Origin of the sequence: Neptunomonas japonica DSM 18939 (assembly GCF_000422765.1) — a bacterium.
GTDB classification, from domain to species: Bacteria; Pseudomonadota; Gammaproteobacteria; order Pseudomonadales; family Balneatricaceae; genus Neptunomonas; species Neptunomonas japonica.
This window is the reverse complement of sequence record NZ_AUGR01000002.1, coordinates 288,357-402,590: the sequence shown is the minus strand read 5'-3', so window position 1 is coordinate 402,590 and position 114,234 is coordinate 288,357. Positions and strand designations below refer to the sequence as shown.

General features: G+C 46.2%; 128 protein-coding genes, 1 tRNA gene, 1 other RNA gene and 1 pseudogene (2 of these 131 running past the window's edge). 27 read left to right on the top strand and 104 right to left on the bottom strand.

The window, feature by feature from the left end:
- The 6 genes from G511_RS0104050 to ftsE all read right to left on the bottom strand — a co-directional run.
- Positions 1–498, bottom strand: partial view of a thiazole synthase gene (locus tag G511_RS0104050; RefSeq protein ID WP_028468499.1) — the 5' portion only. It extends 291 nt beyond the left edge of the window; only the first 498 of its 789 coding nucleotides appear in the window; the start codon lies at positions 496–498; its stop codon lies beyond the left edge, outside the window.
- A 56-nt stretch (positions 499–554) separates the two neighbouring features.
- Complete coding sequence (gene thiS / locus G511_RS0104045) at positions 555–755, bottom strand: sulfur carrier protein ThiS (protein ID WP_028468498.1); 201 nt, start codon at positions 753–755, stop codon at positions 555–557.
- Positions 756–761: 6 nt separating this feature from the next.
- Positions 762–1,142, bottom strand: a complete 381-nt coding sequence (locus G511_RS0104040; protein WP_028468497.1) for a DUF423 domain-containing protein — start codon at positions 1,140–1,142, stop codon at positions 762–764.
- A 114-nt stretch (positions 1,143–1,256) separates the two neighbouring features.
- Complete coding sequence (gene rpoH / locus G511_RS0104035) at positions 1,257–2,129, bottom strand: RNA polymerase sigma factor RpoH (RefSeq protein ID WP_028468496.1); 873 nt, start codon at positions 2,127–2,129, stop codon at positions 1,257–1,259.
- Between the two features lie 167 nt (positions 2,130–2,296).
- Complete coding sequence (ftsX, locus tag G511_RS0104030; RefSeq protein WP_028468495.1) at positions 2,297–3,319, bottom strand: permease-like cell division protein FtsX; 1,023 nt, start codon at positions 3,317–3,319, stop codon at positions 2,297–2,299.
- The gene (gene ftsE / locus G511_RS0104025; protein ID WP_028468494.1) at positions 3,312–3,971 is read right to left on the bottom strand and encodes a cell division ATP-binding protein FtsE; all 660 of its coding nucleotides are present in this window, start codon (positions 3,969–3,971) and stop codon (positions 3,312–3,314) included. Before ftsE ends, ftsX begins: the two co-directional genes overlap by 8 nt.
- 84 nt (positions 3,972–4,055) lie before the next feature.
- Between ftsE and G511_RS0104020 the strand changes: the two genes are divergently transcribed.
- On the top strand, positions 4,056–5,258 hold the full coding sequence (locus G511_RS0104020; RefSeq protein ID WP_028468493.1) for a hypothetical protein: 1,203 nt from the start codon (positions 4,056–4,058) through the stop codon (positions 5,256–5,258).
- An 8-nt stretch (positions 5,259–5,266) separates the two neighbouring features.
- On the top strand, positions 5,267–5,881 hold the full coding sequence (gene rsmD, locus G511_RS0104015) for a 16S rRNA (guanine(966)-N(2))-methyltransferase RsmD (RefSeq protein WP_028468492.1): 615 nt from the start codon (positions 5,267–5,269) through the stop codon (positions 5,879–5,881).
- Positions 5,882–5,895: 14 nt separating this feature from the next.
- Here rsmD and G511_RS23740 read toward each other — a convergent pair whose 3' ends face one another.
- Both G511_RS23740 and G511_RS0104005 read right to left on the bottom strand, forming a co-directional pair.
- Positions 5,896–6,522, bottom strand: coding sequence for a TetR family transcriptional regulator (locus G511_RS23740; RefSeq protein ID WP_051221523.1), 627 nt, complete (start codon positions 6,520–6,522; stop codon positions 5,896–5,898).
- 86 nt (positions 6,523–6,608) lie between these two features.
- Positions 6,609–7,877, bottom strand: coding sequence for a M48 family metallopeptidase (locus G511_RS0104005; protein WP_028468491.1), 1,269 nt, complete (start codon positions 7,875–7,877; stop codon positions 6,609–6,611).
- Between the two features lie 180 nt (positions 7,878–8,057).
- Here G511_RS0104005 and coaD point away from each other — a divergent pair, with 180 nt between their 5' ends.
- Both coaD and G511_RS0103995 read left to right on the top strand, forming a co-directional pair.
- Positions 8,058–8,561: a pantetheine-phosphate adenylyltransferase gene (coaD, locus tag G511_RS0104000; RefSeq protein WP_028468490.1), complete on the top strand. Its 504-nt coding sequence runs from the start codon at positions 8,058–8,060 to the stop codon at positions 8,559–8,561.
- 17 nt (positions 8,562–8,578) lie between these two features.
- Positions 8,579–8,824 carry a YfhL family 4Fe-4S dicluster ferredoxin gene (locus G511_RS0103995; protein WP_028468489.1) on the top strand — a complete coding sequence of 82 codons (246 nt, stop codon included), beginning with the start codon at positions 8,579–8,581 and terminating at the stop codon, positions 8,822–8,824.
- Positions 8,825–8,912: 88 nt separating this feature from the next.
- On the opposite strand, the gene rluF is transcribed toward G511_RS0103995, so the two are convergent.
- Positions 8,913–9,740, bottom strand: a complete 828-nt coding sequence (rluF, locus tag G511_RS21715) for a 23S rRNA pseudouridine(2604) synthase RluF (protein WP_051221521.1) — start codon at positions 9,738–9,740, stop codon at positions 8,913–8,915.
- Between the two features lie 152 nt (positions 9,741–9,892).
- Here rluF and G511_RS0103985 point away from each other — a divergent pair, with 152 nt between their 5' ends.
- Positions 9,893–10,750, top strand: a complete 858-nt coding sequence (locus G511_RS0103985) for a PA4780 family RIO1-like protein kinase (protein ID WP_028468488.1) — start codon at positions 9,893–9,895, stop codon at positions 10,748–10,750.
- 98 nt (positions 10,751–10,848) lie between these two features.
- Here G511_RS0103985 and G511_RS0103980 read toward each other — a convergent pair whose 3' ends face one another.
- From G511_RS0103980 to G511_RS0103970, 3 genes are all read right to left on the bottom strand, one after another.
- Positions 10,849–11,358, bottom strand: coding sequence for a DUF501 domain-containing protein (locus tag G511_RS0103980; RefSeq protein ID WP_028468487.1), 510 nt, complete (start codon positions 11,356–11,358; stop codon positions 10,849–10,851).
- A 66-nt stretch (positions 11,359–11,424) separates the two neighbouring features.
- Positions 11,425–13,515, bottom strand: coding sequence for an ATP-dependent DNA helicase RecG (gene recG, locus G511_RS0103975; RefSeq protein ID WP_245573810.1), 2,091 nt, complete (start codon positions 13,513–13,515; stop codon positions 11,425–11,427).
- A gap of 1 nt (position 13,516) precedes the next feature.
- Positions 13,517–14,434, bottom strand: a complete 918-nt coding sequence (locus tag G511_RS0103970) for a hydrogen peroxide-inducible genes activator (RefSeq protein ID WP_028468485.1) — start codon at positions 14,432–14,434, stop codon at positions 13,517–13,519.
- Between the two features lie 48 nt (positions 14,435–14,482).
- Here G511_RS0103970 and G511_RS0103965 point away from each other — a divergent pair, with 48 nt between their 5' ends.
- Positions 14,483–15,316 carry an SDR family oxidoreductase gene (locus G511_RS0103965; protein WP_028468484.1) on the top strand — a complete coding sequence of 278 codons (834 nt, stop codon included), beginning with the start codon at positions 14,483–14,485 and terminating at the stop codon, positions 15,314–15,316.
- Positions 15,317–15,407: 91 nt separating this feature from the next.
- Here the strand turns inward: G511_RS0103965 and G511_RS0103960 are convergent, their stop codons facing one another.
- Together G511_RS0103960 and G511_RS0103955 are read right to left on the bottom strand one after the other, a co-directional pair.
- Positions 15,408–16,997, bottom strand: a complete 1,590-nt coding sequence (locus tag G511_RS0103960) for a 2Fe-2S iron-sulfur cluster-binding protein (protein ID WP_028468483.1) — start codon at positions 16,995–16,997, stop codon at positions 15,408–15,410.
- Between the two features lie 45 nt (positions 16,998–17,042).
- Positions 17,043–17,588, bottom strand: a complete 546-nt coding sequence (locus G511_RS0103955) for a carboxymuconolactone decarboxylase family protein (protein WP_028468482.1) — start codon at positions 17,586–17,588, stop codon at positions 17,043–17,045.
- Between the two features lie 161 nt (positions 17,589–17,749).
- Between G511_RS0103955 and G511_RS0103950 the strand changes: the two genes are divergently transcribed.
- On the top strand, positions 17,750–18,646 hold the full coding sequence (locus tag G511_RS0103950) for a LysR family transcriptional regulator (RefSeq protein ID WP_028468481.1): 897 nt from the start codon (positions 17,750–17,752) through the stop codon (positions 18,644–18,646).
- A gap of 12 nt (positions 18,647–18,658) precedes the next feature.
- Here G511_RS0103950 and G511_RS0103945 read toward each other — a convergent pair whose 3' ends face one another.
- Positions 18,659–19,000, bottom strand: a complete 342-nt coding sequence (locus G511_RS0103945) for a hypothetical protein (RefSeq protein WP_245573809.1) — start codon at positions 18,998–19,000, stop codon at positions 18,659–18,661.
- Positions 19,001–19,119: 119 nt separating this feature from the next.
- Positions 19,120–20,004 (bottom strand): DMT family transporter, encoded by an 885-nt coding sequence (locus G511_RS0103940; RefSeq protein WP_245573808.1) that lies wholly within the window; start codon positions 20,002–20,004, stop codon positions 19,120–19,122.
- 143 nt (positions 20,005–20,147) lie between these two features.
- On the opposite strand from G511_RS0103940, the gene G511_RS0103935 reads away from it, so the two are divergent.
- Positions 20,148–20,591: a YtoQ family protein gene (locus G511_RS0103935; RefSeq protein ID WP_028468478.1), complete on the top strand. Its 444-nt coding sequence runs from the start codon at positions 20,148–20,150 to the stop codon at positions 20,589–20,591.
- A 128-nt stretch (positions 20,592–20,719) separates the two neighbouring features.
- Here the strand turns inward: G511_RS0103935 and G511_RS23735 are convergent, their stop codons facing one another.
- From G511_RS23735 to G511_RS0103870, 13 genes are all read right to left on the bottom strand, one after another.
- Positions 20,720–20,974: a ribosomal protein L7/L12 gene (locus tag G511_RS23735; protein ID WP_051221518.1), complete on the bottom strand. Its 255-nt coding sequence runs from the start codon at positions 20,972–20,974 to the stop codon at positions 20,720–20,722.
- Between the two features lie 180 nt (positions 20,975–21,154).
- Positions 21,155–21,463, bottom strand: a complete 309-nt coding sequence (locus G511_RS0103925; protein WP_211224859.1) for a putative signal transducing protein — start codon at positions 21,461–21,463, stop codon at positions 21,155–21,157.
- Between the two features lie 28 nt (positions 21,464–21,491).
- Positions 21,492–21,779, bottom strand: coding sequence for a cupin domain-containing protein (locus G511_RS0103920; RefSeq protein WP_028468476.1), 288 nt, complete (start codon positions 21,777–21,779; stop codon positions 21,492–21,494).
- A 224-nt stretch (positions 21,780–22,003) separates the two neighbouring features.
- Positions 22,004–22,345, bottom strand: coding sequence for a hypothetical protein (locus tag G511_RS0103915; RefSeq protein WP_028468475.1), 342 nt, complete (start codon positions 22,343–22,345; stop codon positions 22,004–22,006).
- 229 nt (positions 22,346–22,574) lie between these two features.
- A complete protein-coding gene (locus G511_RS0103910) occupies positions 22,575–23,294 on the bottom strand; it encodes an ABC transporter permease (RefSeq protein ID WP_028468474.1) in 720 nt (239 codons plus the stop codon).
- Positions 23,291–23,983 carry an ABC transporter permease gene (locus tag G511_RS0103905; RefSeq protein WP_028468473.1) on the bottom strand — a complete coding sequence of 231 codons (693 nt, stop codon included), beginning with the start codon at positions 23,981–23,983 and terminating at the stop codon, positions 23,291–23,293. Before G511_RS0103905 ends, G511_RS0103910 begins: the two co-directional genes overlap by 4 nt.
- A gap of 84 nt (positions 23,984–24,067) precedes the next feature.
- Positions 24,068–24,832: an ABC transporter substrate-binding protein gene (locus tag G511_RS0103900; protein WP_156905140.1), complete on the bottom strand. Its 765-nt coding sequence runs from the start codon at positions 24,830–24,832 to the stop codon at positions 24,068–24,070.
- A 60-nt stretch (positions 24,833–24,892) separates the two neighbouring features.
- Complete coding sequence (locus tag G511_RS0103895) at positions 24,893–25,666, bottom strand: ABC transporter ATP-binding protein (RefSeq protein ID WP_028468471.1); 774 nt, start codon at positions 25,664–25,666, stop codon at positions 24,893–24,895.
- A gap of 224 nt (positions 25,667–25,890) precedes the next feature.
- Positions 25,891–28,092, bottom strand: coding sequence for a polyphosphate kinase 1 (ppk1, locus tag G511_RS0103890; RefSeq protein WP_245573807.1), 2,202 nt, complete (start codon positions 28,090–28,092; stop codon positions 25,891–25,893).
- Positions 28,093–28,120: 28 nt separating this feature from the next.
- On the bottom strand, positions 28,121–29,131 hold the full coding sequence (hemB, locus tag G511_RS0103885; protein WP_028468469.1) for a porphobilinogen synthase: 1,011 nt from the start codon (positions 29,129–29,131) through the stop codon (positions 28,121–28,123).
- Positions 29,132–29,365: 234 nt separating this feature from the next.
- Positions 29,366–29,920, bottom strand: coding sequence for a biotin transporter BioY (locus G511_RS0103880; protein WP_036551106.1), 555 nt, complete (start codon positions 29,918–29,920; stop codon positions 29,366–29,368).
- Between the two features lie 5 nt (positions 29,921–29,925).
- Positions 29,926–30,555 (bottom strand): energy-coupling factor transporter transmembrane component T family protein, encoded by a 630-nt coding sequence (locus tag G511_RS0103875; RefSeq protein ID WP_028468467.1) that lies wholly within the window; start codon positions 30,553–30,555, stop codon positions 29,926–29,928.
- Positions 30,552–31,379, bottom strand: a complete 828-nt coding sequence (locus G511_RS0103870) for an energy-coupling factor ABC transporter ATP-binding protein (protein WP_084628998.1) — start codon at positions 31,377–31,379, stop codon at positions 30,552–30,554. Before G511_RS0103870 ends, G511_RS0103875 begins: the two co-directional genes overlap by 4 nt.
- Before the next feature lie 105 nt (positions 31,380–31,484).
- Here G511_RS0103870 and elbB point away from each other — a divergent pair.
- The 5 genes and pseudogenes from elbB (at position 31,485) to G511_RS0103845 (ending at position 37,610) form a co-directional block, all read left to right on the top strand.
- Positions 31,485–32,138: pseudogene (gene elbB / locus G511_RS21705) on the top strand (isoprenoid biosynthesis glyoxalase ElbB).
- A gap of 216 nt (positions 32,139–32,354) precedes the next feature.
- Positions 32,355–34,013 (top strand): GGDEF domain-containing protein, encoded by a 1,659-nt coding sequence (locus tag G511_RS0103860; RefSeq protein WP_051221516.1) that lies wholly within the window; start codon positions 32,355–32,357, stop codon positions 34,011–34,013.
- 177 nt (positions 34,014–34,190) lie between these two features.
- Positions 34,191–34,877 carry a hypothetical protein gene (locus tag G511_RS0103855; RefSeq protein ID WP_028468464.1) on the top strand — a complete coding sequence of 229 codons (687 nt, stop codon included), beginning with the start codon at positions 34,191–34,193 and terminating at the stop codon, positions 34,875–34,877.
- A gap of 277 nt (positions 34,878–35,154) precedes the next feature.
- Positions 35,155–37,017 (top strand): thiamine pyrophosphate-dependent enzyme, encoded by a 1,863-nt coding sequence (locus G511_RS0103850; RefSeq protein WP_028468463.1) that lies wholly within the window; start codon positions 35,155–35,157, stop codon positions 37,015–37,017.
- The gene (locus G511_RS0103845) at positions 37,017–37,610 is read left to right on the top strand and encodes an indolepyruvate oxidoreductase subunit beta (protein WP_028468462.1); all 594 of its coding nucleotides are present in this window, start codon (positions 37,017–37,019) and stop codon (positions 37,608–37,610) included. Before G511_RS0103850 ends, G511_RS0103845 begins: the two co-directional genes overlap by 1 nt.
- A gap of 114 nt (positions 37,611–37,724) precedes the next feature.
- On the opposite strand, the gene G511_RS0103840 is transcribed toward G511_RS0103845, so the two are convergent.
- The 8 genes from G511_RS0103840 to G511_RS0103805 form a co-directional block, all read right to left on the bottom strand.
- Positions 37,725–38,825, bottom strand: a complete 1,101-nt coding sequence (locus G511_RS0103840) for a cysteine protease StiP family protein (protein ID WP_028468461.1) — start codon at positions 38,823–38,825, stop codon at positions 37,725–37,727.
- The gene (locus G511_RS0103835; protein WP_028468460.1) at positions 38,822–39,550 is read right to left on the bottom strand and encodes an HAD family hydrolase; all 729 of its coding nucleotides are present in this window, start codon (positions 39,548–39,550) and stop codon (positions 38,822–38,824) included. The genes G511_RS0103840 and G511_RS0103835 overlap by 4 nt, the downstream gene beginning before the upstream one ends.
- 16 nt (positions 39,551–39,566) lie before the next feature.
- A complete protein-coding gene (locus G511_RS0103830; protein WP_036551103.1) occupies positions 39,567–40,700 on the bottom strand; it encodes a phosphoribosyltransferase domain-containing protein in 1,134 nt (377 codons plus the stop codon).
- A gap of 230 nt (positions 40,701–40,930) precedes the next feature.
- Complete coding sequence (locus tag G511_RS0103825; protein WP_028468458.1) at positions 40,931–41,509, bottom strand: TerD family protein; 579 nt, start codon at positions 41,507–41,509, stop codon at positions 40,931–40,933.
- 169 nt (positions 41,510–41,678) lie between these two features.
- Positions 41,679–42,131: a tellurite resistance TerB family protein gene (locus G511_RS0103820; RefSeq protein ID WP_028468457.1), complete on the bottom strand. Its 453-nt coding sequence runs from the start codon at positions 42,129–42,131 to the stop codon at positions 41,679–41,681.
- The gene (locus tag G511_RS0103815; protein ID WP_028468456.1) at positions 42,128–43,255 is read right to left on the bottom strand and encodes a TerD family protein; all 1,128 of its coding nucleotides are present in this window, start codon (positions 43,253–43,255) and stop codon (positions 42,128–42,130) included. The genes G511_RS0103820 and G511_RS0103815 overlap by 4 nt, the downstream gene beginning before the upstream one ends.
- A gap of 28 nt (positions 43,256–43,283) precedes the next feature.
- Positions 43,284–43,889: a TerD family protein gene (locus G511_RS0103810; protein WP_028468455.1), complete on the bottom strand. Its 606-nt coding sequence runs from the start codon at positions 43,887–43,889 to the stop codon at positions 43,284–43,286.
- Positions 43,890–44,000: 111 nt separating this feature from the next.
- Entirely contained in the window at positions 44,001–45,023 is a 1,023-nt protein-coding gene (locus G511_RS0103805) for a DUF475 domain-containing protein (protein ID WP_036551182.1), read from the bottom strand.
- 538 nt (positions 45,024–45,561) lie between these two features.
- Here G511_RS0103805 and G511_RS0103800 point away from each other — a divergent pair.
- Positions 45,562–47,193 (top strand): EAL domain-containing protein, encoded by a 1,632-nt coding sequence (locus tag G511_RS0103800; RefSeq protein ID WP_028468453.1) that lies wholly within the window; start codon positions 45,562–45,564, stop codon positions 47,191–47,193.
- A gap of 45 nt (positions 47,194–47,238) precedes the next feature.
- Here the strand turns inward: G511_RS0103800 and G511_RS21700 are convergent, their stop codons facing one another.
- The 5 genes from G511_RS21700 to hisB form a co-directional block, all read right to left on the bottom strand.
- Positions 47,239–50,355, bottom strand: coding sequence for an efflux RND transporter permease subunit (locus G511_RS21700; protein WP_051221514.1), 3,117 nt, complete (start codon positions 50,353–50,355; stop codon positions 47,239–47,241).
- Positions 50,333–51,433, bottom strand: a complete 1,101-nt coding sequence (locus tag G511_RS0103790) for an efflux RND transporter periplasmic adaptor subunit (protein ID WP_028468452.1) — start codon at positions 51,431–51,433, stop codon at positions 50,333–50,335. Before G511_RS0103790 ends, G511_RS21700 begins: the two co-directional genes overlap by 23 nt.
- 96 nt (positions 51,434–51,529) lie before the next feature.
- The gene (gene hisF, locus G511_RS0103785; protein WP_028468451.1) at positions 51,530–52,303 is read right to left on the bottom strand and encodes an imidazole glycerol phosphate synthase subunit HisF; all 774 of its coding nucleotides are present in this window, start codon (positions 52,301–52,303) and stop codon (positions 51,530–51,532) included.
- A 60-nt stretch (positions 52,304–52,363) separates the two neighbouring features.
- Complete coding sequence (gene hisH / locus G511_RS0103780) at positions 52,364–53,011, bottom strand: imidazole glycerol phosphate synthase subunit HisH (protein WP_028468450.1); 648 nt, start codon at positions 53,009–53,011, stop codon at positions 52,364–52,366.
- Complete coding sequence (hisB, locus tag G511_RS0103775) at positions 53,012–53,605, bottom strand: imidazoleglycerol-phosphate dehydratase HisB (RefSeq protein WP_028468449.1); 594 nt, start codon at positions 53,603–53,605, stop codon at positions 53,012–53,014.
- Between the two features lie 203 nt (positions 53,606–53,808).
- On the opposite strand from hisB, the gene G511_RS0103770 reads away from it, so the two are divergent.
- The 4 genes from G511_RS0103770 to G511_RS0103755 all read left to right on the top strand — a co-directional run bounded on the left by G511_RS0103770 (position 53,809) and on the right by G511_RS0103755 (position 57,443).
- Positions 53,809–55,965: an AsmA family protein gene (locus tag G511_RS0103770; RefSeq protein WP_028468448.1), complete on the top strand. Its 2,157-nt coding sequence runs from the start codon at positions 53,809–53,811 to the stop codon at positions 55,963–55,965.
- A gap of 2 nt (positions 55,966–55,967) precedes the next feature.
- On the top strand, positions 55,968–57,020 hold the full coding sequence (gene mutY / locus G511_RS0103765; RefSeq protein ID WP_028468447.1) for an A/G-specific adenine glycosylase: 1,053 nt from the start codon (positions 55,968–55,970) through the stop codon (positions 57,018–57,020).
- Between the two features lie 14 nt (positions 57,021–57,034).
- Positions 57,035–57,307 carry an oxidative damage protection protein gene (locus G511_RS0103760; RefSeq protein WP_028468446.1) on the top strand — a complete coding sequence of 91 codons (273 nt, stop codon included), beginning with the start codon at positions 57,035–57,037 and terminating at the stop codon, positions 57,305–57,307.
- 60 nt (positions 57,308–57,367) lie between these two features.
- A tRNA-Phe gene (locus tag G511_RS0103755) sits at positions 57,368–57,443 on the top strand.
- A gap of 181 nt (positions 57,444–57,624) precedes the next feature.
- Here the strand turns inward: G511_RS0103755 and G511_RS0103750 are convergent.
- The 5 genes from G511_RS0103750 to G511_RS0103735 form a co-directional block, all read right to left on the bottom strand.
- Positions 57,625–58,326: a Mom family adenine methylcarbamoylation protein gene (locus G511_RS0103750; protein ID WP_211224858.1), complete on the bottom strand. Its 702-nt coding sequence runs from the start codon at positions 58,324–58,326 to the stop codon at positions 57,625–57,627.
- Positions 58,280–58,462, bottom strand: coding sequence for a Com family DNA-binding transcriptional regulator (locus G511_RS24145; protein ID WP_084628995.1), 183 nt, complete (start codon positions 58,460–58,462; stop codon positions 58,280–58,282). The genes G511_RS0103750 and G511_RS24145 overlap by 47 nt, the downstream gene beginning before the upstream one ends.
- Before the next feature lie 153 nt (positions 58,463–58,615).
- On the bottom strand, positions 58,616–59,086 hold the full coding sequence (locus G511_RS0103745) for a hypothetical protein (RefSeq protein WP_028468444.1): 471 nt from the start codon (positions 59,084–59,086) through the stop codon (positions 58,616–58,618).
- Positions 59,087–60,481, bottom strand: a complete 1,395-nt coding sequence (locus G511_RS0103740) for a hypothetical protein (RefSeq protein ID WP_028468443.1) — start codon at positions 60,479–60,481, stop codon at positions 59,087–59,089.
- On the bottom strand, positions 60,481–60,741 hold the full coding sequence (locus G511_RS0103735; RefSeq protein WP_028468442.1) for a hypothetical protein: 261 nt from the start codon (positions 60,739–60,741) through the stop codon (positions 60,481–60,483). The genes G511_RS0103740 and G511_RS0103735 overlap by 1 nt, the downstream gene beginning before the upstream one ends.
- A 124-nt stretch (positions 60,742–60,865) precedes the next feature.
- Between G511_RS0103735 and G511_RS0103730 the strand changes: the two genes are divergently transcribed.
- Complete coding sequence (locus tag G511_RS0103730) at positions 60,866–61,150, top strand: hypothetical protein (RefSeq protein WP_028468441.1); 285 nt, start codon at positions 60,866–60,868, stop codon at positions 61,148–61,150.
- A 463-nt stretch (positions 61,151–61,613) separates the two neighbouring features.
- Here the strand turns inward: G511_RS0103730 and G511_RS0103720 are convergent, their stop codons facing one another.
- The 46 genes from G511_RS0103720 to G511_RS21675 form a co-directional block, all read right to left on the bottom strand.
- The gene (locus G511_RS0103720) at positions 61,614–61,838 is read right to left on the bottom strand and encodes a hypothetical protein (RefSeq protein WP_028468439.1); all 225 of its coding nucleotides are present in this window, start codon (positions 61,836–61,838) and stop codon (positions 61,614–61,616) included.
- Positions 61,835–63,556: a hypothetical protein gene (locus tag G511_RS0103715; RefSeq protein ID WP_028468438.1), complete on the bottom strand. Its 1,722-nt coding sequence runs from the start codon at positions 63,554–63,556 to the stop codon at positions 61,835–61,837. The genes G511_RS0103720 and G511_RS0103715 overlap by 4 nt, the downstream gene beginning before the upstream one ends.
- Positions 63,556–64,917 (bottom strand): hypothetical protein, encoded by a 1,362-nt coding sequence (locus G511_RS0103710; protein ID WP_028468437.1) that lies wholly within the window; start codon positions 64,915–64,917, stop codon positions 63,556–63,558. Before G511_RS0103710 ends, G511_RS0103715 begins: the two co-directional genes overlap by 1 nt.
- Positions 64,917–66,557, bottom strand: coding sequence for a hypothetical protein (locus tag G511_RS0103705; protein ID WP_028468436.1), 1,641 nt, complete (start codon positions 66,555–66,557; stop codon positions 64,917–64,919). Before G511_RS0103705 ends, G511_RS0103710 begins: the two co-directional genes overlap by 1 nt.
- Positions 66,558–66,559: 2 nt before the next feature.
- Positions 66,560–68,686 (bottom strand): hypothetical protein, encoded by a 2,127-nt coding sequence (locus G511_RS0103700; RefSeq protein WP_156905139.1) that lies wholly within the window; start codon positions 68,684–68,686, stop codon positions 66,560–66,562.
- Between the two features lie 3 nt (positions 68,687–68,689).
- Positions 68,690–69,049, bottom strand: a complete 360-nt coding sequence (locus G511_RS0103695) for a hypothetical protein (RefSeq protein WP_028468434.1) — start codon at positions 69,047–69,049, stop codon at positions 68,690–68,692.
- Positions 69,046–71,730: a phage tail tape measure protein gene (locus G511_RS0103690; RefSeq protein WP_028468433.1), complete on the bottom strand. Its 2,685-nt coding sequence runs from the start codon at positions 71,728–71,730 to the stop codon at positions 69,046–69,048. Before G511_RS0103690 ends, G511_RS0103695 begins: the two co-directional genes overlap by 4 nt.
- Before the next feature lie 5 nt (positions 71,731–71,735).
- Positions 71,736–72,488 (bottom strand): phage tail tube protein, encoded by a 753-nt coding sequence (locus G511_RS0103685; protein ID WP_028468432.1) that lies wholly within the window; start codon positions 72,486–72,488, stop codon positions 71,736–71,738.
- 24 nt (positions 72,489–72,512) lie between these two features.
- The gene (locus tag G511_RS0103680; protein WP_028468431.1) at positions 72,513–72,923 is read right to left on the bottom strand and encodes a phage tail terminator protein; all 411 of its coding nucleotides are present in this window, start codon (positions 72,921–72,923) and stop codon (positions 72,513–72,515) included.
- Entirely contained in the window at positions 72,923–73,345 is a 423-nt protein-coding gene (locus G511_RS0103675; RefSeq protein ID WP_028468430.1) for a gp436 family protein, read from the bottom strand. The genes G511_RS0103680 and G511_RS0103675 overlap by 1 nt, the downstream gene beginning before the upstream one ends.
- Before the next feature lie 2 nt (positions 73,346–73,347).
- On the bottom strand, positions 73,348–73,728 hold the full coding sequence (locus G511_RS21695) for an HI1506-related protein (RefSeq protein ID WP_036551098.1): 381 nt from the start codon (positions 73,726–73,728) through the stop codon (positions 73,348–73,350).
- A gap of 64 nt (positions 73,729–73,792) precedes the next feature.
- Positions 73,793–74,686, bottom strand: a complete 894-nt coding sequence (locus G511_RS0103665) for a Mu-like prophage major head subunit gpT family protein (protein ID WP_028468429.1) — start codon at positions 74,684–74,686, stop codon at positions 73,793–73,795.
- Between the two features lie 49 nt (positions 74,687–74,735).
- Entirely contained in the window at positions 74,736–75,131 is a 396-nt protein-coding gene (locus G511_RS0103660) for a hypothetical protein (protein WP_028468428.1), read from the bottom strand.
- The gene (locus tag G511_RS0103655; protein WP_036551095.1) at positions 75,131–76,246 is read right to left on the bottom strand and encodes a phage protease; all 1,116 of its coding nucleotides are present in this window, start codon (positions 76,244–76,246) and stop codon (positions 75,131–75,133) included. Before G511_RS0103655 ends, G511_RS0103660 begins: the two co-directional genes overlap by 1 nt.
- A gap of 227 nt (positions 76,247–76,473) precedes the next feature.
- Positions 76,474–76,704: a hypothetical protein gene (locus G511_RS0103650; RefSeq protein WP_028468426.1), complete on the bottom strand. Its 231-nt coding sequence runs from the start codon at positions 76,702–76,704 to the stop codon at positions 76,474–76,476.
- A gap of 108 nt (positions 76,705–76,812) precedes the next feature.
- The gene (locus tag G511_RS0103645) at positions 76,813–77,280 is read right to left on the bottom strand and encodes a phage virion morphogenesis protein (RefSeq protein WP_028468425.1); all 468 of its coding nucleotides are present in this window, start codon (positions 77,278–77,280) and stop codon (positions 76,813–76,815) included.
- 104 nt (positions 77,281–77,384) lie between these two features.
- Entirely contained in the window at positions 77,385–78,668 is a 1,284-nt protein-coding gene (locus tag G511_RS0103640; RefSeq protein WP_028468424.1) for a PBECR2 nuclease fold domain-containing protein, read from the bottom strand.
- Positions 78,668–80,260 carry a DUF935 domain-containing protein gene (locus G511_RS0103635; protein WP_028468423.1) on the bottom strand — a complete coding sequence of 531 codons (1,593 nt, stop codon included), beginning with the start codon at positions 80,258–80,260 and terminating at the stop codon, positions 78,668–78,670. The genes G511_RS0103640 and G511_RS0103635 overlap by 1 nt, the downstream gene beginning before the upstream one ends.
- The gene (locus G511_RS0103630) at positions 80,260–81,846 is read right to left on the bottom strand and encodes a terminase large subunit domain-containing protein (protein WP_028468422.1); all 1,587 of its coding nucleotides are present in this window, start codon (positions 81,844–81,846) and stop codon (positions 80,260–80,262) included. Before G511_RS0103630 ends, G511_RS0103635 begins: the two co-directional genes overlap by 1 nt.
- Positions 81,846–82,418 (bottom strand): DUF3486 family protein, encoded by a 573-nt coding sequence (locus tag G511_RS0103625; RefSeq protein ID WP_028468421.1) that lies wholly within the window; start codon positions 82,416–82,418, stop codon positions 81,846–81,848. The genes G511_RS0103630 and G511_RS0103625 overlap by 1 nt, the downstream gene beginning before the upstream one ends.
- A gap of 1 nt (position 82,419) precedes the next feature.
- On the bottom strand, positions 82,420–82,713 hold the full coding sequence (locus tag G511_RS0103620) for a VpaChn25_0724 family phage protein (RefSeq protein WP_028468420.1): 294 nt from the start codon (positions 82,711–82,713) through the stop codon (positions 82,420–82,422).
- 2 nt (positions 82,714–82,715) lie between these two features.
- A complete protein-coding gene (locus G511_RS0103615; RefSeq protein ID WP_028468419.1) occupies positions 82,716–83,027 on the bottom strand; it encodes a hypothetical protein in 312 nt (103 codons plus the stop codon).
- Positions 83,020–83,229 carry a TraR/DksA C4-type zinc finger protein gene (locus G511_RS0103610; RefSeq protein ID WP_028468418.1) on the bottom strand — a complete coding sequence of 70 codons (210 nt, stop codon included), beginning with the start codon at positions 83,227–83,229 and terminating at the stop codon, positions 83,020–83,022. Before G511_RS0103610 ends, G511_RS0103615 begins: the two co-directional genes overlap by 8 nt.
- Entirely contained in the window at positions 83,207–83,686 is a 480-nt protein-coding gene (locus G511_RS23730) for a hypothetical protein (RefSeq protein ID WP_156905138.1), read from the bottom strand. Before G511_RS23730 ends, G511_RS0103610 begins: the two co-directional genes overlap by 23 nt.
- Before the next feature lie 62 nt (positions 83,687–83,748).
- Positions 83,749–84,396, bottom strand: a complete 648-nt coding sequence (locus G511_RS0103600) for a transglycosylase SLT domain-containing protein (RefSeq protein ID WP_036551089.1) — start codon at positions 84,394–84,396, stop codon at positions 83,749–83,751.
- 1 nt (position 84,397) lies between these two features.
- The gene (locus G511_RS0103595; protein ID WP_036551086.1) at positions 84,398–84,673 is read right to left on the bottom strand and encodes a putative holin; all 276 of its coding nucleotides are present in this window, start codon (positions 84,671–84,673) and stop codon (positions 84,398–84,400) included.
- Between the two features lie 117 nt (positions 84,674–84,790).
- Positions 84,791–85,234: a Mor transcription activator family protein gene (locus G511_RS21685; protein WP_036551084.1), complete on the bottom strand. Its 444-nt coding sequence runs from the start codon at positions 85,232–85,234 to the stop codon at positions 84,791–84,793.
- 67 nt (positions 85,235–85,301) lie between these two features.
- Positions 85,302–85,871, bottom strand: coding sequence for a hypothetical protein (locus G511_RS0103585; protein ID WP_028468414.1), 570 nt, complete (start codon positions 85,869–85,871; stop codon positions 85,302–85,304).
- A gap of 45 nt (positions 85,872–85,916) precedes the next feature.
- Complete coding sequence (locus G511_RS0103580; RefSeq protein ID WP_051221512.1) at positions 85,917–86,357, bottom strand: gp16 family protein; 441 nt, start codon at positions 86,355–86,357, stop codon at positions 85,917–85,919.
- Positions 86,358–86,409: 52 nt separating this feature from the next.
- Entirely contained in the window at positions 86,410–87,183 is a 774-nt protein-coding gene (locus tag G511_RS21680; protein WP_051221510.1) for a DUF2786 domain-containing protein, read from the bottom strand.
- Positions 87,176–87,604 carry a hypothetical protein gene (locus G511_RS0103570; protein ID WP_036551081.1) on the bottom strand — a complete coding sequence of 143 codons (429 nt, stop codon included), beginning with the start codon at positions 87,602–87,604 and terminating at the stop codon, positions 87,176–87,178. Before G511_RS0103570 ends, G511_RS21680 begins: the two co-directional genes overlap by 8 nt.
- Before the next feature lie 77 nt (positions 87,605–87,681).
- The gene (locus G511_RS0103565) at positions 87,682–87,993 is read right to left on the bottom strand and encodes an HU family DNA-binding protein (protein WP_036551078.1); all 312 of its coding nucleotides are present in this window, start codon (positions 87,991–87,993) and stop codon (positions 87,682–87,684) included.
- A gap of 18 nt (positions 87,994–88,011) precedes the next feature.
- An RNA gene (locus tag G511_RS24140) (hammerhead ribozyme type II) lies at positions 88,012–88,086 on the bottom strand.
- Complete coding sequence (locus G511_RS0103560; protein ID WP_028468410.1) at positions 88,087–88,341, bottom strand: HTH domain-containing protein; 255 nt, start codon at positions 88,339–88,341, stop codon at positions 88,087–88,089. It abuts the RNA gene before it with no gap.
- A 10-nt stretch (positions 88,342–88,351) separates the two neighbouring features.
- Positions 88,352–88,522, bottom strand: coding sequence for a hypothetical protein (locus G511_RS24295; RefSeq protein ID WP_156905137.1), 171 nt, complete (start codon positions 88,520–88,522; stop codon positions 88,352–88,354).
- On the bottom strand, positions 88,506–88,748 hold the full coding sequence (locus G511_RS0103550) for an HU family DNA-binding protein (RefSeq protein WP_028468409.1): 243 nt from the start codon (positions 88,746–88,748) through the stop codon (positions 88,506–88,508). The genes G511_RS24295 and G511_RS0103550 overlap by 17 nt, the downstream gene beginning before the upstream one ends.
- A gap of 8 nt (positions 88,749–88,756) precedes the next feature.
- A complete protein-coding gene (locus G511_RS0103545; protein ID WP_028468408.1) occupies positions 88,757–89,377 on the bottom strand; it encodes a DUF3164 family protein in 621 nt (206 codons plus the stop codon).
- Positions 89,374–89,664 (bottom strand): hypothetical protein, encoded by a 291-nt coding sequence (locus G511_RS0103540; RefSeq protein ID WP_028468407.1) that lies wholly within the window; start codon positions 89,662–89,664, stop codon positions 89,374–89,376. The genes G511_RS0103545 and G511_RS0103540 overlap by 4 nt, the downstream gene beginning before the upstream one ends.
- Positions 89,664–89,924, bottom strand: coding sequence for a hypothetical protein (locus tag G511_RS0103535; RefSeq protein ID WP_028468406.1), 261 nt, complete (start codon positions 89,922–89,924; stop codon positions 89,664–89,666). Before G511_RS0103535 ends, G511_RS0103540 begins: the two co-directional genes overlap by 1 nt.
- Complete coding sequence (locus G511_RS0103530) at positions 89,921–90,283, bottom strand: hypothetical protein (RefSeq protein WP_028468405.1); 363 nt, start codon at positions 90,281–90,283, stop codon at positions 89,921–89,923. Before G511_RS0103530 ends, G511_RS0103535 begins: the two co-directional genes overlap by 4 nt.
- A complete protein-coding gene (locus G511_RS0103525; RefSeq protein WP_156905136.1) occupies positions 90,280–91,008 on the bottom strand; it encodes a hypothetical protein in 729 nt (242 codons plus the stop codon). Before G511_RS0103525 ends, G511_RS0103530 begins: the two co-directional genes overlap by 4 nt.
- Positions 90,968–91,702: an AAA family ATPase gene (locus G511_RS0103520; protein ID WP_028468403.1), complete on the bottom strand. Its 735-nt coding sequence runs from the start codon at positions 91,700–91,702 to the stop codon at positions 90,968–90,970. The genes G511_RS0103525 and G511_RS0103520 overlap by 41 nt, the downstream gene beginning before the upstream one ends.
- Before the next feature lie 54 nt (positions 91,703–91,756).
- On the bottom strand, positions 91,757–93,826 hold the full coding sequence (locus G511_RS0103515; protein ID WP_028468402.1) for a Mu transposase C-terminal domain-containing protein: 2,070 nt from the start codon (positions 93,824–93,826) through the stop codon (positions 91,757–91,759).
- 1 nt (position 93,827) lies between these two features.
- Positions 93,828–94,082: a hypothetical protein gene (locus tag G511_RS0103510; RefSeq protein ID WP_028468401.1), complete on the bottom strand. Its 255-nt coding sequence runs from the start codon at positions 94,080–94,082 to the stop codon at positions 93,828–93,830.
- On the bottom strand, positions 94,079–94,564 hold the full coding sequence (locus G511_RS0103505) for a hypothetical protein (protein ID WP_051221506.1): 486 nt from the start codon (positions 94,562–94,564) through the stop codon (positions 94,079–94,081). The genes G511_RS0103510 and G511_RS0103505 overlap by 4 nt, the downstream gene beginning before the upstream one ends.
- A 116-nt stretch (positions 94,565–94,680) precedes the next feature.
- Entirely contained in the window at positions 94,681–94,971 is a 291-nt protein-coding gene (locus G511_RS21675) for a helix-turn-helix domain-containing protein (RefSeq protein ID WP_051221504.1), read from the bottom strand.
- Positions 94,972–95,146: 175 nt separating this feature from the next.
- On the opposite strand from G511_RS21675, the gene G511_RS0103495 reads away from it, so the two are divergent.
- From G511_RS0103495 to G511_RS0103485, 3 genes are all read left to right on the top strand, one after another.
- Complete coding sequence (locus tag G511_RS0103495; RefSeq protein ID WP_036551074.1) at positions 95,147–95,866, top strand: XRE family transcriptional regulator; 720 nt, start codon at positions 95,147–95,149, stop codon at positions 95,864–95,866.
- Positions 95,867–96,440: 574 nt separating this feature from the next.
- Positions 96,441–96,950, top strand: a complete 510-nt coding sequence (locus tag G511_RS0103490; RefSeq protein ID WP_051221502.1) for a hypothetical protein — start codon at positions 96,441–96,443, stop codon at positions 96,948–96,950.
- A gap of 86 nt (positions 96,951–97,036) precedes the next feature.
- Positions 97,037–97,612, top strand: a complete 576-nt coding sequence (locus G511_RS0103485) for a YdeI/OmpD-associated family protein (protein ID WP_028468397.1) — start codon at positions 97,037–97,039, stop codon at positions 97,610–97,612.
- A gap of 150 nt (positions 97,613–97,762) precedes the next feature.
- Here the strand turns inward: G511_RS0103485 and G511_RS0103480 are convergent, their stop codons facing one another.
- The 7 genes from G511_RS0103480 to G511_RS0103450 form a co-directional block, all read right to left on the bottom strand.
- Positions 97,763–98,881, bottom strand: coding sequence for a thiamine pyrophosphate-dependent enzyme (locus tag G511_RS0103480; protein WP_028468396.1), 1,119 nt, complete (start codon positions 98,879–98,881; stop codon positions 97,763–97,765).
- 133 nt (positions 98,882–99,014) lie between these two features.
- Positions 99,015–100,034: an alcohol dehydrogenase catalytic domain-containing protein gene (locus tag G511_RS0103475; protein ID WP_211224857.1), complete on the bottom strand. Its 1,020-nt coding sequence runs from the start codon at positions 100,032–100,034 to the stop codon at positions 99,015–99,017.
- 8 nt (positions 100,035–100,042) lie between these two features.
- The gene (locus G511_RS0103470) at positions 100,043–100,801 is read right to left on the bottom strand and encodes an SDR family NAD(P)-dependent oxidoreductase (protein WP_028468394.1); all 759 of its coding nucleotides are present in this window, start codon (positions 100,799–100,801) and stop codon (positions 100,043–100,045) included.
- Positions 100,798–102,105: a histidinol dehydrogenase gene (gene hisD / locus G511_RS0103465; protein ID WP_028468393.1), complete on the bottom strand. Its 1,308-nt coding sequence runs from the start codon at positions 102,103–102,105 to the stop codon at positions 100,798–100,800. The genes G511_RS0103470 and hisD overlap by 4 nt, the downstream gene beginning before the upstream one ends.
- Before the next feature lie 37 nt (positions 102,106–102,142).
- Positions 102,143–103,465 carry a TRAP transporter large permease gene (locus G511_RS0103460; protein ID WP_028468392.1) on the bottom strand — a complete coding sequence of 441 codons (1,323 nt, stop codon included), beginning with the start codon at positions 103,463–103,465 and terminating at the stop codon, positions 102,143–102,145.
- Between the two features lie 15 nt (positions 103,466–103,480).
- Entirely contained in the window at positions 103,481–104,008 is a 528-nt protein-coding gene (locus G511_RS0103455; protein ID WP_245573806.1) for a TRAP transporter small permease, read from the bottom strand.
- Between the two features lie 96 nt (positions 104,009–104,104).
- Positions 104,105–105,250, bottom strand: a complete 1,146-nt coding sequence (locus G511_RS0103450) for a TRAP transporter substrate-binding protein (RefSeq protein ID WP_028468390.1) — start codon at positions 105,248–105,250, stop codon at positions 104,105–104,107.
- A 378-nt stretch (positions 105,251–105,628) separates the two neighbouring features.
- On the opposite strand from G511_RS0103450, the gene G511_RS21670 reads away from it, so the two are divergent.
- A complete protein-coding gene (locus tag G511_RS21670; RefSeq protein ID WP_036551071.1) occupies positions 105,629–106,651 on the top strand; it encodes a LacI family DNA-binding transcriptional regulator in 1,023 nt (340 codons plus the stop codon).
- 6 nt (positions 106,652–106,657) lie between these two features.
- On the opposite strand, the gene G511_RS0103435 is transcribed toward G511_RS21670, so the two are convergent.
- The 4 genes from G511_RS0103435 to lhpI all read right to left on the bottom strand — a co-directional run bounded on the left by G511_RS0103435 (position 106,658) and on the right by lhpI (position 110,621).
- Positions 106,658–107,803 carry an alpha-hydroxy acid oxidase gene (locus G511_RS0103435; RefSeq protein WP_028468388.1) on the bottom strand — a complete coding sequence of 382 codons (1,146 nt, stop codon included), beginning with the start codon at positions 107,801–107,803 and terminating at the stop codon, positions 106,658–106,660.
- 251 nt (positions 107,804–108,054) lie between these two features.
- Positions 108,055–108,240 carry a hypothetical protein gene (locus G511_RS0103430; protein WP_028468387.1) on the bottom strand — a complete coding sequence of 62 codons (186 nt, stop codon included), beginning with the start codon at positions 108,238–108,240 and terminating at the stop codon, positions 108,055–108,057.
- Positions 108,241–108,291: 51 nt separating this feature from the next.
- Complete coding sequence (locus tag G511_RS0103425; protein ID WP_028468386.1) at positions 108,292–109,569, bottom strand: NAD(P)/FAD-dependent oxidoreductase; 1,278 nt, start codon at positions 109,567–109,569, stop codon at positions 108,292–108,294.
- Between the two features lie 98 nt (positions 109,570–109,667).
- Positions 109,668–110,621 (bottom strand): bifunctional Delta(1)-pyrroline-2-carboxylate/Delta(1)-piperideine-2-carboxylate reductase, encoded by a 954-nt coding sequence (gene lhpI / locus G511_RS0103420; RefSeq protein WP_028468385.1) that lies wholly within the window; start codon positions 110,619–110,621, stop codon positions 109,668–109,670.
- 131 nt (positions 110,622–110,752) lie between these two features.
- Between lhpI and G511_RS0103415 the strand changes: the two genes are divergently transcribed.
- From G511_RS0103415 to hemH, 4 genes are all read left to right on the top strand, one after another.
- Positions 110,753–111,547 carry an AraC family transcriptional regulator gene (locus G511_RS0103415; RefSeq protein WP_028468384.1) on the top strand — a complete coding sequence of 265 codons (795 nt, stop codon included), beginning with the start codon at positions 110,753–110,755 and terminating at the stop codon, positions 111,545–111,547.
- Positions 111,548–111,715: 168 nt separating this feature from the next.
- Positions 111,716–112,333, top strand: a complete 618-nt coding sequence (locus G511_RS21665; protein WP_211224856.1) for a glutathione peroxidase — start codon at positions 111,716–111,718, stop codon at positions 112,331–112,333.
- Positions 112,326–113,660, top strand: coding sequence for an ABC1 kinase family protein (locus G511_RS0103405; protein ID WP_028468383.1), 1,335 nt, complete (start codon positions 112,326–112,328; stop codon positions 113,658–113,660). Before G511_RS21665 ends, G511_RS0103405 begins: the two co-directional genes overlap by 8 nt.
- 66 nt (positions 113,661–113,726) lie before the next feature.
- A protein-coding gene (hemH, locus tag G511_RS0103400) for a ferrochelatase (protein ID WP_028468382.1) crosses the window boundary here: on the top strand, positions 113,727–114,234 show its start. Its footprint extends 512 nt past the window's final position; the window shows 508 of its 1,020 coding nt (coding positions 1–508); it begins with the start codon at positions 113,727–113,729; its stop codon lies off the right edge, out of view.

Below are 114,234 nucleotides of genomic sequence, written 5' to 3'. Positions count from 1 at the left end.
AGATCCAATCAGTGAGCCTAATGGCATAACAGCGATACAGCCCATTTCTTCCAACTGCTTGGCAACGATGGGGTCATCATTTGTGTACACCATTACTTTAAAACCATCTTTAACGAGCGTTTCTGTCGCTTTGATAGTTTCCACGATGTTTGGGTACAGAGTTTTTTGGTCACCCAATACTTCCAGCTTTACTAGGTCATGCCCATCCATTAGCTCACGTGCCAAACGGCAGGTACGCACAGCCTCTTCAGCGGTGTAGCAGCCAGCTGTATTGGGCAAGATGGTATATTTATCTGGAGTGATAACGTCTAGTAGATTTGGCTCACCAGGATTTTGGCCGATATTAGTACGGCGCACTGCAACAGTAACAATTTCTGCACCGCTGGCTTCAATAGCCTCACGCGTTTCATCAAGGTCTTGGTATTTACCCGTACCGACCAATAAACGCGAGCTATACTGCTTCCCTGCAATAACCAATGCATCATTCAAATCTGACATTTATTCAGTCCTTAATTCTTTTGTAAAACAATGTATTCGATTACGACAGCAGGTTTTTAGCCACCGCCAATCGCATGAACCACTTCTACTTTGTCGCCAGCATGTAACTGGTGCTCCCCATGCTGGCTACGCGGAATAATTTCTTGATTTACTTCAATCGCAATACGTTGCTCTTGCAAGCCCAGCGTGATGACTAGATCGTTCAGGCTTGCACCTTCTTCTAGGCGAGTTGCTGCACCATTGACTTCAAATTCCATCAAATACTACCTTTTATCCAGAGTAATAAAATTCCAAGCCAGCATTAACCAACCCGCAATAAACGCTAAACCACCTACCGGCGTGACTATACCTAACCAATGAACACCTGAAAATGCTAGCAGGTATAAACTCCCACAGAACAGCACTATGCCAGCAAAAAATGACGACGCACTTAATTTTAACAAGGCTGTTGATCGCTGTTGGAGCAGCAAGCCTACTAGCAGTAATGCTAGCGAGTGATAAAACTGATACTGCACACCCGTTTGCATCACCGCCATTAACTTGCTACTGAGAATGTCTTTAAGTGCATGTGCAGTAAAAGCACCCATCATCACAGCGATAGCGCCACTAACACTCGCAACAATCAAACATAAACGTGCATTCATAATGCTATCTCAAAAATAAGGGCAAGATTATAACACCGATTAATTACTGTGCTTTAAAAACGACAAAGCCGCCCATAGGCGGCTTTGTTACAACACGAACAAACCGTTCGTCAACTAGGCTGGCTGTAAATCCTGACCTATCGCTGACTTTAACTTCTTCATTGCATTTTTCTCGAGTTGGCGAATACGCTCTGCAGATACACTGTATTTAGCCGCCAACTGGTGCAATGTTGCTTTTTCTTCCATCAACCAACGCTGCGCAAGAATGTCCCGACTACGATCGTCTAGCGATTCCATCGCGCCGCTTAAACGCGCCTGAGAATCTTGTTCCCAATTAGCCGCTTCAAGCTGCTCTGCGGGGTCTGCTGAATGGTCTTCCAAATACTGCACTGGAGCCAAATAGCCCACTGCATCGTCATCATCGCTGCCAGTTAGGTCAAAAGAGGTGTCAACAGATGCCATACGGCCTTCCATTTGACGGACAACTTTCTCATCAACACCCAAGTCACCAGCAATAGCCGTTACTTCATCACCATTCATCCAGCCCAAGCCTTTCTTCTTGGAGCGCAGATTAAAGAACAGTTTGCGTTGCGCTTTAGTGGTGGCAACTTTAACAATACGCCAGTTGCGTAGAATGTATTCATGCATTTCTGCTTTGATCCAATGCACAGCAAAGGATACCAAGCGCACACCCATACCTGGGTCGAAGCGTTTAACCGCTTTCATTAGGCCAACGTTACCTTCCTGCACCAAGTCACCTAACGGTAAACCATATCCAGAATAACTACGGGCAATATGTACAACAAAACGAAGATGAGATAAAACCAGCTGACGTGCCGCTTCCAAATCACCTTGGTAATACAGACGTTCGGCCAGTGCACGCTCTTCCTCTACACTTAGCACAGGGATTGTGCTAATTGTCTGCACATAAGCGTCCAGGTTTTGCCCTGGCGTAATATGTTCGATGAGTTCTAAGCTTTTACGCATTAAGTCGTAACCTCGTTGTTGTATCTAAAAATCTATACCTAAAATCAACTTATTCACAATAATCCACAAATAAGACGTTGAATCTTACAAATAGTTCCCCAAAAAATAAAGCCCCGGCCCTTAAATAACAAGGTACAAAAATGCACCAGTGTGTTCACAAAATCACTTTAGCTCGGTTCTATTTCACGCAGATGACGGCGAACGGCTATCCATGCGCCCAACCAGCCTAGTAAAACACTCATAAATAGCAAGAGCGCAGACCCCGAAAAACCTAATCCGCTCAATTGAAACTGGCTACGATACAGCTGCGCTAATTCTTGAGCGGGTGTCTCTAACATTAGCCAAGCCACTTGCACGATTAACCATGCACAAAGCGCACCTAACAAACCATACCATACACCCGTATAAAGAAATGGACGTCGCACCCATGCATCTGTAGCTCCGACCAACTTACTGACTACAATTTCGTCTCGACGGCTCTCTATCTCCATTTTTATGGTATTACCAATCACCAGCAGCACAGCCAGCCCAAGTAACACACCTAAAACAAAGACAGCGCGCTTGGCAACGGCCAACATTGCATCTAAACGTTGCAACCACTCTAAATCCAATACCGCCTCATTAACCTCAGGCAATGCTTGTAAGCCCGCACGCATGATCCCCAAATCAGCAACCAAACGTGATTTGGGCAATAAGACCACCACGGCAGGTAACGGGTTATCATTCATGGCGTCTAATATATCGCCAAAACCAGAGTACTTTTTAAACTCCAACATGCCTTGTGAGCGACTAATAAAATCAATAGCGGCTATATCATCTCGTAACAACAAAGTTCGGCTAAAGCGATCGGCATCTTCGTCAGTTAACGAGGTTTCCAAGTACAAGGACAAACGCGCTTCACCTTCCCAACCTTGCGTAAGGTTCTGCACGTTAGATAACACTGTAAATAAAAAGCCTGGTAACGTTAGAGCAATGGCCAGCACCGCAACCGTCATAACCGTGGCGATAGGCGTGCCTAGCAGCTTCGTTAAAGCATTTTTACCTACGGCCATATGATTACGCATCCAGCTTTCACTATGGCCTTTAAGATCAACCTTATGCTGTTCTGCACCACGCTTACTCGTTGGTTGTGGCGTTACTGTTGTCGTTCTTGACGGCTGAACACGTTCAGCGCCTCGCTTTTTATCCATCTGCGATCAGCCTCCCGGATTTCAATGTCAGCATCCGGTGACGCATACTCCTGATCAGTGACAAGTCATGACTGGCAATCAAAACGGTAGTCCCTACGCGATTAAACTGCTCGAACAAGCGCATAATTTCTTCTGATAGCTGTGGATCAAGGTTACCGGTAGGCTCATCGGCCAACAGTACCTTTGGTTTATGCACAATAGCTCTGGCAATACCCACCCGCTGCTGCTCACCACTTGATAATGCTCTAGGGTTCATTTTTTCTCGATTAAGCAAGCCAACTTTATCTAGTGCAGCACGTACACGTCGCGCTGCATCCGCAGGAGAATAGCCACAAATTTGCAACGGCAAAGCAACATTTTCAAATACACTTCGATCAAATAACAGCTGGTGATTTTGAAAAACCACGCCAATAGAGCGACGCAAGAAAGGGATATCATGGCGACTCAATTTACCAAGCACTTGATCACCTACTTGAATGTGCCCAGCCGTCGGTTGCTCCATAAGCATCACTAATTTAAGCAGGGTACTTTTCCCGGCACCTGAATGCCCTGTTAAAAATGCCAGCTCACCGGTATTCAATGTAAAACTCACATCTTTGAGGGCATCATAGCCTTCATCGTAATGCTTACTGACATGTTCAAACTGAATCATGATGCTGTTGGTCTATCCTTAATAATGCCGAGTAACTTATTATAGTGGTATTTTACGCATAACTGCTTCATCTACGGGAAAATTATGGATCAACCGAACCAATCACTATTTAACCGTACCTATCTAAAGATTTTATCGTGGATTGTCGCCATTGTTATCGTGGTACTCACGGCCAGCAACCAAAACACAACAACACTGCCCGTCACCGAACTCGCAGATGATTGGATCTATCTCACTATCGAAAAAGAGATGGATCAACAGCTGCGTTTAACTTACCCCGTCATACCGGCTTACACTGAAAATCAAACTCAACAACGCCTTGCATTGCAGTCCGCTTTAACGAAAGCTGCTACAAAGCAAAGCAACTTATCTCTTCAGTGGCAAGATGACCGAGTCACACTGACTTTATCGATACCCCAACCACACGATAAGCTATCAACATTCAATTTGGAAAATTTACTCAGTGACTTAACATTCTCTGTTAACCAGTATTACCCTACCGCATTAAAACGATCTACAGCAGAGCGATATCTCGCATTAAACAATATTGAAGAACTAGCCTTAAGCAATCTAAAAGCACAACTTCCGGCTTTTCTTTCAGGATATATAGAGCCAAGTAGCATCTTCAATTTGTTCACACAACGACCAACCGTATTGCTCGTCTTGAAAGAAGAGCAACCATCTTTAATGGACCCAATACTGCAACAGTTTGAAGCGCGCTACTCTCAGTCTGATGTATTAGACACGATAGAGCAGACTGGCACCCAAAAGACGCCTATCCGTATCAATTTACAACATCGTAGTTCCCAACATTTATACCTAACCGGCCAGCCTATCAGCGCTAATACTGATGAAACGAGTCGCACGCTAACGTTTCATTACGTAAATCATGCAATCCAACCATTGATAGAGAACAGCAGCAGTACTTACCGTCTACTGCTCAAACCAGCATCCCCTATCGGCTATTCCGCCTTATCACTGATGCGCGATAGAACATTAAAAAAGACGCTAAGCAGTAATTTACAAACATATCTGTTAGAAAACTTTAATAGCGAACAACTTGAACAGATAAAAACCTCTTTAGTTCAAAAATATCGTGAGCAGCTTTCCACACCCCTCGGGCGTGTTGAGCAGCTAAGCAATAGTCTTTTTTACCGAGAGAAACTTCAGTCCGAGGATGAGTTTCGTGATACGCTTAACAACATATCCGATGCCCAGATACAAACAAATATAGAACAACTGTTTGACCCTCTGCGCACTATCATTGTTCGAATTACACCGCCGTAGACTATCCGATGCCTCGTAGAAACCCACCTCGACAAAATAGCAGTAACCAAGAACCCCGACAGATGTTACGTATCATTGGTGGGGAATGGCGCAGCCGCAAAGTGCCTTTTCCAAACGTAGAGAATTTACGCCCTACACCCGACAGAGTCAGAGAAACATTATTTAATTGGCTGCAAAACATTACACCGGGAGCACGCTGCTTAGATCTGTTTGCTGGTAGCGGTGCTTTAGGTTTAGAAGCGCTGTCACGTGGTGCTAGCTCTGTCACCTTTATAGACAACTCGCCCGCTGCAACCTATCAGCTAAAAGACAACCTACAGACGCTAAAATGCCAAAATGGAGAAGTCATAACCTCCTCGGCGATTAACTGGCTAGAAGCAAGACAAACAGATACAGAGCCACGCTATGATTTGGTGTTTCTAGATCCGCCTTTTAGAAAAGAGATGGTTCCTGTGATTTGTGAACTCTTGGAGAAGCGTAATTTGCTTTCCGATCACGCTGTTATTTACATCGAAGCTGAGTCAGAATTGAGCCAGCTACTTGTTCCTGATAGCTGGAAAGAAAATCGCAGCAAAACAGCAGGCCAAGTCACCTACCGCTTATTCTATAAAGAGCCCTCATAAAGCACTAAACATGCTTAGTTACAGCGAGTAGCATCCAGCCCACGAATAGCATTATTAATCGTGGTGCTGGCCATCTCTCTGAAAACTACCGGTTCAGGCATATATTCAGCTACAGCTAGCACACCAAATACTTGGCTCAACATTGCTTCTGCAATGCACTGCTGCTTTGTCTTTTTAGCTATCTGCTTTTGCTTACGTGCTTGCTTAAGAAAACGATTGATATAGCTGACCCAAACATCCCATTCATCAGCGAGCGCATCTTGCAAAGCAATATGAAACGGCAGTTCTTTGCGCCGCGCATAAAACAGCGAAAAAGTCTGTAAAGACCTTTTACGTGAAGCTATATGGCAGGTTGTTTCTATCAAAAAAGCTTTCAAAGCCTTTAACGCATCTTGGTCAATCGCTTGTAGTTGCTCCAAATAATATTGCTCAAATGGCAAGGTCACCGACTCACATAACGCAAGAATCAAATCATCACGATTTTTAAAGTGCCAATACAATGCACCATGCGTAACGCCTGCTTCAGCAGCAATCGCTTTTAAACTTACATTATGTATGCCATGTAACGCATACTGCTCCAAAGCCATGTGCAACAATGCTTGGCGGGTTTGTTCAGCTTCTTCTCGAGTGCGGCGTGCCACTAAAATCTCCTTTGGCTATATAAGCTATCGCCCTCCAGTCTAACGCATCCCGCCAACATTAACATTCCTTCAACAGATTATAAGTGCTACCTATAAGGTATCGCATCATCCAGATAGTATTTGATTTGCATTCTCTTTAACTGAGCAACCGTCAGGTCTGGCAAATCAAACTGGGCTGCAAAGCGCGCACCGGGGCGAACACTACCTTTTACATGTGCAACGTAACGTTTAACCTTCCCCTTAGAATTTTTAATGAGCACTCCCATAACAATATTTTTCATACTGACGTTATTTCGATTCTGCCATACGACCTGCCAAGAGTTTTGATCAATCACTTTTTCGCCCAAAACAACGACTTTTTTATCCAACGCCTGCATCACTCGGATCTGCTGCGCCTGGCGATTGGCCTCTTGCTTGGTACCTTGATGTTGTACGTAAGCACCCAATGCTGTCCCCAAAATAGCAGACAAGCCCGCACCATTACCTGCTGGCGCTGAAGCAACACTTTTGCGCCATAAGACATTGTTGTTTAGTAACGCCGCAGATTGTGGGTTTTGCCGACCCTTACGATAATACGGCTTCACTTTCTTAGCGACATTACGCGTCAATACCGCACGTTCAGGGTTAACTGGGTGATCATGAAAGAACAGGCCGCGCGCACTTCCCTCTTTCTTATACTGGCGCTCCCAAATGCGGCTAGCCGCGTACGGATCAAACCCCGCCAGCGCAGCATAAAGGATCCCTATTTTGTCCGCTTCAATTTCACTTTCATGAGTAAACGCAGCCTGATAGCCACCTTTTCTTGCCGCCTTTGATCCAGCAATCAAAGCCGCTGTCTGATGTGTTTGTCGCTCAAAAACATGATTAGCCACAGTATGCGCCACCTCATGGCCTAAAACAGCCGCTAATTCAGCATCACTTTTGAGATCTTTCATCAAACCACTATGCACCACAATGTAAGTACCGCCGGTGGTAAAAGCATTAAATGAAGGATTATCAATCAAGATAGGTAACCAACGTTCATTGGCTAAATGGCTGACGCGATGAATACGATCAAAAATTCTCACCAAACGCTGATAGGCCCTGCGGTCTAATGCAGCGTTAATTTTTTTGCCCGCTTTCTTTTGCTGAGCAATTATCTGTTCAACGGCAGCGTTACCTTGAGCTATCTGTTGCCCCCTGCCTGCCATACTTAATGTACGCTGACCGGTGACTCTGTCTCGCTTACTAACCGCCTCTGCAGCGTTATACAACCCTCTGTCTACGCTTTGTAACGCCTCACAACCACTGAGTAACACCAAACACATGAGGGCCGAAGAGGTTCTTATAAGACCCGCTCTAACCTTAGAAAGCATAATTGACACCTGTTTTTGCACCTGTATATTCTAATTTGAAATATAAAATTTATTTTTTATAACCAATAATGATGTACACATTCCATTATTATATTTGTACCACTGCGGCAATTCCGATAATATGCCGCACTTGTAATAGTGGCAATAAGTACAGCAAAACAGGGTTAGAGTGAATCGACAATGAACATTGCCATTTATCCGGGAACATTTGATCCTATCACAAATGGTCATTCCGACCTTGTCCAACGTGCTTCTCGCTTGTTTGACAAAGTAATTGTGGCTGTTGCAACAAGTCAGACAAAGAAACCTTTATTCCCATTAGAGACGCGCACCTCCCTTGCAAAAGAGGTTTTTGCGCATCTTGATAATGTAGAAGTGGTTGGTTTTGACTGCCTATTGGCAGACTTCGTAGCACAACAAAATGCTAATATCATTTTGCGTGGCCTGCGCGCTGTATCTGACTTTGAATACGAATTTCAGCTGGCGAATATGAATCGACAGCTAGCCCCTCAGGCAGAAAGTCTCTTTCTAACACCTGCGGAGCACCTTTCCTTTATTTCTTCTACGCTGATAAGGGAAATTGCACTACTAAACGGCGATGTGAGCAAATTTGTACACCCTGCTGTCAATAAAGCGTTAAAGAACCATCTTGCAGTAAGAAAAGACTGCAAAAAATCTTCTTAGCAAGAGAGGTAGCCAAAATGGCATTAATTATTACCGACGAGTGCATCAACTGCGATGTATGCGAACCAGAATGCCCAAATGAAGCTATTGCTCCGGGTGAAGAAATTTATGAGATCGATCATAACAAATGCACCGAGTGTGTAGGCCACTACGACACGCCACAATGTGTTGAAGTATGTCCTGTAGACTGCATTCCGAAAGATCCGGATCACGTTGAAACTGAAGATCAGCTGATGGACAAATACACTCTGCTGACCAGCTAATCGACTCTCAAATTGAGCACACTAAAAAGCAGACAATTGTCTGCTTTTTTATTGCCTAAAAAACACCGCATCAATTACAAACCATGCGTTACGAGCGGTGTTTTTTACGTTCTTTCGACACACGAGCTCGCGTATTACTTGACACGTGATTTACTTTCGCTTGCGGTTTAGAGCTATCCACTGCTGTCTTATTAGACGTAACTACAGCCGCGTTAATTTCTGCCATTTCATCACGTGTTAAATCACGCCATTGCCCAGGCTTTAGTCCTGCCAAGTGAACATTCATAATACGTGTACGCTTTAGCTTCTTAACGTCATAACCCAAATACTCACACATACGGCGAATTTGTCGATTAAGCCCTTGAGTTAATATTATTTTGAACACGAAACGGCTCTGAATTGTCACTTGGCAAGGTTTAGTGACTGTATCCAGAATAGGTACGCCACGTGACATTCGATCAACAAAACGCTCACTTAATGGCTTATCTACCGTGACGACATATTCTTTATCGTGAGCATTTTCTGCACGCAAAATTTTATTGACGATATCACCATCACTGGTAAGGAAAATTAAACCTTCAGAGGGCTTATCCAAGCGCCCAATAGGGAAAATACGCTGCTTATGCCCAATTGCATCGATAATATTACCTTTAACGTGACGCTCTGTGGTGCACGTAATACCTATCGGCTTATGGTAAGCTATATAGATACGATCGGATTTATTTTCCGCGCTGGCATTAATTCGTTTTCCATCAACGAAGACAGTATCCGAAGGCGTCACTTTCGTACCAAGTTCGGGTTGTTTACCGTTGATCGTGACTCGCTTTTGCTCAATTAGCTTATCGGCTTCGCGTCGGGAACAAAAACCTGACTCGCTGATATATTTATTGAGACGTTTTTCTGGAAGGGTGCTCACAATTTTTTCCAACTGTTTTACTTTTCGACAGAGTTAATTAAAGCATAACGCACAGTGCCAAAGCGGTTTTGTATTAAAAAGCAGCTATAGTTTTAACTGGCAGTGTTATCTGACACAAATCATACCATGAAAGTATAAGTTACAAGGGTGCCATGAAAGCTCCAAAACGATTACAGCCCCTAATAGAAGACGGCTTAATAGACGAAGTCCTGCGCCCGCTGATGAGTGGTAAAGAAGCAGATGTTTTTGTCGTTCGCTGCGGCGACGAAGTTCGTTGCGCTAAAATATACAAAGAAGCGAACAAACGCGGCTTTAAACAAGCAGCTCAGTACCAAGAAGGCCGCAAAGTACGCAATAGCCGCCGCGCTCGCGCGATGGAAAAAGGCTCTAAATTCGGCCGCCACCAACAAGAAGAAACCTGGCAGAACGCTGAGGTAGATGCACTCTATCGTCTCGCCGATGCGGGTGTACGCGTACCTCAGCCTTATGGTTGTTTTGATGGCGTCTTGTTAATGGAGCTGGTCACAGATAACGATGGCCACGTAGCCCCACGCCTGAATGATATTGCACTAACGCCTGAACAGGCCCGCGAAGATCACCTTGTCGTGATGCATTACGTCTCATTGATGCTGTGCGCAGGGTTAGTACATGGGGATCTATCAGAATTTAATGTACTGGTAGATTCATACGGCCCAGTCATTATTGACCTTCCACAAGCAGTCGATGCGGCAGCCAATAATAATGCCCAGAAAATGCTGGCGCGTGATGTGAATAACATGACAACTTATTATGCCCAGTACGCACCTGAACTGATGGAAACTCGCTACGCCAAAGAGATTTGGGCGCTATTTGAAAATGGTGACCTAACGCCAGACGCAGAGTTAACAGGCCAATTTGTTGAAAGTGATCAAGCTGCCGATGTGGATACAGTCTTACAAGAGATCAAAGCAGCATGGCTAGAAGAGCAAGAACGACAAGAGCGCATACTTGACGCAGAAGAGTCAGCGTAAACTAAACAAGAGCTAGTATTTGCTAAAGCACTTATCCACAATAAGTGCTTTAGCAGTTATCAGGTTACATCACACGCTGCAAAAACCACTGCCGCCTGTCATAACAAATAATTCCGCTTATTAAGCTCGAACTCCTGATCCATCAAAGCACCTATCACATTCCCGTCAGCCAAATGATGCGCATACTGCATATGTAAACAACGCACTTTGTCCCATTGAGAAATACCGCCAATACCATAGCGCTCAAACATTTGTGTAAAACCAAGCTCTTCAATACGTTGCTTATCCTGCGGCAACATTAGCTCCCAACGACGCGCCACATAAGCTTTTTGGTTCTGTAAAAAGGCTTCTTTAAGCTCATCATCTTCTTGCAAACGGCTTTCTATCTCTTTAACCCAGCCCTTACCTTCTATACGCCCAATCGCTTTGCACAACTCTTTGGAAGACAACCAATAAAGCGTTGGAAAAGGTACATTACCCACTAACGAGCGCATCTGCAGCACCAACGGAACCCCTGTTGCAGTAGCGACGGTTACGCCGACTAACCCTTTAGGCTCACGACCAATTTGCTCAGCTATTATGGCCAACTGTTGTTCTGATACGCTCACATAAACCTCATTTACTGCTCTATTGAATAATTTATACTAGTACTAAGTAAGTCTCGCTGAAAGAGTCTACACATGCCCATATTCATCATGATGCCCCAGCCAGCGGCGCACCACGGCCTCCATCACTGCAGGCTGATCAGCTAGCTGCGTGGCAACCTGCTGCACACGACCCAGTAAATCAGAGTCACGCTGCAAATCTGCAATACGGAACTGCATCATACCCGTTTGACGAGTCCCTAGAATTTCTCCCGGGCCACGTAGCTCCAAATCTTTTTCAGCAATACGAAACCCATCTGTCGTTTCTCGCATCACTGCCAAGCGCTCACGCCCTTGTTTAGAAAGCGGCGCATGGTACATCAGAACGCAAAAGCTTTCGACTGAGCCACGCCCTACTCGCCCACGTAGCTGATGTAACTGCGACAACCCTAAACGCTCGGGGTTTTCAATAATCATAACGCTGGCGTTAGGTACATCCACGCCTACTTCAATCACTGTGGTGGCCACCAGCAAATCTAGTTCAGCCGCTTTAAAGCGCTGCATCACATCAGATTTTTCTTTCGCCTTCATACGCCCATGTACCAGCGCAATACGCAACTCAGGCAACAACTCTTGCAGCATAGCCTCTGCAACTTCAGCAGCTTGACACTGTAGCGCTTCAGACTCTTCTATGAGTGTACAAACCCAATACACTTGGCGGCCTTCTGAGCACGCCGCTCGTACACGATCTACCACCTGATCACGACGAGAATCAGCAATCACCACGGTATTGACTGGCGTTCTGCCTGGAGGCAACTCGTCAATAATCGAACAATCTAAGTCAGCATAAGCACTCATGGTTAATGTACGTGGGATAGGCGTAGCCGTCATGATCAATTGATGCGGGCTACGCTTCCCGTCCCGACCCTTTTCCCGCAAGCTCAAGCGCTGATGCACACCAAAGCGATGCTGCTCATCAATAACCGCCAAGCCAAGGTTATAAAACCGTACCTCTTCTTGATACAACGCATGAGTACCAATCACAATTTGTGCTGAACCGTCAGCAATGGCCGCCAGCTGCGTAACACGTTGTTTACCTTTTACCTTACCGGCTAGCCAAGCGAGCTTGATGCCTAGCGGTTCCATCCATTGGGAAAAATTAATAAAGTGCTGTTCTGCTAAAATCTCTGTGGGGGCCATAATGGCTGCTTGTAAACCATTCTCTACCGCTTGCAAGGCCGCCAGCGCTGCCACCATGGTTTTGCCCGAGCCCACATCACCCTGTACTAAGCGCAGCATAGGGATGCTTTTCTCAAGATCAGCTGAGACCTCTTGGCTAACGCGCTGCTGCGCATTGGTTAAACTAAAAGGCAACTGCGCTAAAAAAGGCTCTGTCAGATGCTGCGAAGGCGGCAGCACGGGCGCGCCATGCTCCTGCACCTTATGACGTAGCTGCAATAGCGTTAGATGGTGAGCTAGCAGCTCCTCAAAAGCTAAACGACGCTGTGCGGGGTGCAGCCCTTCTAACAACAAGTGCTGGTCGGCATCAACTGGTGGCGCGTGCAAATAGATCAGCGAGTCTTTTAGCTCAGGCAAGCGCCATTTCCGCCGGACTGATTCAGGCAATAGCTCAGACACACTACCCGTTTCTAGCCATGCAAGTGACTGCTGCACCAAGCTACGTACTCTTGCTTGCTGCAACCCTTCGGTCATTGGGTAAATAGGAGTAAGACTCTCTTCAACTGGTGTTAAGCCATCAGCGGTGCTGGCGCGGTATTCAGGGTGAACCATCTCTAGTCCAGCAGGGCCTGGGCGCACCTCACTAAAACAACGTAACTCACTACCCACAGCCAAGGCATTTTTTTGCGACGCCGAAAAATGAAAAAAACGTAGCGTTAATGTGCCAGTGCCATCTTGTATTCGGCACAACAGGCTGCGTCGGCGCCCCATTTGGATATCACAAGCCAGAATCGTTCCCTGAATAACGCACTCATCGCCTGGGCGCAGTGAGCCAATCGGAACAATACGGGTGCGGTCTTGGTAACGGGTTGGCAGATGAAACAACAAATCCTGAATCGTACTGATACCCAACCGCTCAAGCTTCAAAGACAAGGCAGCACCTACGCCTTTTAACGCCGTAACAGCGGGTGAGCCCACACCATAACTCGATGAAACACTCACGTTATGACGCCGTCTCGATAGGAATATTTACTTGGCAATGGCTCACTGCATTCACCAATACATCAATCGCTTTAGAACGAGGAAAGCTAGCTCGCCATGCCACGGCAACACCACGGGTTGGCTGTGGTGTTTTAAAGGGCTTAGTGACCACCATATCCGACTGGTAATAACCATTAGTAGCTGACATTGGCAACACACTAGAACCTAAACCACTCGCTACCATCATCCGAATAGTTTCTAGAGAACTGCCTTCAGTGACACCGTGCTGATTCTGAATCGCCTGCTGCAGTGTAGGGCAAGACTCCAACACCTGATCCCGGAAACAATGCCCTTCACCCAAGAGCAACAACTCAGTATTGGCTAAGTTGGTCGCATCAATGGTCTTTTGCTCACACCAAGGGTGCTGCTTAGGCAATAGCATCACGAAAGGCTCTTCATACAGCATACGTGTGACGACATCCGGCTCTTCAAAAGGCAGAGCAATAATAATGGCATCCAACTCACCATTGCGTAATTTTTCACGTAAGCGCGCCGTAAAATTTTCTTCTATGTACAATGGCATATGTGGCGCAAGCTCTTGCACCTGCGGTACTAGATGGGGAAACAGGTAAGGCCCTATCGTATAAATAGCACCAACACGCAATGGAGAGCGCAACTGATCTTTACCTACCTGCGCTAAATCTTTAACCACATCAGCCTGCTGTAGCACTTTTACGGCCTGTTCCACCACGCTTTTACCGACATCCGTTACCCGTACTGCGTTCTTACTTCTCTCAAATAAGGCAACGCCTAGCTCTTCTTCCAACTTCTTAACTGCAATAGATAAAGTAGGCTGACTAACAAAGCATTTTTCGGCGGCATGGCCAAAGTGCTGCTCTTTAGCAAGAGTGACGATATAACGTAGTTCTGTGAGCGTCATTGCTCATATCCTCTGTTATGATGCAGTTTTTTAAGAGGAACTAACCCCATGATTAAACTGCGTATCCTTATTGCTGGCTGTGGCGACGTAGGAAGCGCATTGGGTGTTACGCTAGCAACACAAGGCCATCACGTCTTCGGTTTACGGCGTACTATAAACCAGCTTCCTGACTGCATTCACGCTATTTCTGCTGATCTCTCTGATAAAGATACACTATCAGACTTGCCAGATGTTGATATATTAATCTATTGCGCTGCAACAACAGGCCGTAGTGAAAATGCATACCAGCAAGCCTATGTAGACGGCTTCAACAATATCTACGATGCGCTACCGCAACAGCCAAAGCATCTATTCTTTACATCCAGCACCAGTGTATATGGCCAACACCAGCATGAATGGATCGACGAGCAATCGCCCACCGAGTCTGAGCAAGTATCCGGGCAGATCATGCGACAAGCAGAACTTGCAGTATTAGAAAAAGGTAATGCCACTGTGGTGCGCTTTAGCGGTATTTATGGGCCGGGCAGAAATCATCTGATTGACCGTGTAAAAGGCGGCAGCGTTGCACGAGAAGATTTTCACTACAGCAATCGAATTCACCGAGACGACTGCGCCGGTGTGCTTGCTCACCTAATCCAGCGCATTAATGAAAATAAACCAGTAGATACTCTCTATTTGGCCAGCGACCTAAACCCAACACCAATACGCGAGATTACCGTGTGGCTAGCAGAACAGTTGGGAATAGAAACAACACAAGCAGTAGAAATTAGACGTGGCGGTAGCAAACGTTGTAATAGCCAACGCTTACAAGAGTCTGGATACCGGTTTTTGTACCCCGACTATAAAGCGGGGTTTGCTCTCGCGTTAAGCGAGCAATATTAGAACGTCGAACAGTAAGCAGACTGTCAAAAAGCATCAGCTAATCTAAAACAGGCCGATGCTTTTTTATAAAGTGCTTTTTATATATCCAACCTTATATGTCCAACACTAAGCGCTTACCTTTTGCACGCGATATACAAGGGCAGATCAAGGTTTGCTGCTCAGCAGGGGTTAATACTGCATCACGGTGCTCAGGCTCACCTTCAAGCACTGTTACAGCACACGACTTACAAATACCTGCTTTACAGCTAAAGGGCGCATCGACACCGGCATCTAGCATGGCATCAAGAATACTCTGATCACGACCAACCTGAATCTGCACACCTGAACGACGCAACTCCACCTCAATAGGTTGAGCATTGGCTGCGGGTGCGGCTGAAAAACGTTCAAACCTTATGCGTTCTGGGTTTATCTGTAATGCTTCTGCTTGCTTGACGACATCATCAATTAAGCGATTTGGGCCACACACATAAAAAATGGCATCATTAGGTGCAGTACTAAGCAGATGAGCAATATCCATACGTTCTGCATGTGTGGCGCGATACAGGTTTAGACGCTTAGTAAACTCTCTTGTTAAGCGATCACTAAAAGCCATTTCCACTTCACTGCGCCCCGCATAATGAAACTGTAACTCAGTGCCTCTTGCCTTTAATGCCTGCGCCATCGCTTTAATGGGCGTAACGCCAATACCACCAGCAATTAACACAGCAGGACGCGCATCAATATGCAGTGAAAAGTTATTTTGCGGAAGATCACAATTCAGCTGTAAGCCTATATCAAAGCATTCATGTACCCCCTCAGAGCCACCCGTACCCTGCGCTTCTTTCAATACGGCAATTTCATAGATATCGCGGCGCGCGGGGTTAGAGCAGATAGAATAATGGCGCTCTGTTAACGTTCCGTTTTTCAGCCGTACTGGCACACGTAAATGCGAGCCGGCTTCTACTTTAGGTAATTCTAATCCATCAAGTGTACGCAGTTCATACGCTCTTACACGTGGGGTTAGCTGACGCACACCCGATATCACTAACGACAACTCACCTTGGCCAAACACTGACAAAGCACTCGCCTGCTTATGAGCTGCATGTTCAATGGTTTCTGTAGCTTGCTGTGCCGCTATTTCTGCATCCTTCGCCTCAAGCATCGCTTCCACCTCAGTTTCGGTGTATCGCGGCGTAATATGCTGTGGGCAGTTCCAATCAAATGCCTCAATATGAATCACAAAGCCACGCTCTACACGTGCTCGATAGTCATTCACCTCAAGTGCTGCTAATAGCTCGGTCTCTTCAAGCTCGACCAAACGTACGCGTCCTAAAATTTTGAGACGACGACGGTTTTTATAGTCCATAAGAAACAAAGATACGCGGTCATCTTTACGAAGGTTACCCACACTGACGTACTGTCGATTACCACTAAAATCAGCGAAGCCTATCGTTTGTGCATCAATAATCTTCATAAAACCAGCCGGCCCACCGCGATGCTGCACATAAGGCCAACCCGTTTCGCTCACACTTGCCATGTAAAAACTATCACGCGCAGTGATAAAGTCTGCTTCGTGCTGGCTGAGCAAGTTATTGTAATCTTCTCCTTCATCCATGCTGGCATATCCTGTGCGGCTACCCAGCTGATGCTGTACATCCCGGACAGATTCAGTGAATGCGATCTCTGCAAATTTGTGTCCCATAACTTGAACCCTCCGGGGTTTATTTTCTAGTTAGCAGTACAAAACTTACGAAGCCAGCTGTAGATCGACTTTAGGAAAATCGATATCAACACGGCTCGCTTTACCCAAAATATTGGTTAGTGTGTTCATTCCTACATGCGTAATAATTTCTACAATATCAGATTCGCTATAACCAGCAGCACGTACCTCAAGCAATTCTGCTGTTGTAATATCTCCACTGTGCTCTGCTAATGCTCGTGCAAATTTAACAGCCGCCGCCGCTTTTACATCTTCACTTGAACCTGCACGGTTAGCTTCAATCTCTGAATTAGATAATCCAGCTTTACGACCAATTGCCGTATGGGCAGAAACGCAATACTGACAAGCATTTTGCTGCGCAAGCGCTAACGCTATACGCTCACGGGTTTGCTCATCCAAGCTGCCTTCACCGGCAATACTGTGCAACCCCAAAAAAGCGCGTAGTGCAGAGGGTGAGTTAGCAAAGATTTTAAGAAAATTAGGCACCATGCCTAATTGTGATTGGATAGCATCAAGCAGCTCTTGTTGTTCTGCGTTGGCATTGTTGTTATCGATGACGTTAATACGGCTCATGTTACTTCTCCTGAAAATCTCATTAAGTGTTTAGTTCACAACACCACTGCGTTGCTGTGATGACACTATGCTAAATTCCACTTAGAATAAGAATCACCGACTAAAACAATTTATAATTCCACTTATTGGAATTATAAAAGCTAGCTACATCAGGAAATGCTATGGACCGCTTTCATCTAATGAATGTTTTTGTTGCTGTTGCAGAAGAGCAGGGCTTTGCAGCGGCAGCAAGACGGTTACGCATGTCGCCACCGGCGGTTACACGCGCCGTCACAGCTCTGGAAGAGCACTTAAGCGTTAAGCTGCTCAACCGCACGACACGCTATGTACGCACCAGTGACGCAGGAGAGCGCTACCTTGAAGATGCACGACGCATATTGGCTGAAGTTGCATCCGCAGATGAGGCAGCCGCCGGAATCAACGCCGAACCTCAGGGCCACTTAGCCGTAACAGCCCCTGCTCTATTTGGCCGACAATTTATCACGCCCGGCATTGTTGATTATTTACAACGCTATCCAAACACTGAAGTATCGGCCGTATTTCTTGATCGGGTAGTTAATTTACTTGAAGAGGGATTGGATGTAGGTATACGCATAGGAGAACTGCCTGACTCAAGCATGCGAGCACTCAGAGTCGGTTCAGTTCGGCGTATTATATGCGCCTCGCCTGAGTACTTGCAGCAGCATGAACTACCAAACAAACCTGACGACCTATTACAACACTCAATCATCGCATCCAGCGCTATTGCAGGCTCAATTGATTGGCATTTGAACACCACAGATGGCAAACCTTTACGCATAAAACCCAGACTTACAGTTAACACTAATGATGCAGCGCTAGAAGCTGCACTTGAAGGTTTTGGAATTACACGATTACTGTCGTATCAAGTCAGCGAGAAGCTCGCCTCAGGAGAATTAGTAAGACTACTAGAAACATACGAGCCAAACGCATGGCCTGTGCATATAATACATCGCGAAGGCCGTTATGCCTCCGCAAAGATTCGCACATTTGTAGATTTAATGGCAAAACGCTTACGCGCCGATAGCTCATTAAACTGAGATATAAAACGCTCAGAGTCGATAAATAGTAACGCCATATAAAACAGCACAACAAAGCAGAAGAAACAAAACACCTGGGCGCATCTTTTGCACAAAACGTGGTAAGCACTTTGTATTAAATATATAAGCAGAGGTAAGTAGCATTAAACAGCCAGAGATCAAGGCGGCGCTACCCCAAAATTCAGAAAAATGGCGCATGGCATACCAGAACACATTCCAACTTCCCGCTGCAAACACCACAAAAGCCATTGTTTTTCTAAACCATGTAGGTAATTTCTGCACTGTACTCAGTACCGGTAATCGCGTCGCAAATAGTAACCCGAGCACCATGCACCCCGTCATAATTGTTCCCATAGGAAGCACGCACTTCTCCTTATCAAATGTATTAACCACAACCTCTGCATTAAGCCCAGAGCAGCTGCTCGCCTATTGTAGAGTAAGAAATAAGCTCTTCAGTTCCTGTATTAATATTCTTATTTAATCAACATACGCACAGCGCTACGTACACTGCGCCAACGACTAACCAGCAATGCACTAAAAATCAGCGCACAACCTCCTAACTGCATAGCTGTCATCGTTTCGCCAAACCAGACTGCCGCCAGCATAGCCGTCCATACCGGCTCCAATGTCATGATCACCGCAGCATTACTCGCACTGGATAAGCTTTGCGCCCAAGTCTGCATAAAAAACCGCAAGCTGGTTGCTATAAAGATACTGGCAATCATCCACATCCAGGTTGAGGCTGACCAAGCAAACGTCCAAGTCTCGGTCAGTAATGACACAGGCAGTGCCACCAGCCCGACGACCATCAACTGAACCGCTGCCAGTGCAATAGGCGATGTTTTTGCAGCCGCACGGCTATTCAAGACAAAGGTAAACGCAAACAAAACAGCAGCACACAAGAATGAGAGCTCCCCCCAGCCCATCTCAAACTGGCTATCCAGTGACAAGCTGGCAAGACCAACAGCCGCCAGAGGAAGCGAGAACCACACTGCACGGTTAGCTCGCTCACCAAACAAGGTAGCAACAATGGGCACGAACACTGCACCTAGACAGGTTAGAAACGCACCTACGCCTATATGATGCGCATGATGCAGCCCTAAGATCCAAAAAATCATAGCCACACCAAACGACACACCCACCAAAACCGTACGCAAGACGCCTCGTCGATCAAGTGCCCGTAATGCCTGCCAACCAAATATAGACAGCACCAGCCCGGCTACTAAAAACCGTAAACCAATAAACATCAGAGGAGGTATGCCAGAAAGCGCTTCTTTAGAGAAAATCCATCCAACCGCCGCAAGTAGCGTTACAACGACAAGTAGCAAGTCAGATTTGGCGGCATTTGATTGAATCACAGCAAACATCTCAAGAGGCTATTTAAGCATCGACATAGTATCAGGTTTCGCTAAAAAGAGAGGAGTCATTAAAAAGCCTAGGATGCTGTAGAATCCACCCTTTACAGACCAGCTAAACGCATTTAATAAAAACAGGAAGCCCTATGAACTGGAATATCTACCTCTCTGGCGAAATACACACTGACTGGCGCCAACAGCTTATCGATGGCGCAAAAGCACATAACTTACCAGTAACTTTTAGCTCTGCAGTCACTAACCACGAAGCCAGCGATGCAGCTGGAGACTTGCTAGGCGCTGAAGAGAATAGCTTTTGGCGTGACCACAAATCATCAAAGGTTAATGGTATCCGTACCAAGAACCTTATAGCTAAATGTGACATTGCTATTATTCGTTTTGGTGATAAATACAAGCAGTGGAATGCAGCCTTTGATGCGGGTTACTGCGCCGCACTGGATAAGCCTTATATTACGCTACACGCTGATGATATTATCCATCCCTTAAAAGAAGTGGACGCATCTGCCATGGCATGGGCAACAACGCCTGCGCAAGTCGTTGAAATACTTAGGTACGTTATTTTAGAAAAATAAGTGATTGACTGAAAACTGCTTGTTACAGAGTGAGCTTTCAGCAAAGCACTCTAACAACTCTCAAGAGAAAAGTGTTTTTCTTGGGAGTTAGCCGCTTTATAGCCTATAATCAGCGCTAACATTCGCTTTTAGCTATTGAAGAACTTATAAACTAGATAGATTATCAACCCAACAAAAAGCAGCTTAGCAACGCTAAAATTGCTTTCAGTTACCTCTATAGGTTTACCTTCAGATTTATGTGCATCAGCATAGCTATCAATTAGCTCTTTGGCTTCTTTAAGGCCGATGCCCCGCAATGATCGTAGCGCTTTAATTGCATCTATTTTTCTACCCGCATTTAACGCCGTTAACACTTCGGGTTCAAACTCAACATGTGTACTCAATTTATAGTCCTTTATTAAAATCTTACGTCAGTAAGCTTACTGATAATCAGACCATGTCACCTCTCGCCACGGTGAAACGCTAAATCTCTGGGTAACAGACGAATAACAATAAGTGTAGTCGATCCTTGCCCATAGACTAAACCGTAACACAATTATTATTGAACGCTTAGCTAAAACCCTTCACACATTACTGTGATGGCAGTTCCAGCAGACTTCAAAAGAGGAGTCGTTTTTCTCGTGACAGTTTTTACAAAACCACTCTACAGCATTGTCGCGACTAAGGGATGTTTCAATGATGTTGAGAGCTTTCTCATAATCTGAATCACTAAAGACCCAAACTTCAGGCCAAGCATCAAAAGCAGATGTCTCACCAACAGCCCCCTGTGCAAACTCATTCTTAAGAAACGTACCAATGCCCTGTGCCTCAATAAGGTTTTTAGCATTGTTCACTAAGAACTGGTTCTCGCTGGTATAAACCATCTTCATCATTGAACCCTCATCACGCTACAACCGAGAACTACTTAATTTCTACTTCAATCAAGGTAATGTCAATTTCTGAAGGGTTAATCACATTATGCTCAACCCCAGCATCACGGTAATAACACTCCCCCGCTGTTAGCGTAACTGGCTTCGCTCCTTCCCCTGAATCAATAAGCAACTCACAACTATGCATTGGCACTATCACATAGTCTCTCTCGTGACGGTGCCAACGAGTTTCACTCCCTGCAGGAAAATGCAGGTGATTAACACAAGCACGTGGGTTATCAATTTGCTCTGTCATTACAAACGTCGGACGTTCAGTCATTATTATTTTCTCTTATTTGTTAAGCACTTATATCTGATCGAATTTTTATTTGTTAGTTCGTTTTCAACTACATAAACAGTCTATGCTTCACTGAAGGTGATTAGTAAAAAATGGGGAATTAAGTATGCTAAACCACGAATTATGTAAATAGCGGTAATTGCTGACAAAACCAATTTGATAAGAGGCATACGAAGCAAAACACCTACTCGACTCACTTATTATACTTACTCAATGGAGAAATATTCCTCTCTAACTATTTTCCCATCCTTCCATGTTTGAACATGCTTACCTGTAAATTCATTTATTTGAGAATCAGCCCCAATCATTTTGTAATGAAAGACAAGCTCAGAAATATTCTCATGGATGCTTGATGAAAGTAATATCACATCAAACTCTTTGATAGAACCAACAAATCTTTTTTGTTTGTCGTATGACTCCTTCATCGACTTCGCAAAAACAGAGCCATTATTAAGCATTACTACGTTTTCATCGTAGTATTTTTCACATAGCTCCAAAACAAGACCGTTTGTATTCATTGCAACGAAATCATCTATCAAACTTTGCATTGGCTAAAACCCTTATTTGAGATACCCCTAAGCAGATAGTCTGCTGACTTAGTATGCAACGAAACTCAGACAACAGTTAAGGGCCCTACTTCACTTTATTGTGTGATTTGTTGCTATCCCCATCCTTTGGGACCCGTGGTGGCTTTATAATTTATTACAGGCCATAAAAAACGGCCAATTGGCCGTTTTTTTTAAGCGTTACATTTTGCTTATTCGCTACGGATAAGAACTACTGCTTATCAACACCCATCTGATCAACATTTGGCTTGTAATACTGGTAGCGGTTGAAACGGCTTTCCATGTAACGGAACAGACCAATCACGATGGCTGCCATTATTAGATAAATAAGCCCCGCCGCAGTAAACAACTCTACTGGCGTATAGGTGCGTGCTTGTATCGTACGCGCCATACCGGTTAGATCCAGCAAGGTAATGGTAGAGGCCAGCGCACTACTTTTAAGCATTAGTACAACTTCGTTACCGTAAGCCGGTAAAGCGATGCCAAATGCGCGCGGAATCACGATACGTCGTGTTTTTAGCAACCAGTTCATACCAAAAGCATCTGCGGCTTCCAGCTCACCATTAGGTATTGCCTGAATCGCACCACGGAATAGCTCAGCACTGTAAGCGGCTGTATTTAACGTAAAGGCGATAATGGCACACCAATAAGGCTCTTTAAGTATGACCCATAGTGCGGACTCACGCACGACCTCAAATTGAGAAGCACCGTAGTAAATCAAGAAGATCTGTATCAGCAGTGGCGTACCACGGAAGAAGTAGATAAAACAGAACGGGAACACACGTAACCACGGTGTTTTTGAAGCGCGCATCAGTGCGATAGGAACCGCCAGCATCACGCCTATTACACCCGAGATTAGTACGAGTTCTAGTGTTAACAGAGCACCATCCAACAATTTTGGGTAGTACTTAATTATAATATCCCAATTCATCCTTTGTACCTCGCTTGCGGAGTACAGGCTCGTTCCATCCAAAGTGTGCCGGCAGTAGCAATTGCCGTCAGTATTAGATAAATGCAAGCAGCCGCCAGATAAAATGTGAACGGTTCTTTTGTAGAGCTAATAGCGGTGGTGGCTTGGCGGATAATATCTTGCAGACCAACCACCGACACCAATGCGGTATCTTTTAGCAATACTTGGAATAGGTTACCTAACCCAGGCAGTGCGACACGCCACACTTGTGGAAGAATAATACGGAAGAAGGTTTTACTACGCGTCATACCTAACGCTTGGGCCGATTCCCATTGCCCCTGAGGAATCGAGAGAATCGCCATACGAAATACTTCAGTTGCGTATGCACCAAAGGCGATAGACAGCGCGGCCACACCTGCCATGAACGGGTTCACTTCGATGTATTCATCGTAGCCAAAGATGCTGGCAACAGCCATCACTAAGGCAGAACCACCAAAGTAGATAGCGAATACAATCAACAGCTCAGGAATACCACGAATCAGCGTGGTATAAGCGGTCGCTATTGCGCGAAGCACTTTATATTCTGATAACTTGGCGGCTGCACCTAACAAGCCAAACACTAGGCCTAACGATAAACTGACTAATGCCAGCTTGACGGTGACCCATGTTCCAGCCAATAACAGGTGACCAAACCCATGCAGATCTATCACGTTATTATTCTCTTACAGCGGGACGTTAGTGAATTATCCATTATGAGTAATGCGCGAGCTGTCATCGCTCGCGCATTGATCCGATCAATAGATAGAGAACGGGAAGTATTTAGCATTGATGACAGCATAAGTGCCGTTATCAACAATTGCTTTTAACGCTTTGTTGAATTTCGCTTTCAGGTCATCCTGACCGTGACGAATGGCTATACCAATTTTATCCACAGATTCCGTTTTAATGGTTTCGCCTTTAAATTCAAACTTCTGACCTGCATCGGTATTTAACCAGTCATACGCAGGGAATTTATCAGAAACTAGGCCATCTAAGCGGCCAGTCGCCATATCTAGATAAGCATTATCTTGCGTGTCATACAGCTTTACAGAAACGACATCGCCCAATACGTCTTCTAGGTACTGACCTGCGATAGTGGCACGCTGAGCACCCAGTGTTTTACCTTTAAGAGAGGCTTTATCTGTTTTAAGCTCGGCACCTTTAGGGCCAACAAACGCCAATGCATTGGTGTAGTACGGGTCTGTAAAGTCAACCGCCTGCAAACGCTCTTCAGTAATGGACATAGAAGCAACAATCGCATCAAACTTACGGCCTTTAAGCGCAGGGATCATTCCATCCCAGTCTTGCTCAACGATTGTACAGTCAGCTTTCATTTCAGCACACAACGCTTTAGCTATTTCGACATCAAAGCCGATCAGCTCGCCTTGTTCATTTTTCATATTGAAAGGCGCATAAGCCCCTTCAGTAGCGATACGGATCTTATCACCTGCAAAAGCCTGGGTTGCGGCAAAAGCGCCAGCGACTAACGTAACAGCTGCAATAATTTTACGAACACTCATCAGGTTTCTCTCTATATTATAAAAATTATTATAGTGGGTCTCTTTTGTGTGGCGCCAAAATCAGTTGTGGCTGGACATAAAGTCACGTACACGTTGAGATTTCGGGTTTTCAAACACTTGCTCTGGTGGCCCTATCTCTTCTATCTGTCCTTGATGTAGAAATACGACCTGACTTGATACATCACGCGCAAAACGCATTTCATGCGTAACGATCAACATTGTTCTACCCTCGTCAGCCAACTCGCGCATAACACTTAACACTTCGTTTACTAGCTCAGGATCCAATGCAGACGTTGGCTCATCAAACAACAACACCTGTGGGTCCATCGCTAATGCACGCGCTATCGCAACACGCTGCTGCTGGCCGCCTGACAAGTTACCGGGGTAAGCATCTTTCTTTTCGTACAGCCCTACTTTTTTTAGCAATCCTTCGGCACGCTCTACAGCCTGCTCACGCGATTGCTTTAAAACATTCATAGGTGCTTCGATAATGTTGCCAAGGATAGTTTTATGAGGCCAGAGGTTAAAGCTTTGAAATACGAATCCGATACGCGAGCGCATATCTTCGAGTTGCTTGCGATTTTCTGCTTCAAGATCACCGGATTTTCCGGTCTTAAGCTTTAGCTCTTCACCACCAATAATTACTTGGCCTTTGGCGGGCTGTTCAAGCAGATTAATACAGCGAAGCAGTGTACTTTTGCCTGAGCCACTTGAGCCGAGAATCGAAATGACATCCCCGTCGTTCGCCTTAAGTGAAACGCCCTTAAGTACTTCAAGACTTCCATAGGATTTATGTATATCGGTCAATTCGAGCGCGATCGAGGTATCAGACATAGTGTTTTCCATTATTGTGCGCATAGTTGATCAGTAAAAAGACCATAATACGCCATCTTATTTCTTATATGAAACATTTGACTTATGAGTCTATTTTCCTGATTTAGATTAAAAACGCAACGATTGCGCCTATTTCTGATGTTAAGATGTCTGAAAATACTAAAAAAAGGTCGCCACAACGAAAAAGAGCGCCAAAAGGCGCCCTTAAAACGGTTCAACGTGCGTTAGCTGGCAAAATCTCTAAGTAACTGCTGCTGTGCACTAAAAGGTTCTACGCCTTCTGCAGGTTTTAACAGCGTATAACTACCATCGGCTTTTAATTCCCAACTCTGGGTATTATCAGCTAAATAGTAATCCAGCTCTTTCTTAACACGCTCACCTTGCTTACCTGTAACAGGGAAACAAGTCTCCACACGATTAAGCATGTTACGCTCCATCCAATCCGCACTGGCACAAAGTACTTCTGGTTTACCGTTATTTCCAAAGTAATAAACCCGAGTGTGTTCCAAGAAGCGCCCAATAATTGAACGTACAATAATATTCTCTGATATCCCGGGTAACCCCGGGCGCAAACGGCACATACCGCGAATGATTAATTCAATCTTCACGCCCGCTTGTGACGCTTCATACAGGGCGCGAATCATCTTAGGCTCAGTTAGGCCGTTTACTTTAATGATGATATGCCCCGGCTTACCGCTAGATGCGAGCTTTGTTTCGTGCTGAATTAGCTCCAACATTTTGGCATGCAGAGTAAATGGTGCGTTATAAAGCTTTTTGAGACGCTGAATTTTGCCCATGCCCGTTAACTGCTGGAAAACCTTATGGACATCTTCGCCTATTTCATCATTCGAGGTGAGATAACTATAATCGGTGTATAAACGTGCGGTACCCGAGTGATAGTTGCCTGTTCCCAAATGGCAATAACGTACCAACTTGGAGCCTTCACGACGTACAATCAGCATCGCTTTTGCATGCGTTTTGTAACCCACAACACCATACACCACCAAACAACCCGCTTCTTGCAAACGGCTCGCAAGATGCAAGTTACTTTCTTCATCAAAACGAGCACGCAGCTCAATAATGACGGTCACTTCTTTACCGCCACGTGCAGCCTCAACCAGCGCATTAACGATATCGGACTTATCTCCGGTACGATACAACGTCTGCTTGATTGCTATTACATCTGGGTCTTTAGCCGCTTTCATTAACAAATCTACAACGGGCGTAAACGACTGGAACGGATGCATTAACAACTGGTCGCCGGTTTTTAGCGCTTGGAACACATTCGGCTCTTTCTCTTTTTTAAGCTTACCCGGTACGCCAGGTGAGAAAGGAGGCCATTTCAACTCTTGGCGCCCAGCTAAATCCCGTACCGTCATGAGACGTGTAAGGTTAACAGGGCCATCGACTTTATAAACTTGTTCTTCATCCAGATGGAATTCTATTTTCAAGAAATCGATAAGTTCTTCTGGTGTACGATTATCAATTTCTAATCGCACCGCATCACCGTATTTTCTCGAATGTAACTCGCCGCGTAACGTACGGGCTAAATCATCCATCTCTTCAAAATCGAAGGTTAAATCGGCATTTCGAGTAATACGGAACTGATAACAGCCTAGTACCGTCATGCCAGGAAACAGCTCAGCTGCGCACTCATGTATAACAGAGGACAGGAAGATCAGGTTATCACCACCGTCACACAGCTCATCCGGCAAACGAATCAAGCGAGGAAGAGAACGCGGTGCCGGTATAATTGCCAGTCCTGTTTCACGCCCAAACGCATCTTTACCATCGAGCTGCACAATAAAGTTAAGGCTTTTATTTACCAATTTAGGGAAAGGATGCGCAGGATCCAAACCTATCGGACTAATAACGGGTACAACCTTCTCCTCAAAGAAGTTTTTAATCCAAACCAACTGCTCAGGCGACCAATCACGACGCCGTAAAAAATGAATGCCGCATTTTTCCATTTCAGGAAACATAATTTCATTTAGAATACGATATTGGCGATCCACATTGACTTGGCAAATCTCACGGATTTTCTCAATAACCTTTTTCGGATACATAGCATCCGGGCCAACTGTTTCACGCCCATATTTTAACTGGCGTAATTGATCTGCTACGCGGATCTCGAAAAATTCATCTAAATTACTGGAGAAGATCAGCAGAAACATCAAGCGCTCAAGCAATGGATAACGATCATCCAATGCTTGCTCTAGTACCCTAACATTAAACTGCAATTGACTAAGTTCACGATTGATATAGAGTTCCGGCGCCTTGAGGTCAACCGGTTCAACCTCAACAGGATGGTCTACCGTTGGTAAAATTTCACGGCTATCCACCAGCGCCTGCGCGGCCTGGTTTTGCATCATTTCTTCACTCATCATCTCTACCTGTTCATCAATCGCAATGACATGCTCAGTCATTTCTGTCTCCAGTATAGTGAGAGACCGACTATTCGTTCATCTGTTGTGCTGCTCGTTTCGCGAAGTAAGTAAGAATGCCATCGGCGCCGGCACGTTTAAATGCCAGTAAAGATTCCATCATCACACTGCGCTCATCCAACCAGCCGTTCTGGAAAGCAGCCATATGCATCGCATATTCGCCACTGACCTGATAAACGAAGGTCGGTACTTTAAATTCATCTTTTACCCGGCGCACAATATCTAGATAAGGCATGCCAGGTTTAACCATAACCATGTCTGCACCTTCTGCCAGATCCAAGCCTACTTCGTGTAGCGCTTCATCACTGTTGGCAGGGTCCATTTGATAACTATTTTTATTGCTCTTACCTAAATTACCAGCAGAGCCTACAGCATCACGAAAAGGGCCGTAGTAAGCACTTGCATACTTGGCAGAGTACGCCATGATACGGGTATTCACATACCCGCCTTCTTCTAATATTTCACGGATACCGCCTATGCGGCCATCCATCATGTCACTTGGAGCTACCACATCAGCTCCCGCCTCCGCATGCGATAACGCCTGCTGGATAAGCGCCTCTACGGTACGATCATTCAGGACATAACCGGCGTCATCTATGATGCCGTCTTGCCCATGCGTGGTGAATGGGTCTAGCGCCACATCGGTAATAATGCCTAAATCAGGGCATGCATCTTTAATGGCTTTAACCGCTCTTTGTGCCAAGCCATCTGGGTTGTAAGCTTCTTCTGCAAACTCTGACTTTGCAGAAAGCGGTGTTACAGGAAACAACGCCATTGCAGGAACACCCAGCGCGGCAATTTCTTTTGCTTCTTTAACTAGCAGATCAATGCTCATACGCTGCACACCCGGCATAGAAGCAACACTCTCTGTACTGTTGCTCCCCTCGATCACAAATACGGGGTAGATAAGATCATTCGGTGTCAGCTGATTTTCCCGCATCAAACGACGCGAGAAAGTATCTGCACGCATGCGCCGCAGACGTGTTTCTGGAAAAAAGCGCTGGCTATCATTAAAGGCCACGGTTATATCCTTTTAATCTGAGTAAATTTAACTAAATCTATATGACAAACTGATGACAAACGCCACATTCCATCTGCTTCAACGCTGCGTTGAGGCAACTGCTCATGGCTTTTATCTTAACGTATTCTGGATGAAAATGAATATGACAGGCATCAGTAGGTAGGTCTAATGTAGAAAAGCAGCCAGCAGAACCGCCAGCTGCTTATATCTATGTCGTCAGGCACAACTTTATATTTATCGAGAAGGGATAATGCCCGGCATCGCGCGTAGAACAGACTGAGCTATTAATGCAGCAATAAGCGCCTTAATAATATCACCCGGAATAAACACAAGAATAGCTTTCGCTGCACCTGAAAAATCTAATGACGTCATCGCCACCATACCCGGTATACCAAAGGCATACAGCACTATAATACCACCAACTATTGACGAGATAAGCGCAGCCGCAAAGAGATTAACGTTTTTAAGCTGCTGCATCATTAACCCGGTGACCAGCGCTGCAAACGGGAAACCAACAATAAACCCAACGGTAGGCCCTGCAAACACTCCCAATCCACCACGCCCGCCAGCCAATAAAGGCGCGCCTAACGCAACCACCAAAATAAACAGCGCCACCGATAAGAAACCTCGCACAGGCCCCAGCATGATACCGGCTAACATTAAGCCTAGTGTCTGAGCCGTTAACGGGACACCGCCCGCCACTGGGATATTAAATTTAGGTAACAGCCCTAATGCGGCAATCACTGCTGCATAGAGTGCTATCTGCACGAGAGTTCTATCTTTGTTCATACTTTTTATCTCCTGACTTCTATGGGACGAACAGAGATTTTACTACTGCCACCCCGTGCGGTTAATGCTTCGGCGACATGATCGGATAAACGAATCGCCTGAATAATAAGCGGCACTATTAAGCGCCATTTTTGTTTTTTCCCACCCCTGGCTTTCCACGCTTCATCCAGGTTATACATAACCAATACCAGCACCGGAGCAAAACGCACCATTAATGCAACCGCCAGCGCCAACGCGCGTGGCGAGATACCGACCCATTGCAAAGGCCAAAATACTGGCTGCAAGGCAGCCATCATGTCTGTCATACGGGTCGTCAGCGTTATCAGGTTTGCCAGCAAGAACATAGTTACCAGCCTCAGCACAGAAACGCCGCCCTCATAAGCAGAGCCTGCCCAAAAATGAAACGCCATGATGACAGCCAAAAATGGCAACAACGGTTTAACCATATTTAGGTGCTGCCAGCCACGGCCACCGAGTGTTACGTATAACAATGCCGTTGCAAGCATAGACGCAAGCATCAACTCAAGCTGAGTAACCGGCAAAATCAACATGCTAGAAGCAGCTAATAAGCAGAGTTTAAAACCCGCGGGCAAGTGATGCAGCCAACTGCTGCGTGCCAAATAGAGGGTAATCATAAGGAAACTGAAAGGTTATCAACGCTAGCGAGATATGAGCGTATCACTTCATCCGGCAAACCATCTGCTTTAATCTGGCCTTCATCCACCCAAATAAGCCTATCAAAATCACCGTACACGCTAAAGTCATGACTAATAAGGAGCACATGTGTGTCTGTATTATGGATAAGCGCAAGTAGCAAGTGTCTTGTGGGTAAATCAAGCGATGAAAACGGCTCATCCAATATCAATAGACGAGGCTTCATAATCAATACGGACAGAATACATACGCGCTGTTTTTGCCCCTCTGACAACTGAGTTACAGGTCGATCAGCCCAGGACTCAATCCCTTGCTCAGCCAATAAGGCCAGCGCCGAAGCTCTGGCTTTTTGCGCGGACTGACCTAACTGCTCACAACCAAACGCCAGTTCTTCTGCGACCGTTGGAAATATCATTTGATGATCAGGGTTCTGGAAAATAAATCCGACCAGCGCAGGCATCAACGCTGCTTGCTTCACCGTATCATAACCAAATACCGACACCCGTCCTTGCTCCGGTGCAATTAGCCCATTAAGTAAGCGCACCAACGAGCTTTTACCTGAGCCATTATTACCAATCAGTCCAACACGCGTTTCATTCCAACGTAATGATAACTGCTGAAATAAATGATTATCAGCACGCTGCAAATCAACCTGCTCAATACAGATACTATCCGCAAGCGATGGATAAAGTGGCGCTTGGTGAGTCAACACAGGTGTTTTTTGTTTTCCTGAAAACCAAGACACGGCGGTATTCGCTACAAGACTAAAAAGAGGACCGAAAGTATAGCCGCACTTGTCGGGCATGAAAATGTAAACCGTCCATGATCTGAGTGCTAATTTCACAACACCTTACAATGTTACCCTCTAACTATAGACAAAAGATAACCAACAGACATAGAGGAATAACCCATGAAAAAAATTGCGGTTATTTTATCTGGCTGCGGAGTATTCGACGGATCGGAAATTTACGAATCTGTTTTAACCCTGCTGCGGATTGAACAATAAGGAAGAAAATATCAATGCATGGCACCCAATATGGAACAACTTCATGTGATAAATAACCTCAATGGTGAAGTAGCTGAAGGTGAGTCACGCAATGTACTGGTTGAGGCCGCACGCTTAGCTAGGGGTGCAATTATTGACTTGGCCACAGCCAACCCAGATGATTATGCTGGATTGATTATTCCCGGCGGATTTGGTGCTGCCAAAAATCTTTCAGACTTCGCTGTTAATGGCGCGCAATGCAGTGTTAATAAGCAGGTAAAACTATTTGCCTAAGCCATACACAAATCAGGCAAGCCCGTTGGCCTTATCTGCATTGCTCCTACCATGACACCACTCATCTTTGGCGAAGGAGCCACTTGCACCATTGGCACCGATAATGACATAGCCGGGGCAATCGAAGTAATGGGAGGTAAACACCAGAACTGCCCTGTTAGTAAAATAGTCATCGATCAAGAACGTAATATCATCAGCACACCAGCATATATGCTAGCGGGCTCCATAAGCGAAGCGGCTAGTGGCATTAATAAGCTAGTGGATGAAGTGCTACAGCGAGCGTAATTAAAGCACTACGGCTCGTTTAAAAAATCTACACATTACTTGCTAAGTAGAGGCTCACAACTAACAAGAAGCATCTGCCAAAATATTTTAGTGAAAACTAAGTTTGGTTTTCACTAAAATGAGACTATTTTTTAATAAAGACGTTGAAAATGTAACTCATTAATCCTTTAGAGAACCAAGTGCAGGATGCGATATACCTTTCTTCTGAAATCACTGATGATTTTACTTTTTTGCAGCCAAACGTTGGCTGGGGATTTTTTCAATCTCGCTGGCAAGAATACTCTAGAAATAAGCGAAATAGGTATATGGCATAAAGTTGACCCACAAGAACAATTCTCAAACTTTTCTTCAATAGAGAAGTCGCTGACACATACTCAACCAGTTGAAGGCACATTAGTTGGGCATTCAGGTAGCTATGTTGCCAAGATCGCTTTAATAAACAATAGCGATGCAACTCAAACTTGGTTCGTAAACCCCAACTTAATCTTTGTCGACATTGGCCTCGCCTTCTGGCAACGCGATGACGGAAGCGTAGAAAGACTCGATGACTTTTCTCAATTAAACGATTATCGAACACCAGTATTAATGCACTCACAGGCAATTAGCCTTATCACACAAAAGCAAGAACAAGGGTACTTATGGTTATATGTTGACGCCAAACAATATGTGAACCCTTTATCCATTAAAATCTATAACACCGCAGCGTTTTATCAAAATCAATTTATTGTTAACGTTATAACAATAACGGCAATAGCTGTGATGCTGACACTAGCGCTCATTGCGGTGATTATTTTCTTCAGAACAAAAAATAGTATTACGATAGCATGTGCCGGATATATAGGATTACATGGTCTCGGCTGGGCCTCTGCCGCGGGGTTACTCGATGATATTTTTTCGATAGGCAGCGTCAATTTAAGCTATACAGGCATCTTAATTTTTCCTTTCGCCATCGCATTTGCCAGCCAGTTCACAAAACTACTATTTAACTGTCAACAAGAGCATTTCTTACTCGCTCGCTACCTTAATATCCTGACACTAGCCTGCGTTGCAGTAGGCGCTTTACTCCCTTGGGTTAACTATTCTTTAGCCTTTACCATCTCACACCTTATCGCATTAATTTGGATAACGTCGAGCGTAGCAATTGGTATAAAAATGCTACGAAGAAAATTTTCTCGTGCAAAATATTACCTCTTAGGCAACGCCAGCTACGGCGTAGCTTTGCTAATTTATGTTCTGTTACATGCCAGAATAATTGAAGCAAATGTATACCCAGAGTTGATTGTTTTATCTGCATTAGCGATAGACTGCATTTGCATACTACTGTCCTTAGCTGAATGGCTTTATGGCCAACAGAGAAATTATAACCGTTCAATCTACCTTGCCCGCATTGACCCGCTAACCAATACTGGCAATCGGCATTTAATGAGTGAAAAATTCGCCGGCCTAAAAAGCCACTTCATTATTGTGTTTATTGACTTTGATGGTATCAAGTCGATTAATGACCAATTTGGGCACGAAAAAGGTGACCTGTTTTTGATCGAAGGTGCTGCGCTCATGAAAAGAAAAACCAATGATAAAGGTGATGTATTCCGTACTGGGGGAGACGAGTTTGTCTGGCTATTTGATGTTAATCACAAAAATGATTTAACCGCATTAGTACGACAAACAAACACCCTAGTAAACGAATGTGAGAACGAATTACGACAACAAGGCTGGCATAGTGCCGGTATTAGTTATGGAATCGCCACCAGCCTAGAAGGCAACAATCAATCAGAATGCATGTCATTAGCCGACAAGAGAATGTATGCACATAAACGCAGTAAAAAAGCGTTACTGAACCCTCATGAAGATAAAGGTATTACTTCTCATATTTAATTGTGAATGCAGCCCTTTATCATCACTCGCCTTACATCTTTGACAGACGAGTGATGCCGTTTACAGGCGTTTATTAACTTTCAATAACGTTTATAATTCTCTAGCTATTTAATGCAGAATAGACAAATAACGGGACTCTTTATAGACTCCCGTTTTCTTCGTTTTTAAAGGGTCGTAATGTTATATAACGCAGTGGGAATGCTCAGTTCTATATTTTTTATTGGTTGCCTGTTTGGTCTTGTGGATCAACTACGACGGATCATAAAACGTAAGAGTGACGGATTATCAACAGCACCTGGCTATGCTACACAATCAATTTCAGCCAACGCATTCTTTTCCAGCTTCATCGCATTCTATGCCTTTTTTCTTTATTCCATCATGCTGGATGAAGTCGAATACTATATGTTAGTAACGCGCTTTTTTGCCGCTTCAATGACTCTATTCATTCTGTATGAAATCTATATTGACAGAGATCGCATATCCCAGAAAATACCTTTCATCACCGGTCTAGTTTGTATGGCAATAGCCTGTCTGGCTTTTTTATATCGAGAGGATGTATTGGTCATCGGGCGCTCCACTTCCATAGCTCTGGCCCTTGGCGCAACGCTAGTTATGCTGCAGGGTGGTATACAGCAGATACGCAAAATTCATAAAGAGAAAACGACCGGCGTACTCTCTCTACCAATGAATACAGTTTTTATGTGCAAAGATCTTGCTAATGTAGCCTTTGGACTGGTGTTAGGATTTACCGATGGCTGGCCATTACTATTGTTAGGCACTATCAGTGCACTGTTAAAGTTAGGGATAATCATTCAGTTTTTTCACTATCGTAAACGATGTAAAGAACAGGTAATCGCCCGCTAAAAACACCTCTGATAACCTGATTGTTATCATCCTAGGGCCAAGCTGATTTGCCCTAATACTAACCTTTCATGCTCAATATCGAATAGGGTGCACGCCCTTTTTTAGCGCCTCTATAGCTCAAGTCCACAAACACGCACCTCCTTATACCTTCGCCCAATCTATTCTGCTTTATTGATCTAGATCGGTATTTTCCCTTATCAGCACCGCTACACTCGAAAATGACGCATTTTTATAAAAACACTAATAAAAAATTATCATATGGTATTGGAGTGATGTTATGTCGGCTGCTGAGCAAGACCAGAACAATCCACGCATTTTCATTTCTGGGAACGAGGCCGTCGCACTCGCCGCTCGAGATGCGGGTTGTCGGGTTGCATCTGCCTACCCTGGTACGCCGTCCACAGAAATTTTAGAATATATTTCTGCTTACCCTAATCTCTACTCTGAATGGTCAATCAATGAGAAAGTTTCATTAGAAGTCGCAATAGGTGCTTCACTAGCGGGTAGCCGAGCTTTATGTGCGATGAAACACGTCGGTATGAATGTCGCTTCTGATGCACTTATGACACAAACATTAATTGGCGCTGTCGGCGGCTTAGTGATTGTTGTTGCTGATGATGTGGGGTTATCTTCTTCACAAAATGAGCAAGACTCCCGCTACTGGGGGCGTTTTGCTCACCTTCCTGTACTGGAGCCTTCAGATTCACAAGAAACTTACGATATAACCCGCTTTGCTTTTGGTCTGTCAGAACAATACGCCGTCCCCGTAATTGTGCGCTTAACCACTCGAATCTGTCATGTAAAAGGGTTAGTAACGTTATCCACACCTCAAGTAGAAGAAGGTCACAAGTTCAATAAAGATGCTAGCCGTTTTGTGATGGTTCCAGGCAATGCCAAACAGCGTATTCCCCTGATGTTTGAGCGAGATAAAACACTGGCGAATTTTTCTGAATCCTGCGCACTAAATATAATGGAGCAAGGAGAGAACCGCACTATCGGCTTTATTACTTCCGGCGCAGCATACTGCCATGTTCGGGAGGCATTTCCAGATGCACCATTAATCAAGTTGGGGCTTAGTCACCCGGCTCCTATCGAACTGATCAGAGAGTTTGCTCAAAGCGTTGATAAACTAGTTGTCATAGAAGAGGTAGAAGCCCTACTGGAAACAGAGTTAAGGGCTGCCGGTATTGAGCTATTTGGTAAAGATGTCGTCCCCCGTATTGGCGAGCTAACACCAACCGTTATCACTCCAGCAATTGAACGCTTGCTGGGCAAAGAAAAAAGCATTGCCACTATTGGCATGACAGATGTATTTCCTCGCCCACCAACCATGTGTGTTGCATGCCCACATCTAGGGATTTACTACTGCTTATCACATGTAAAAAACACCATTATCGCTGGTGATATTGGTTGCTACACCTTAGGAGCAGGCCACCCGTGGAATGCACTAGATACGTGCATTAGCATGGGTGCATCACTGAGCGTCGCACAAGGAATCGATAAAGGGCGTAGCGAGGAAGATGCTAACAAGAATGTGATTGCGGTTATCGGAGATTCCACCTTTCTACATATGGGCATGCAGGGCCTTTTAGACATTACATATAACAAGGGCAACATCACTATTCTACTGCTAGATAATCGCGCGGTGGGCATGACGGGAGGCCAAAACGCCCCCTCTTCTGGTATTGATATCCATGGTGAAGCCACCATTCAAGTTGATTTTCGAAAGCTCTGCGAAGCATTAGGCGTCAAGCCAGAGCGTATTCATGAGCTCAACCCTTATGAATTGCCCACGCTCTTCAAAGCATTACGTGAAGAAGTCAAAGCTAAAGAACCTTCAGTGATCATCACTAACCAGCCCTGTGTATTAACTGAGCGCTACGCCAAGCAACCACCCCTGACTGTTGAAGATGATAAATGCACGGGATGCAGTAACTGTTTAGATGTTGGTTGCCCAGCTATTTTAGTGACAAGGCGAGAAATAGTGGTAAAACCTAACGGCAAAGAGAAAGAACTCTCTTTTGTTAAGATCGATACCGCCGCTTGCACCGGATGCAATCTGTGTATTAACACTTGCGCGCCTGATGCCATCGTTCCCCTAATTAATGTCGCACATTTTAATGCGGTGGAGATCAAATAATGGAACAGATCACTAATATTATGGTCGTGGGCATCGGTGGACAAGGCGTCATGACCGCTGCCGATATCATCTCCCAAGCAGCAATAATGGAAGGGTACGACGTTAAAAAAACTGAAGTAGCAGGTATGGCGCAACGCGGCGGCGTTGTTACTTCGCATGTACGCTTTGGCAAAAAAGTGCTGTCCCCTTCTATTCCTCCCGGCACTGCTGACCTTATGCTGGCATTTGAACCCGCCGAAGCACTGCGCTGGGTAACACATGTAAAAGACCAAGCCACTGTAATGGTGAATACTTACCCACAAGCACCACCGGTTGTCTCTATTGGTTTATTTAACTACCCAGAACAACCTGAAGCACAATTGCAAAGCCACCCTATTGAGCTGATCAGCTTTGATGCAGGTTCGCTATCAATAGAGCTAGGTGACCGACGGTTAGTTAACTCTATTATGCTAGGAGCGATTGCTAAGCAACTACCTTTTAGCTCTGACGTGTTGAAAGCAGCTTTACTGGCACGTTTCAAAGATAAAGGAGCAAAATTACTAGCACTCAACGAAACGGCGTTCGAAGCAGGGCAACAAGCGGCTACAGCTTAAGCTATAGCATACAAAAAGCAGTGACTAGCTACTCTAAAGAAGCGAACAAACAGGCTCTTCTGAAGCATCACGAAAATAGGCTGCTATTGCATTCAATAAGTGCGCTACACCTATTTATTCGCTTACATTGGCAACAATAGCAACTGCATTAAACGGCATGCCGCCATCTTGGTAGACTTGAATACCTTTATCTTTAGCTAATACTAATAAATGAGAAACATCTGCGCTGTTCCTATTTTTAACGACTAATAGCTTCGGTACGCGACGCAACATAACTCGTGTAGCTTCGGCAATGCCCGGTTTAACCCGGTTGATATCAGTTACGCCATACTGCACCATCAACTGGTCGATATAGACCTTCATTTTCTGATGTCGCTCATTACTTACTTCGTCACGCTGAGCGCTCTCGTCAGGAGAAGTTGTGCTAAACAGCGCAGACACTTCATCCACAAACCAATTACTCAAATCATGTTTGGCCAAATGTGAGTAAACAACACACTGATGAAAGCCTTGATATTCTGGTCTGAGGATAGTTCTTGATACCAACCCTGAGACCGTACTATTAAGGATACCAGATGGGATAGTGTAATCATCAACGGTGGCAACAAGGTCTGCCATCCCGCCTATATCTGAAATCACACAAAGTTCATCTGAAACTTTGTAATCACTTCCGTTATTCCAATCCGCAATCGCCGCTTTTAATTCTTGAGTAATGATCCCTTTTGCAGTCCAACCATCTACGAACAGTATACTCTCAGCTGCATGACCCGCTTTTTCCAAGTACGAAAGTGCCGCCCTATCGATGCCCTTATCCCTAATGATCGATATTGAATAGTGACTAACATCGACATTATAGTAATGTTTTAATGCTCGATTTAATAAAACACCGATCGGTGTACCTGCTCTCGCTAAAGAAACAAGAGTGACGGTATCTCCCTTCTTATCAAAAATCTGTTTCGCCAAACCCGCTACTTCAGCTGCGAGTCTTTGTTTGTACTTATCGACTAAACCGAAAAACAACGTTAAGTACTGATCGCTGGGTGGGTACTCTTGCGAGATCATCGCTGAATAGTGCTGCCCCCCAATTTGCATTTGTCGCTCTTTCTCTTCTACAGTCAACATAGGGATATCGATAGCTTGGAGTAGAAACTGGCAATCGTCTATTGAGTAGCTACCTTTTAAAGGCTTCAAAACTGTCTGTAACTTCATACTCATAACAACTTATCTTGGCTAATCTGACTAACCGAAGGGATGACTTGAAAATGGCAAGATGACATGAAAGCCAAATCACTCGTACTATCGCCAACGCCAAGAAATAATAAATTGCTTTGGTGAGCGATTAGTATTTTCTGTAAAAACTCCACCGCCCGTTTTTTACAGGCATAAGGGGGTAAAAGAGCCATATTATTTCCGTTGACATGTACTCGAGCATTCCCCGCTTGCTGACAAAAACGCTCAGCAACTCCCTCTAGCTTAGTAAGATCTGTAGGCTCGCCTTTAATCGATATATAACAAGGGAAACCAAAATCACTTATGACACGACACCGAAGTGATAACTGTTGCTCCGCAATGATGGACAACACCTCTTCCACATAACTGTCTAATATTTCCTGCCATTGGCTACTCTCTTGAGTAAGTACCTGTAACCAATCAGCTTCAACTTCGTTTTCTTCATTAAGAATAATGGCACCGTGGTCAATTACCTTATACGTGCTAAAAGATAAAGACACTCGATCTAATGCTTCTTTATTTCGCCCAGTAACAGGAATCAGTCGTTGGTCATTACACAGATTGTAAAAATGCAATTGTTCGACAGATGAAAAAGAGGCGGGTTGAGCGTCTTTATCAATGGCAGTAACCGCCATCTCTACACCACTTTCGCACTTTCTTTTTGTTTGAATCAAGGTGTCATCAATATCAGTAAAAACAACGATCGACATACAAATACCCTTAAAATTAATTGAGAATAGCGGTTATAGCATTGAGTTTTAAGCGAAATGGACAAGAGAAATACTGCTCATGTGTTTCATATAAAATAATGGCTTGTCGATTTTTTTGCAGGTTGTATAAATAATAAACGCCTCTCTGGGCCTCATCGAAAAAACTTTGCTTGCTCGTTATTCCCGCCCCTTCCAGAACCGGTGAGCGACCAGTAGATTGAAAAACAACATCTACGCCTTGCTCTTGAAGACCTTCTGCAAATAAGAAAGGTTGAAATGTAAACTCACCCGTGCCGATGACCGTGTACTTTTCAGCAGAATTGAGCTGATTGATATCCAGCCGGGCACCCTGCGGAGTATAAAAGAACACTTCAGGCTCTTCCGATGCTAAATATCCTGTTCTGCCAATATCCTCCCTACTGTTTGCACTACTAATACCACTGGCGGTTTTATCGGGTAACTGGAGTGGAAACTGCTCATCGGCATAAAAGCGATAACTGCCGTCCAATAAACTAATAAATGTAAATGATAGCTGAGGGTAGGCTTGTCGATACGCTTCTCGTTGCTCTAATGATAACCAATTAACTAAGCTGACCCATACGATTGCCTTCAATTGGGAAAGGTTTTGCTGCAATTTTTGGCTTAATTGCTCTAGCGTTTTTCCGGTACTTATTTCATCATCGACTATAACAACAGACTCAACCTGCTGTTCTGCTAAGGTGCTATCAAGACGGTAAATTAAATGCGAAGGTGCGTGGCTATGTGCTTCTGTGATCGAAAAACCGATATCCCGATCCAAATCACACCGTGTCGTGTGACTATAAATCACCTTCTGCAAACCGCTTCGTTTTAACTCTTGAGCAACACCAGCTCCCAAGCCCGTTGCTGTTTCTGCAACACCTAAAACCCAAGTATTACTGTGCAACAATAGCGACTGTCTAACGGCTTTCGCTAACGTTTGATAAGTTTCACGCATATCGCTAGGCAGGCAAGGAACATACTTCCCTAATACCTTAGAAATAAATAAGTAGCGGCGTTTAGGGTTCTGACGTGCACCAAAGGTGAGTAATTTTTCAAGCGGATAGCGCGCATTGTGAACCGATATTTGCAGCAGGCCAGTCTGCAATTCAACATCGCATCGGTTTAGCATAGTGACAAATTCCATATTTAAAAAGATGCTTCAGCTAGGCTACACACGAGCGAGCGATTTACTAAAGCGAGATGAACAGTACGTGGTGATCATTATATCGCTACGGCTATAGCGATATTAGAATCTGATCAATATTACCATGCTATTAAAATAAGATAAGCAGCTGAGTGCTGACCGCTTAAGCTATAAAAAAGCAGTCCGAAGACTGCTTATACGTCACAACGCCAAGATTAACCTACATTAACACCATACTGCTGTGCCATTGGCTTAAGACCACCAGCAAAACCTTGACCGATAGCTTTGAATTTCCATTCACTATTGTGGCGGTATAGTTCACCAAAAACCAATGCCGTCTCAGTAGAGTAATCTTCTGACAAGTCGTAACGAGCGGCTTCCGCATTAGATTCTTGGTTTACAACGCGGATGAAAGCGTTAGAGACTTGCCCAAAGTTTTGGTTGCGAGCTTCAGCATCATGAATAGTAACACCCACGATAACTTTATTTACATCAGCAGGAATTAGGCTCAAATCTACTTTAACAGACTCATCATCGCCGTCACCTTCACCTGTTGTATTATCACCAGTGTGCTCAACAGAGCCACACGCTGATTTCAGGTTGTTGTAAAAAATGAAGTCACCATCGCCGCGTACTTTTCCATCATCACCAACCATGAATACAGATGCATCCAAGTCAAAGTCCGTGCCATCTGTAGCACGTGAGTCCCAGCCCAAGCCTAATAGCATTTTAGTCATGCCTGGAGCCACTTTCTCTAGTGAAACGTTACCGCCTTTCTGTAGTGATACACCCATGTTATAAAACTCCTGATTACGTTTGTGTATTTTCGTCACTGAAACATGGACAGGTTAAATATTGTCCAACTTATTCATTCTTCTCATATTTACAATACCCCTTAGCTGTGGCCCTTTAATGCGTGCAGCACAGCAATGACATCATAAATAATATTTTGTTGTTTAAAGGCTACAGTTCAAAACCTGCAGGGTCTAAACCTAGTTCAAGTGCTACCTTACGAGCAACAACCTTCTCATCATCATCAAATACGCCATCTGCAGCTGCAATTGATAAGATAAGACGCATTACTGTACGGCATGCAACATCATCACCTTTCAGCAAATTTAGTGCTTCAAAAGCTTTAGATTCACCTACATCTTCGTCAAACTCAAAATTGCCTAAATAGCCGTTAAACGCCTCAATCACATCTGAAGTTTTAAATACTGATAGTGCATCATTGCTTTCAATGATTTTCAGCATTTTTTTCTTTTCTTCAGAGGACACGTCTCCATCCGCACGTGCAATTAATGCCGTTCCTGCGGTAGCGGCATTAAGAAATTTTTTGTTTTTAAACTTTAAAACTTCGCCCTTAAGCTCATTTGATTTTTGCTTAATTGTCGACATAAAATTAGAAAAACTCATGTTTGATCCTCATTATCAGAATTATTTTCACACCGCCACGGCAATCCCCAAGCAAAAGCACGATCCATTTCAGCAAGATCTTGAAAATACTCATTCAGTGGTGTGGCTTTTGTTTGGTCATCATTAAAATCAATCATAGCAACCGCATAGATTGGCTTTGACATGAGCGTCGTCGGCGACAGCTTCTTCGCGGCTAAGCCCGGCAGCTGAAAATCAACGCTTACACTAAGGGCTTCCCAGCTATCATGAGCGTCCATCATGCTAACAAAGACTAAATACCTGTTCAGCTTATGACGAAAGCGTTCGTTAATAAGCAACTGCTCCCAATGCTCATTCTCTGCTCGGTTTGCCTTAATATAAGGAACGCCATCAAATGAACCTTCTAAGCTTTCGTCAAAGCTATACACAATACCCCGCTGGCCATTTTCTAATTCATAGAAGCAACCAATGCGTAAGTCCGATACAGGTTTGAAATTTTCACCCATAAAATAGCGCGCCGCTGATCGTAAATTGCCTCGGCCAGACTTCCATACAAGGGTAATACTAGCATCACCATAATTTTGATTAACTGGTGACCGACTAACTTGTATTTGCGTAGCGTTTTGCTCAATAGGTGCGCTTACTGTCGTTGAAACTTTAGATACAGCAGACGCATATGAATCACGGGTAAAACCAAAACTTTCTAGTAATTTCGGCAACCCTTCTTGATAGCCTTGCAATACACAGCGTATTTTCCAAGCACCATTACGACGATACACTTCAATTAAACTAACTGCCGTCTGACCTGTTAATTGATGAGAAATATCAATATTGGCAAATTCATCAGCACCAACCAAATCACTCAGGCTTGCCGACATGTCAGCAGTTGAGCCTGCTGAGCTATTGTTATTAGCCGCAATATAAACTGCTAGCTTCTCTACACCCTCTGGAATATCAGGTAAGTTAAGTAACAACTTATTATCTCGAGTGGAAACACCTTCTATCGACTCTAAAAGGCTCACAGGAGCATTTTCTCTAGAGACAACAACACCCCACTGCCAATTAGCAATATGCAACGAAAAGCAATAAGCACGGTCACTAGGGATAGAAATGTTTTGCCCTGCTACTAGCTGTGTTATTGCCATTCTGGTGCTCCCAAAAATCAGCGATTAATTATAAATAGTTAGCCGCGACTGTTTCGAACAACTTCTCTAACTTTTTATCAGCAGTCGGCTCGCCAACAGCACGAAATTTCCATGCACTGTTATGGCGGTAAAGTACACCTAACACCATAGAAACAGAGCCGTTAAACTTGTCTTCATGAGCGATATTATAATTTGCAATAATATTGTCTACTCGACTTGGCGTACCTTCATAAAGACGCACACTAGCAAACGGAATACTGGCAAAATCTTGTCCCTGGTAGCTATTCAAGACGATAGCGATACTTTTAACGCTCGCGGGCACCTTTCCTAGCTCGACAGATACGATCTCGTTATCTAAACCATCATCGCCGTCTAAATCTCCAGTTCTGTCATCACCGCTGTGAACTACAGAACCATCTTTACTTTTCAGTTGACCAAAATATACGATATCAGCTAAGTCTTTACCTTCAGTGTATAGGCCAATACTTGCATCTAGATCAACGGCAACTTTTTTCGTACCGAAAAAGCCTTTTTTCTCAATAGCGCCCCAGTTGACACCTACGCAAACCCTATCTAACCCTGAACCATTTTTTTCTAAGCTAATCCGCTGACCTTTCTCTAAAGAAATAGACATTTATATATCCTTCACTCATTAATTAATCAGTTAAGTGTTTAGTACGATGACCATAATTCAGCAAAAACTACCTAATCAAAAGCTAAATAGCGACCCATCATTTATATTTATTTATACACTGCTTTTACTTTCTTTTGATTTAAGCATTTGCGAGTGAATAAATGCCACACCGATAAGACCTGCACCTATAAAACCCGTCACTACTTCTGGTATATGCAAAAAGGTCTTTAAAAACATCATGATAGCCAGCGCTACTATGGCATAAAAAGCACCATGTTCGAGGTACACGTATTCAGACAAGGTATCTTTCTCTACTAAGAGAATAGTCAGCGAGCGTACAAACATTGCGCCAATACCTAAACCAATAGCAATAATGAACAGGTTTGTAGTGATCGCAAATGCACCTATGACGCCGTCTAAACTAAAAGACGCATCTAGTAATTCCAAATAAATAAACATAGCGGCACCACTTTTAGCCGCATGCGTAGCAACGCGGGCCTGCTCTCGGCGTTCCATAAAAGCAGTAAGTTGGTGCATGACCCAAAAAGTCGTAACACCAGCTATACCGGACAATGCAAATGTCTTTTTATCAGCCTCAGGCAACATAAATAGAGCGACAGCAGCAATGAGTACTAGCGTTAGCAACTCTGCTGCAAATTTCATTTTCTCCAATTGTGCCAGCGGCTTTTCAATCATTGGAATCCAGTGATCTTTATCGTCATCGAAAAAGAATGAAAAACCAACCATCATCAAAAATGCACCGCCAAAGGCCATAACAGATACATGAGCTTCTGTCATCACAGCGGCATATTGCTCAGGTGAATTGATGGCAATATCCATCGCTCCCCACGGTGACACGCCAGCCAAAATGCTAACGATAAGCACAGGGAACACAATACGCATACCAAAAACAGCGATGAGTATCCCCCACGTAAGGAAACGTCGACGCCATACTGCGTCCATATCTTTCAGCACCGTAGCGTTTACCACGGCATTATCAAAGGATAGTGATACTTCCAATACAGCCAGTACTGCTACGATGAAGAGCGCACTTGGACCTCCAACGACCAAAGCCAAAATCAGGCCGACAATCGTTACGATAAAGCTGCCGGTAAAGTACTTTAAATTTTCCAAAATCAATTATTCCCACTTAATACAATAATTTGCTAACGCATTGATACTTAAATCACTTATTAGCATATGGCCTTACACCCTCTACAAGCATTGTAGTTGGTAGCAGGAGCATTCATCTTCATACTATGGGGACAAAATCCCAAAATAAAAGTTCATCAACTCATCCCATATATCTAACTCACATTATGGTTAACGACAACTCATCACTAGACACTCGTTTTATTCGACATTTAGCCCACAACACCAAGGTCGTTCACGTGTGCTCAACACGCTTTACTTATTCCGGCAAAATAAAGAAACTGAATCAATAACACTCAAAAAATAACATTGAAAACCAGTCAACCAGCTCTTCAGCTTAAACCCGACACATAAAAATAAGCTGTGCAGAGCTATTCTAATGAAGCTGAAAACAATTGGTAATTATTTAAAATACACCAGGTTATTGCAAACCTATTAACTATCGTTAATGCTGTCCGTAAAGTTTGGTGAGAATATCGACACGTTCATTCCTAATAACTAATGTAGGCGGATTACCAGTTTGAACATTCAGGTTAATTGGGCAACCTTTAAAACCTACTTGCCTCCCCTGCTCATTAGCTTAACGCTAACAGTTTTGATCAGCGCCTCGTTCATAGTCGAGCAGATAGAAGATGAAAAAAAATCTCGTCGTGAATCTCTGCGCAATGAAGCAGTTTTAGTTGCTGATTGGCTCGATCAAAACTTTAGCTCAATCAATAATGCCCTATTTTCAATAGAAACTTTTCATGGAAACTGTGATAAAAACACTCTTTTCAAAGTCCGTAGTATGTTGTTTGCACTACCCCAAATCGTAGAAATAGGCTTTGTTGACCGCTATGGAACATTACTCTGCACCAGTTGGGAGAAAGTCAGAGATAGTATAAAAGTATCTAAGCCTCCAGATGCCTACGGATTACGCTTTCTAGGCCCGTTAACTGTAGAGTTTATGCAACAGCCTACCTTTGTTTTAGCTAGAACGACCGAGAACAAAGGGGAAGTAAACGCTCTATTTCGAATTAGCTGGCTCAAAGACCAATTACGCAACCATAGCAACCATACAAGCACCAAAGGCTTTACGGCATTAATAGACACTAAGAGCGGCGTACCTATTGCAATAAATGGTCGTTATAGTCTGCCACTTAAACCAACACCGGTAAGATTCCCTATTCAATCTTCTCGCCTTGTCGAAGGAGTATTTGATAATGGTCGTAAGCAGTCGGTCATATTACTGCCCTTATTAACATTGCCCAGCCTAAGTGTTGCCATTAGCGAAGATCAAGAGATCCTCTATCAAGGGGTTAATGACATTCCTCACACTTGGTATTTGGAAGCTTTTAGCCTCTTTATCTTTCTGTATGTTTGTAGTGCATTCTTCCAACGACAACTGACCAATCCGACTCTTCAGCTCAAAAAAGCTATCCGTAACAACGAGTTCTTTTCTGTATACCAACCTCTCGTTGACTCACGCACCCGACAATTGGTTGGCGTTGAAGCATTAGTCCGCTGGAACCACCCTGTTGATGGATTACGTATGCCGCTTACGTTTCTTCCACAGGCAGAACAATCCGGCCTATTAATGCAGATGACTAGCCAACAGTTGAAACAAAGTACTAAAGACCTAGCCCCCTTCATTAAACATTGCCCAAATTGTCTGGTGCATATCAACATCGCGGCTTGTCATTTACTAAATGAAGATAGCCTCAACGAGTTCTTTTCATTTCGTGAACAGATACCCGGTCTGGTATTAGAGATTACTGAAAGTACGATGCTAGAATTAGAATCAAGTCAGATACGCAAAGCATTAGAGCGCTTAAACAAAGCAAACATACCCATTGCGATAGATGACTTTGGTACGGGATATTGCGGCTTGAGTTACCTACGCTCCTTACCCGTTAGTATTTTAAAAGCTGATAAGAGCTTCATCGCCTCGATGGGTACTGATTCTGTCAATGCGGATGTTCTGCAAACCATTATCAACTTGGCCAAAACACTCAAGCTGGCAACCGTTTCTGAAGGAGTCGAGACCGAGTCACAGTGGGCTCAATTACAAGAGATGGATGTCGACATACAACAAGGTTGGTTCCACGGAAAACCTATGTCGGCAGAGTCGCTCCCGGAGTTATTTAATTACGATGGTTCAAGACGTAAGTGAGTGATAAAGATTTCTGAACATCTACTGCATCAATAACGAGCATGTTTATACCCTCACCATTGCCTTTTCAATCAACCCTGCGTTGCGCCTCTTGTTTTTAGGGGAGCGCCCCATAAACAGACGATACAACAGTGGCACGACAAACAATGTAAGAACAGTGGAAAAGGCTAATCCACAGACAATAGCGGTAGCAACCGGGCCCCATATCAATGAATGCCCACCTAAACCGGTAGCCAGTGAAAACAACCCAGCGATGGTAGTCAGTGATGTAATCAAAATAGGAATCACACGTCGACGCGATGCATAAAGTGTCGCATGTAAAACGCTCATACCGCTTTCTAAGCGCTGATTTGCAGCAGATATCAACACAATAGCCGCATTTACAGCAATGCCCGCTAATGCCACGACACCATACAAGGTAAATAAACTCAATGGATTTTGAGTTACCCACAAGCCTAAGACTACACCGGTAAAGGCCATTGGCACCGTAGCCATGATCATAAAAGGCTGCCAGTAACTTGAAAACTGAGTGCCTAAAATAAGATACATAAGGCCTGCACCAAACAAAAATAGCAGCGCTATTGCATCCATACTCTCTTGGATATCATCAAGTTCTCCCGAGAAATCCAAATTAATATTCGGGTAACGAGGTTTATATTCTTCGTCCCAATGGCTTAGCAACCAAGCATTCGCTTGTACTGTATCCATTCCTCCTTCTTCTATATCCGCTTCTACCGTAATCGCACGGCGAAAATTATAATGGCGAATATTACCAATGCTCATTTGATAGTCAGCATATACCAGTGACGAGAGCGGGATCATGCTCCCCTGCGCATCAGGAAGGCGAAACGCCAACAAATCATCAATGTTCTGATACGGCTTAGGCTGAGCTCGCACACGAACCTCGAGTTTTTTACCACGTGATTGCATATCAGCGACCACTTCGCCATCAACCAATAACTGCAGAGTACGCAGCACTTCAGAGGGGTTAATGCCTGCAGCAGTAATCGCTCGATAATCGGGCTTCAGCGTCATTGCCATACGGCCATTTGCAGCATCATCGCCAATATCTTTCACACCGGGCAGGTCCAGCAACATCTGTTGCATATCCCTCGCTGCGTGGCTTATTTCTGCATAATCATTACCACGCACTTTAACGCTAATAGGTTTGGATACAGGCGGGCCGCCCGCCATACGTAAGAAAGACACGCGTACAGGGCCGGCAACACGCATTACCTCAGCACGCATAGCCTCCATGATTTCATCAACGCTTCTGTTTTGCTCCGTCTTAGGCTGTAATCCAACCAGTATTTGCCCGTATTGATCACCAAAGAAAGGCTCCATTTCAGTAAACATCTGCCCTGCATAACTGGCTACCGCTCTAACATCTTCCGCATTAAGGTGAGCTTTCACAATTTGCTCAACCTCCAACACCTTTTCCAAGGTACGCTCCAATGGAATTTCGGGAGGCATTTGGATATTCACATAAAAGAGCCGTAGCGGATCAGCTGCAAAGAAGTCCATTTTTATTTGCCCCGATGCAATCAGACCAATTGAGCCTACGAACAACATCACCATAGAAACGAGTGTAATAACAGGCCGGCGCAGTGTTTTTAATAAAGTACGAATATAAAAGCGCTGTATTTTACGTGTCATGGATTGGCGTAATAACTGAGTACGCGAAGGCTTATCTAAAGAAATTTTTGCCACCAGCACATGCGCAGGCAACATCCAAAATGCTTCAAAAAGAGAAATAGCCAATGCAATAGTCACCACCATCGGGATGACGCGCATAAAGTCACCAAGAATACCTGGCAGTAACATTAAGGGCAAAAATGCCGCCATGGTTGTGAGTACAGCGGTTGAAACCGGCTGGGCGACTTCACGCAAAGCACTGAGTGTTGCATCCATCGGACTGTCGCCATGCTGCAAACGATAATAGATCGCCTCCACCACCACCACAGCATCATCTACCAGCATCCCAAGTACAATCACTACGCCTAACAAAGCAACCACATTGAGCGTCTCTCCCATTCCCCATAACACCCAAAAAGTGCCAGCAAGAATAAAAGGAATCCCAATCGCAGTAAGTAAAGCGATACGCAGGCCCAAAAACAGCCATGCCACCAGTAGAACAAACAATAAGCCAATACTGGCGTTGTTTTGCATTAAGGTAATCGCTTCACTGGTCGGTACTGTTTGATCATCAATCAGCTCGAGTCGAACACCCGCTTGTACTTCAAGTTCGTTGCGCTCTGCCATGTACGCCTTAACACTTTCAATTAGTTCCAGCGTGTTAGCACTTTCTTTCTTTAAAATAGCCATCATCACGGCCGGGCGGCCATTTAAACGAGCTAACTGTGTTGGCTTCTCGTGACCACTTACCACCTCTGCAATTCTATCTAAACGGATATCTCCTTCACTACCGACAAGTGGGATCTGTTTTACTTGGTCTGGTGCAGCATTACGCCCTTCTAAGCGCACCAACCAACTTTGATCGCCTACATTGACGCTACCGGCGGAAACATCTTTAAACCACAGAGCAACTGAATTCGATACCTGCATCGGTGACAAACCTAGCGACTGTAATTCATCCAAGTCTAGGTTTACTTGTAGCTCAGGGTCATCTAAGGCTACAGGGTCAATCCGATCAACCCCTTTTATACGTTCAAGGTCTTTTCTAATGTTTTCAGCTTGTTGGCGTAAATTGTCATCGTCAGACACTGCCGTGATCGCCAACATAGCGCTAGGAAATGCGTTGGAAGAGGTGATCTCTAAAATATAAGGTTCTGTCGATTCTGCGGGTAAATCTCGTTCGGCGTTTTGAATTTCACGGCGAATAGAGCTGACATGTTTATCAAATGTTCGCTCATCAATGTCCTCAAAGCGAATCAGCATACTGGATATGCCTTCGCGACTGTTGGATGAAACAAAACGAATATCCGCTATATTGCGAACCGCATCTTCCAAAGGGTTAGTGACTCGTAGCTCAACATCCTGAGCAGAGGCTCCGGGCAGTGCCGTGGTCACCGCAATCCAATTAAAATTAATCGTAGGGTCTTGCTGGCGAGGTAACAGCATGTAGGCAATGGTGCCGATTAACAGCACCAAAACAAAGGTCAGATTAGCCAGTACATGATTATTGAGCAGGCGTGCCAGCATCAGCCTTTACCTCATCCTTTGAGTCATTATTAATACCTACGACTTCAACCTCTATTTTGTTTCCCTCTTCAAGTACATGTTGCCCCTGCACAATGAGCATTACATTATTTTTAGAAGTAGGAGCCAACCTTGATGTAGCCGAGGTATCAAGTTCAACCGTTTGCCCTTCTTTAGCATTCGCTAAAACAATAAATTTTGCGATACCATTATCTGCCAGCATCACACCTAGGGCGCCGTCTCTTCTGACTAAATATTCAGGAGGAATAGAAGAAAACGAGGATTGCCACACAAGCTCACCTGAAACACCAGTCAATGCAGTTTGGTTAGTAAAATTAAGACGTACTTCTTGTGTTCTAGCGGCTTGATTGATCAGCGGGATAGTCGATCTAACAGAAACGGGGTACTTCTCCTTCGCTACTTTCAAATGTGCTTTTGTCCCAACTTGCAGCGACAAAACCTGCTTTGGCAATAAACGGGCACTCACCTCAGCCTGCTTTACATTCAGTAACTTTACGAGTGGTGCGCCGACTGGCAAGTATGCACCTTGGGCTGTCATGACTTGTGTAACTACACCATCAAAAGGCGCTTTAATAACACAACGCTTGGTATTGCGTTGTGCTTGCTGCACTTGAATTTTTTGGCCTTTGAGCTGAGCTGCCAATGCACTTAATTCTGTTTGGCGCTGGTTAAGTAGCTCAATAGAGGCGCTGCCTGATTTTTGCAGTGTACGGGTCCGTTTAAATTGCTGTTGAGCAAGTGTTACCTGGCTTGCTAACGCACTAACACCTTGCTTTGCCTGCGCTTGTGATAAACGGTAATCTTGACACTCTAATGCTGCAATCTCTTGCCCTTTAAGTACAGAGTCACCTACCTGTACATGTAAAGCAGCCAGCACCCCGGCAAGCTCCGTACTGAGTGAGACATGCTGCTCATTAACTACATCAGCCGGTGCTGAATAAGATACTTGCTGTAAAACCTCTGCTAACGGTTTCACTCGAACCAGCGTCGTATCGGCCCAGACACTCTGCACTCCTAGCAACATGACTAAGCAGGTAATAACCCGGTACTTCTTATTCATTTCCCTTACCCTTTTAATTCCCTTGGTATTTGTGATTACAAGCCGTTTGACACATACAAAAAACCCAGCCAAAGCCGGGTTTATGATAGTAACAAGTTACAAGCGTACTTCTATACCCCGTTCCCGCATATAGGCTTTTGCTTCGGGTATTGAGTATTCATTAAAGTGAAAAATTGATGCAGCTAATACAGCATCTGCTTTTCCTTGAATCACGCCATCAACAAGATGCTCTAGATTACCCACACCACCTGAGGCAATAATAGGTACGTTCACAGCATCCGAAATGGCACGAGTAACGCCCAAGTCGTAACCGTTCTTAACACCATCTTGATCCATCGAGGTTAGCAGGATTTCACCCGCTCCCAGATCAACCATTTTTTTAGCCCATTCCACCGCATCTAAGCCCGTTGGCTTACGGCCACCATGCGTGAAGATCTCCCACTTATCGGGTTCACCCTCAGCGGAAACTTTCTTGGCATCAATTGCGACAACAATACATTGCGAGCCAAAGCGTTCTGCCGCTTGGCGAACAAAATCAGGATTGGTCACTGCTGCACTGTTGATAGAAACTTTATCGGCACCGGCATTTAACATGGCGCGAATATCATCGCAGGTACGTATGCCACCACCCACAGTTAATGGGATAAATACCTGAGATGCCATACGCTCAACCGTATGCACCATAGTTTCACGACCTTCATGCGTTGCCGTGATATCCAGAAAGGTGATTTCGTCTGCGCCTTGCTCGTCATAACGCTTGGCGACTTCAACTGGGTCACCTGCATCGCGGATATCCAAAAACTGAACACCTTTAACTACGCGCCCATTTTCAACATCCAAACAAGGGATAATTCGTTTTGCTAATGCCACGCTAGTTCTCCTTAGAAGGGCTCACGTTAGAAGACCTTAAGCTTGTGCCAATGGCTTTGCTTAAGGCTTCCCATTCCAGTTCAGAAAGTTTTTCAACAACTGCAGCCCGGCCGTATGACTTTTTTCCGGATGAAACTGCACAGCAAACACATTGTCATGCGCTAGCGCCACATCAAAATCAACGCCGTAGTTACACGTGGCAGCTACCTGCTGGCGCTGAGCAGCCTTAACATAATAACTATGCACAAAATAAAAACGACTACCGTTCTCTATTCCCTGCCAAAGTGGATGCTCACCACTTTGCATTACCTCATTCCAACCCATGTGCGGTACTTTTAAGCGCTCACCTTGTTCATCTTTATGGTGATCACCAAAATAGTTAACTGAGCCTTCAAACTCACCCAAACAATCGACACCGCCATTCTCTTCTGATGACTGCATCAATGCCTGATATCCAACACAGATACCTAAAAAAGGACGCCCCGAACGAATCGCTTCAGCCACTTCTTTATCAACACCTTGCTTATAGATCTCAGCCATACAGTCACGAATAGCACCGACACCTGGCAAAAGTACACGATCTGCATTGGCGACTTGCTTAGGGTCTGATGTTACCAACACTTCAACACCAGGCTGTACATGCTCCAGCGCCTTAGCAACGGAGTGTAGGTTACCCATGCCATAGTCAATAACGGCAATGGTACTCATTTATAAAACACCTTTAGTTGATGGCATCATCTCAGCTGCACGCTGATCAATCGTCAGTGCCATACGTAAAGCACGACCAAACGCTTTAAAAATGGTTTCTGCCTGATGGTGGGCATTAAAGCCTTTAATATTATCAATGTGTAAAGTGACACCGGCATGATTAACAAACCCTTGGAAAAACTCCCAAAACAGCTGAGTATCCAAACGGCCAATAGAACCCCGTGTAAACTCGCAGTTAAAGCTGAGTCCTGGGCGGCCAGAAAAATCAATCACCACGCGCGATAATGCTTCATCCAGTGGTACATAAGCATGCCCATAGCGCGTTAGGCCTTTTTTATCGCCTACGGCTTCTTTAAACGCCTGCCCTAACGTAATACCTATATCTTCCACCGTATGGTGATCATCAATATAAATATCTCCATTAGCTTCGATATTAATATCAATCAGCCCATGACGAGCAATCTGGTCCATCATGTGCTCTAAAAATGGCACACCCGTATCGGCACTAAACTTACCAGTGCCATCAAGGTTAATAGATACGGTGATCTGAGTTTCCAGAGTTTCCCGGTTTACTGTAGCCTTACGCTCAGTCATGCTGCTCTCCGATGTTCAAAGCTATTCAAAACACAAAATCAGCATTATATAACTACCAGCCTCAGGATGCACCGCAGTAGATGATTAACGTCGTATTCACATCTTACGTGCATGCTATAGATACATGTGTTGATAGTTTTCGCTACACTGACGGTCAGTAATTGTTTACTGGGTCTGCTAATCATAAAAGGAAATAGGTCATTATGGGTAAGTTGATTAAGATCGTTCTCGGTCTGCTACTAGTATGCGTCATACTAATTGCAGCAGGCGGTGCGCTACTAAGCGCATTTGTTGACCCGAATGACTATAAGGCCGAAATTGAGCAAGCAGCGCTTGATCAAGGCGGTATCGAATTAAAGATCGGTGGCGATATCAATTGGTCAGTGTTTCCACGCTTAAGCTTAGCGGTAGACAATATTGACGTGCGTTTCCCTGAGCAACCTTCTCTTGCTCACCTGCAACAAGCACAAATTTCTGTTCGTGTTATGGAGCTCCTTTCCGGTAATGTGCAGATGAACAGCATTATTATCGAGGGTTTAAACCTTGATTTAGCAAAAAACAAAGCCGGAAAAGTTAATTGGCAAAGCAGCACAAGTAGTGACGTAGCCAACAGTAACACACCACAAGAAAGCAGCCCGACTAAACCAGCACCTGCTACCTCAGGTACAAGTCTTAAAATAGATATTGAAAGTGTCCAGGTCATTAGCGGTACAGTGAACTATAGCGATGAGCAAACAGCGCAAATATTTCAATTGGATAATATCAACCTTAAAACCGGTCGTATTACTAACAACGAACTGTTTCCCTTTAGTCTGAGCCTTAATGCTAAACAATTAGAAAACGGCAAGCAGGTTCTGGAAGCAGCTACTCAATTTGATGGACAGGTTCTTCTCGATCTAAACAAGCAGCAGTATCAGTTAAAAGACTTTATCGGCGAGCTAAACATCCAAAACAGTACCAACTTGCAGGTCCAGTTTAAGACCAATGCCAATATTGATTTAATCACACGCCGACTGATTGTGGATAACTGGAATGCAGAAGTTGCCAACTTACATCTTAACGGCAAGCTCACCATTACTAACCTAGACACTCTAGATATGAGCGGCACAGTGACGGCGGCTCCTTTCGCACTTAACCCACTACTCACGACGCTTGGACAAACACCAGTACAAACATCAGACCCTGCAGTACTTAATAACATTGGCCTAATCAGTACGTTTAGTGGCAACGCCGATGCTATTAATACCTCATCTCTGACTATCAAACTCGACGATACGAGTTTTGATGGCAATGCGGGTATTAATCTAAAAACCAGCCGTATAAAGCTTAAGCTCGCGGGTAACAGTATCAACTTGGATCGCTATCTACCTGCAGCAGAAGAACAAACAGCTACGACAGAAAAAATGGCTAACAACTCTTCTAACACAGCCGGGGAGCGCTACTCAAAAGAAGAAATCATACCAACTGAGCCACTACAAAGCCTGAACCTAGACGCCGCTATCTCTTTGAAGTCTGCTACTTACCAGAAATTCAAAATGAATAATATCGACCTAGCCGTAGACGCCAACAACGGAGTTGTTAAAGCTAAACGTATCAATGTAGATATGTATGGAGGAAAAATCCGCAATAGCGTGACGTTAGATGCCCGCAAAAAACCACTGAAAATCACTACAAAAAAATCAGTCAGTGGCTTGCAGATCGGCGATCTGCTAACAGATCTTGCAGGTGAGGCCCAATTAACGGGAACACTCAACACAAAAGCGAATGTAACCTCTTACGGCCAGTCGGCCCACAGCATTGTAAACAGCATGAACGGCACGGCTAACATCACTGTTCTAAACGGTGTGGTAAAAGGTATTAACGTAGCACAAGAGCTTTGCCAGACAATCAATAACCTTTCTGCTGCGGGCTCTGTAAAACCTGCAAAAACGGTTGATCAATCAACCCCATTTGCCAAAATGGGTGGCAACTTCAACATCAAGAAAGGTGTCATCAGCAACAAAGATTTAGGTGTAAGACTTGATGCGATGAACATTAAAGGCAAAGGCGCTGTTAATTTACCCAAAGCTCTGATCGACTACCAACTAGCACTCATCATAGAAGAGAACCTCTTCAAGAAAACCTGCCCCGTCAACAACCGCCTTGAGGGAGTTGAGTGGCCTATGCGTTGCAAAGGCTCCTTCGATCTTGAACCCACTCAGCTATGTAAGCCTGATGCTAAAGCAATTCGTAACATCCTTAAAAAAGCTATCACTAGCAAAATTAAAGATGAACTGAGCACTAAGGTCCAAGATAAATTAAAAGACAAACTTGGCGGCGACGATGCGGTAAAAGGGTTATTAAAAGGGCTTTTTAAATAAACATGACTCCACAGCAATTTAATACTGCCGTGCTGGGCTGGTTCGACCAGCACGGCCGGCACAACCTCCCCTGGCAACAAGACAAAACGGCATACTTCACCTGGATCTCAGAGATCATGCTACAACAGACTCAGGTAACGACAGTCATTCCTTATTTTGAGCGATTTATTGAACGCTTTCCGGATGTTCAGAGCCTCGCTAACGCCGAGCAGGATGAAGTACTTCATCTATGGACAGGGCTTGGTTATTACGCTCGCGCACGTAACTTACACAAAACGGCGCAAATTGTTGCTACAGACTACTATGGCGAGTTTCCGCAAACTGTTGAGGCACTAGAACAATTGCCTGGTATCGGCCGCTCAACGGCGGGGGCCGTCTTATCTATATCCACGGGCAAGCGCGCCGCTATACTCGACGGCAATGTAAAAAGAGTGTTAGCACGTTTCTACGCGTTAGAAGGCTGGACCGGCTCTACCGCCAACCAAAAGACACTCTGGGAGTATGCCGAGCGCAACACACCTCAACAGCGAGTGGGCGAATACACACAAGCCATGATGGACCTGGGAGCAACGCTGTGCACTCGAAGCAAGCCAAGTTGTTCCAGCTGCCCTCTTCAAAACCACTGCACAGCGCTTAAACTAGGCCGAAGTAGCGAGTTCCCACACCCTAAGCCTAAAAAGAAGATCCCTGTTAAACAGACTATTATGCTGTTGCTTCAAGACGAGCAGCAGCAAACACTGCTTCAGCAACGCCCTCCAACCGGATTATGGGGCGGGCTTTGGAGCTTACCCGAAGTTGCAGACCTTCGTGATGCCAATAACATCACCGGGCTCTCTCTGGATATCAATAAAGCTGAGCCTTTGGAACCTGTGCGACATACGTTCAGCCACTTCCATTTGGATATCACACCAGTACGCATCCCCTGTAATAACCTTACAGACTGTGTCATGGAAGGCGACTCCACTCTCTGGTATAACATACAACAACCACAGAACATCGGGTTAGCCGCACCAGTTAAGCGGCTGTTACAAAAATATACCCGCATTAGCAAATAGATTTGGAGAGTTAGATGAGCCGTACTGTTATGTGCCGTAAATACAAAGAGGAACTAGCAGGTCTTGAAAAGCCACCTTATCCTGGCCCCAAAGGACAAGAAATTTACGAGACAATATCCCAAAAAGCTTGGGCAGACTGGACCGCACACCAAACGATGATCATCAATGAAAAGCACATGAGCTTAATGGATCCTGCTACGCGCAAGTTCCTACAAGAAGAGATGGAAAAGTTCATGGACGGTGGCGACTACGAAAAAGCAGAAGGTTACGTCCCTCCTTCTAAATAATTTACACTAAGGTATTGACAGGTAAGCTGATTAAGGGTTTAATACGCGCCTCTTTGAGATGCCCGGATAGCTCAGTCGGTAGAGCAGAGGATTGAAAATCCTCGTGTCCGTGGTTCGATTCCGCGTCCGGGCACCAAAGTACACAAGCCTCACTATCAAATGTGGGGCTTTGTTGTATCTGGCGTTTGGCATATTTATTCTTGTGTAAATTCTCAGCCTTTTTGTAAATTTGCGGTCTTTTTGGCACTGATTTGCGCACTTTTTGTCACACGCAAACCAGCTGTTTTCTTGGTTAGACAGTAATCATTTATATTTTTTTAATGTTTCGGCTTTGGGTAAGGTTTAGAACTGAATAGTTTTGTATTCAATCTCTTCCTTGCTCGCTTATTTAAGAAGCGGATATATCGAAACTGCTGAAACTTGTGAGCAGTGGCTCGATGGAAGTTTGCCTTCAAGTGTCGCCCTCTTACACCTCCTTTGCTTCCCCGTGTTTTAGCTAATTCGTGATACCACTCTCCATCCAATTCATAGAATGTACTGAAGTGACTACCAATAAAGTCAAAGTTACAGGCTTGGTAAACAACACCGCCACCCCCGCACCGCTCATCAGCAAACGTTTGAACCCATTGAACACTCGGGTGAATAAGCTTTATGGTTTTTAAGGCATAACTCATAACACGAGATTCAGTGTTCTTGGGCATCTTATCATGTACCCATAAACGGTTTAATTCCATGTATTCGCGGTTGGCTGTATCCAGCACTACACGCCGCCCACTGTTCGGGTTAAGCGCGTAACCCCATTGCATTACCCCCACTAATTCACGCTCTGCAAAAACCCCTAAATGCAGGTAACTATTATTAACAAAGCGATGGCTATAGTGACGAGCAGCAATAATAGTGCGAGCCAACCAGCAAGGTATGGTTTCAACGCGTAAATCAGTTGAGCCATACCCTATGATTTCGCCTGCATGCTCAACGGGGGCTGGCTTGCCTATTGTTCGGGAAAGCTTCTGGGCCATTAAGTACTCCATCTTTAGTGATGGGGCTCACGGCCCTCTGGATGTGCCGACAACGTGGGCACTTGATTTCGATTTCAGAAAAAATAGCTTTTGCTAATAATTTTGAGCATTTAGTACAACGTATATCCTTTAACATGTGTGAACCTATCGTTAGATTTGATAGGCTACCCCCGCCATGACGTCGTGGTGAGGGAGCCTTAGCTGGTTCACAGTGTTCACTCACTGTGGATTGGGGTTCGATCAACTCTCTACAGGAGATCGAACCGCTTCCTCTTTGTTTTACTTCATTTCAATTGATCTGGCTTAACCCCATCAGCATGTATTGCCGCGCTTCTGCTGGTGTTAGTTCGGGTGTAAATGCTGGCCATGCTACGTGATCACCCATTGCGGTTATAAAACTACCAACGTAATTATAATCAGCCTTAAATTGATCTCTTTGATCATCTTCATACTTTGCACACCAAAGCTTATGAGCTGGGTGCGTAAATAAGGTAATAGCCTGCAACTTAGTAAGAATCATCCCGTGCGGCTGCTCGCCAAATAGGTACTGAGCAGCTAGTAATGCCACTTGATCTATCGGAAGAACATTACCATCCCTATCTATTGACGGAAGCACGAATGCGTTAGCTGGCGATTCTAACGAAGTAACAAAGACCGTGTTAACGTCATCATGAGACACGGCATGCGGGAATTGCTGACTTAACTTGTAAGCCTCAGTCCCTTCTATTAATGTTTGTGATGTTTTATATATTGCCCACATTCACGCCATCTCCAATAAGCGGTTTGCCGATACGTTATCCATTACCGCTGTAACGCCAGAGTCTGTTTTCATAGAAAAATATGCGTACCCTTGATTTGCATTCTCAACGTCAAATACATGATGCCCAACTCCGAATGGGCTTGTATATGCAGCTCCGTTGTAAAATCTCACGCCATTATTCGTGGACAAAATATCTACAGATATCCTGTATTTAGATGAGCGTGGTGCCGCTTGGTATAAAAGCCCCCATACGCTTCCATCCGAGACGGCATGCCCGTTTGCTATCGTCCAGTTACCACTTTTATTCCAGCTAAGGTCTACGTCAAAGCTTCCATTTCTGAGAAAGTTTTGCCCTAACCAACCGATATCTATCTGGCTATATAATTCAGTATCATCCACGGATTGGTTAATGCGGGCAGCGTAAGGCGTGGCTGCTGGAATTTCTTTTATAATGATATTCTTGATAGTGCAGTTAACTGCGCCGGAATTCCTTGCAAATCCTATTAAATTTGCCGTGGCCGTAAGTGCTAATTCATATTTTTTGGCCGAACTAAATCCAAAAATATTACCGGATGATTGGATTTTCATAGAGCCATCAACGGAGACCACCTCAAAGCTTAATAAATAAGCTGTTCCCGCTGTCGGTGTTGGTATTAATAGGTTTTGGAAAGAGCCATCACCGACTAGTGTGTATGAGCCGTCTGTATTATCTACCCACCCGTTGAGCACTGGATTTACCCACAGATTACTTCCCAGCATAGTCGCGTTATTTTTAAACACAGGCTCTGTGCCAGGTTCATCAAGAGGCATATCTATCCGAAGACTGCTTGGGTCTCTATTAGCACTTAGCCACAATTTCAAATTAGCGACGATACCTGCGAAATAGAAGGAGCCCTGTGCCGCTCTAGCAATCGCTGATACGTCAGATGTACCCATGCCCGACGGTAGCGTGGAGTTAACCGGCCCGCTGTAGATCGCACCGTTTAAATACGTGGTCATTTTTCCGGTTGCCGATACATACTTGAACGCAACTTTGTAATATTTATTATTACTTAAACCGCTAATGAGCGGAGAAGTACCCCCGAATACTTTTAGCGTACCAGCACCGGCTCCATAATCTCCGGTGGAATAAATACTTAAACCATATTTACCCGCAACCGTATCGTAATTTGAGAAGATGAATGAGCCGCCTGTTGGAGATGAACGGTAAAAATCGAACTCTAATTCAAAGTCTCCGAGTATTGGCACAGAGGAAGACATCGCGCTATACATGCCACCTGCGGCGAGGTTTTCAGTGAAATAGCGCTGCACAACCGGTGTGATCGGAACACCTCCAAATCCTACCAAATGCCCTCTCTGACGTAATCCACCAACCCTATGGCCTTTGATCAGCATTATGACCTCAGCAGTACGACAATAGATGAATGTGTACCAAAAGGCGCACGCCCTGAGATGATGCCGGTAAAGCCGCTGAATTGGCGCTCATCACCTGCATTGATCAAGTAGCCGGTATCTGATTCGCTTGCTACAGCTGCAGCGATAACAATCTCGACGGCCTCATCACCACGGTTTTGAATAGTGACATCAGTATGTGTTGCGCCATCAGCCCACTGCGTATAGGTGGCGTTGGCGTTTTTTGTTACGGTATCGGTCATCAGTGCGGCTCTTTAATTAAATTCGGCAGAATCTATTTAATCAGCTGCGCGCTCATAGGCTTACAGGAAGGGGTTCAGTGGTCTATATTGGTCGGATATTGAGTTCTTAAACAATGGGGTTGTTATGAATATAGAGAAGTTAGCCGAATCACTTAAGCCTTGGATGCAAGTAGACACTTGGCTTACCACACATCCCTCAGATTACAGCAGGTTCCATCAAGCACTTAAAAATGCTTACGAAGTGCATGGCTATCAAATTCATTATGATGATTTTAAAGAGGCCATGCATTTACTAGCGGGAAATCTATATCCAGGAAAATATGCACAGCCATATTTAGATGAAGCCATTGAAAGATTTTCATCAAATGCAGAGGCCATAACGTCTTATCATTTCGATATGAAAAATTAGTAAGATTATCAGATGAGTAATGAAAAATTTAGCGTTACAAAGTCCCACCGCAATCAGTACCTACATGAAACCAAGCACTTTATTGTCGCAGAACGTGTTAACTCGGAAAGTGAATTAGCCGCCCCAGAGATTCATATTGTCGGTATGAAGTCCGCTGGAAAACTACTTATAAAATGCCGGAGTGCTACGGTTGCGAAAACATATCACTTCAACGTCAATTCTACTTTTCTGAGTATGACGAATTAGAGGAAGAGTATTATCCACCTCAAGTATCACGACAGTTACCAAAGTGGCAGACGAGCTTCCCACAGAATGGTGCGAACTGCTAAAAGAAGTATATCTAGCTTTACATGCCGATAGCAGGCGCTTAGCTCTAATGGGGGGGAGCTTTAGTTGATTTATATATGAATGAAAGCTTGGCGATATTGGCAGATTTGCTCTGAATAATACACGAGTCCATAATCTAAACATCCACCTCAATCACCACTAGCCCAGGCATCTGCCTAACCACCTCTCCATCTCTCACTAGCGCTCTATTCCCAGCACTGACACTCTCGCCTTTCACCACTACCGTATTACCGGCGAGGGTTGTGCCGGTGCTGGTACCGTCTCCATTGTTGGCGGTAATGTTCACCAGCTCATTGTTGGCGCTACCAATAAGGGCTTTGAATCGTGAGAATACGTTCATTCGTAGTGCCTCAGTATACTTAGGTTTTGATAGACCACCGCCCCCATTTTAGAGATAGCGATACTGTTAGCGGTGGCAACGCCTTTCCAACTTGAGCCATCGCTGGCTACGATCTTGATTAGCTCTCCGATATCCACAAAGCCTGTGGCTTGATCGTAGAATATACGCCCGCTGAATACTTCTTTATGACCTGATTTAGAGAGTTCGATGCGGCCACGCTCCGTGTTAGCGATAGCATCCGTGAGCAAGTTATCCACGATGTCAGGCAACAAACTATTGCCTGCCGTGCCGAGCTGCTTTACTTTAGCCAATGCGCCATATTCTTGACCGGCCACGTACACGGCGTTGTATTTGATTTGGGGCTGATACTCTTCTGACATCTCGCTAAACAGGGCACGCGGGATGGTGCGGTCTTCTGTGGCGGTATCCCAGTGCCATGCCGAATGAGTGAAGCGCGGTTTAACCGTTAACTCATTGTTAGCGGGGTGCGGAGCGATCACTGCACTAATCGCATTGGTTAGGCTTAACACTGATGCAATGGGTGCTTTGGCGCTATAGCTGAATACGTTGGCTGGGATCGACCAATCCACCGCGCTCCAGTTGAGTGTAAAGCCTGTACCAAACAGTTCGTTAGTGGCTATCTGTGCGGCGGTTGAGCCGCTGGTTTCGGTATGTGTTTTTTGTACGCTGTAGGGTGATGAGAGCAGCTTGGTTTTACTGTAGGCCACCACTGTCCATGTCTTATTCGCAAAGCGCTCTGTCTCGCTGATTTTAGAGACAAAGAACTCCCACACATCGCCATTGATGGTGAGCCTTATTTCTTTAATCATGCCGCCCCGTGGTGAAATAAGATCAACACTGGTTTGATTCATTAGACTAGCGTTGAGCGTCCAGGCGTACGAGTCGATATCGCGGCTGAGCGTTGCCTTGCTAAAAGCTATCGGTGTTAGATCCGGCAGCGAGACTAAATTAACAATGTTCATAACATGGACTACCTTCTCTACGACGGGCGGGTCGGTTGGGTCTGGATCGGGGTCTACTGGCTCAGGTTCGGGCACTAAAAACACAGTGCGGTATGGGCCAGCAATGATGGAACGATGGCGTGAATGGCCGTACTTAGTGTTGTTGTAGATATCGACTTTGCGGGTGTGATCCCAAGGAGCCTCGCTACTTGAATCGACGGGCGACGGTAGCGTATAAGGTTCTTTTGTATCTGGATCGGTAAAGTTAAACGTTAACTTCGCGGGTGATGCGGCGTATTCAAAATTAAAGGACGGAATGTAAAACTCATAAGCAACCCGTACAGGCTTGCTCTTGAACCGGTAGACGGCGTGGTAATGATGCGCTCGTACACGGTCTTTAGCCGGTAGCGCGCCATAAAACGGGGTGAGCGCCTGTAAATCATTGGGGTGGATTACATCACCGTAAGCTAGCCCATCGGTGTTATCTGTCTGATAAATAGCCGTTACAGGGTGCAGGGTTTGCTTATCAATAGCTTTGATAATCGAGCCAAATACCAATTTTGTACCAGTATCAATTTTCGGAATAGGCTTATATGCCAAGCCATTTAGCGCTTGTTTTGGCACAGGCTTTACCCACGCCATTGATGGCGCTTTATCTTGGGGAGCTGCTTTTTCGTAACCTGCAGATATGCAATCGCTCACCGCTGCATCAACCTTCTTCCAGGAAGAAGTCGCACCCGCAATAAGTAATGGCACTATTTAGGCTCTATGGTTGGCTTTAGATACCCACCGGCCAACGGCTCAAACAATGGCTGTGCCGTAAAGATCACACCCCCCGACGTGATGTTACCGCTGGTCGGCCAATTAGGCTCTACGCTGCCACATACGCCAGGCACTAAAGAGACATAGATATGCCGGTTGTGTGCCGTTGGATGAATAACTTTGCCCGCGTGCTGTATCAGCATATTAGGCGACCACTGCGCGCCATAGTCCATTGCTGCAACGACCATTACTTCACCGGTATGCGGCGCCACATCGATTTCATACATGCCCGTTAATGGGTCGGTAGTGGCTTCACCCACTATCTTTGGGGAGCCCAAAACAGCAAAGGCCGTCACTTTTAACGCAACAGGTTCATTGTACTTGGTGACAGTTCCACGTACCCACGCGTGATATTCAAGGGGTTCAGCTAATGGAACAAATGCGATATCAACAGGTGCGCCTGCGGGCGGGATTTCTGGCGTAATAGCGCCGCGTATCTCAGGGCTATAACCTATTGGTGGGGTAGCCATTAGGTAGACAGGCTCATTATTACCTAGCGGGGCGGAATAATGGCCCGACGAATCAGAGGCAACAGTGGTTAAATGCGCACCAGAAGATGCGTTGTATATCCTTATATCAGCTATTACCGGCTGCCCATCCTTGGAAACTTCGCCTGTGATTTCGTGAGATACAGCATCATTATAAACATCAAGAAGATGCTCAGGCGTTAAGCCTAATCCTCCGTTAGAAAATATTTTTATATTGGCTACCGAGAGACTAGATAGACCACCCGCAAATGCGCTCTTGCCTATTTGCAGATCATCGATCAACTGACGCCCCTCTAGCGTAGCTTGCGAACCGTTCATATAGGTTGATGTAGCTCTTGTTATACCATCAACACAAATATCGTAATCGGCCCCATTCCAATTAAAAACAATATTTCGCCATCCGCTACCAACAACGCCGCTACACCACCGAAATCTAAACAAAGAAGATGAAGGATAATTACCAATCCACAACGTTTCCCCTGAGATATTTGAAGACAGCACGCCTCCACCCATGCCCCCCGACTGAGGATAAACAGCGCCAATGGGAACCGTTGTTGTGCTTGCTGTTATATCGTTTGGAAAGTAAATCCATAAGCTCAGAGCATCCATAAACACGCCAGAGCCAAACCCCGCTAAATAATCATCTACTCCGTCAAAATCGAAGGCGGCGCCTCTATCAGTGTGGCTAGAATCAGGATTCCCGTAAACGGTAGCGTTATGACCTCCTGTCTCATCAGTTAATAACGTGTTCCCAGGGTTGGTAACCCCTCTGTAGTGACGCACTAACCATGAATCAGGGATCGCCATTAGTTAGCATCTCCGCGTACTTCAATCTCTATCGCGTCTTTGTTTTCGGTTGCTGCGCCTGGTTGCGTTGTGCGTATCGCCCACATGTTCTGATTTGCGCCATCAGTGTTAAAGCGAATCACATTATTAGTGACCCAGCCTGTGCCAAAGCCCACTTGTCTGATAATAAAATACGGTGAGCCTGTAGAGGGGTTGATCGGTGCAATATCGTTATTAGCAAGAGAGATAGAATGGTTGTCTAACACGACACCGAGCTTTTCTCCTATCACTTGGATACCGGTTGAGCTGATAAAACGAATCGTCCAGCGTTCCGACATTGAGCCTTTATTGACGACCTCAAACGGATTATTGATTGCGTCATATTTGGCTGTTGTGTCATCGCCAATACGTGCATCTGACCAAACCGGCGAGCCTGAATTCCAGCTCTCCTGGTGAAAAAAGTTAAATACCCGCGCGCCCGTATCACCCCACACAAGGGCACTGGCCACTTGTGAACCTGCAGGGAAGTCGCGGTCAGGCGGTGCCGTTACTGACACGTTGCCCGTGATATCTACGTTGCTTGCCAAGCGCATGTTCTCGATACGGTTAACCAGCTTGTAGGGGCCAATTAATGTATTGGTTGATATATCAACAAGCGATAATGGATCTTCAAAGGTCAGCTCACCTAAGTCACGGTCAACGCTGTACTGGTGATAGTCCAATCTTAAGCCCTGGGAGTCGATCACTTCCATTAACGCCACATCAATGCGCCCACAACTCACCGTTGCACCAGCTACCGGCACCACGACTTGATCCTCTTCGTTAAAAATCACTAACGTGTCCCCGTTATTAATCACGGGGACTTTTCCGGTAGAGGGTAGGCGTACAGGATTAAGCCCTAATAGCTCTGCGTTCATCGGCATACGCACTTCAGATACGGCATCATAGCGGATGGAGTCGGGATCAATTACCCAGCCATTCAGGCCGAATATCGTCACCGTACCGTTAGCGCCATCAAAGTCACCATCGACTTGAACATCACCAATAAGCATATTGGTGGCCACATCAACCGTGACAGTGAAAGCGGTTTCAGCGGTAAAGTCTTCGGTGTTAAACGCGTCAGAGTTCTCGTCTAAAGCGGCTACTTGCTGAATTTGATAGCGGCTACCGCGTATCTGCAATGAGCTGGAATTCACGTTAGATATGGATGTTCTGAAAGAGATATGGCCTGCAGGGCGTTTATTACTTGAGAACTCATCCACGGTCATGCTGATAATTTTAAAAATAGGGTTCTTATACAGATAATAGCTGCTAGGCACATTGCCCGATAATTTAATAATGCCGCTGGCACGATCAAAGGCTCCGGCGGCTGTACCAACCCCCGTTATCGTATCGAAACTGATATAAACAATGCCATCTACGGTAACGTAAGTTCTATCAGCAAAGCTGAATATTATTTCACCGACAATGTTGTTAGGCACATGAAAAAACAGGTCAGGTTTTAGGCTGCTGTTTGCTGTGGCGACGGTGACTACATTTGTACCGCTAGGTGCTAGAGTTCCTGCGCCATGAGAAGCGGCAAAAGTGAAGCTAGGAGCAGCCAGTGCGATATTCTCAGCCACCAGTTTTGAGACTTGTTTGGTTACATACGTGGTCGGCATGATTAAGCGCTCATAATATTGAGTTTATTGTTCCCGTCGCGCGATACGGATTCGGGGGCTGTGTAAACAGGGGTGGTGACGCTGTAGGTTTTAATAAGGCCAGACAAGCCATCGGAAGGATGAAACACCACGGTGCCTGCGCCTGCATTGACGGTGAAATTGGTGAGGGTTGGCGTTTGTGTATTGAAGACAGACAGTAAACTGACATGCTCCCCGCCGCTTAATGACAGTGAGAATATCTGTCCCGCCTGGTTAACCATCACCGTAAAGGTGGTGCTCTCGCCGAAGTAGTCCATCACCAACGGGTAGCTGATATAAAAATCACCACCGGTCACCGAAGCACCTAGCGTGACGGTTACTACGCCAGAGCCATCAGGTACGTTTGTCGTGGTTTGCGGGGTGAATTCTGACCCTGCACCAGAATCAACATCATAGTCGTAAATGATAGTCGCAGGGACAATATCAATGCCGTTACGCACAAACTTGTTAATCAATATTTTATTAGTGTCTGGATCAAACGTGGCATCCAGCTCTGCTGTGCCGCCCGCTGTTTTTATAAAGCGACTACCGTTCCAAACAAAGGTGTAACTATTGCTGTAGACGAACGAAACAGAGATACGGTTTATGTTCTCTGAAGCAGCAGGCAGCTGTATTTCAAAGCGGCTAATAGCCTCGTATATCCCTGTCAGGTTTTTATATCCCCATGCCGACGCCCAGGTATAAATAACCTTTGATCCTACGTCAGGCTCAGCACCTAATGTAACGGAAACGGTCGCTGTTCCATCGCCGTTATAGGCAATCGCACCAATTCCAATGCTTGAGTCGTTGCCGAGTGTTCGTAGTCCAGAGGAATCAATGCGATACCATTTACCACCGCTACGATAATCAATACGTAGAGAGGCGGGTGAAGGGGGCGGTGAGATGTTTTTAACAAACACTAAGCTATTATTTAGCGTGGTAATGTCGATGAAAGAGGTGAACTTAGCGGGCACTGTGATCAGCGCTGCTGGTTTAAAAGAGAGCGATAATGATGTACCGACAGTGGTGGTAGTTTTGCAGTAAATAATCCCCGCCAAATAATCTACACGCGCCGTAAATCCATAAGATGTACCCGTCAAAACACCGGAGCCATCATCCGAACTTCCCCATATTGAAGACAGCGAACCTGGTTCGATGGGCATGCCTGTTTTTAACGTATCTTCGTAGTTATTGCCTGCGGAAAAGTAAACGCTTTGAGTAGGCACGGGTATTCTATTGGCATAGTGCGGTAATGCATTAGACACCGTATTGAGGTCTGTTGCAGTGATCAATACGTTAAGGTCTGGCGTGCCTGGCTTATTCACCATGGGTGTTTGCTGTAGCGTTGATGGCACCAGTTGTTGATGAATTGAATCGACTACCAAGCCCGTTTGGCTCGTCGTGAAATCTTCAGCAAGGGTCTTTGTGCCATAGAACTTGGTCGCGTTCGCGATTGCTGTATGGTACGTATGCACATCGGAGAGATTGCCAGCAGGGCTAAACGCAGAGCCTTCAAAGTCATGTTCTAACGCTTGTGTAATGGTGACGATTGATAGCTTTCGTTTGTAATCTGTGAAGTTTCCGCCGCTAGAAAAACTTAGTAACACTTCAGTATCATCAACAGCCTGCACGCGCACGTATTGCGTGTGGGTGCCATTGGTTAGCACGTACACCTCGCCAATCTCTGGCGAATCATTCTCCGGGCGTGATAAAAATGTGAGCGCCTTCATACCTTGGATGTGGTTGCCGTACAGGTAAAAAATGGCTTCATACGAGAGTGACATATAGGACTCAACACGCTGCTGTGCCTGGATGCGCGTATCGTGTGGATCATCGGTGTGTGCCAGGACAACAGAGACGCGGGCATCATCTGGATTCTTACGTACTATCGAATGTGCCCCGTAGTAGATATCGGTATTTTCAGTGATAACGGCAGAAAACATCTTTCGCATAGAGACATCGCCATTGACGGTATCGATGCGTGATATATCAGGAAAGAGGTTGTTAATCTCACCATCGACAACTTCAACACCGGTCATCGATCCGCCGCCGTTATCATTGTCGGTGTTGTCCTGGGCTTTGTATAAACGGATCTCGTCGCGGGTGATCATCGGTTAAACCTCAATAAAGCGTAAAGTCGTTTCGTAGTAGTCGCTGGCGTCTGGATCGGCATAGCCAACCAGCTCGCGAGCAGCTATAGCGCCGTCGGCATAACGAAAGCGCACGGTGTAGACCTGGCCGTTAAAGGTGAGCGTATGTTCTGCCGGTGTAACGGCCAGCGTGCGCAGATTGAGCAGCACGCTGCGTGTGATAAAACCGCTCAAATTAATGGGCCGTCCAGCCAGCTTTACGCCGGTTTGAATGATGAGCGAGCCGCCTGTGGCGTAGTCGATGGTTTGCTCTACTGGCGACCATTCCAACTCGTCAGGCCAGACCAGGTCATCAGGTAAGGTAATCGCATCTAAGGTGTTCATGAGGATACAAACCTCGCGCCTTCAAGTTGTGCCAAAAGTTGCGCCGCACCGTCATTATCAAAGTCACCGCTATAGCTGCCGCCGGTAGCGTTTTGAAACTCAACGCGTACTGTTTTGCTGGGCAGTCCTTGCCCGCTAGGTGCTTGCTGGCTCTGTGCTTGTTGTTCTTGTGCCTGGCTGCGTTTGATCTGATAGGTCTTTTCTAACAGGCGTAACGCCTCACGGGCTTCACTGCTGGCATCGCTATTGTTTTGTTTAGCCGCTAGGTCGGCTTGTTCTTCCAGGGCGTCACGTTTCTTTTTGTATGCGCGGTCTTCAATGGCAACAGCATCACCATTGAGGCGATCCAGCTCATCTTGCAGGCCCGATACCGTGCTTTCTAACGAACCGGTTAGGCTATCCATATCTGACTTAATCGCTGAAATCGCATTGCGTAGCGGGCTGAGCTGCTGTTCACCCAATAAATCATAGGAATTAACAGCGCGTTCGGCATTGGCCACCATGGCCTCAGTGACGGTATCGGCTTCGGTCAGGCTAGTGAGATGTTGCTCCAGTGAGGCTTGTTGTTGATCATACGACTTTTGCAAACGCACAGCGGCTTTTTCAGCATCCCAATAAGCGTTCGCAAAATCCTTAACATAGGAGAACGCCGCACGTGGGAGGCTACCAAACTTACTCACGGCATTCGCCATGCCATCGGTTAACCGGTCATAGGCTGCGCCCATCTGTTCACTGGCCGCATCCCAGGCTGCACCGGTTTGGCCTGCAAGGGTTAGCGCGGCACCACGATTGGCGCGCACTGACTCGGTGTTTTTATCGGTGGCGTCGGTGTTGTCTTCAACAGCAGTGGTGCGTTTCTCTATCGCCTGGTTATTCTTATTAGCGGCCTCAGTTTCTTCGTTGATCAGCTTTTTAGATTTAGCCAGCTCTTTGGATAGATGTTCTTTTGACAACGTGTATTGCTCAACCGTGAGCGTACCCTTTTTGAACTTTTCATCCAGGTCTTCGATACCGCTTGCCAGTGTCTTAATGTACTTTTTAACATCAGACTGAGTCATCTGATTAAAAGCAGCTTTCGCCGCCTTAGCCGCATCAGAAAAACTATTTACTTTAGGGCTCGCCTCATCAGCGGCATCACCAATACCTTTGATGCCTTCGGCTGCTTTGCTGGTAACGGTTGTGCTTTTATCACCGGCCTGATCTAACGCACCAAATAGTTGCTTAATGGCATTTTCAGCATCGTTCGCATCTTCTACCGCTTCTTTTACTAACGCATTACGTGCTGCTTTTAACGCGCCTACTTGAATCTCTAAACGCTTGACGGTGGCATCTTCGACCAAGCCTGCTTTATTGAGCAGCTTATCCACAGCCAGCTCTATCTCAGCCAATACGATAGGAATAGTGGCACCGACAGCAGCGGCACTTTCCAACGCTAGCGCAAAGGAGTTACCAAAGAACTTAACGACCCCTGATACTCGATCATAGATAAAGGTAACGCCATTACCAAAGGTGGCAAACGCAGGAGAAAGCTCGCTTAGACTCTGGGTAAAGTCTTTTAAATCACGCGCTAACGGCTTTAATAATGGGTCTGTTAACTTACGTTTTATTGAGTCTAGTCGGCTATCAAAACCCACCATGGCACCATCAAGGTTATTACTAACCGTGTCGGCCATCTGCTTGACGGCACCTTCTGAGCCTTGCAAAGCGGCCTTAAACGTATCAATTCCTTCTGTGCCTTCTGCGATCAATGCGCGCAGGGTTGGACCTGCTTCAATACCAAACGCATTGATGGCGGCTTGCGCTTCTGCTGCTGGGCTTTTTAAGCCCTCGATCACGGCATCAAAGTCTTTTACATCGATACCCAAACCAGAAACAGCCTTAGCCGCTTTCGTCGCGGGATCAGATAACTGCGCCAAAATAGAGCGTAAACCGGTACCGGCACGCTCACCACGTAAACCGTTAGAAGCCAGCACATCTAATGTGGCAACTAATTTCGCCAGATCAAAGTCAGATTCTTTAGCATACTGGCCCGTGTAACTGATCGCTTGGCCGAGCTGCTGCATGGTGGTGTTAGAAAGCGATGCACCTTTTGCCAGGATATCGGCAGAGCTTGCCCCTTTATCAATGGCCAGCCCCATGATTGAGAGGGTATCAGTCACTAAGCTGGCAGCTTCTGCCAAGCCAAGTTGCTCGGCGGTGGCAACGTTTAGCAAGGTAGGTAGTAATGAAATAGAATCGTTAACGCCCACACCGGCCCTGGCTAAAATCTCCAGCCCTTCGGCTGCTTGTGTTGCGGTATAACGTGTTGTGCTGCCCGCTTCTTCGGCGGCGGCTTTAAGTTGAGAAAATTCCTCAGTAGATGCACCAGCAACCGCGTTGACTTTAGAGAGCTGCGCCTCAAACTCACGGCTGCTTTGTAATGCACCGCCAAAGCCCACTAATGCCGCTGCACCGGCCAGCAAACCACCCAGACGAGCGCTAACAAAAGAAAGCCCTTGTGAAAATAGACTCGCCTCCTGAGCACTATTACTGAGCGCGTCACCAAGCTCATCAACTGAGGCTGTCGCTTGATGACTACTGTTATCGGTGCTTTCAACCTCGCGCCGAAACCTAGCCAACGGCGCGCTGGCTAGGTCACGAGCTCTGATTAGAATGCTAAGTGCGGTTTCGCGCAGAGCCATGATGCTTATTTATCCTGCGTTAGATAAAACGCGGCGGTTTCGCCATCACGTAAAATGACTTTACCGGCTAGCGTGGTGCTGACGTACTCAGAAGCGAGCAGGTCCACCGCTTGCGTGGGGGCCAGCGACGCTTCCAGAATGTCGCACTCAACCCCTTTGGAGTTAGCCAGGTTCACACCTTTGAGCAGGATGCGCGCCTTAATCGTGGGTTTAATGCCACCCTTGATAACGGTTTTATTCACCGCCATAAAGGTATACGTCAGCTTAATGGGTGTGGGCGTGCCGGTATCCAGTGCGCCGCCTGGCACAGTGCGGATCAGGCCATCGGCGTAATTGATTTCATAACCGGTATCAGCAATGGGGCTGTCATCGGCGGCTAGCAGTGCAACTACACCCGCATTGGTAAGGTTGCGGTGTACCAGAGCTGCCCAGCGGTTACTCTTTGGTAATGTGATCAGTGTTTCGGTAGCAGTACCGGCACTTTGGTTTTGTTCTTCAAAGTCACCCATCATGGCCATCGCCAACATTTCTGTGGGTTGATCATCAAAGACGATCGTCACTTCAGTAGCCTGCGCCAGCGTGACGCTATCCAGCGCTTGCCCATAGCTGCCTTTACGTTTGGAGGGTCGGTCTTTTGATTCAGACGGGGTATTGATCTGCAGCTGGGTCGCGTTAAGTGGGCCAACCAAACCGGTTGATAAGCCGTTATCGTCGTACCGGTCGATGTATACATCGCCTGCTAAGAGTAGTCCGCTCATGGCGTTCTCCTGTTGATTATTAAATTAACGTTTAACGCGGAAAGTAATTTCATAGGCCATAGGGTAATAACCAAAGCCTCGGGTAAAGCTGGGACGGCTGGCGTTTACTCGCTTAAAACTGCCTAACGGCCCATGCGCTCCAGCCATATGCTTAAGCACTTTAGCTAGCAGCACACCGGCTTCGCCTTTTTTGCGCAGGTTGACAGCGAGCACAATCACCCATGTTTGTTTCGGATGAGATAACACGCCTCCTTGCGCATTATTTGTCACAGTGTCGCCGTTGTAGATCACATGTAGTGCGGGCGTGTTTTGAGCTTCTTCTTTCATTTCTGCTAGATCACAGGAGCAGTACACTTTGCGGATACCCTCGATTGATCCGAGCTTTTCGACTAAGTGGCCTTCAGCGGCTAAATAGTCCTCCTGCAGATCAAGCATCAGATAAAGTCCTGGCTGTTCTGGCGACCAAACACACTGCCAGCACTGCTGATTTGTGCTGTGTTATTGCTAGGGCTGGCGGCACCTTCGTCGGGCATACCTAAACTAATTGAGCCGTTACCCAATTTAGTTAAGAAACTCACTGCACCGTCGTAGCGTTTTTCAATGCGCTCCGGGGCGTGTTCGTCATGCAGCAGATAACGGGCAATATCACAGCTAATGCGTGTAAGTACTGCCGGTATCGTTGGTAAGGGCAAGGTATAACGCCCGCCTAAATAACCATCGATCTCGGCACTGGCATCAGCCAAGGCTTGATCCAACACGGCATCATTAATCACACCCGCGTCGGCATCGTGGTCGGTAAGGAGGATCAACTCCTCCTCACCAAAGCGCGTGGTCATATCGGCTTTAACGGCGTACATGGTTACGCCTCTGCCTGTGCGATTTGAGCGGCGCGAGCGTCTTCAATCGCTTGAATCAACGCGGCTTTGTTCATGCTGGCAAAACCAACAATTTCACCGGCAGCGGCAATCTCTTTGAGCTGCGGCACGGTCATATCTTTTAGCGCTGCACCCACACCGTCCGGCCCCACGGCCCCTTCCTCGTTGTCTGCCTGATCTGCTTCAGGGGCTTCGACAAACTCAACGACCAGGCGCGGTTCTTTGTGAAGTTGCTCCAGCTGTTCTTCACTGAAATCATCCACGGCATAGATAGTGGGCTCAGTTGAATGGGCGATGCCTGCACGGCGGAAACCTTCAACGGCGGCGGTAATACGGATATGAGTAGCATGAGTATTCTTAGGCATTTCATTATCTCTCCTGAGTAACAGGAGGCAGGGCTAAGCCCCACCTACATAAAGGGTGCGGGGCTTATGCCAACCACGGGCAAACAAGCAGCTCAACTTTCTTGTAGCTGGTATTGCTTTCACCACCGGCTTTGTTCAGGGCTTCAAGTAGGGTTTCAGCCTTCGACATATTGTCTGGGCCAACTACCATCAGGTCGGGAATAACACCCAGAGGTGAACCGGCATCGTTCTTTTGCTTGGTCATCGCTATGCGTGCGGCATTAAAGTTCTCTTCGTTCAGGTCTGCTTTAGAACCAAACGCTAACTGCCATAAGCCAAAGCCGGTGTTACAACGAGCATCCGTACCCCATAAGTACTCATCTGTCATGAAGACGTGATCTGAGGTGTTAGCGTCTTTTTTCATCACCAGATTAAAGGGGCGGCGGGTTTGCCAGATCAGTGGCTTAATCGCCCGTTTAGTGCAGAGCAGGTACCAACCATCACCTGCACCGGCTTGCATGTTGGAAACGGACGCCACATCGGCACCGTTACCCACAGGGTGATCGGTATCAAAGAAGTTCTGCTTGTCGTAGCACGGCGTAGAGAATCCGTCTTTTAGTAGCGCGAAGATCATCAGATCTGGGAACTCGGCGGCATCTTGGCCCATCTGTGCAAACAGCGGGGTATAGACACCAAACTGATCATCTTCGATCACATCACGTGGAATCGCTTCGGTCTTTTCAAACTTGCGGTTTTTGATGGTGAAATCGTGATCTTTTAAGCGGTTAATCGCACGTTCGCCCAACCACTCTTTGATCTGACTGGAGTTCCCCAACCATGCATAGGTGTTGGCTGCACCGGTTGATGGGATCACCGTTGCTACACGCTGGTATTGTGATTGCGCACCGGCAAACGCATTGTTAAAGGCTGTTTTAACAGCGGTATTTAGGATGCTCAGATTAGTGGCATTGATATCCATGTGTCTCTCCAAAAAATTAAGTAAAGGGGGCGCTATCGAGCGTTATCAATTAGCTGATAAAGACCCACACGCCGCCAGATTCCACATCTTCAATACGCCCGACAGCAGAGCTACCGGTACTGACGGCTGTCACGGTTTGGTCATCTGAGATATAGGCAGTGGAACCAATGTGTGAACGGTCGATATCACCGGCATTAGCCAAGAAGTGCGCACCCACTTTGGTGACAATAGAGCCAGCCCCATCAGCCCCCGCCACGTTGTTGCAGGCATGTTCAGCCACACCGCGAATACGTAAGCCAACGGCTGCCGTGGCCGGTTGAGCAAAGCTCGTTGCGTTAAGCACAATCAAGGCACCGGAATGAATCACTGCACCGGCGGCTACGGGATCAACGTGTGAGCCTTGGGCACGGCGCAGGGTGTTACGGTTAGTAGTGAGAGCTGACATTACGCATCACCTTTCTTGGTTTTGAGGAAGTCTTCTTCAGGGATACCCATGGCTAAGCACATGGATTTTTCATCTGCGCTGAGGGTGGCCAGTGGGTCGGTGTTATCTGCATCCGGCTTTTTGCCATTAGTCTGCATGGCCGCTAATGCTGCAATGGGTTGTGACTTATCCAGGAAGGATTGCAGGGCTGCCAGATCTTGCTTACCCAGATCACGCGCCCAGGCTTCCATCGCTGGAACGAGTCGGCCTTCTTGTTTGGCTTTATCGATAACCTGATCCAGCTGCGTGGAAGCCCCTTCAGCCGATAGCACCGCAATCTGAGCATGTAACTGATGTACAGCTTCAACCGGTACATACTTGGCTGGATCTACAATCGGAAGCGTGTTGCCCGCTTTAAGGGCGACCACTTCGGTGGCTAGCGTCTCAGCTGAGCCTGCTTTGGTTTGCAGCTCACTGAGTGCAGCCAATACAGCAGCGTTATCGGGTGCTTTGCCGTCTTCAACAACAATGCCAAGCTGTGCCAGCATTGCTTTTAATAGCTCATCCATAGAATGCTCCGTTTTATTAGGGTCAAGAGTGGGGTTAGAAAGAGAAAGCGCCGCCAACGCTTCAACGGCTTGCATGCCATCAATGCCAGGGCGGTTTACCAGCGCAGCCGAATGCAGCCGCAATGGGCATCCGGTGGTAGCGTCGTAAGGGAAAACAGCGGACAGGTATTTGTACTCGCCGTTTTTAATGAAGTCGGTAGCGCGAGGCGTCCACTGAGGTTTAATCCATAAACCGGAACCTTCGCGCCATTCCATTGTTTTAAACCAACCAGCAGCGGGTGCTGGCAGACCGTTCTCTTCAGCTTTTAGAGTTTGGTGTTCGTAGTCAATGACGAGATCATTCAGACGTTCATTAGCCAGCATGATCAGCTGGTTAGCCACCTCCGCATCGATAAACCAGTGATTACCTGGCACATCAAACGGGCGACCATCGACAGCACGAAACTTGCCCGCGGGTAAAAGCTGCTGCCAGCCGTTATCATCTGAGTTTAGGTCGAGCGAAAGCACCGCCACCGGTTCGGGTGTGGTACTTAATACTGCAAGAGGGTAAGGGCTTGATGTCTTCATGCCGCCAGATTAAGGAATCTAGCGGCAAGGGATTAGAGGAAGGGGTTCAGTGGGTTACAGCCTTAAATCTAAAAACTTATGGTAAATCGACGTCCACAAACCCTAACAAAACACCAACAAACCCCGTTAGACCCGCGTTAGAAATCCTTTTCAGACTAAATACGTATCAACAGCCTTCTATATCAACAAAGCGCCTTAAAACAGCTTACAAGCAGCTAGTCTAAAGCTTATAAAGAAACTTTAGTTGTTTCTACTGACTCCACCTTATACTCAATTAGTTGATCAGAAAATGATGCTCCACGTACAGATGAAGACAGCAACGTTTCTGATTCGTTATTGCGCAAATGATTTATTATGATACTGGCAACAAGGTTGTCATGTGGCTTTTCTGAACGCTCAACCTGTATGTTGTAGATATTGTCCACTCGCTTGAATTCGATATTCCATGTATACAGCATAAATTCTTCCTTTTAAAAACTAAAATATAAAAGCCTACTCTTTTAATATTATTAAAGACTACTTATGCTAAAACTGAAACTGACTCTCTCCCAATAATCACAAATATCTCATAAACCGCCAGTCAAAAACTGATTCATGATCTCGATTACCTCTGTCTCATCCTCTGCGTTTACCCCTAAAAAGGGTCGTGCTTCTATACTCCTTTCGTCAGCACCAAACTGCTGAGTAGCCGCATAGGCTTCTGTGCCTGGGCCGGTGCTAACACCTGCTTCGTTATTGCTCCAAAACGGGAAGATGGTATCACGCAGGTGCAGGTGCTGGCCGTGGAGTATTTTATCCACCGGTACGCCTTTGCGCTGCTTGGCTTTTAGTGTGGATGGGGCCAGTGGTGCCCATGGGGTGCCGTCTGGATCTTGCTGGTTGTCGAAGTGATCGCGGGTGCGTTCGTGCAGGTATTCGGCTATTTCAATCATGGCCGGTTGTGTATCGCTCACGTTAGCAATGAGCCGATCTAGTACGGTGGTAACAGCTTGGCTGTCGTAATCAATGCTGATGTTGGTTTGAGTTCCGGCCATGTCATGTCCTATACTGTGGGTACGCTTACTGGCCTATAGCACTCCGAGGTGCGCCCTAAGAACCAGTAGTGAGGTAGAACGACGGGGCGATCTACCTACCTCTTTTATTTATTCTCGTTTTTGTTTTCTTCTTTGCGATACAACAATACGCCTGCACGCTGTTTTTGCAGATAACTGTCTCGTTGCGGTACTCGCTTACCTTTCCTGGTACTGTATGGCGTAAATGCCGTACTACCCGTCCACGCCCCGCCACCGTATTCAAACGCACTAAAGCCATGCACCGCCTGCCCTGACTCTTCAACAACCCAGCGAGCAATATAGCGACGTTTGAGCTTATATTTACCTGGGCGTACTTGATCTGGTTCTAGCAACGCCCAAACTTCATCTGGTGCAATTAACGCCCTAGCCAATAATCGAATATAGCGGTGACGTATTTTATCTTTACTAACCTTGTACTGCCCGCTGGCATCACGAAACAGATAATCATTAATGGCTATCGCTTCGCCTTGAACGTCTTTAAACACCATCGCACCCGTAGCACCGAACTCATCCAGAAAGGCTTTAACGTAGATCTCATCAGCGAGGCCATCCGCCATCAATACAGATTCTGGCACAGCAGTGGGCGCAGGTAGCGGTGGCTTAGCGGCTGGCCCAATGGGTATAGGCTTAACCGTCGGCAGCTCTGTCGGTTTGAGCGTGGCGTGGCGCAACCAACTTGCACCAGGGCGATGCTCAAAGCCTGGATCAATACCCAGCGGGATTTGCTTAAGTTCGCCGGTGCGCTTATCTAGGAACTCTTTAAACGCATCAGCGGGTGCTTGGTCCGGCAGTGTTTTACCGTTGCGTTGCATCCAGCGCTCGGATCTGGGGAATGCTTTGCATTTACAGCCATAGCCATTGGACGGGCTGTGTACTTGCCACCATGGATCATTCGCTAATAAGAGTAACCTGTCCCAGCTTTTATGTTGAGGCCGGTAGTGCTCTGCGCCACTATGACGGTACTCCTTATAGGGAAACTGCTTCTGGAATGCCGGATCGGCCATCTGTGCTTCTCGCCCTGCATTGTATGCCTGCCTGATGTTCGTCTCGTAAATGAGACGACTACGCCAGTTACGACTCCCGTTGTAATCCCAGCCTTGTTTTTGAACGATGGAATCGAACCGCTTGCGAAAGTCTTGCAGTGTCTCGCCACCCTCAATCGCCCCTTGTAGTGCATTAGCAAAGCCCTCGATGATGGATGTTTTATTCGCACCGGCCACCATAAAGGCATGGTCGTGCTGTTGGCCGTAGACGTCTTGCCAGCCGGTGTTGGGCAAGGGTAGTTTTTGATTAAAGTAGTCGATGGCTTCTTTAAACGGGCGGCTTCCGTACTCTGCAACGCCTGGCATTATTGTGCATCCTGCAGCAGCTCATAACGGCCCGCTAAGCTGGCGGCTGACAGTGCTTGGCTCATGGCATCGGCTAATTGATCAACCGGCATGTCTAATGCCAGCAAGCCCTCGCGTATCTCCTCTAATGAGGCGGCGTTATCCACTAAGGTTTTGATCTGGTCGATCATCTCTGTGGTGGCTTTGTTGGCGGTAGACTGTAGCTGGCTAACGTAAGCCTCCACCACATCAGCGGTTTCTTGCGCTTTGAGGGCGGCCAGTTTAGCGTCGGGTGTTTCTTGTTTATCAGTAGCTTTAGCGGCTTTTTTGTCATCTTCCGGTGCTGGTTGTTGAGGCATACCTAAAATCGGTTCGTCTTTCTCAGCTTCTGGAATCATCAGTTTTTCATGCGCCCAGGCTTGTGGAATACGCATACCCAGCGATACCAAGCCTGGCAAACGTTCGCTGTAGGTGGCGATATCTTCCGGCTCACTAGTATCAAATACATACTTAGGGTGGCGACGTGGATCACCGGCAGCACGGCCATTAAGCATCCATAGCGGGTAAACAATATCGCGTGTGATTGTGCTGGCCAGTTGGCGTAAATCACTATCGCGTAGCTCTTGGCGTACTTCGTTATGTACATTGCCCAATGCGTTAGTGCTGCTTTTACCATCCGCTTGGCTGGTGAGTGTACCGCCCAATATGGCTTTTGATTGAGAGCGTTCGCACCAATTCATCATGGCTTCGTAAGGAGAGCTGGCACCTTTAGCGGCTTCTTGAAATTCGATCTCCATACCTTTGGGGATAATGCCGCCAGCATTATGACCTATGCTCATCACCGCCTGCAGCAAGGTGCTTTTCTCTTTATCGCTGGCACCGGCGGGGTATTTACCCAGGCGCAGCGGTAAACCGTAGATCTCTAAAAACTCGGCCAGATCACGCACGCTGTAATTCTTAAACAGGAATGGCCACGCCAGTACACGGGTTAATCCATTGCGCCCTGGGTAGCCCGATTTAGAGCGGTGGATATGCTTAACCCAGCCAAAGGGCTGCAGTTCTGCACCTTCGTGGCTATTATCACGCAGGCGTATTTCGTTGCGATTATCGGGGTGTAATTGAAACCAGTTTTGTGGGCGGTAGTGAGCGGCATTAATTAACCAGCTACTGCCCCACTGCGCCCATTCCAGCTCGATATTTGAAAAGCCTTTTAAGATTGCATCGGCCATATCGGTGACCACATCTTCAAAGTCGGGGATCTCATCCAAGAGCTCTTGCACTAAGGCGGCATCTTTCTTTTCTGACTCGGAGGCATTACGGCACGGCTCAACGCTACCGGTAATCGTTAACAGGGTTAGTTTGCGCTTTTGCAGCTCACTGAATATATGGGCGTCTTTCTCTTCTAGATCTTCGCCTAAATCAGACTGTGCAATGATGTTGCCTTGCTCGGCTTCGCGCATGATGCTGCCCAAACGTGACGGTGTTAAACCACTGCTGGGGTGTTCGGCAAAATGCTTTTGTAGATGACTAAGTTTAGATTCATCGGTCTGTAGCTCATTCTCGCTCGGCCATGCCAACGGGTTGCCATTGATGTCTATTAATCGGTTGCTCATTACCAGGCACCGCCTTTGTAATCGTTATTGTCTTGATAGTCGTCATCGTCTGGATCACCACTGCCACCGTGCCGATCGGGCAAGGGAGTGAATTCAATGGGCGCGCCTTCCATATACGATGCCCTCACGATCATCGCGTAAGCCACCGCACTATCGCCGTGGCGCTGCTTGCCATCCTCACCGGTACCTGAGCCTTTTTCGATTTGCGGTATGCCACGGTTCACCACGATTTTGCGCAGGTCACTGACCACATCTAATGACTTTGGAATCTCGATGTCGTTGTCTTCAAACTTGGCTTTGAGCTTAGGCATCCACTCGCGGTACCACGGCTGGTTAAGCATCACTTGCTCGATCATTTCAGTGCCGTATTTATCAGCGGCCTTCTCGGCCAGTGATCCACCGTTACCCGTGGCATCAAAGGCAGCACCGGTAAAGCGTGGTAAGTTATTGATCACGTAGAACATGATCTGTTCTTGCTGGCTGTAGGGCACATTGCGCAGCTCTAAATGAAACGGCGCACGAATGCGGGTATCCGGCTGAATGGCACCCACGGCAAAGATGGATAGATCGCCTTTGCGCGCAAAATCCTCCCCGAACACATGGTTATTATCGGGGTTTAGCAGTGCCAAAAACGGCGCTACGTGTTCCTCTAGCCACTCGTTTATTTCAGCTTCACGTTGGATCACTGGCCACTTCTCAAAGTCTTTGGGGGACTCAAAAGCAATGACCAGGTTTTCTGGATGCATAGCGCGTTCAATCAAGCCACGACTGATATAGGCACCACCGCCCTGCTTAGGCGTGCAGTAGTACTCTTCTAGTGCGTCTTCTTCTGTAGCCGTATCGCGTAGTAGATCAGCCTTCCATTGATCCTCGGCTTCTTGGCTCCACACTTTGCGGGTTATTTGGCATATGCGCTGATAGAGCCCTTCGTTACAGGCATCATCTAACGTGATGGTATGCACCGAGTAACGCTTACGCCCCGCACGGCTATCTTGAATCAGGGTATTAAATAAGTTGTCCACACCGTTGTGGGTGGAGATAAGCCGTACTTTACTGCCCCACATGGTGAGGGCTAATGCGGCTTTGAGTACCTCGGCGAGACGATCATGAAAGGCGGCTTCATCTATAGTGACGTTCCCTTGCATACCTCGTAAGTTAGCAGGGTTGGAGCTAAGCGCTTGTACTTTAAAACCAGACGCAAAGTTAACCACGAAGGTGAGGATCTCTTTGCCGTCTTTACCGGCATCAATAAAGATCTCTTCGCGGATCTCACCAGCTGCTTTATCAAATGCCTTGGCCCACATGGCGGCGGCTTCGATAAATTCGCGGGCCATCTCTTTGTTAGAGCCGACATAAAAGTGGTTACAGCCACCTTCGCTTTTAGCGGTAGCAGCGCACAAGGTAGCATCAGCCGCTTCGGCCCAGGTTAAACCGGTACGGCGTGACTTCTCGGCAATCTTGAGCGGTGACTCATCCGCGATCCAGCGTTTCTGGTAACCCAGTAAGACTTCAGCTGCATCAAACTGTTGAAGATCTTTAAGGTTCTGATCGGCTATCGAGCCAAGGGGCTGGTCGAGGATCGTCATTACACAATCCCCAGTATCTGTTGCTTGATCGCCTTAACTCCGTCACGGGTTAAGCCTTGGCTCTTGGCCACTTCTTCCATTGCATTCGCAGCTTCTTCAGCAAAGGCGGTGCGAATCTCGGTTTCACGTTTATGGCTGGCCATAGCGGCTTGTTCTACACGCTGTGCGACAAGTGCCAACTGCCCCAGTACTTTTGGCTCGATGGGCTTATCGGATTCACTCATTGCAAGGCCTGTCTCGGTCGCCAACGTACGGACTATCTCCTGCAGCATTTTGCCTACGTCAGACGTTGGTGCTGTGCCCAGTTTAGCCACCCACACTTCGGACACTTCGCGCAATTGTCTAATACGAGCGCCCATACCTTCCATTTTGCTGGCATAACGATTGAGCCCAGAGCGCGATAACTTAGCCGCATCCTCTAACCCTGCTTCTTCTATATAGTCATTAACAATGGTTAGGATTTCTTGCTGATCTAGCTGCCCATCGCGCAACATAGAATTAAGCGCGGCTTTGATATCTGTTGGTAACACGTCGATTTTAGAGCGACGACCACGCGTTCTTTTTTCGGCCATCTCAGGCTCCCGCACGAGGCTTCTTAATACCTGGCACCAGTACACGCCCTTCCGCAACATCTTGACCACGTGCGGTCAATTTGGCGACATAACAACCGAGCACATCTTCATATGTAATAAGACCTTGCTCATCCAGCCAGGCGAAATGAGAACGCACTTTGTCACGGCTTACCGTGTGGCCAAACATTTCAAGGAAATCTTGAATGATGGATTCATTAGCGGAATAACCAAAGTCGATCAGACTACGCAGAACAACCAACCGCTGATCTTCGGTTTCCTTTTGCTTAAACGGCATGATCACCCCTTATTCATTAAATAGTCGTGTATACGATCCAGAGTATTCGTCACCCTATCTAGCTTGCTTTGCAGTGCTGCATTTTGTTCACGCAGTGCGGCTATATCTTCATGAGTGGGTGCATGGCGTAAATGTTCTTCAACCGTTACAACACGGCGCTCTAGTGATACGTGGTTGCTATTAAGCTTATCGATACCACTGGTGTTATCGCGCCGACGTTTGTCGACCCACATAAATACACCCAGTAATAGCGTCGCTACCCATTGCGCCATATCTAAATAAAATTTCAGCGCGTTGTAATCGTACTTATCCATGCCACTCGCTCCGTTGTTTACAGCTCACGCACAACTCCACACCTTGTAGTGCTGCTCGCCGCGCTTCCGGTATCGGCTCTCCACAATCAACACAATGGGTGGCCGATTCACCCGTAAAGGTTTGACTAATAGCATTGGCTTGCTTGTCTATATCGGCTTGCATCGTTGCACTGGCGACTTCAAGGCGCTCTTCGTGATTCATTCATTTTCTCTTCAAATTCGATCAGCTGGATAAGCTGGGTTTCAACAGCCTGGCACCGCTCACCGTACTCAATGACATGGCGCAGAATGTCTTGCTGGTTAACATCGCTAACGGTGGTGTCATACTTTGATGAATCAGCGGTTTGGGTGGCGCTGGGCGTTCGATCAGCTCCGGGGGCAATTGAGTCGGTGGGCAAATCTGCACCGATGGCGCGGTTGTACAACCCGACAAAACCATTATTGATAACGCAATCAGGGCGCGATACATGGGCGATTCTCCGTTCTAGTTCGGTGGCTGTTTTGGCCAACGCGGCTTTTTGTTGGCGTAACTGAGCAACACTCTCGTTGGCCGTGGTGAGCTGTTGCTGGTAATGCTTACGTAAGGTCTGCTCTACGGCGGCAATGGCTTTAGATTGCTGGGCCTCGTGGGCCTCATTAGCAGTGCTGTAGCCATACAAATAGCCGCCGATAGAGCAGAGAAACGCGATAAAAAGGATGCTGAATAATTGGTTTTTAAGGGTCACATTACACCTCTACAAAATACGTCTTGGCCCCATCCGGCCTTTTGGTAGCGGGGCATTAATAACAATAAAATACGACGTGAGTAACCTCGGTTCTCATTGAAGTTAGCAATAGAGCGGCCCGCGTTATGTTTCTCAACATTGGCCCACCATAACCAGCGGCTATCACCGGCAGCGTTAGCGGCTTTTTTGTCACGTAGCACCCAGCCTAAACCACCGTTATACGCACTCAATGTGAACGCCCAGCGGTCGCAGTGGGTGTCGGCTTTAAGGCGGGAATAGAGCCAAAAATCATAACGAGCGAGCGCTCGCAGCGCCCAGGTAGGATTAGTTGGTTGAGGGTTTTTTAAGTGGCTATCAATGGCAGGAATCCAGCGTGCTGTGCCTGGCATAAATTGGGCAAGTCCTTTTGCCCCTACAGCACTCACGGCGCTCTTGTTCCAGGCGCTCTCTTGGTGAACTTGTGCCGCCATCACCGCGATAGGGGCATCTAAACCCCATATCAACCGTGCTTGGCGGGTTAGCTCGTTGCGGTAGCGACTAGACTCGTGAGGGATTTGGGCAGCGTTTGCGGGTGTGATGTAGACCACAGACACAACAAGCCACAACATCAACAGAGCCGCCACGAGTTTAGGTGACAAAGGCATACTAGGCACCTAGCGCAATGGCGATGATGATAGCCGACACGACAATGGCTCGTCGGATCATCGCGGTACTTTTACTGCAATCAATTTTAGGGTTATCAGGTCGAGCATAGGGGAACAGTGAACGATCAACCCAATAACCTAGCACTGCGGCTAGTACAACCAAGCTAACTTTATAAAGGGTAACAGGGAGCTGGTGTGGTGCGAGTAAGCCGATACCGGCAGTCAACGCCATAGCAATGACAATCCAAATAGTGAGTCGCGGTAGTTTTTCAAGCATGCTGACATTCCTTATAAAACTGTTAAAAAATCACAGATCAATAGTGGTGATGTCAGCAGTGTATTAAGTGTGGTGTGAAGGGATTAGGGGAAGGGGTTCAGTGGCTGGTCGAACGACTTAGTTAAATAGATCAGGCGTGGCTGGTTCAACCTGAATCGGCGTCTCTTTCAAAATACGCCACACCCACCGATCAGTCAGTTTATATTTTAAAGCTAGCTCAGTCACAGCAGCGTTCGCCGTTTTACCGTCACGTACCGCCGCCTCAAATGCAGAGCAGATATCAAGGTCACGTAAGCGGCGAACGGCAACATGACACTGAGGTATATACAACGGTTCACCGCCCGCATACAGTGCAAGCTTTTGGGTTTCATCATGGCCTATCTGTTGAGACAAAGCATCAAGCGCCGCACGACCCAAACGGTTAGCGCCCAAGCGCATAGGCAATGTAGTACCGCCAAACCGTTCGACTAACTTCAGTGTTGCAGGCATACCAATGGCCGCTGCAACCGCATGGATCGAGTCGGGTAATAGGCTTTGTAATTTGGCGATTTGAGTAGTCATCTGAACAGCCTCAAGGGTGATGCTGTTCAGTGTAAGGGGTCGGTGCGTTAGAAAAAAATGATTTTTGTTAGCGGGAGTTTTGACGCTCAGCCTTATATTTTTCAATACGTGCTTTCCAGCTACTCTGGTTCCTTTGCGAAGCAGGTGCCCAATTCAACAAGCACTTGCATTCAAACACGTCGGCAAACGGCTTAGTGCTAACGTAAGCAACAGGATCAACCATTTTAAATGCATCTGCACTATGAATTACACAACTGTAATGAGGCTCTACCGCCGCTAGTAACTCGACCTTTAAATCATTGTTCATGGTTAAACTGTATTGAAAATGCCAATTGAAACTGTAGCGGTGTAGCATAGCGGCTACCAAAAAATCTAGCTGCTGAATAAACGTACACGCTTTATCGCGCTTTTGCATTCCGCACATATAAGCATATTCAGGGTTCTTCCAGCTGATACCTCCATCCTCTTCAAACCACTTCCTGAGCGCCTTATTGACTACGGAACTACTGACAGACTTTATTTCAAGAAGCTCAAATAAAGCTTGGGCAGCTAGTTTTTCTTTTAATGTGGTGTGCTTGATGAAGTGCCAGAAACATTCTCGAAAAGAAGCAGGGTCAAACTCGATCTCTTTAAACATAAAACCTCCTTATCTTATATCTGTTTTATTGTAGCTGATTTTGCGTTAAATCTTGGTAGGCTTAACACGTTTTACGGCTTTTTCTAACGCGGCAACCAACCTCCATAATTGATCTCTATCTAGCCAATCCACTTTCTCCACTTTAAACATACGCTGAGCCATAGCGTGCGCATAGTTCCAATGCAGCCCTCTATCTGCCAGCAACGCTTCCACCTTACTCATGAGTGCCGCTTTATCTTTAGGCGGGTTTGGCCGCTTACCAAACTTGCGCGCAGCGGGTTTGTAGCCCAACGTTTTAAGATGTTCCATCACGCGATACAGATCACGAATGTGCATATCAGCACAGCTATTATGTTTAGTTACTTGCTGGAGCATGGCTCGGTAAGTGTCGTCATCCAGTCCCAGTTCTTTTTTAGCAATGTGAATACGGGCGGTAATGGCTTTACGGTTATCTTTAGTGGGTGGGGTGTCGCGTTTATCAGTCATTAAAAAGACTCCTTTTAGGAATTTTTCCTATAGCTATGTGAGTGGTAGTTAGTTAAATTAGGGGCGATTCAGGAGCGACAACCGGCGAGCATAAGGAACGTGCTCGATGGGGTAAAAAGTCCGCGCCTTTGCTTAAGGCGCGGCAACTCAGAGCAGCACGTTTATCACTACCTGTAGCGCGATGTAATGCAGCTTCTCTACCTTTGCTATATCCAGCCTGTTGGGCATCACAGTCTCGGCTTGTAGATTTGTGATTTTTGCTAAACTTACCTTCTTTTAGATCTTTCATATTTTGTTCTTTAAACCGAACCACTAGCCCTTTTTCTTTATCACTAATAGCAAACTCTGTGATCTTTGACATAACAGCAAATACCCACGCCTCTGCAAACAGGTCTGCTTTGCGGGACTTATTCGCTGGCTTGTACCGTTTTAGTGTTTTCAAGTATGCCGTTCGATCCTTCTTTAACTGCCTCGCCAGCACTTCATAGGCATAACCAGCTAATTCAGGACGACTTCCAACACCCAAAAAACATACAGATGATGCTGCACGTCCCCATCCTGATTCGACCCTAAAGTACGCTTCGACGCCCATAACACGGCAAATAACATTACAAAGGCCATGCACATACGCGGGTTGTTTTTTTGTACTCCCAACCTTTGCCGCAAACTCATTCACATCGGATAACTCAACGGCATCATTATCAATGTTGTATTTGGCCATCAAGGCTTGAGCTTGTCGCATGGCAGCGGCGGCTTCGTTGGGGTTATCTGATTGCGCTAACGCTAGGCACTTCTTTATTTTCTCTAATACTTTCTTGTTATCCATTAAAGCCATCCTCCGGCTTGATCAGAGTTATTCCTTCTAGCTTTTTATACTGACGCACCAGCGACTTGGCCGTAGTGAAATCAGGGCTGTAGTAGACGATGGTTTTATCCAATTCTGGATAAACCTCTTTAGTAAGCCGTTTCCCTAGATCTTTGATAATTTTTGCTTTCTTTTGTGGTGAGTAAATAGCTTTTTTACGAGTGCGCCATACGTCTTTAATAACGGGAAGAAAGCCTTCTTTGTCAGGCATGTGCCACGCACCTTTAATGGAACCATCCACGTACACCATCAGCTCGTACTTACCCTCACCAACCCTCTCTCTAGACACACTTATCTCATGCTCGCCGTATTGAAACTTTACGGATGCAAACATGCCAGTTAAGTCATTTTCAATTTCGATCCACTGTTCTTTAGTTATCATTTGTTGATTCCTATGTTCTTTACACAGCAGTGGCCGCGCTGGGCGGCCACTGGTAATCGTTTTCGTGTAGTTTGTGGTTACACGGCTCGATTAAACGGGTTATTCAGCGCGTCTTTTAGCGCTTTAGCCGGTGTAAACTTGGCTGTTGTAGCTGCTGCAATATCCAAAGGCTCACCGGTTTGAGGGTTTCGACCTATGCGGGCTGCGCGATGGCCGGTGCTGAACTTGCCTAAGCCTATTAGTACGACTTCATCACCTGTTTTTAGCGCGTTTGTTGTCACTGAAGTAAGGCTATTCAACAGGGCTTCTACATCCGCTTTGCTCACGGCCCGATCATGCTCAATTTTCATTTTGTTGGTTACTACTTCGATCAGTTCAGACTTGTTCATGTGTGTTTCCTTTGGTTTTATTGGCTGCTCATCAGTACCCAGCTGCCACGCTGGATAGACGCCCGTTGCTTTAAAAAGCTGGGCGTTTCGCTATTACCAAGGGTGGCGCAAGCCATCCAGACTCATGCTTCCAGCCATTGCATGGCTTCTCATTTCATCGCTATCTCTTGTGGAATCAAGACGAGCTTTCATTTTCGGCGATATAACGCCTGCTTTACGGCGAATACGAGTCACCATTGATACGGATATCTCCAGCTTTTCTGCCATTTGAGCACCGGACATGTTCTCGTTATTGTCACGAATGAACTGCGCTACTTTTTCTTGATCTACAATTTTTTGCTTTGCCATGCTGCCACTCCTACTGATCAGGTCGTGTTTGGATGTATCCCAGCGCCCACATAAGGGCGTCATAAACGCCGTCTTCGTAGGTGCCATCTTCGTGGTCGGTTGTTTCCCCCATGCGGTGCTCTTCGGTCCAGGCGATGACCTCAGCGACATCAGCTTCAGACTGTTTAATTTGAGGAGCCATTGAGATACTCCTTAACAGCTTCATCCTGACGAAATACAATCCCGTTAACGCCGCCTTTCTGGATTTTTTCAAAGTTGCCGCATTCCAAGTGCAGTTCATCACCACGCTTACAGGCTTCAACAATCATGTGTTGAATCGCATTGACTGCAGCCGTCGCTTGTCCTTGGGTTAGCATCCCTTTACCTGCGACGTAATTGATAACGGACTGTTCGGTGTAGATGGTCATAACGCCTCCTAGAGCTTTGCTAGATCTAATGAAACAGGCTTGAACTGGTCGGTTTCGCCGCATCTCTCATAAAAGCGCAGGTACGACTTACTCCCCGTTACCTGAATAGAGTCGGCGATTGCTTCCATCGCTTTTAGCCAATCGGCATCATCTATTTTGCTCCGACGTAGGCCGAGAATACGTGCAGTGCTGAGGTTGCCTTGCTTGTCTACTTGGAAGGCTTGCTCTACTAACACTTTGATCTCGTTCCCTGAGTTTTCTGTCCAACGATGGATGCATTTGTCTATTAAAGCTTTGGCAGCTAACAGGCGCTCATCAAACTCAATATGCTCGGCGATAGATCGCTGTATTTTGTATTTTCCGTCGAAGCTGGTGAGGCTAACGTTGCCTTTTTTTCCGCCAACTTTTACGCCGTACTGTTCCAGCGACAGCTCGACCAAAGCAGCAACATCGCCAAATCCATCAAGTTTGAATTTGAGCATCTCTTCACGCAGCTCTTTCGCTTTTTTAATTAGCTCAAGAACCATGTCATTGCGCTCAATATCAATCTGCTCTACGTTCTCAATCGGCACTAATCTGCCACGGTTATCCTTAAGGTATCCAACAGGAATATTGAGTTGCTGGTTCATATCGCTTGTCTCCGAATGTTGTCGCTATATGCATGAAACAAAGAGCTAAGGTGCAAACTCCTCAGCGGTAAAATAGTGCGGCTATTAGTTTTTACTGCGCTGGTTAACACGGCCCGTGTGGTGCTGCCGTTATCAAAGCGCTCTAAGTTTTCATTGATAAACTCTTCCATAAAACTGCCTGCATCTTCCAAAAAGCGGGTGCGGGTTTTCATGTCTGCTGCCAAAAATACGACGATGCCTTTTTGAATATCAGTGCGTTGTAAATCGATCACGTAATAAGCGCTCATCAGTAGTTCTCCTCTGTCCAGCGAACTTCGCAGCCATTCAACAACGCTGCCATTTCACATTCACGGCCACCGGCTTTACGGGGACGAATGGCCTTCCAGCACACGGTCATGTTTTTGCGCGGCGGGTGCTGCAGGTTGATACGTGGCATACGGCCTTCGATGCTGATGTGGGTGACGGTCATACCTGCATCAACTAAGTTGGCAACAGCGACTTGCGCTTCTTGCAGCTTGCTAACGATATGGGTGTTTTGTGCGTTCATGATGCTTTCCCTTTAATTGAGGCAGGGTTGTGCTCGCAGATCGAGCATGACCTCCAGAGTTGCAGCTTCAAGGGGTGGTTAGGTGGAAACTGCACTGCGCAGTTTTTTCGGCACGTTTGGACAGCGATCTCACCCAACTCGGGGCACTCAACCACTCCCAACTTTTCAAGAATTTTCGATTCCATTTTTCTAACGCTAGGGCTGGTGTACTTATTGCTCAGTAGCAAACTTGCACTAGTACGTGATATATCCAGCTTTTTAGCGACAGACTTGATGGAGCCAGCTTCTTCTACGGCGCTAGCAAGCAGCTGTATAAACTCTGGCGGTTGCTCACCCCAGTTACTGATATCTGTTTTCATGACAACTCCTCCGGATCTTCTGCGTGCATTACTTTGTTGAGGTTAGGGTCGTAAACGGTTTTAACGCGCTGGATTTGTGGGGCGCGTGGGCCTGTATCCATGCGCTTAATCAGCTGGAGCACTTCAAGCTTGCGTTGACGTGGATTACAGGGAAAAACCACTTTCAAATAACCAGCCTTTTTGAGTGCTTTTACATAACGGTTCGCGGTTGCTTCTTTTACCTCTACGCCGCAGGTTGATGCATGGCTTGCCAGTTGGCGGGAATCCATTGCACCCAGCTTACGTAAACATCGCCACATGGCTTCTTGCCCTAGCCCCAGCGTGACAGGAGTGCCGTCGCGGTTAAGGCGAGGCGCTTCAATGCCCGTGTCTTTAATGAGTTGGAACTCAGATTTTTCAAACTTCGATTCTGTTAGGCGAACCACATACCCACCGTTTACCAAGCTTTGCAGGTAAGTCTTTACGGTTTCGTCGTCTGCATTTGCCTGGCGAGATATATCGTAGATTTTGAACAGTTCCTTATGTTGTTTGATCTGCTCCCACACACGCTGGCGTGCGGGCTTACCGCCTATCAACTCCATCTGTAAAGGCTTTCGTATACCTTTACGCGGTGTTTTACGTTGCAGCTCTGCCACGTGTTGTTCCTCTGCTACTTGCATCATCGTCCCCATCTCAGCTCTCACCTTAAATTCGGCGCTTAGGCGCTTCGCCTGTGTAGAGTTCACGCTTGCCCCAAGTGGCCTTGTCGACGCTCGACCAGCCCATCTCATTGGCCTCTTCCTGGATCATTTCCATATTCACAGCAACACGGCGCACACTTCCTGCAGATAACTGCACAATGTGGCTGAGCAGGTCGCCGGTTATCTCGACAAACGGCGCATAGAGCGGCGTTAGCTTTTTGGCATCTTCTAACGTCACTGGTTGAGCAGGTACCCATGCCAGAATGCGGCCATGGAAACGCTCATATTTTTTCAGCTTGTTGGGTAGCTGTTCTTCGCCGATTAACAGGATGGCGGCTTGGCTGGCTTCGTATAGATCACGGATCAGCTCAACGGCTTTCTTATCCACTAAGTGATCCATCTCGTCGATAATCAGAGGGCGGCCAGATTTGGCCAGCTCTTCGGCTGCTTGATCAAGCATGTCTGGGATCGTGGCCAGTGGGCGTATCCCCATTTCTTGCAGAATTGCTTTGAGCGTGGCTTTTTTCGTCCACACGCTTTTGGCTTGCACGTAGTAAGCACGGCGGCGGTTGGCTACGTGGGTCGCGGATACCGATTTACCAAAACCCGATGGACCATACATACACACCATGCCAGGCAGGCTGTTAGTGCGTGACATGGCGCGCTCAAGGGCTACATCGCATAGGCTCAAATTAACGATGTCAGCTATGCCATTGATAGCGTAAGATTCATTACTCATACTGTGCTCCTTATAGTGTGTTAGGGGCTGATGGGGGCAACCATCAGTCCTTTTTTAATTCCAGTTTTCTGCTATATCTTCTCGTCGTGCTACGGCGGCTTTATAAGCCTTGGTGCGCGGGAAGGTCTTCACCCAAAACTTATGAGCTTCGGGTATTTCTTTTGCGCCGCTTTGGTATTGCTCAAAGGTCTCCATTCGTTCGTCAAACGTCATCTGCTCTGGGCTTTTAATGCCATTAACGGGAACAGGCTCGACGTCGATAACCTCAGCATCTTCAATTTGCCTAGCGACTTTTTCTTTAATTCTGCAGGTAGAGGCCAGCTCAATGGTGTCGCCTTGCTCTTGGTCTATGGCATAGATACCATCACGCTCGGCTTCAATTTCGTCACGCTTGATATCAAGGCGTTTTAAGCGGCCATCTGCACGCTTTTCACGGCCTTGTTGAACAAAGCTTTTAGGGAAGTAGCTAGTCTGGTTGGCGTTCCACTCGGCTTTGCAAATCAATGCACCGCTTTTTAACTCATATACCCAGATAAAGTCGGGGTTACGCATATCAAATGCGACCTGAACAAAGTCCCCGTGATGCTCTTCAAGCGTGTTGTTGAAGTAGATATTGGTGTTAAGCTTTATCTCGCAGCGCGCCACTTTGCGCTTAACACGCGGGCGGAAAATGTCGGCAGCTTCATCACGGGAGAGAGTGACGGCTTTCCATCCATTATTTTGGAATTGTGCCCAGCGCTCGTTGGGTGTGATGTGGCGACGGTAGCCATCTACATCGGTTATTTTCTGTAAAAATGAGTGTGGCGAGTTGTTGTATCGTGCGGCTGTCTCTTCACAAAATCTCAGAAAATCAACCCAGCTAATAATGTGCGTGGCTCCGCCTTTTCGTACGGCTTTACGGGTAATTTTGTGGTTAAGTTGGGCGGCTTGGCGGTCCATATCTACACCCAAATAACTATCCAGCTTTTTAGCGGCTTTTATCCAGATGCTTTTATGGGCACGCTCAGTTGCTCCGCGTGCTTGTGAGTTGTAGGGCAATGAGTGAGTAATTTCGCTCCCTAGCCGTGCAAGCACGCCAAGCCCTTGGTCTTTAAGCAGTGCGTTGCAGTAACCCGAGCCGTTATCTGAATAGACAATGGCAGGCACGCATTCTTCTGATGAAGCAATCAGTGCATCCAATACAGCGACGCCGCTTTCTGCAAGGTCGACTGAGTAGCCCACCAATTTACGGGTGGCTATATCTATATAGGATGTGATCTCTGGCTTAAACGGCCGTCCGTGGTATGGATGCGCTACTTCGGCATCGAATGTATGACCGTCTGGGCTGTACACATCACCAGGGAACAGGTCATCAACAGAGCGGCGCTTAAACGCTTTAATATTTTTAATCTCACGTGATCCCATGCGCCCATGTTGTAAAGAAACGCTGCCGACTTTTTTCATGAAGCGACGTATGGCATGGATAGACGGCACCGGCTCGCCTTCAAATATTTCCAAAAAATCCTCATATGCCTGGGCTACAGAGGGTTTTTGCGGGCGCTGATAACAGTTTAAAAAAGCCTTTGCCCAAACGGGTATCGCCAGCTCTCGCTTGCCTTTTGGGGCGAGGCTTTTGGTGTTAGGTGATAACCAACGTTTTAAAGTGCGCACGCTAGGGTAGGAGGTGTCACCTCTTCCCCGAGAGTCTTTCGCCATGCGTAGCGCTTTATCTAACACGGGGTTACTCTCTTCTAACGCCCCTAGGGCGGCTTGTGACAATAAAGTTGTCATTGCCGCTTCTTTAGAAATACCTTTTTTGTTCATGCTTTCGATGGTGCGAACAATGGTTGTGCGGGCATCGGAGGCTTCGCGCTGGCGCTGAGTCAGAAGAGCGTCTGTGCTGGCAACCACCTCTGTACTTGAGGCAACACTTGGTAGTAATTCGGTGATGGCCTGTACTTCTAGGGCTTTGCGAGCGTCAGCGGGCAGGTTGCTAATGTGGTATTCATAGCCGCCACCTTGACCCAATCGCTGTTGGCATTCCCAGTGTTCTCGCTTTGCACGAATCTGAATAGCACGTTCAGTACTAGGCATTTTCGACAATCTTGCTTCAGCAATTTCTTTAGCGGTTAGCCACTGTTTCATCTTAGCTACCTACTACTTTTTTACGGCGCAGGGCACTTAAGTTGTCAGCAAGGGCTGTTAGCACTAATTCGCTTTCACCTCGGGTCATACCCGATAACTGGCAAAACTCAGCAAAGACTTCTGGCGCAGGTTTGTTGGTATGTAACAGCTTTATCATGCGGCTGCGGTTATCTGGCATTTTTGAGGTGCCACACCATTTAGCAAGGCGGGCTACAACTTCCTGTTCTGTCATTGAGTACTCATTAACTGTGCTCATGATTCGTCTCCTAGCAGCAATTCCGGCTGCTGATGTTTTTCGACATTTCCACGCTGATGCGCCAGGTCTTCAATCAAGGTGGTGATTGACTGGATCAGCTCGTTTTCGTCTTCGCTTGATTCGGACTCATTAAAAAAGCTGATCAGGTGTCCAATCACTGAAAGGGCATGAACGCTCAGTTCGTTAAGTTCTCGGTGGGAAGGCTTGCGCCCAGTCGGCATATCTAGCACTAACAGGTTGGCGCTCTGCGCTATATAGCGGGTCACATAGCTGCACTGACACGCATTCTCAAATGAGCGGATTTTACTGGCTGGCATGTTGCCGCTACCCATCCACTTATAAAGCGTGTTGTAACTATCCATGCCCATCAGTTCCGCAATGCGCGGTACTGACAAGTTGTGGTTCTTTTCAGCATAGCGAGCACACAAATGCATTGAGTCACTAACACTGTTACCCCGCTTGTGCTTCCAAATACCTTTCATCACTGCATGCCTTCTAAACAAAGTGGTTACAAAAAGATTCTTGTGCTGCCTCTATGCTTTGGTGTTTTTCAGATCTAGCCTGAATACACATATCAACAAGAGGAAAACTCATGACTTTAAGCAAGCCGAACATGCGGACGCTCAGCAGGTGAGGTACACTTAGGAATTGAAGACTGATAACGAGACGGCCAAATCTCTTCAGGTGGTAAGCCCAAAAAGTCAGCAATGATTTTTTGCGCTGTGGGTGCGTTCTTGCGATAGAACACCACATACAAAGCACGCAGGTTATGCTTATACCCATTTTCTGCGGCCAGTTGAGCAAGGTTGTTACCACGGTTTCTAACCGCGAAAAGCACCTCGTTTTGAGACCAGTCTTTAGATGCTGAGTGAATCGCCGATTTGCTCATTTTTTTGCCCTTATATGTATTACTTTTAATACTTAGTTGTGCGACCAACTTGTGATACATACTAGTAACATACTGCCAACTAATCAAGCAGCATCTGCGATTTCGGAGTTAGCTTTCTGCCTTCGGCATAGCAATAAGGGCGTAACATATTGTTTTTAAATGGTATTATTTTCATATGAACAATAAAAATAAGTCCGAAATGGATTTCGGAGTTAACGAAAACAACTCCGAAACGTTAAAAACCTTGTCGGATAGAATAAGAAAGTGCGCAGAAATAGTAGGTAGCGGGGATGACCTAGCAAGAAAAGCGGGAATACCACGCAGGACACTAGAAACATATTTGGCTGGAAAGTCAGAGCCTAAAGCCCTGAGGCTAGCTGCTATTATTGAAGCATCAGGCGTTTCTGCAATCTGGCTGTTAACTGGCAAAGGCCCAGCTACGCCAGTCAGCACAAGCACTTCTGCTGAAGATATGACTGATGAGTTCGCCTTGATACCTGGCTACAATGTAGAAGTGGCGGCAGGTATAGGCGCATTCCCTATAGAAGAAAAACCCACGCGTAAGCTGGCGTTTCGTCACAGATGGTTACGTTATCGCGGCCTATCGCCAGACAACCTGGTACTGGTCTTCGCCCGAGGCGATAGCATGGAGCCGACAATCAGCACCAACAATACGCTGATGATCGACACCACTCAGCGCGAACTTAATGACGGTCAGATCTACGTTATCAGAACAGACGGCCACCTGATTGTTAAACGCATCCAAAAGCTCTGGAATAAAGGCATACTGCTACTCAGCGACAACAAAGAGTACAAAGAGCAGCTGGTAGAACCAAACGAAGCCGACGACCTGGAAGTAATTGGCCGCGTCGTGTGGATAGGAAAGGATGCATAGGCAAGGAATGCCTATTTTCAGGTCAGAGTTAATAGAAGAAAAACTGACGCCAAAACATCATCAATAACTGTGCTTACCCTTCTGTAATCAAGCGCTTAGCACTACTTTTGACACCAAGTGACAAAAAAGCCGCTAATTCTATGAATTTTGCAGATTTTGCACGCTAAATTCTAACGGGGCTAAACTTTGCTGACATCCACCTATATTCACCTGTATCCCGCGTATTCCGTGCCCACTGGCTACCGCCTAATTTCAGATACTCCCGCTTTAAAGAGTGCCAATAAGATCACTAAGTCACACTTTTTAGCACACTCTCTACGCTTAACTTCACAAACTCCCTATAAATAAAAACTCGTCAGTGGATATCAATCACGACCTCCGCACACAAAATACAGCTATCAAATAGCGCTCTGAAATTTAGAGCCACTATCGAATAACTCTTCTTCAAATAAACAGTGTATTTATGAGCGTACGATATATCCTGTTTTCACATTAGTTGTAACGGGAAAAATACTTGTATTGCTTCAGGGGGTGAGTTAAAAACATATGTAAATCAGATAGATGGATGTCTAGTATGGATAAATATTATATGTCTGGAGATAGAATGAGCATAGATCTTAATTATGGATTCGGTAACGCCAAGAAGCTTTTCGAAAAAGTTAAGCGCGACCAAAACACACTCCATAATGCTGTAATTTCACAAAACCCAGACAGCATTTCAGATGCAGTGTTTAATTTCGCAGTAACAGGCTATCACATTAAAGACTGGCTAAAGAATGAGGGTATATCTGACGTAGAGTCTCATATAAACGAAAGTCCAATGCTTCGTCTTTGCGCCGATCTATGCAACGGGAGTAAACACAAATTATTGAATTCTCCTAGAGAGGTAATTGATCCCGTAACATCCATTAATAACTCTGAGCTAACATGTGACATGACTACAATCACTTGTGATGCAACTATACCCATTAATGGGCACACTGTACGACTGGCTCTGACTTCTGGTAAAGAAGTTGAAATATTGGATTTTGCAAACCAAGTAGTAAGTAATTGGGAATCGTTCTTCAGTGCAAACAACATTTAACAAACCTGTCAACGAATGCACTCCGTGCTGGACCGCTAAAAGCATTGCTTCGCAACAACGCGCGTTATGCCGGAGAATCAAATTAAATGCCTGAACCAGATCCGTTAAGAATCATGACATTTGCAACACCGCAAGATCTCAACAAGTGGCTTCAAGAGAATCACGCAACCGAAAGTGAGTTATGGGTAAAGATATTTAAGAAAAACTCTGGGACTCAAAGCGTTACTTGGAATGATGTAGTGATAGAGATTTTATGCTGGGGTTGGATTGACGGTGTGAAGAAGTCACTAGATGATCAAGCCTACCTTCAGCGCATCACTCCCAGAACAGCACGAAGCAACTGGTCTAAGAGGAACACCGAGCATGTGGAACGTTTGATAAGCGAAGATCGGATGAAGGAGTCTGGCCTTGTGCATATTCGAGCAGCGAAAGCTGACGGTCGTTGGGAAAACGCCTATGTGGTAAGTGAAATGGAAGTGCCCGAAGATTTCTTAGCAGCACTGGAAAGTCAGCCGAGCGTAAAACAGTTTTTTGAAACACTTAATAAATCGAGTCGTTATGTTATCGCTTACGGATTAACCAGTGCAAAGAAGCCTGAAACCAGACAAAGACGATTTACAAAATACATGACAATGCTTATTCATGAGGAAAAGCCCAAATAAATGGCATCCGCTATAACAAGCCACTTGGCGAAAGTATCTTCCCCTCTCACAAAAAACAAACGTGCTAAAAATAGAGAAGAGGCCTAAGCCCCTTCTCTGACCTTACTTTGCATCATTATCTGATGGATCCGTTATTGAAACAGCAGAGAATCAAATGATAGCGCTCATAAAGCGTTGTTTTATTTGCACCGCTTTGAGAGGTATTTCTTCGCCCGACTTTTCATTGCCGGCTTTGATAAGGTAGTGAATAAACGTTGGCTTCTCTTTAATAAGTTCAGAAAAAGTATCGGGCTGATCGGTAATAGCTGAACTCTCAACGCCCATAGTCTGCACCCAAGAACTCAGATTCATACCGCTAGAGCTAAGCGTTGGCTGGTTACCTGTCGAGCCGTAACTGCCATTATCAAGGCAAATTACAGTTAAGTTCTTCGGCTTTAAGGCCGCTAGGTCGACCAGCTGGTTAGGGTTAAAGAAAAATGAACCATCACCATCTACGATGTATACATGACGCCCCTGAATGGTATCTGCCAGACCAATGCCGACTTCGGTAGCAGAACCCAGCGCCCCTAACATGTAAAAGTTTTCAGCACGATCGTTCGCGTTGTATACCTCTTTGGAAGGGAAGCCAATTTGTGACATGACCAAATCCTCAGCACTCACGTTATCCATAATCACCTTAATAGCTTCAGCACGAGTCTGGCTAGGGTTACCTTCATACGCTCCGGTACTAACACTGACAGGAGTGAAATGAGGCTGACCAAACACGTGATAGTCATCGACTTTCTCTTCCCACAGCTCAGGAGATAACAGGTACACCTTGACCTTTTTCTCAGCAAAGCAGTTAGCTACATCTGCTGCAAGATCAACTAGGTCTTCAGCTTTTTCTAGTATTCGATACTCAACATCTATCGCTGTTAGAAGGGTCTCCATATTGCTGCCATAAATAATCTGGGCTTCGATCGGTTCTTGGAAGTAACCTCGAAAGGAAGCAAAAATCGGTAAGCCTTCCTGATATAGCTTTTGCATCGTGTATAGCTCGGTAATCAAGTTACCTATACCGGTATTTTGAATAAACATCGCCGAACGCTTGCCTCCCAAGCTGCGCCCAAAGCACAGTGCCAAGCCAGCAGACTCCTTGGTGATATCCCATACTTCCATCTCTTTTGGCACGTACTTCATCACCAGATTGAGCTTATTACAGGGATTAAAGGCAATTTTATCTACCTGATTTTGTGACAACGCATGCCAGATCATTTCGCTATTATTCATGGTTTTACAATCCTCTGATTATTATATTTATATACTTACAGGCGCTTACTTAAGACAGCAGTTCACCCTGCTCAGCCGCCCTTGGCGACAAACATAGAAAAGTACCTATAGTGGTTTTTGAAAGACTAACCGATCACAGCAGGGTGTCCGGTTGTAGCACTATTTTTGCGGCAGCTACCTTACCGTTATGCAAATCTGTAAAGGCCTGAGCGCCTGTCGATAAAGGCCGAACATCAATCCAAGACAAGTTTCCCAACTGACCGCGATAGAGCATATCGATCGATGCCTGCATATCAGCACGTGTATAGCAGTAGTTACCCAGTAGAATAACCTCCTGTAGAGTTAGCTTACGTGTATCCAGCCCCTCTCCATCATCCTGTAGACCTACGTGGGAAATAATCCCTCCTGGGCGCACCGCTTCACTGGCCCTTCGCCTTGTAGCTCCGCAACCCACACAATCAAACACCACCTCATAACCATTAGGGTACGGTAGCGCCTCCTTTAGCGGGTTAAAGCAATTAGCACAATCCTGTTGCTCAATACTGCTTCGTCGTAACGCGTTAGTTTCTGCCAGATCAACCGAAATACAGCCTTTAGCTTTTAAGATGAGCGCCGTGAGCAACCCGATAGCACCGCCGCCGATAACCAAACAACGTGCTTCTGATAGTGGCCGTGGTAAAACTCTCTCCACCAGTGCCACCGCATGCAACCCTGTCGCGGTGGGTTCGGTCAGGGCTGCATGTATAGGGTTCATATCAGCAGGAATGGGTAATAAATTTCGCTCTGCAATAGCTACCTGTTCAGCAAAAGCACCGGGCAGATACATACCAATGAGTTCGCGGTGGCGGCACAGGTTACTACGCCCACCAACACAGTCTTCACACTCTCCACAGGTCATCAGCGGATTAATGACCATGCGTTGCCCCGCATAACGACCATCTAACACAATACCGCTCACCTCATGCCCCAGAATCAACGGCGGCACTCTACGCGCATCCTTTCCATGGTAAGCATGCATGTCGGATCCACATATCGCCGTTGCTGTAATGTCTACCCGTACATCACCTTCGCGTGGCTGTGGCAGCGGCTCTCGGCGATAGGTAATCTCCTGCCTGTCGGTATAGACCAGTGCATTCATTGTTTTACTGCTCATTTGGCACCTCACTTTGCGGTAAAACCGCCATCGATATAGATGGTCTGCCCAGTAATGTAATCTGAACCATGACTCGCTAAGAAAACACACAGGCCATCCAAATCAGACAACTTGCCGTTACGACCGATAGCCGTCTGGTCAGCCAACTGCTGACTTAGATCGCCCTGAGCAAACACAGGCTCGGTCAGCTCCGTAGGAAAAAACCCCGGTGCAATCGCATTGCAGCTAATGCCTTTTGAAGACCACGCTTGAGCCATTGCTCGAGTGAGCTGTAAAATTCCGCCTTTAGAGGCTCCGTAGGCAATCCCATTGGCAAAAGCCCGCTCCGACTGCAAGGATGCAACATTGATGATCTTGCCCCACCCTCGTAAGGCCATTTGATGGATTAGCTTTTGTGCAAGAAAGAACGGGATTTTTAGATTCAAACCCAACGTCTGATCCCAACTCTCTGGCGTCACCTCGTCAGCATGCTGGCGCAAGTTAACACCCGCTGTATTACACAAAATATCAATGCGTTGCCACGGTTCCATACAGCGGCTAACAATCTCATCCAACTGTGTTAAATCTCCCAGATTAGCGGCAACAGTTGTGGCATGCGCGCCACTAGCTTGCAACTGGAGCTGTAACTCATCTAGCCGATTCTGGCGTCTCCCCAATAGCACAACACTAGCCCCGGCAGCGGCTAATGCGCGAGCTTGCTGAGCGCCTATCCCAGACGAAGCCCCAGTGATCAACGCCACTTTGCCGGTAAGGTCGAAGCAGTTCATTCCACTGCCTTTAAATCAAAGGTTTCATTAGGGAAGTATTTTTCTAAGCGGACATCACCCGTACGGGCATGCGCTTCCATCCCCTCCATGCGTGAAATACGTGCGGTTACCGCCGCAACATCACGGTTTGCTTCTGGAGTCATACGTTGCGTAGTGACGGTCTTAATGAATTTACCTGCTGACAAACCACCGGTATAGCGTGCTGCACCTTTGGTTGGCAGAATATGGTTAGTACCTGAACACTTATCTCCAAACGCGACGGTAGTCTCTTCTCCAACAAATAGAGAACCGTAGTTGCGTAAACGCTGTACCCACCAGTCCAAGTTGTCACACATTACTTCAAGATGCTCCGCTGCATACTTATCGCTAATAGTGGCAACTTCTTCATAGGTATCACATAACACAACCTCACCATATTCGTCCCAAGCATTGGTTGCAGCCACGCGTGCAGTTTCTGGTAATTTTTCAATGTAGGAAGGCATCATCTCAATAACCTTTTCTGCCAGAGCTCTATCGGTTGTGAACAACCAAGCAGGAGAATCCGGGCCATGTTCAGCTTGACCAACAAGGTCAGTAACCACCAGATGTGGATCGGCGGTTTTATCTGCAATAATGGCAATTTCGGTGGGACCTGCAAATAGATCAATACCGACACGGCCATAAAGCATACGTTTAGCCTCAGCAACAAAACGGTTCCCAGGGCCCACTAATATGTCTGCTGGCTTTCCGGTAAACAGGCCAAACGCCATCGCCGCTATACCCTGCACTCCTCCCAACGCCAAAATAGTATTTGCACCGGCAAGATTGGCGGTATAGATAATCGCAGGATTAACACCCTGACCAGGTTTGGGTGGCGAGCAAGCAATAACGTGCTCAACACCCGCCGCTTTTGCGGTAGCCACTGACATTACCGCCGAGGCAATATGGGAATAGCGCCCGCCAGGCACATAGCAACCGGCTGCCGTCATAGGAATCTGGCGCTGCCCTGCCCATAACCCTGGAGAAAGCTCGGTTTCAAAATCAATCAATGATTCTCGTTGCTTCACAGCAAAATTGTGCACACGCTCATAAGCGAACTGGATATCATCTTTCATTCGCTGCGACAGAGAGTTACCGGCAGCTGCTATCTCTTCTGGTGTGACTACAATGTTACCCTCATAGCTATCCAGCTTTAGCGCAAATTCACGGCACTTATCTTCCCCACCCGCTTCTATTTCAGACAGCATCGAAGATACGATGTGGCGAGTATTATCTTCGCCGGTGGCAGCGTTTTTTTGTGCCTTTTTTAAATATTGAGTTGTCATATTTTTATTTTCCTTGATTGACATAAAAAGTGGCTAATCAGTAGCTGTAACTAGGCAGAGCCCACAAAGAGAGTTCAGGCACAAATCCCAGTAGCAGTACAACACTGAGCATTGCCAGCACGAAGGGCACAGCATTGCGTGCAATACCCAGAATGGGGGTACCAGTCAGACCTGAAACAACAAAGAGATTGAGCCCCAACGGTGGGGTAATAAAACCAACCCCAAGAGCGGTGATCATCATGATGCAAAACTGAATATCGGCCATACCGATCTCTTGTGCTAAGGGCAGCATAATAGGCGCAAGGATGACGATATTGGGTGTAGTTTCCATCACACAGCCCGCCAAGATAAGAATGCTGATCATCAGTAAAATGATCATGGTCGGATCATCAGTGATATCCGTCACCATATATACAAACCCTTGCGGAACCTCGAGTGCAGCCAACGCTTGAGCTAACGGTAAAGAGAACGCAATAATAGGTAGGATCACTCCGTTGACTTTAGCGGAGCTGGCCAGCATGGCCGGAAACTCACTCAGGCTAATAGTTTTTTGCCACAATCCAATAATGATCGTTGTGATTACCGCGATGGCTGCCGCTTCTGTTGGGGTAAATACACCGCTGTAGATACCTCCTAAAATAATGACCGGTACAATCAGCGCGTATCGACCCACATAGATCGCAGTAATAATGCGGCGTAAAGAGAAACCACCTCCTGCGTTCTCAAAACCATGAGTCAGATTAAGAATGATGTTGCACACCATAATGCAGCCCATCACCAAAAGACCCGGCACCAAGGCCGCCAAGAACAACGTCGATGCGGAGATGCCCAACACCAACCCGATGATAATGTAGGCGATAGACGGTGGGATCAGGATACCGGTACAAGCTCCAGCGGCAACCAAGGCACAAGCGTATGGTCTGGGGTAACCCTGTTCTACCAGGCGATCAATGGTCATACGACCAACCCCAGCAGCACCGGCAGCATCTGAACCGGAGATACAGGCAAAGAAACCACAAACCAGTACCGTTGCAGTACCAAAGCCTGATTTGGCACCGCCCGTCAGCGCTTCGGCTATATCCAGCAACTTACGCGACAGTCCGGTACGCACCAACACATCGCCGGTGAGAATAAATAAAGGTATGGCAATCAAAGCAAAAGCATCAATGCCATCAAACAATGCTTCACCCAGTAACGACAGTGGCAAGGCTCCGCTAAGTTCTAGAATCAGTACAGAGATAACGCCCAATACTGCCCAAACCGGCACACCTAATGCGAACATAATCACGCCAATCAATAATGGCCCACCTAACTCCCACCCCCAATCTAGGGTGACTTCAGGATTCAAATAGTTATACATAGGAAGGTTTCCTGTCTAATCGAACAACCGTTTTCCGGTGTAGATCGGCGAATCATTTCTAAGTGCGCGAATGTCACGACTCAAGGATTGCCACAGGCGAAAAAGCATCAAGGAGAAGCCCAATGGAACTGCGGCGATAAACCAAGCCTGGCTAATGCCTAAACCATGAGTGACCGAGCCAAACTTAATTGAGACCAGAAGCGTTTCCACCGAATATGAAAAAGCGAGTCCCGAAACGCCGATCATCACCACATCACCTAAGATATAAACGAGTAACTTGCCGTTGCGAGGCAGGAAATTCAGGATCACATCAATCCGAATATGAGCACGATCTTTAACAGCCGATGCGGCACCAATCCAAGCGAGATAAATAAAGGCGTAACGAGCGACCTCTTCCCCCCAGATTGACGAATAAGAGAGTGTAAAGCGGCGTATCACTTCCACACCGACGGTTAGAACAATCACGACGTAAAAAACTAACAACAGCCACCGTTCAGCATTTTCATCCAGCTTTTGCCAAATTGTTATCTTGTCTGTATTCAAAACATACACCTCTAAATTGAACAGTAGCGTTACTACAGCTACAGAAAACTAGGCACAGGGCATGGATGCTCAGTGCCATCGCTCTAGCAGATCAACTTAAATATCGTGTACGAAATGACGCCCTTGGGTATTGGCCGCATCATGCAAGCTGTCAAAGATATCCAGAGACCCAGCCAGTTCAATTTTAGTGTCATCCCACACAGGTAACTGGTGTCCAGCCGCATCTTTCCATTGTTGCAATTCACCCGTTGTTGGTGAGTAGAACTTAACTCCGGCAGTTGCTAATTCAGCCATTGCAAACCCTCGTGCGGCAGGCACTTTCGCCAAGTTTTGCTGCGCCGTGACTTCAGCGGCGAACATAATGCCGTCTTGAATTTTGGCAGGTAACGATTTAAACCAAGCTAGGTTGCAGGAATATACTTGGGCATCAGGAACCGAACGAATAAAGGAAACATGCGAAATAACATCACGAAAACCAAAGACATTCAGCGCTTCAACAGAAGGGTCGAGTGCATCGGCAACACCTTGCTTAATGGCAGAAGGCGTTTCACCCCAAGCCACCGGTGTTGGGTTAGCACCTAATAAGCGATAGAACTGCTGCAAGATCTTCGAGCCTGGTACCCGAAACTTAATACCGGACATTTGATCAGGTGTCTTAATAGGCCCATCAATACCATGTCGTACAGCCACAACACGAGGATCAATGTTGACATACCATAACGGCAAGAAACCTCTCTCTTCTACTTTCGGGTTTACCTCACGATGCCAAGCATCAGAACTCACAAGGTTGGTGAATTTTTGGTTTTCACCACACCAATAAGGAATGTTGATCAAATCAACCACCGGAGCAAATGCTGCAAAATTTGAAAGAGAATGCTGAGCTGCCTGAATAGTACCCTGCTGTACTTTTTGAGCCAGTGCACCACCTGCACCTAATTGGCCACCCGGTGCGAGTTTCACATAAACCTCGCGGTTCGTTAGATTCTGGATATTTTCTTTAAAATCCAGCTGCATAATCGGATAGCTACGCGATGAGCCCAAAACATAAGCGGTGGCAATCACCATCTTATATTTTGCTTTCGCCTCGCGTTCTTTTTCCTCTTTGGATATCGCTGCAACGGCCTGGTCTGACATCATAAGCCCTGATGCGGCAGCCAGAGTCACTGCGGTAAAACCAAATTTACTGGTCAGCGCCATAAAGCGACGACGTTCCGGGCAGACAGGTTGATTTGCTTTGCTCATGGGTTGCTCCTGATTGATCTAATTATTTTTGGTTCAGGCTTTCACTTCGAAGTATTCCGATCACAAAAAAGATACATGCAACACACAGAACCAAGAATTCAACCACTCCACTGAACCCCAGAGGCAGCTGAAGACCGAACAACCACATTGATATTTTCCCCACCAGCACGTTGGTGAAAAAAACCAAAAACAACACAATGGCAATTCGATAAGCATGTTTTATTAGTCTTTCTGTAAACATTGGAATACTCCGAAGACAATATTTGTAAGCGCTTACAAATTAAACTTTAAATGATTGCACTGTCAACCCTGATTGCAAATAACTATCTGGGTTTGTATGAATTGTTGTTATCATGCAGACTGTGAAAAGGGAGATATATGCGTAATTCAAAACCAACATTACAAGACGTTGCAACGGCTGCCGGGGTTTCAACGGCAACGGTTTCTCGCTGTATAAACCAACCCGCGCAAGTAAAAGAAAAATTACGTGATAAGGTCAATGAGGTTATAAACCGCCTCGGATATGCACCCCATGGTGCAGCACGAGCACTCGCCTCGCGCCGCTCTCACACGATAGGCGCAGTCATACCTACCATCGACAATGGCATCTTTGCTAACGGTATACACTACCTGCAACGGGGCTTATCAGAAGCTAACTTTACGTTACTTTTAGCTAGCAGCAATTACTCCCTTGATGAAGAACTCCGAGAGGTGCGAAGCCTTATCACCCGGGGTATTGACGGCATGGTACTGATTGGTGAAGAACACCATCCCGAAGTATACGAAATGCTCGATCGCCACCAAGTTCCTGTGGTCAACCTGTGGACCTACAACAGCCAGTCCATACATAGTTGTATCGGCTTTGATAATGCCGCCGCTGGGCGCAAGATTGCTGAGCACCTTGTTAATATGGGGCACAAAGATATTGCCGTCATATCTGGTATCCAGATCGACAATGATCGAGCCAGAGAGCGCATCGAAGGTGTTAGGCAATACCTCCAAGAAAAAGGCCTAGAACTTAAACCTGAACTAGTTCGCGAATGCCGCTATAGTGCGGAGCAGTCCAGCCTTGCACTCACAGAGCTCATCGTCGCCGGCCACCCTTTCAGCGCGGTAATCTGCGGTAACGATATACTCGCATTGGGCGCACTATCTGCTTTGCGACAACTGGATATTCCAGTGCCTAAAACACTTGCTGTCACAGGTTTTGATAACCTTGAGATAACCGCCGCATTATCCCCTAGCCTGACGACCATCGATGTACCGGCGCGTCGTATGGGCACACTTGCCGCAACCTACTTATTAAACTGCATCCAAACCGGCAACCGTGACATTACCCGGGTTCAATTACCGGCAGACTTGAAAGTGCGAGAAACCACCGACATGACCCACTCTATGTAGCAAAAGTCAGAGCAGATACTGAGGCAACTGATGTGGTGTCGGACATCGTAGCTGCTCCATTACCTGGAGCAGCTCATTACGCAACAAATCAATAGTATGCGCAGCCCCTAGCTCACCAAAAGCACCCACGCCATACATAAAGGCCCGACCGGCAAACACCATCTGCGCCCCTTGAGCCAAAAAGCGCGCAATATCAGGGCCGGACTCTACTCCGCTATCAACCATCACCACCGTACGGTCACCAACCGCAGCAACAATTTCTTTCAGCGCTGAAACAGAAGGGTACGCGGCATCAAGTTGTCTGCCACCATGATTAGATACAATGAGGCCATCAGCACCTGCTGCCAGTGCTAGCTCAGCATCAGCAACACTCAAGACTCCTTTAACAATCAACTTTCCCGCCCAAGCATGGCGGATCTGCTGCAACATCGGAAAATCCACAACATCCTTCAGGGTTGTACGGATATAATTGGCGATATCACGCAGGTTTGACATGTTTTTCATATAAGGCATCATCGATGCGAATTGCGGCATTCCCTGTAAGGCCGTTGCCATCGCCCAAGAAGGGCGCAGCATTGTCTGGGTAATACTGTCCACACTAATTTTAGGCGGCACAGCAAGACCATTACGAATATCACGTGGGCGCCTTCCTGCTGCCGGCACATCGATAGTCACCACCAGATGACGACACCCAGCGGCTTCAGCACGACGCATAAGGTCAGACCGAATTCCTAAGTCTGAAGGTGGATAAAGCTGAAACCAAAAATTATCTCCCGAACACTCAGCAGCTCGCTCTATCGAAGTACTCGCCAGAGTGCTGAGGATATAAGGAATATTTGCCTCACGCGCGGCGCACGCTTGGAACTCCGATGCCTTCGGCCAAATCAGCCCACTCAAACCCAGAGGCGCCACGCCAAAAGGCGCAGCGTACTGCTGACCAAAAACCTCTGTACTCAGATCAGCCCCTGCAGATGTTGATAAGTAACTGGGTTGTAGATACACCTGATCCAAAGCCTGACGGTTTTGCCTCAGCGTATTTTCTGCATTACAGCCCCCTGCCAGATACTCAAAAGCAAACCGGGGAATGCGCCTACGCGTCAAGGTTTTCATGTCTTCAATACAGGCCGCCCGGTGTAACAAGGATTCTGGCATCTTATGCTCCCTAAGAGTGTAGTTTGACTGTTTGCAGAACCGTTATTTTGTTCAAGAATCGAACACAACACTCAGCCCATAACAAACAGGAGAACATAAGTTAACACTTTCTTGCAAGCGCTTACATTTTCAATTAGATGTCGATTATTAACAACAGGTATATCTAGATATCAGGTTGAGTACTTCTCATCATGACCGCTAAAGATACCCACGCGTGATTGAACGTACTAACAAACTGAGCAAAGAGCCCTCTACTCTGCGTGTAGTAAAAGCTCATGACCAATAACCTTATCAATCAAGCCATAGGGAACTTTATACTTAGACCCTTTGTATTTGATTAATGCATAGTTAAGACACATTTTAATCACTGTACAATTGACAATTTTACCGTCATCAATCACACGTACAATGTTGTAGTTATGCAAAACAATTGCCATTAGTCTTCCTTATATTTACTACATGATTTCACTGCGATTCTCTGCGTTTGTCTAGAATCTATCCACGCGAAATGGCTCATAGTTAATGGTAGGCAAATCCCCCGTCATTAACCCGACTACCAGCTCGGCACTGATTGCCGCTTGTGTCAGCCCCAAATGTTGATTTCCAAAGGCAAATAGTAACTGAGAGTGCTCGGGGTGCCTATCAATCACGGGAAGCGAATCAGGCAATGTGGGACGATGCCCCATCCACTTACTGACCTCTAATGTTGAATTATTCAGTCGCGGTAATAACTTACCACTATGATGTTGGAGCGAATCAAAGCGCTGCTTAAAAGGCGTTAACTTCAGGCCACCTAACTCGGTTATGCCCACCACGCGTAAGCCTGAATCCAGCGGGCTCATAACAAAACGACGTTCTGCAGACCCTATTGGATGATTAAGCTTAATATGCTCCGCATCAATGGATAGATGGTATCCCCTCTCTGCTTCCAGCGGCACGTCTAGACCAACACTCTTCAACAGCTGTTTACTCCAAGCTCCTGCGCAAATAATAGCGTGATCGAACTTCAATGAGCTCGCCTCAGTTTGCACCAATACGCCTTTGTCTTCAGGCTGTAAGAAAGTAACACCTTGCTGTAAAAATGCCCCTTTACGCGCTAAAAAAGCAGATAAAAGAATTTTACAGAGCTCGTAAGGCTCTTTAACACGACAGGCTTCAGGAAAAAACAGTGCATGGCTAAGGTTCTCAGCCAATTCAGGCTCCAGTTGCGCGAGGCGCTCTCCCTGCACTAACTCCGTTTTAATGCCGTTCTCTTGCATATAGGCGGCATGTTGCTTGGCATCTTCCAGCTTATCTGCTGACTCCCAAACCAACAGATAACCTGATTGAACCAACTGTTCTTGTGCGCCGATATCTTCCAAGCAGCGCCGCCAAGCCGGCACCGAAGCCCGGTTTAACTGCTCAAGTGCTAAACGACTTTTTTTAGTAGTCTTGGGAGCGGCGGCGCAAATAAAACGCACTAGCCAAGGCAGGATGCGGTGCAAATAACCTAGCGGTAAAGACAAAGGCCCGTGAGAATTAAGCCACATAGCGAAACTAGAAAGGAGTGTTTTTGGTGTAGACAAAGGGTCAATCAACTCAGTAGCCAAATATCCGGCATTACCAAACGAAGCCCCCATCCCTGCTTCATCTCTATCAATAAGTGTTACTTGGTAGCCTTTTCGCTGCGCCTCAAGCGCAGTACACAGACCAACAACTCCGGCTCCAACAACCACGACAGTTTTAGATGAATAATCTGTTGCAGTGCTAAAACCACTTTGTTGCATAAAAACTCCATAAGACGTCATGCGCCTCTATTATTTTATTATAAAGAGTAAAAAGGAGCCTTACCGAAAGTAAGGCCCAAAGTTAGGTCACGAGAAACCTAAACTAGTCGCTGGTAAGCAAGAATGGCTGCTGCAAGATCTTCCCTTGAATCACCCACAGATTTAAAAATCGTCACAGCGTTGTTAGCATCGTCTAAGCCTGGTCTACCAAGATGCTGGCCGCTGCATAGTTCTGAAAACTCAGCAATAACGTTATTTTCAGTAATTGCGCCTTCCTGGATAGGGATAATTAGATCGCCGGTTTCACTTAACGCGCCGGCTCGGGTATCCACAAATACCGCACTACGCTGCATCGCAGTATTATCAGTTTCTCGCATTGTGGGTGTGAAGCTTCCCACCAGATCAAGATGCGCTCCCGGCTTTAACCAGTCCCCCAAAATCAAAGGCGTAGTTGCCATCGTGGCGCAACTAATAATGTCAGATTTTCTAACCGCCTCTTCTAGCTGGTCTTTAGCACAGACTTCGGCATTGATATCTTCCGCCTGCAGCTCTGTAACCAGCGCTTGCGCTGCATCCTGATTGCGATCCCACACCCGAACGGTTTTAATTGGGCGAACACTCATATGCGCTGGAATCAATCGGCGGCTCATTCGGCCACTTCCAACCATCAGCATCTCACTCGCATCTTCACGTGAGAGAAGTTTCGAAGCCAATGCTGAAGCGGCGGCCGTTCTACGTGCAGTCAGCTCATTGCCATCCAACTGTGCCAAAGGCTGTCCAGTTTTTCCGCAACTCAGCATATAATGACTACTAAGACCTGGGATATTGCGAGCATTATTGCCAGGGAACACATTAACCTGCTTAACGCCTAGAAATTCCCCTTCTAGCCATGCAGGCATCAGCAGTAAAGTTGCATCCGGCTCCTGAGGTACATTGATCGTATGATGATGACGAACCGGCGAGCAAACTTCGCGAACGAAAATATCATTCAACGCGATGATTAGTGCATCCCAGGGAAGTGCATTTTGAATTTGAGTTGCGTTAAGTTGCATGAGGGAATCTCTTATTGTTAGTCTTAAACCAATGATAACAATTAGCAAATTGATATAATTGACTCAAACTATGATGCTTTTGACCCAAACTCTTGAATTGTCCCAAGAACTTTTTTTTCGGACCGCCCGCTGTGATAACTAGCAAGGCACGCCGCAATTTAATTGCACGTCAAAGCGGTGAGCATTGTCATGGGTATTCTCAATTACTATTTGGTTGGCGTGGCCAAATGGAATGTGAGTTTCACAAAGAAGCAGGCCAACTTTCGAACGGAATTGTGGCAATCATTCCCGAGAGTACGGCTCACCTGTTCAGCGGTTTAAATGATGATTGTGAATTACTGGTAATCGACTTGGCGCCGTCTGATCCATACATCCAAGCACTAGAACAAGCCTGTAATATTTCGTTCAAAGACACCTTGTTTCAGCAGCCTGAGTTTGTCTCATTAAACCCTGAGATATTGCCATTGCTAGACTTTGCCGCAAAACAACTACTAAGCGGAAAAGATCAAATAAACCCACAATTAAACTGTCAGCTAGTCTCCCTGTTCATGACTCAGCTATGCCAAATGTACTCCCCTAATTTAGCTCAACCCATAACTCACAACCGACTCAACACAGCACGACTCAACGACTTTATTGACCAACGGCTTTCTAACCCTCCGAGTAATTTAGAGTTGGCGAATGCGCTTTATGTAAGCGAGAGTCACTTTTACTGTCTCTGTCAGAGTCAGTTTGGTATGACACCACAGCAGTACCTGATGAACAGACGAATGCAACGTGCACATTTTCTGCTGACTAACAGCAAGATAACGTTAACAATATTGGCAGCCGAACTGGGTTTTTCAGACGCCTCTAGTTTCTCTCGCTCTTATAAAAAGCATTATCATGAAACACCTCGCAGTACCCGGCGTTTACTAGACATCTAAGTAGAGGCAACAACCCTATTCCTTTTAAGCTTCAATATATAAATACCTCTTGGGCACAGAATAAAGCTCTCTTCTTAAAGAACGTATGTAAAAAACAACTTTTTTAATCTGATTTGCAATAACCTGCGTATAACTATTCCAAGCTCTACAAACATGATCGGAGGTTACATGAAATATTCTCTGCCTTTAGCAGCAGTGCTCTTGCTTGTCATGTTAACCCTACCCCCCTACAGCACGGCTAACAGTGAGACCAACCTCAAAAGAAGCAGTTGCTCAGATGCATCCATGCACGCCCTTAACTATAGCTTTTCATTACTCGGTAATGAGCAACAGGTAAATTTGTGTGAGACCTATGCCAACACATTAATTATGGTCGTAAATACCGCTAGCAAATGCGCCTTTACACCCCAATACGATGGTCTGGAATCGCTCTATACGCGCTACAAAGAGCAGGGGTTTGTGGTGCTAGGGTTTCCCTCTAATGACTTTGCAGGCCAAGAACCTGGCACAGAAAAGCAGATAAAAGATTTTTGCCAGCTAACCTATGGTGTCAATTTTCCCATGTTCGAAAAAGTACACGTAAAAAAGGGAAGTAAAAACCTATCTCCTTTTTTTAAGCAACTAGCAAAAATATCTGGAGAATATCCGGGCTGGAACTTTCATAAATATTTGATCAGCTCTGATGGAAAAATACTTGCCAGCTTTAAGAGCCATATCAAACCGAATGATGCGGTAGTGATTAATATGATAGAGAAAAATTTACCCGCTGTAGCAACTTATGAGTGAGCCGCGAGACCGGAAAAGTGCACCGGTACCCCAATCGAGAATGTCGCGTTTAGCACGCATGGGCTCATTAGCCGGACGTATTGCCAGTAATGTCGTGTTAGAAGGTAGCAAGCATTTAGCTCAAGGCAAAAGGCCCGTCATGTCTGACCTGTTACTAACACCGAGCAACCTTCATCAGGTAGCCGACAAGCTATCAAGCATGCGCGGTGCAGCCATGAAAATGGGTCAACTGCTGTCTATGGATTCAGGTAATTTATTGCCTGATGAGCTTTCATCAATACTGGAACGGTTACGCTCAGATGCGGTGACTATGCCCATGTCGCAACTGGTAATGGTACTGGAACGACATTGGGGTGAAGATTGGAATGAGCGCTTTAGTCGCTTTTCATTTAAACCTCTTGCCGCCGCCTCTATAGGTCAAGTCCATGAAGCCACCTGTACGCAAGGCCGCCACTTGGCCATCAAGGTGCAATACCCAGGTGTACGTCAAAGCATCGACAGCGATATTGATAACGTTTATAGCTTGTTACGTATGACGGGGCTTATTCCTAAATCACTAGATCTACAGCCGTTACTCGATGAAGCTCGCCAACAATTAAAACAAGAAGCCGATTACCTGATGGAAGGTGCTCATCTAGATGCTTATCGACAGCATCTACAAACCTTTGAGCGCAATACAGATTTAGTTCTACCGGCTTTTCATGCAGACCTGTCTACCCCTGAAATATTAACGATGGACTATGTGACAGGTGATTCACTGGATACTCTGCGCTCAATGTCCGCTGAAAAACGAACGGATATTATGTCGTTGATATTTAGCCTATTTTTTGCAGAATTATTTGACTTTAAATGCGTGCAAACCGACCCAAATCTGGCGAACTACCTCTACCAGACCGACACTCATAAACTGGTATTATTAGATTTTGGAGCCGTTAGAGCTTTTAATCCAGACTTCGTCAATAAGTACCAAGATGCGATGAGTGCAGCCGTTACTCAAGATAGACAAGCGTTAGATGCTGCGTTACAGAATTTAGGTTTTTTCCAGAACGGTATGAAAGCAGCTAACCGGGAAGTGGTATTAGATATCTTTATGATGGCAGCAGAGCCACTGCGTTATAACAACGACTATGCATTTGGACAATCAGACCTGGCCAAGCGGATTCAAGCACGCGGTTTAAGTGTCAGTAGTGATCCTGATGCCTGGCATACACCGCCACCGGATGTGCTTTTTTTGCATCGAAAAATGGCCGGTTTATATTTGATGGCAACAAGATTAAATGCCTCGGTCAACGTGCAAGCTTTGTTTACGCAGTATCTGAAAAGCTAACACAAATGGATAACATGAAGTTATTCATGTTTTATCGTCACTATCCAACTTCGCGAAGAGAATTACATGAGCTTTCAAGGTCAGACAGAGTATGAGCATAAAAGCCCTAAGCCTAAAAAAGGAATATTACTGGTTAATCTCGGCACACCCGATGCACCTGAACCCAGAGCATTGCGGCGCTACCTAAAAGAATTTTTAAGTGACCATCGAGTGGTTGAGATTCCTCGCTTGCTATGGCTAATAATTTTGCACCTATTTATCTTACCCTTTCGCTCCAAAAGCTCAGCTAAATTATATGCATCCGTTTGGACAGACGAAGGATCTCCCTTATTAGCCATCACTAAACGCCAAGGAACGGCACTCCAGCAACAGCTAGATACTCACTATGGTGAAGGGCAGTTACCAGTGGTGATTAGTATGCGCTATGGGAACCCATCTATTAAAAGTGCACTCAAGTCACTTACTGAACAAAATGTCCGTGATATCACAGTCCTACCGCTGTACCCACAATACTGTGCGGCGACTACAGGTTCTACTTTTGACGCCATTGCCAAAGAACTGCAAAGCTATCGCT

Excerpts from the sequence above, each read along its gene's own strand:
- thiS (WP_028468498.1), bottom strand. The coding sequence starts at position 755 with ATGGAATTTGAAGTCAATGGTGCAGCAACTCGCCTAGAAGAAGGTGCA.
- G511_RS0104040 (WP_028468497.1), bottom strand. The coding sequence starts at position 1,142 with ATGAATGCACGTTTATGTTTGATTGTTGCGAGTGTTAGTGGCGCTATC.
- rpoH (WP_028468496.1), bottom strand. The coding sequence starts at position 2,129 with ATGCGTAAAAGCTTAGAACTCATCGAACATATTACGCCAGGGCAAAAC.
- ftsX (WP_028468495.1), bottom strand. The coding sequence starts at position 3,319 with ATGGATAAAAAGCGAGGCGCTGAACGTGTTCAGCCGTCAAGAACGACA.
- ftsE (WP_028468494.1), bottom strand. The coding sequence starts at position 3,971 with ATGATTCAGTTTGAACATGTCAGTAAGCATTACGATGAAGGCTATGAT.
- G511_RS0104020 (WP_028468493.1), top strand. The coding sequence starts at position 4,056 with ATGGATCAACCGAACCAATCACTATTTAACCGTACCTATCTAAAGATT.
- rsmD (WP_028468492.1), top strand. The coding sequence starts at position 5,267 with ATGCCTCGTAGAAACCCACCTCGACAAAATAGCAGTAACCAAGAACCC.
- G511_RS0104005 (WP_028468491.1), bottom strand. The coding sequence starts at position 7,877 with ATGCTTTCTAAGGTTAGAGCGGGTCTTATAAGAACCTCTTCGGCCCTC.
- coaD (WP_028468490.1), top strand. The coding sequence starts at position 8,058 with ATGAACATTGCCATTTATCCGGGAACATTTGATCCTATCACAAATGGT.
- G511_RS0103995 (WP_028468489.1), top strand. The coding sequence starts at position 8,579 with ATGGCATTAATTATTACCGACGAGTGCATCAACTGCGATGTATGCGAA.
- G511_RS0103985 (WP_028468488.1), top strand. The coding sequence starts at position 9,893 with ATGAAAGCTCCAAAACGATTACAGCCCCTAATAGAAGACGGCTTAATA.
- G511_RS0103970 (WP_028468485.1), bottom strand. The coding sequence starts at position 14,434 with ATGACGCTCACAGAACTACGTTATATCGTCACTCTTGCTAAAGAGCAG.
- G511_RS0103965 (WP_028468484.1), top strand. The coding sequence starts at position 14,483 with ATGATTAAACTGCGTATCCTTATTGCTGGCTGTGGCGACGTAGGAAGC.
- G511_RS0103960 (WP_028468483.1), bottom strand. The coding sequence starts at position 16,997 with ATGGGACACAAATTTGCAGAGATCGCATTCACTGAATCTGTCCGGGAT.
- G511_RS0103955 (WP_028468482.1), bottom strand. The coding sequence starts at position 17,588 with ATGAGCCGTATTAACGTCATCGATAACAACAATGCCAACGCAGAACAA.
- G511_RS0103950 (WP_028468481.1), top strand. The coding sequence starts at position 17,750 with ATGGACCGCTTTCATCTAATGAATGTTTTTGTTGCTGTTGCAGAAGAG.
- G511_RS0103945 (WP_245573809.1), bottom strand. The coding sequence starts at position 19,000 with ATGGGAACAATTATGACGGGGTGCATGGTGCTCGGGTTACTATTTGCG.
- G511_RS0103935 (WP_028468478.1), top strand. The coding sequence starts at position 20,148 with ATGAACTGGAATATCTACCTCTCTGGCGAAATACACACTGACTGGCGC.
- G511_RS0103925 (WP_211224859.1), bottom strand. The coding sequence starts at position 21,463 with ATGATGAAGATGGTTTATACCAGCGAGAACCAGTTCTTAGTGAACAAT.
- G511_RS0103920 (WP_028468476.1), bottom strand. The coding sequence starts at position 21,779 with ATGACTGAACGTCCGACGTTTGTAATGACAGAGCAAATTGATAACCCA.
- G511_RS0103915 (WP_028468475.1), bottom strand. The coding sequence starts at position 22,345 with ATGCAAAGTTTGATAGATGATTTCGTTGCAATGAATACAAACGGTCTT.
- G511_RS0103910 (WP_028468474.1), bottom strand. The coding sequence starts at position 23,294 with ATGAATTGGGATATTATAATTAAGTACTACCCAAAATTGTTGGATGGT.
- G511_RS0103900 (WP_156905140.1), bottom strand. The coding sequence starts at position 24,832 with ATGAGTGTTCGTAAAATTATTGCAGCTGTTACGTTAGTCGCTGGCGCT.
- G511_RS0103895 (WP_028468471.1), bottom strand. The coding sequence starts at position 25,666 with ATGTCTGATACCTCGATCGCGCTCGAATTGACCGATATACATAAATCC.
- ppk1 (WP_245573807.1), bottom strand. The coding sequence starts at position 28,092 with ATGACTGAGCATGTCATTGCGATTGATGAACAGGTAGAGATGATGAGT.
- G511_RS0103880 (WP_036551106.1), bottom strand. The coding sequence starts at position 29,920 with ATGAACAAAGATAGAACTCTCGTGCAGATAGCACTCTATGCAGCAGTG.
- G511_RS0103875 (WP_028468467.1), bottom strand. The coding sequence starts at position 30,555 with ATGATTACCCTCTATTTGGCACGCAGCAGTTGGCTGCATCACTTGCCC.
- G511_RS0103870 (WP_084628998.1), bottom strand. The coding sequence starts at position 31,379 with ATGCCCGACAAGTGCGGCTATACTTTCGGTCCTCTTTTTAGTCTTGTA.
- G511_RS0103860 (WP_051221516.1), top strand. The coding sequence starts at position 32,355 with ATGATTTTACTTTTTTGCAGCCAAACGTTGGCTGGGGATTTTTTCAAT.
- G511_RS0103855 (WP_028468464.1), top strand. The coding sequence starts at position 34,191 with ATGTTATATAACGCAGTGGGAATGCTCAGTTCTATATTTTTTATTGGT.
- G511_RS0103850 (WP_028468463.1), top strand. The coding sequence starts at position 35,155 with ATGTCGGCTGCTGAGCAAGACCAGAACAATCCACGCATTTTCATTTCT.
- G511_RS0103845 (WP_028468462.1), top strand. The coding sequence starts at position 37,017 with ATGGAACAGATCACTAATATTATGGTCGTGGGCATCGGTGGACAAGGC.
- G511_RS0103840 (WP_028468461.1), bottom strand. The coding sequence starts at position 38,825 with ATGAGTATGAAGTTACAGACAGTTTTGAAGCCTTTAAAAGGTAGCTAC.
- G511_RS0103835 (WP_028468460.1), bottom strand. The coding sequence starts at position 39,550 with ATGTCGATCGTTGTTTTTACTGATATTGATGACACCTTGATTCAAACA.
- G511_RS0103830 (WP_036551103.1), bottom strand. The coding sequence starts at position 40,700 with ATGCTAAACCGATGCGATGTTGAATTGCAGACTGGCCTGCTGCAAATA.
- G511_RS0103825 (WP_028468458.1), bottom strand. The coding sequence starts at position 41,509 with ATGGGTGTATCACTACAGAAAGGCGGTAACGTTTCACTAGAGAAAGTG.
- G511_RS0103820 (WP_028468457.1), bottom strand. The coding sequence starts at position 42,131 with ATGAGTTTTTCTAATTTTATGTCGACAATTAAGCAAAAATCAAATGAG.
- G511_RS0103815 (WP_028468456.1), bottom strand. The coding sequence starts at position 43,255 with ATGGCAATAACACAGCTAGTAGCAGGGCAAAACATTTCTATCCCTAGT.
- G511_RS0103810 (WP_028468455.1), bottom strand. The coding sequence starts at position 43,889 with ATGTCTATTTCTTTAGAGAAAGGTCAGCGGATTAGCTTAGAAAAAAAT.
- G511_RS21700 (WP_051221514.1), bottom strand. The coding sequence starts at position 50,355 with ATGCTGGCACGCCTGCTCAATAATCATGTACTGGCTAATCTGACCTTT.
- G511_RS0103790 (WP_028468452.1), bottom strand. The coding sequence starts at position 51,433 with ATGAATAAGAAGTACCGGGTTATTACCTGCTTAGTCATGTTGCTAGGA.
- hisH (WP_028468450.1), bottom strand. The coding sequence starts at position 53,011 with ATGAGTACCATTGCCGTTATTGACTATGGCATGGGTAACCTACACTCC.
- hisB (WP_028468449.1), bottom strand. The coding sequence starts at position 53,605 with ATGACTGAGCGTAAGGCTACAGTAAACCGGGAAACTCTGGAAACTCAG.
- G511_RS0103770 (WP_028468448.1), top strand. The coding sequence starts at position 53,809 with ATGGGTAAGTTGATTAAGATCGTTCTCGGTCTGCTACTAGTATGCGTC.
- mutY (WP_028468447.1), top strand. The coding sequence starts at position 55,968 with ATGACTCCACAGCAATTTAATACTGCCGTGCTGGGCTGGTTCGACCAG.
- G511_RS0103760 (WP_028468446.1), top strand. The coding sequence starts at position 57,035 with ATGAGCCGTACTGTTATGTGCCGTAAATACAAAGAGGAACTAGCAGGT.
- G511_RS0103750 (WP_211224858.1), bottom strand. The coding sequence starts at position 58,326 with ATGGCCCAGAAGCTTTCCCGAACAATAGGCAAGCCAGCCCCCGTTGAG.
- G511_RS24145 (WP_084628995.1), bottom strand. The coding sequence starts at position 58,462 with ATGTTAAAGGATATACGTTGTACTAAATGCTCAAAATTATTAGCAAAA.
- G511_RS0103745 (WP_028468444.1), bottom strand. The coding sequence starts at position 59,086 with ATGTGGGCAATATATAAAACATCACAAACATTAATAGAAGGGACTGAG.
- G511_RS0103740 (WP_028468443.1), bottom strand. The coding sequence starts at position 60,481 with ATGCTGATCAAAGGCCATAGGGTTGGTGGATTACGTCAGAGAGGGCAT.
- G511_RS0103735 (WP_028468442.1), bottom strand. The coding sequence starts at position 60,741 with ATGACCGATACCGTAACAAAAAACGCCAACGCCACCTATACGCAGTGG.
- G511_RS0103730 (WP_028468441.1), top strand. The coding sequence starts at position 60,866 with ATGAATATAGAGAAGTTAGCCGAATCACTTAAGCCTTGGATGCAAGTA.
- G511_RS0103720 (WP_028468439.1), bottom strand. The coding sequence starts at position 61,838 with ATGAACGTATTCTCACGATTCAAAGCCCTTATTGGTAGCGCCAACAAT.
- G511_RS0103710 (WP_028468437.1), bottom strand. The coding sequence starts at position 64,917 with ATGGCGATCCCTGATTCATGGTTAGTGCGTCACTACAGAGGGGTTACC.
- G511_RS0103705 (WP_028468436.1), bottom strand. The coding sequence starts at position 66,557 with ATGCCGACCACGTATGTAACCAAACAAGTCTCAAAACTGGTGGCTGAG.
- G511_RS0103700 (WP_156905139.1), bottom strand. The coding sequence starts at position 68,686 with ATGATCACCCGCGACGAGATCCGTTTATACAAAGCCCAGGACAACACC.
- G511_RS0103695 (WP_028468434.1), bottom strand. The coding sequence starts at position 69,049 with ATGAACACCTTAGATGCGATTACCTTACCTGATGACCTGGTCTGGCCT.
- G511_RS0103690 (WP_028468433.1), bottom strand. The coding sequence starts at position 71,730 with ATGGCTCTGCGCGAAACCGCACTTAGCATTCTAATCAGAGCTCGTGAC.
- G511_RS0103685 (WP_028468432.1), bottom strand. The coding sequence starts at position 72,488 with ATGAGCGGACTACTCTTAGCAGGCGATGTATACATCGACCGGTACGAC.
- G511_RS0103680 (WP_028468431.1), bottom strand. The coding sequence starts at position 72,923 with ATGCTTGATCTGCAGGAGGACTATTTAGCCGCTGAAGGCCACTTAGTC.
- G511_RS0103675 (WP_028468430.1), bottom strand. The coding sequence starts at position 73,345 with ATGTACGCCGTTAAAGCCGATATGACCACGCGCTTTGGTGAGGAGGAG.
- G511_RS21695 (WP_036551098.1), bottom strand. The coding sequence starts at position 73,728 with ATGCCTAAGAATACTCATGCTACTCATATCCGTATTACCGCCGCCGTT.
- G511_RS0103665 (WP_028468429.1), bottom strand. The coding sequence starts at position 74,686 with ATGGATATCAATGCCACTAATCTGAGCATCCTAAATACCGCTGTTAAA.
- G511_RS0103660 (WP_028468428.1), bottom strand. The coding sequence starts at position 75,131 with ATGTCAGCTCTCACTACTAACCGTAACACCCTGCGCCGTGCCCAAGGC.
- G511_RS0103655 (WP_036551095.1), bottom strand. The coding sequence starts at position 76,246 with ATGAAGACATCAAGCCCTTACCCTCTTGCAGTATTAAGTACCACACCC.
- G511_RS0103650 (WP_028468426.1), bottom strand. The coding sequence starts at position 76,704 with ATGCTGTATACATGGAATATCGAATTCAAGCGAGTGGACAATATCTAC.
- G511_RS0103645 (WP_028468425.1), bottom strand. The coding sequence starts at position 77,280 with ATGGCCGGAACTCAAACCAACATCAGCATTGATTACGACAGCCAAGCT.
- G511_RS0103640 (WP_028468424.1), bottom strand. The coding sequence starts at position 78,668 with ATGCCAGGCGTTGCAGAGTACGGAAGCCGCCCGTTTAAAGAAGCCATC.
- G511_RS0103635 (WP_028468423.1), bottom strand. The coding sequence starts at position 80,260 with ATGAGCAACCGATTAATAGACATCAATGGCAACCCGTTGGCATGGCCG.
- G511_RS0103630 (WP_028468422.1), bottom strand. The coding sequence starts at position 81,846 with ATGACGATCCTCGACCAGCCCCTTGGCTCGATAGCCGATCAGAACCTT.
- G511_RS0103625 (WP_028468421.1), bottom strand. The coding sequence starts at position 82,418 with ATGGCCGAAAAAAGAACGCGTGGTCGTCGCTCTAAAATCGACGTGTTA.
- G511_RS0103620 (WP_028468420.1), bottom strand. The coding sequence starts at position 82,713 with ATGCCGTTTAAGCAAAAGGAAACCGAAGATCAGCGGTTGGTTGTTCTG.
- G511_RS0103615 (WP_028468419.1), bottom strand. The coding sequence starts at position 83,027 with ATGGATAAGTACGATTACAACGCGCTGAAATTTTATTTAGATATGGCG.
- G511_RS0103610 (WP_028468418.1), bottom strand. The coding sequence starts at position 83,229 with ATGAATCACGAAGAGCGCCTTGAAGTCGCCAGTGCAACGATGCAAGCC.
- G511_RS0103600 (WP_036551089.1), bottom strand. The coding sequence starts at position 84,396 with ATGCCTTTGTCACCTAAACTCGTGGCGGCTCTGTTGATGTTGTGGCTT.
- G511_RS0103595 (WP_036551086.1), bottom strand. The coding sequence starts at position 84,673 with ATGCTTGAAAAACTACCGCGACTCACTATTTGGATTGTCATTGCTATG.
- G511_RS21685 (WP_036551084.1), bottom strand. The coding sequence starts at position 85,234 with ATGACTACTCAAATCGCCAAATTACAAAGCCTATTACCCGACTCGATC.
- G511_RS0103585 (WP_028468414.1), bottom strand. The coding sequence starts at position 85,871 with ATGTTTAAAGAGATCGAGTTTGACCCTGCTTCTTTTCGAGAATGTTTC.
- G511_RS0103580 (WP_051221512.1), bottom strand. The coding sequence starts at position 86,357 with ATGACTGATAAACGCGACACCCCACCCACTAAAGATAACCGTAAAGCC.
- G511_RS21680 (WP_051221510.1), bottom strand. The coding sequence starts at position 87,183 with ATGGATAACAAGAAAGTATTAGAGAAAATAAAGAAGTGCCTAGCGTTA.
- G511_RS0103570 (WP_036551081.1), bottom strand. The coding sequence starts at position 87,604 with ATGATAACTAAAGAACAGTGGATCGAAATTGAAAATGACTTAACTGGC.
- G511_RS0103565 (WP_036551078.1), bottom strand. The coding sequence starts at position 87,993 with ATGAACAAGTCTGAACTGATCGAAGTAGTAACCAACAAAATGAAAATT.
- G511_RS0103560 (WP_028468410.1), bottom strand. The coding sequence starts at position 88,341 with ATGGCAAAGCAAAAAATTGTAGATCAAGAAAAAGTAGCGCAGTTCATT.
- G511_RS24295 (WP_156905137.1), bottom strand. The coding sequence starts at position 88,522 with ATGGCTCCTCAAATTAAACAGTCTGAAGCTGATGTCGCTGAGGTCATC.
- G511_RS0103550 (WP_028468409.1), bottom strand. The coding sequence starts at position 88,748 with ATGACCATCTACACCGAACAGTCCGTTATCAATTACGTCGCAGGTAAA.
- G511_RS0103545 (WP_028468408.1), bottom strand. The coding sequence starts at position 89,377 with ATGAACCAGCAACTCAATATTCCTGTTGGATACCTTAAGGATAACCGT.
- G511_RS0103540 (WP_028468407.1), bottom strand. The coding sequence starts at position 89,664 with ATGAGCGCTTATTACGTGATCGATTTACAACGCACTGATATTCAAAAA.
- G511_RS0103535 (WP_028468406.1), bottom strand. The coding sequence starts at position 89,924 with ATGAACGCACAAAACACCCATATCGTTAGCAAGCTGCAAGAAGCGCAA.
- G511_RS0103530 (WP_028468405.1), bottom strand. The coding sequence starts at position 90,283 with ATGAAAACAGATATCAGTAACTGGGGTGAGCAACCGCCAGAGTTTATA.
- G511_RS0103520 (WP_028468403.1), bottom strand. The coding sequence starts at position 91,702 with ATGAGTAATGAATCTTACGCTATCAATGGCATAGCTGACATCGTTAAT.
- G511_RS0103515 (WP_028468402.1), bottom strand. The coding sequence starts at position 93,826 with ATGAAACAGTGGCTAACCGCTAAAGAAATTGCTGAAGCAAGATTGTCG.
- G511_RS0103510 (WP_028468401.1), bottom strand. The coding sequence starts at position 94,082 with ATGAGCACAGTTAATGAGTACTCAATGACAGAACAGGAAGTTGTAGCC.
- G511_RS0103505 (WP_051221506.1), bottom strand. The coding sequence starts at position 94,564 with ATGAAAGGTATTTGGAAGCACAAGCGGGGTAACAGTGTTAGTGACTCA.
- G511_RS21675 (WP_051221504.1), bottom strand. The coding sequence starts at position 94,971 with ATGAGCAAATCGGCGATTCACTCAGCATCTAAAGACTGGTCTCAAAAC.
- G511_RS0103495 (WP_036551074.1), top strand. The coding sequence starts at position 95,147 with ATGAACAATAAAAATAAGTCCGAAATGGATTTCGGAGTTAACGAAAAC.
- G511_RS0103490 (WP_051221502.1), top strand. The coding sequence starts at position 96,441 with ATGGATAAATATTATATGTCTGGAGATAGAATGAGCATAGATCTTAAT.
- G511_RS0103485 (WP_028468397.1), top strand. The coding sequence starts at position 97,037 with ATGCCTGAACCAGATCCGTTAAGAATCATGACATTTGCAACACCGCAA.
- G511_RS0103480 (WP_028468396.1), bottom strand. The coding sequence starts at position 98,881 with ATGAATAATAGCGAAATGATCTGGCATGCGTTGTCACAAAATCAGGTA.
- G511_RS0103475 (WP_211224857.1), bottom strand. The coding sequence starts at position 100,034 with ATGAGCAGTAAAACAATGAATGCACTGGTCTATACCGACAGGCAGGAG.
- G511_RS0103470 (WP_028468394.1), bottom strand. The coding sequence starts at position 100,801 with ATGAACTGCTTCGACCTTACCGGCAAAGTGGCGTTGATCACTGGGGCT.
- hisD (WP_028468393.1), bottom strand. The coding sequence starts at position 102,105 with ATGACAACTCAATATTTAAAAAAGGCACAAAAAAACGCTGCCACCGGC.
- G511_RS0103460 (WP_028468392.1), bottom strand. The coding sequence starts at position 103,465 with ATGTATAACTATTTGAATCCTGAAGTCACCCTAGATTGGGGGTGGGAG.
- G511_RS0103450 (WP_028468390.1), bottom strand. The coding sequence starts at position 105,250 with ATGAGCAAAGCAAATCAACCTGTCTGCCCGGAACGTCGTCGCTTTATG.
- G511_RS21670 (WP_036551071.1), top strand. The coding sequence starts at position 105,629 with ATGCGTAATTCAAAACCAACATTACAAGACGTTGCAACGGCTGCCGGG.
- G511_RS0103435 (WP_028468388.1), bottom strand. The coding sequence starts at position 107,803 with ATGCCAGAATCCTTGTTACACCGGGCGGCCTGTATTGAAGACATGAAA.
- G511_RS0103430 (WP_028468387.1), bottom strand. The coding sequence starts at position 108,240 with ATGGCAATTGTTTTGCATAACTACAACATTGTACGTGTGATTGATGAC.
- G511_RS0103425 (WP_028468386.1), bottom strand. The coding sequence starts at position 109,569 with ATGCAACAAAGTGGTTTTAGCACTGCAACAGATTATTCATCTAAAACT.
- lhpI (WP_028468385.1), bottom strand. The coding sequence starts at position 110,621 with ATGCAACTTAACGCAACTCAAATTCAAAATGCACTTCCCTGGGATGCA.
- G511_RS21665 (WP_211224856.1), top strand. The coding sequence starts at position 111,716 with ATGAAATATTCTCTGCCTTTAGCAGCAGTGCTCTTGCTTGTCATGTTA.
- G511_RS0103405 (WP_028468383.1), top strand. The coding sequence starts at position 112,326 with ATGAGTGAGCCGCGAGACCGGAAAAGTGCACCGGTACCCCAATCGAGA.